A 115,343-nucleotide genomic window follows, 5' to 3' on the forward strand; every position below is an offset into this window, starting at 1 on the left:
AGCAACTGTCAAAAATATCTTTTCATATTTTGAGACAGTTACGAATTATTTCGAGGAGTTGCTTTGGGAACACCGTGTATAAGGTTGTGGCGCAAAGTGTTTAGCTTCAAGCAATAAGAAATTTTTTCTAAAAACAGTTTCTCATGTTTTTATGAAAAAAGACTTATTGTTGAAGAAGCTGCTTTGAGAACACCGTGTATAAGATTGTGGCGCAAAGTGTTTAGCTTCAAGCAATAAGAAATTTTTTCTAAAAACAGTTTCTCATGTTTTTATGAAAAAAGACTTATTGTTGAAGAAGCTGCTTTGAGAACACCGTGTATAAGGTTGTGGCGCAAAGTGTTTAGCTTCAAGCAATAAGAAATTTTTTCTAAAAACAGTTTCTCATGTTTTTATGAAAAAAGACTTATTGTCGAAGAAGCTGCTTTGAGAACACCGTGTATAAGGTTGTGGCGCAAAGTGTTTAGCTCAAACTATTCATCTCTGACTAGATAGTTAGCAGATACTTCAAAAATAGCTCCACGTCTTTTGAAGCAAGCGTAAGCTATAACAAAATTTTGGTTTGAGAACACCATTTATTCGAAAAACGAGACCGGAACAGAAGTAACCTAACTCGAAAAAAACGCCTAAAATCCGTTTTTGAAAACGTTGATTTTAGGCGTTTTTTAAATTGTAAAATGTGTTAAGAACGACTGGGGTTTTGTCCCAGTCTCTTTTTTTACCAGCGTCTTGGTCTTTTCTTTTATAAAAAATTTTATAAAGAAAGCTAAACGATCACCTGAACTTCTTTTTCCAGTTTTTGGTAAGTATCATAATCGTCCTTATTCATCACAACTGCTGTAATATCTTTTAATCGATAATAAGAATAAAAATCTTGTTTCCCCACCTTGGATGAATCAATCAATAAATAGCGCTCGATTGAATTATCTAGAGCAATTGCTTGTGTTTGTCCTTCTTCGATCGTCGCAGTCATCACTTCATCATCCTTCACTGCATTGCTGCTGAAGAATGCCTTATGAAAATGCATATCTTGTAATGCTTTGTTGGAAATTTCGCCAAAAAATGATTTTGTCAGCTCACGCATTTCGCCACCAACTAAGTACACTTTTAAATTTCCTTGTTTTTTACTCAATGTTTTGAATACTGGCAAACAATTAGTTACTACGCGCAAACGTTCAAATTCCATAATTTCTGCCAATAACTCAATGGTCGTCCCAGGTCCCAGAAAAATTGTTTCATCTTCTTTGATTAGTTGCACAGCCTTTTGCGCAATTTCCTTTTTCTCTTCGCTATTAATAATTTGTTTGTCACGATGAGAAAGCTCGGCATGTTGATAAACATTTAGACTTCGCGCGCCGCCATGAACCCGTTTCAGGCGTCCCGCTTCTTCCAACTCTGTTAAATCTCGGCGAACAGTCATGTCAGAAACCGATAGACGTTCAACAATTTCACTCACTTTAATCGTTCCTTTTTGATCTACTAAAGCTACAATCGCATTCCAACGTTCTTCTTTCAACATTTCAATCGCTCCGTTTACTATAATCTTTCTTCATTCTACGATAAAAAAAGTGTTATGTATAACAAAACTCCCTGATTTCCTTCTCTAGCTAACAAAAAAAGATGTACGACATCAACTGTCGCACATCTTAAAATTCATAAACTGATTTTTTAGATATGAATTGGTAGCCCTAAAGCTAATTCAGCTGTATCCATTGTAATTTCACCAAGAGATGGATGTGGATGAATTGTTAAAGCAATATCCTCAGCATTCATGCCTGATTCAATTGCCAAAGCAAGTTCAGAAACCATGTCACTTGCTCCAACACCACCAATTTGCGCACCAATAATCACGTGATCTTCAATTGTTGTTACTAGACGCAAGAATCCTTCTGTTTTTCCTAATGAAATAGCACGTCCATTACCTGCAAATGGGAATTTGAACGATTTTGCTTCAATCCCAGCCTCTTTCGCTTCTGCAATCGTCATCCCAACACTTGCTAGTTCAGGATCAGTAAATGCAACAGCTGGCATTGCTTTGTAATCAACAGCAACTTTTTTACCAGAAATAGCTTCAGCAGCAATTTTTGCTTCATAACTTGCTTTGTGAGCAAGCGCCGCACCAGGAACAATATCACCGATTGCAAAAATATTAGCCACATTTGTTCGGCCTTGTTTGTCAACGGGGATCAATCCACGCTCGCCGATTTCAACACCAGCTTGTTCCAAACCAAGATCATCCGTATTTGGACGACGACCAACTGTAACCATAACAAAGTCAGCTTCAACTGATTGTTCTTTGCCATCTACTTCATATTTCACTGTTACACTATCACCGTTATCAATCGCTTCTTTCGCCATTGCTGAAGTGACCACTGTAACATTTTTCTTTTTGAAATCATCGGTAACTAGTTTAACCATGTCTTTTTCATAAGTTGGTAAAATTGAAGGTGAGCCTTCTAAAATTGTAACTTCTGATCCAAGGTTTGCATAAGCACCACCTAATTCAGCACCGATAACACCGCCACCGATAATCACAAATTTCTTAGGAACTTCTTTCAAGTTTAAACCACCAGTTGAATCTAACACGCGTCCACCAAATTTAAATCCTGGAATTTCGATTGGACGAGAACCAGTTGCAACGATTGCGTTGTTAAATGAGTATGTTTGAGCAGAATCAGGATGAATAACACGTAATGTGTGGTCATCTACAAAGAAAGCTTCTCCTTCGATGATTTCTACTTTATGTTTTTTAAGCAACATTCCAACACCACTTGTCAAACTTTTAACAACTTGATTGTCTTTCCAATCTTGTGTTTTAGTAAAGTCTAACTCAACCTCTTTACTTGTTACACCAAATAAAGTTGAATCTAATGATTCTTGGTAATGATGACCGGCAGAAATCAAAGCTTTAGAAGGAATACATCCTACATTCAAACAAACTCCACCGATATACTCACGTTCAATAATGGCAACTTTTTGTCCCATTTCTGCGGCACGGATGGCAGCTACATAGCCGCCAGGTCCAGCACCGATTACAACTGTATCTAACTCAATGGCAAAATCTCCTACTACCATTTTCCACTCATCCTTCCATCAATAATAATTCTGGATCTGCTAATAAACGTTTGATGTTATTCATTGCTTTCTGTGCAGTTGCACCGTCAACGATTCGATGATCAAAGCTTAATGATAATTTCATCACGCGACCAACAACGATTTCACCCTCGCCATTCACGACTGGTTGTTGTGCAATTGTACCCACACCTAAAATAGCAACTTCAGGATAGTTGATAACTGGTGTAAACCAGCCACCACCAACAGAACCAATATTACTGATTGTAATTGAGCCGTCACGCATATCTTGGGCAGAAAGTTTACCATCGTGCGCTAATGCTGCTTTTTCATTGATTTCATCAGCAATTGCAAACATACTCTTCATGTTTGCATCTTTGATGTTTGGTACATACAACCCGTGATCCGTGTCAGTTGCAATACCGATATTGTAGTAATGTTTGTACACAATTTCTTGTGTTTTGTCATCAATTGACGCATTCAATACTGGGAATTTCTTCGCAGTTGCTGTCAATGCTTTAACAACATATGGTAAGAAAGTTAATTTTGTGCCGTTTTCAGCAGCAACATCTTTGAATTTCTTACGGTGATCCCAAAGTTTTGAAACCTCAACATCATCATGTAAAGTGACATGTGGCGCTGTGTGTTTGCTATTAACCATCGCTTTAGCAATTGCTTTACGCATTGGTGTTAATGCTTCACGAGTTTCACGTTCTGCTTGACCAGACTTGAATGCAGCTGGTTCTGCTTTTGGTGCAGCAGCCGGTGCTTCTGGCGTTGCTTTTGCAGCTGTTGGTGCTGCTTCTGGTGCAGTTGCTTGAACAGGTGTACCGCCTGAAGCAAATTGATCGATATCTTCTTTCGTGATACGGCCACCTTTTCCAGTAGCAGTTACTTGTGAGATATCTACATCTTTTTCGCGAGCATATTGACGAACAGAAGGCATTGCAAGAATGCGTTTTGATTCGTCAGCTGTAGCAACAACTGTTGATGTCGCAGCTTTTGTTTCTTGAGGAGCTACCGCAGCTGGTGCTTGCGTACTTGGTGCTGAAGATTGACTTGTGTTATGTCCTGGTGCATCGATTTCTACCAAAACATCTCCCACATTTGCCACAGTACCTTCTGGAACTAATACGTTTTTGACTGTTCCAGTAACAGGTGATGGAATTTCTTCAACTGATTTGTCATTTTGGACTTCTAATAATGTATCATCTTCGTTGATTGTGTCGCCTGCTTTAACAAACCATTTTACGATTTCGCCTTCTGCAATTCCTTCACCGATATCCGGTAATTTAAATTCAAAGACGCCTTCACCAGAACCTTCAGCTGTTGGTGTTGCAGCAGGAGATTCAGGTGTTTGCTCTTGAGCGGGAGCAGCTGGTTCGCTATCTTCATAACCAGGTGCATCGATTTCTACTAAAACATCACCCACATTTGCCACAGTGCCTTCTGGAACTAATACGTTTTTAACCGTTCCTGTAATAGGAGATGGAATTTCTTCAACTGATTTGTCGTTTTGAACTTCTAACAATGTATCGTCTTCATTGATCGTGTCGCCTGCTTTAACGAACCATTTTACGATTTCGCCTTCTGCAATCCCTTCACCGATATCCGGTAATTTAAATTGATAAGCCATGAATTTTCCCCTTCTTTTCTTAGAATTCTGCGATTTCTTTGACTTTTGCTTCAATATCAGAAGCGTTTGGTAACCAAGCATTTTCCGCTTGTCCAAATGGGAAGACAGTATCAGGTGCAGAAACACGTCCGATTGGTGCTTCTAAAGAAAGAATCGCGCGTTCTGAAATTTCAGAAACCACTTGTGCGGCAACGCCTGCTTGTCTTTGTGCTTCTTGAACAACAACTACACGGCCTGTTTTTTCAACAGATTGAATGATTGTTTCAATATCAAGAGGAGCAACTGTTCGTAAATCAATAATTTCAACCGAAATATTTTCTTGCGCTAATTTATCCGCAGCCTTGATTGCTTCACGAACCATTGCACCGTAAGTAATGATTGAAACATCTGATCCTTCACGAGTTACTGCTGCTTTATCCAAAGGTACTTCATACGCTTCATCTGGCACTTCCTCACGGAAAGAACGATACAGTTTCATGTGTTCTAGGAAAACAACTGGATCATTACTTCTGATTGAAGAAATTAATAAACCTTTTGCATCATAAGGATTTGATGGAATCACCACACGAATACCAGGTGACTGTGCAATCAATCCTTCTAAATTATCTGAGTGCAATTCTGGTGTATGCACACCACCACCAAATGGTGAACGAATCGTGATTGGTAAGTTTCTTGTTCCACCCATGCGATAACGCGTACGCGCCATTTGCGCAACAACTTCATCCATTGCTTCAAAAATAAAGCCAAAGAATTGAATTTCAGGAACTGGACGGAATCCTTCTAAAGCTAAACCAAACCCAAGACCTGCAATCCCTGATTCTGCTAAAGGTGTATCGAACACACGATCTTCACCAAATTTTTCTTGCAATCCTTCTGTTGCACGGAAAACCCCTCCGTTTTTACCAACATCTTCACCAAAAATGACGACATTTTCATCATGTTCTAGTTCAAGTGCTAAAGCATCAGTGATTGCTTGAATCATTGTTTTTTGTGCCATGATTATTTCGACTCCTTCGCTTCATAGATTGCAATTTGTTCTTTAATTGTTTGTGGTGATTCTTCAAACATATTCTTCAAGAAATCCGAAACTTTTTGTTTTGGTACTTTATCAGCTTCTGCAATTGCTTCTTTAATTTCTTCTTTTGTTTGTTCAATTACTTGTTCTTCTTTTTCTTCAGACCATAATCCTTTTTCAACTAGATAGTTACGGAAACGAATCAATGGATCTTTCTTTTGCCACTCGCCATCCATCTCTTTTGAACGGTAACGTGTTGGATCATCACCTGATAAAGTATGTGGACCATAACGATAAGTCAATGTTTCAATCAACACAGGACCTTTTCCGCTAATTGCCCAATCACGAGCCATTTTTGAAACAGTATAAACAGCTAGTGGATCCATTCCATCAACTTGGATACCAGGAATTCCAGCTGCAACAGCTTTTTGTGCTAATGTTTTAGCAGCTGTTTGTTTTTCACGAGGTGTTGAAATTGCAAAACCGTTATTTTGAATATAGAAAACAGCATTTGCATGGTAAGCACCCGCAAAGTTAATTGCTTCGTAGAAATCTCCTTGTGAAGAACCGCCATCACCAGTATAAGTGAAGACAACGTTTTTCTTGTTACGTTTTTTCAAGCCTAGTGCTACACCAGCAGCTTGAACGTACTGTGCACCAATAATAATTTGCGGTGGTAGAGCTTTCAATTCTTCCGGATATAAATTACCAGCAACATGTCCACGAGACCATAAAAACGCTTGCGTTAATGGTAAGCCGTGTTGAACAAGTTGGGGAACATCACGATAACCAGGTAATAAAACGTCTTCTTTGTCAAAAGCAAATGCACTCGCAAGTTGGCTTGCTTCTTGGCCTGCTGTAGGCGCAAAAAATCCAAGACGTCCTTGACGGTTCAATGCTGTTGAACGTTGATCCAAGACACGTGACCAAACCATTTTTGTCATTAACTCAACTAATTCATCATCTGATAAATCAGGGATCAAATCTTCATTTACAACTTTTCCATCTTGATCAAGTGCTTGATAAACTGGAAAATCTGAATTGACTTCATCAAGTAAAGCCTGGAAGTCGATTGGTGCTTTTTTGTTTGCCATTTGTCACACATTCCTCTCTCGTCTATAAGAAATTCTCTTCTAGCTACGATTGAAACAGTAATAGAATCTGTATCACTATTTAACCGGCTTCATACATAAATTATCATGTATCATGGAGAAATACAAGTTATAAGCCCATAAATTCACGATAATTTTTTATAAAAATAATCCTTGCTACATCAGCGATAGTGAATTGAATCACAAACAAGAAAGCGGTTTACATTTTACTTAAAAAAATCCTCCGTATTTTAATAGCAAAACATCGAACTGTTTCTATTTAGAAACCTTGTTGTTACAACTTTTATAAAAGTTTATTCTCGACGCATTCTAGGATCGTGCATAACTTTACAAACAACTAATGAAGCTGTTATACCGAACTTCTGTAAAAAAATTCATCAACAAAAAAACAGCATAGAAAAATCACTATGCTGTTACAGTTTTCTTTATTTTTTTAGCATTTCTGCTGCTTGGTTCATTAATTCACTAAATTTTGGTAACTCTTCTTCTGATAGCCGACTGAAGTTCAATCGCAACCCGTTCACTTCTTCTCCAAATAATTGCGCTGGAGCAATCCCTAACCCTTGCGCAATTAATTCATCCGCAATCTCCGTTGATAATTGCTTACCTTCCCACGTCAGCCAAGCATAGTAACCACCTTTTATTGGATGTAACTCAAAAAAAGTTTGCTCCTTCGACCAATCAATCAATCGTTGACTTCGCTTAACTAATTGTTGCCGCACTAATGACATTTTCGAGAGAAAAGCTTCATCAAAAACACTCGTTGCTAACATTTGTGAAACGATACTTAGTGAAAACTCCATCATTTCTTGTGCATTTGCTAAGCGAGCGATTAATGTTTCAGGACCTAATACCCAACCGATTTTTGTCGTTCGACCTAAAACGCGTGACAAAGAACCAATATATAAGACATTATCTGGATCAAGTAACCGTAGCGGTTGGACCTCATTCATCTCCGAAAAAGAAAAATCAGTAAAAACATCATCTTCAATAATAGGCAATTGGTATCGACGACATAATTGCACAAGCGCTTCGCGTCTTTTCTGACTCATGACTTTTCCCGTAGGATTTTGAAAATTAGGATTGACTAAGACAGCTTTTACCTGATTTTTTAAAATTGATGTTTCTAACTGCTTCAAATCAATTCCTTCTTCATCCATCGCTACACCAAAAAGGCGAATCCCCGCTGCTTTAAACAAAGGAAGACGATAGAAAAAGGACGGTGATTCTACCGCGATTGCATCTCCTGACGACAAAATGGTTTGCAAAATCAAAAAAATAGCTTGCTGACCGCCACCCGTGACCAAAAGTTGGTCCGCAGCAAATGTCAATTGAAGTTCTTCTTTTAAATATCCTGTGATTTTTTCTTTCAAAGGCAAGTAGCCATAGCGATTCATTCTCTTTTCTTCCATTAATATATCTGCTAATGAATAAGAGGGAAATTGAAAATCAGGTAATAACTCATTCGGCATTTCACTAGAATACAAATCAAGAAACGCACTGGTTTGTTTTTTTCCACGATTGATTTTTTCTTCATAATGATTAATTGACTGCTCATATCGATGAGCAATCAGTTGACGCCAGTCAATTCTCGGAATGGAAAACTTGCCCCATTCCGTTTGATTGACGTAACGTCCACTACCTTGTTTACTTGTCAAAATTCCAAGCGCACGTAACTCTTCCAATGCATGAACCACGGTGGAACGATTCACCCCGAAAGCCTCTGCTAACTTCCGTTCCGAAGCAAGTCGCTCTCCTGGATTTAATTCGCCTTGTTCGATTTTCCGCATGATTTGATCCATCATTTGTCGATATGCAGGTCCTTGTGCCTTATCAATTTTTTGCCACATGAGATCTCCTCACTTACTTTTTATCTCTAAAAAAAGAATAAAACTTACGAAAAAATAACCATTATTCAAAATCAGTTGGTCGGTTTTCTTCTATATTAAAGTAATACGCCATTGCATCTAAAATACGTTGACTTGCTTGGCCATCACCATATGGATTGGAGGCATGCGCCATTTCTTGATGTGCTTCTTTGCTTTCAAGCAAACGAGTTGTTTCGTCATAGACAGTTTCTTCATCTGTTCCAACCATTTTCAAAGTACCTGCCTCAACACCTTCTGGGCGCTCTGTGGTATCACGCAAGACAAGTACCGGTACGCCAAGTGACGGTGCTTCTTCTTGAACACCACCAGAATCCGTCAAAATCAAATAACTTCGTGCTGCAAAATTATGGAAATCGACAACGTCTAAAGGCTCAATCAATGATACATTAGCTAAATCCCCCAGAATGCCAATTGCTTCTTCACGTACTTTTGGATTGCGATGCATCGGAAAAATAAATTTCACTTCTGGATGTTCATTGGCAACACGCGCAATTGCTTGGAATACTTGACGCATTGGTTGACCGATATTTTCGCGGCGATGCATTGTCACCAAGACCATTTTATCCTCTTTTGATGCTGGTAGATGTTCACTTTGATATTCATCATCAACAGTGTAGCCCATTGCATCAATTGCAGTATTCCCAGTTACAAAAATAGCATCTGTTGGATGATTTTCTTTTTCTAAGTTTTCTTTGCTTTGACTTGTTGGTGCAAAATAAATATCACTTAAGACATCTGTCAATTGACGATTCATTTCTTCAGGGAATGGCGACCACTTATTCCAAGTTCGCAAACCCGCTTCCACGTGGCCAACTTTGATTTGTTGATAGAACGCTGCTGTCGCACTCGCATAAGTCGTTGTTGTATCTCCATGAACTAAAACGATGTCTGGTTGTTCTTCTAATAACACAGGTGTCAAATCATCAAGAATTCTTGAAGTAATTCCTGCTAAAGTTTGTCCACCTTTCATCAAATTCAAATCATAATCAGGAGTAATTTCAAATACTTCTAACACTTGATCAAGCATTTCCCGATGCTGCGCCGTAACGGCAACTTTTCCAATAAAGCGTTCATCTTTTGCAAGAGCTTTAACTAAAGGCGCCATCTTAATCGCTTCTGGTCTTGTACCAAAAACAGATAATACTTTTACTTTTTTCATAACTTCCATTCTCCTTTTCTTTCCATCTTCTATTGTAGCTGAATTTTCGAAAAAAAAGAAATAAAAATAACAAATTTTTGCGTAACCTATTTTCTCAATCCAAAAAAAAGAGCATCAGACAAAGATTCATCTGACACTCTACTTACTACTATTTAAGATTGAAAAATTTTTCTATTTTAAATTGTATCTCCATTAAAAATAGAATTCTTCACGATTACATAATCCACTTTGCGAATCGCTTCTAAGTCACGTCCACCTGCATAAGAAATTGAAGATTGTAAATCTTGTTGCATTTCAACTAACGTATCTTTTAGTGAACCTTTGTGTTGAATCCAAATTTTCTTACCTTCAACGTTTTTCTTTTCGCCTTTTTGAAATTCAGAAGCGGAGCCAAAATACTCTTTATAAACAACTCCATTTTCAACTTTTGTTTCGCCCGGAGATTCTTCGTGTCCAGCAAATAGTGAACCGATCATAACCATCGTTGCACCAAAACGAACTGATTTCGCCACATCTCCATGTGTCCGAATCCCGCCATCTGCAATAATTGGTTTACGAGCAGCTTTTGCACACCATCTTAACGCAGCTAACTGCCAGCCACCTGTTCCAAAACCTGTTTTGATTTTCGTGATGCAAACTTTTCCTGGTCCAATGCCAACCTTTGTTGCATCAGCGCCAGCATTTTCTAATTCACGAACTGCTTCAGGTGTCCCAACATTTCCCGCAATCACAAATGTTTCAGGAAGATGTTTTTTTATATGTTGAATCATGTTAATTACTGAATTGGAATGCCCGTGAGCAATGTCAATTGTGATGTAATCTGGTACTAGATTTTTTTGTGCTAATTCTTCAACGAAAGCATATTCGTTTTCTTTTACACCGACACTAATTGATGAGATATATCCTTCTTGTTTCATTTTTTTTATAAATGGGATACGCGCTTCTTCATCAAAACGGTGCATAATATAAAAATAGCCGTTTTTTGCTAAAAATTCTGCAATTGACTCATCAATAATTGTTTGCATGTTTGCAGGTACTACTGGCATTTTAAATGAGTGCTTACCTAAAGTCACTGTTGTGTCACACTCTGATCGGCTATTTACGATACATTTATTCGGAATTAGTTGGATATCTTCGTAATCAAATACTTTCATCAAATTGTCCTCCTAATGTTCAGTTCAGTAAAACACGAACATTCTTCGTTTTATTCAGGCATTTTTTAGCGCCCTATGTAATTTAACTCAACTAAATAAAAAAATCAAGCGAAAACCATGAACATTTTACGAATAATGCGTTTTCTTAGACTTTTTTCAATAATCTGTTCCTTTAAACAGGGTAATGTTCGGAAAAAAGGCAAAAAAACAAAAACAGGACTTGCTACAAAAAATAGCAAGTCCTGTTTTTTTAGTTATCGGATAACCAATACTACACACCAAGTTCTATGGCAAAATATTTCCTGCAGCCATGTATAGATCATACCAATCTTCTCTTGTTAACATAATTTCAGAAGCTTTTGCAATTTCTTCAATTCGGCTAAGATTCATCGTCCCAGCAATCACTTGCATGTTTGCTGGATGACGCAAGATCCAGGCTGAAGCTAAACCAGTTGGTGTTGTGTTGTATTTTTCAGCCATTTCGTTTAATTTTTGATTTAATTCTGGGAATTTTTCATTACCGATAAAGACACCTTCAAAAAAACCATATTGATAAGGAGACCATGCTTGAATTGTCATATCATGCAACCTTGAATAATCTAGTACACTGCCATCATGATCGATACTTGCAGCGTCCGTCATGTTCACATGAATTCCTTGATCAACCATTTCTGAATGCTTTAAACCAAACTGTAATTGGTTAGCTACTAAAGGTTGACGTACTGATTTTTTCAATAGCTCGATTTGCATTGGTTTTTGATTACTTACACCAAAATAGCGAACTTTACCCGCTTTTTCTAATTCATCAAAAGCTGCAGCGACTTCATCAGGTTCGACTAATGTATCTGGTCGATGCAACAACAAAGCGTCTACATAATCCATTTTTAAGCGTTGTAAACTGCCTTCGACAGAGGCAATAATATGTTCTTTTGAAAAATCAAACATAACTCCTGGAACGATTCCACATTTTGTTTGGATAAATAGATCTTCACGCTTCAACGAAGTTTTTGCCAATGCGTCTGCAAAAATTGATTCACATTCACCATTTCCATAGATATCTGCATGATCAAAGAAATTGATTCCATTATCATAAGCAGTCTCGATTGCCTTAACTGGATCTTTCGCACTATTGATACGCATACAACCAAGAATCACTGCTGAAACTGCGTGATTTACTGTTCCAAATTGAACCTGTTTCATAAAAAATTCCTCCTTTTTTACACAATAAAAGTGTAGCACAACTTCTATGAAAAGGCTTTATCAAATCAAAAATATTTTTATCTTTTAGCCGATGATTTCTCTTTGACTAATTTTAATGCCTTGTTTCCAATGTCATGCCGATAAAATGTTTTGGTCGTTTCTTTTCTTCGAAGTGCTTCATAAATAAATTTTTGTGCTTGCTCTAACGTTTCAGCTTTGGCTTCGACTAAATAGATTCTTCCACCCTTTCCAACTAAACGTCCTTCTTTTTCTGCCACACCTGCATAATATACCTGAACATGCGGTTCATCAGAAAAATCTGGCAACACCATCTCTGTTTCATACGTTGCCGGGTAACCTTCAGCAGCGACAACAACACCCACATGAAAATCACCTTGCGACCATTCTAATTCGATTGAACGATTTTCTAGTAGATCATCAATCACTTGAGCAAAATCATTCACTAGTCTTGGTAAAACAACTTGTGTTTCTGGATCACCAAATCGAGCATTGAATTCAATCACTTTCGGTCCATCAACGGTTGCAATCAAACCAGCGTACAAGATACCCGTGAAAGAACGACCTTGTTCAACCATGCCCTGCGCCGCTGGTTTCAAAATCGTTTCAATAGCTTCATTAATCATCTCTTCCGGAATTTGTGGGACTGGCGAATAAGCACCCATTCCCCCAGTATTTGGTCCTTTGTCTAAGTCATACGCTCGTTTATGGTCTTGTGAAATTACCATTGGATAAACTTCTGTGCCACGAACAAACGCTAAAAGCGAGAACTCTTCCCCTTCCAGAAACTCTTCAACCACAATTTGACTCCCGCTTTCACCAAATCGATGACTCTTCAACATGTCCTTTGCGGCTTGTACAGCTTCTTCCATCGTCATCGCGACAACGACACCTTTACCAGCAGCTAAACCATCTGCTTTTACAACAATCGGTGCGCCTTTTTCTTTGATATAAGCTATAGCCAGCTCATAATCATTAAACGTTCGGGATTCAGCTGTCGGAATCTGACACTCTTTCATTAGTTGTTTAGCAAAACTTTTAGATCCCTCAATCAACGCTGCACGTTTTGTTGGTCCAAAAATTTTCAAATCTGCCGCCATAAAGTCATCGACAATTCCATTTAACAAAGGAACTTCTGGCCCAACAAATGTCCAAGAAATGTGCTTTTCTTTTGCAAATGAGATGAGCGCATCATGATCTGTTTCTGCAATTGTGACTGGTTGTATCCCATCCTTTTTCATTCCAGGATTTCCCGGGGCGCAGTAGACTGTTTCAACTAACGGACTATCCGCCATTTTTTTCCCAATCGCATGCTCGCGACCGCCTGCACCTATAATCAAAATTTTCATGAGTTACTCCTTTTCCACTAAAGTTTAATGTCTAAAATGACGTACATTAGTAAAGACCATCGCAATGTCATAATGATTAGCCATATCAATTGAAGCCTGATCTTTGATACTTCCACCCGGCTGAATGATTGCCTTAATTCCATGTGTTGCAGCATATTCAACAGAATCATCCATTGGGAAAAACGCATCACTAGCCAATACTGCACCTTCTAGTTTTTCACCTGCTTGTTCAATCGCTATCTTGACAGAACCCACACGATTCATTTGTCCTGCACCTATCCCCACAGTTTGGTGTTCATTTGCAACAACGATAGCATTGGATTTAACATGCTTCACCGCTTTCCAAGCAAATGCTAATGCCTCCATTTGTTCTACTGTGGGTTTCTTTTCTGTCACTACAGTCCAGTCTTCTTCATGTTCCATTGCTAAATCTTGATTTTGAACTAATAAACCACCTAAAACAGAAACTGTTTCATCAACTATGCTGGCTGTTCTTTGTTCAAAGCTGATTGTTAAAATACGCAGATTTTTCTTTTTCTTCAAAACTTCTAGTGCAGCATCAGTGAATCCCGGGGCAATAATAATTTCTAAAAATAGTTCATGCATTTTTTCCGCAGTAGCTACATCCACCTCACGATTCAAAACAATAATTCCGCCAAAAATCGAGACTGGGTCTGCTTCAAACGCGTAATTCCAAGCTTCAAAAATCGTTGGTGCCGTTCCAATGCCACACGGATTCATATGTTTCAACGCAACAACTGTTGGTTCATCATACTCCTGGGCAATTCTTAGCGCTGCATCTGCATCACGAATATTGTTGAATGAGAGTTCCTTGCCATGTACTTGTTTTGCTGCAGCAATCGAATATTCTTCCGGTAAAGCAGATTGATAAAAAGCTGCTTCTTGATGACTATTTTCGCCGTAACGCAAATCTTGTTTTCGCTCATACGTCAACGTTAATTTTTCTGGTTCTTTTTCATCCACCATCTCTGTCAAATACTGAGCAATTAACGCATCGTATGCAGCCGTATGGCGAAAGACTTTCGCTGCTAGACGTTTTCGAGTGGCTAACTGAGTTTCCCCGTGGGCTTCTAATTCTTGAAGTACCAATGAATAATCTGCCGGATCAACGATTACTGTGACAAATTCATGATTTTTAGCACCACTTCGCAACATACTTGGGCCACCAATATCAATATTTTCAATCGCCTCTTGTTCAGTTACTTCTGGTTTTAAAATGGTTTCCTTAAATGGATAAAGATTCACACAAACAAAATCGATTGGCAGGATTTCACCGCGCGCCATGTCTTCCATATGTTCAACGACATCTCGGCGCCCTAAAAGTCCACCGTGAATCTTCGGATGCAAGGTTTTCACTCTGCCATCCATCATTTCTGGAAAACCAGTGACCTCATCAATAGAAATTGTTTTGACACCTGCTTGATCTAATGCTTTTTTCGTTCCACCTGTTGAGATAATTTCGATATTATTAGCAATCAAGCCTTTTGCAAAGTCAACAATTCCTGTTTTGTCTGATACACTAATCAACGCTCTTGTCATTTTAAATAGCCTCCATTTTTGATCATTTCTTCGACGATTTCTGGATAAATTCGATGCTCGACTGCATGGATTTTTTGTTCAAGAATTTCCAAGGTATCTGTTGGCTCAATCTCGACTTTTTCTTGGCGAATGATTGGGCCTGTATCGACACCTGCATCAATTAAATGAACAGTCACACCCGTGGTTGCCACTCCTGCTTCATATGCATCACGAATCCCGTGCAATCCGGGAAAATTCGGCAATAACGAGGGGTGAATATTCACAATTTTATTTTCAAATGCCGTCAGCAAAGTAGGCCCCACAATTCGCATGTAGCCAGCCAAAATAACCAAATCAATTTTTCGTTCACGCAACTGCCGTAGTATCTCCTGTTCATACGCTACTTTATTTGCAAAATCTTTTGGCGAAAACTGACTAGCAGGAACTCCCAATTCTTCTGCCCTTTGCAGCACATGCGCCTCTGGCTGGTCACAAAATAACCAGTCAACCGTGACAGCTAGCTTTTTTTCTCTTAGATTCGTTACCAAAGCTTGAAAGTTACTTCCATTACCCGAAGCAAAAATGGCTAATTTCATGCCGTTTCTCCAGTGAAAATAATTTTCTGTGTGTCTTCTGGGACAATTTCACCGATTTGGTAAAAAGTCTCTCCTTGCTCTGCAAAAGCAGCCGTGACCTCAGCTACTTTTTCTGGTGAAACAGCAACGACCATTCCAATCCCCATATTAAAAATTTCATACATTTCCGGAGAGGACAGCTTTCCATAGCTTTGTAAACAATCAAAAATTGGTAAAATCGGCCAGCTTCCTAGTTGAATATTTGCGCTGACTCCAGCTGGCAACATTCGGGGAATGTTCTCTACAAAACCACCACCGGTAATGTGCGCACAGCCTTTCAATAGATTTTTTTTGATCAATGGCAAAAGACTTGCAACATAAATTCTTGTTGGAACTAATAAACTATCAGCTAATGTTTCATTTAATTCCGGCAAAATACTATCAGTTGTGAGTTGATGTTCTTCAAAGAAAATTTTCCGTACTAACGAATACCCATTTGAATGAATCCCACTTGAAGGTAATCCTAATAAAATATCTCCAGGTTCAATCAACGCTCCTGTAATCAGTTGTGATTTTTCAGCAATCCCAACGGCAAAACCGGCTAAATCATAGTCGTCTCCTTGATACATTCCTGGCATCTCAGCCGTTTCTCCGCCAATCAGCGCCATATTTGCTTGAACGCAACCATTTGCTACACCTGCAACCACTTGCTCTAATTTTTCTGGTTGGTTCTTTCCAGTAGCTAAGTAATCTAAGAAATAAAGAGGCTCTGCCCCTTGGGCTAAAATATCATTCACACACATTGCGACACAATCAATGCCAATCGTATCATGTTGACCAGCTTCAATTGCTACTGCTAATTTTGTTCCAACGCCATCCGTTCCCGAAACTAAAACAGGTTCTTTGACATCAAACAACGAAAGATCAAAACAACCACCAAAACCGCCTAGCGCGCCCATTACACCAAGACGTTCCGTTTTTTTGACATGTTTTTTGATTCGTTCAACAACTTCATAACCAGCTTCGACATCCACGCCAGCTTTTGCATATGCATTTTTCATGCGATGATTCACTCCTTTATTATTAGAAAAACGAAACTTTTTCTTTTAGAGATGCTTGGTATTTCTCCTCATAATCATACAAAGGAGTTGGATAGTCACCATTAAAATAAGCCATACATAATCCTGAATAAGGCGCTTCTTCTTTTAACCCAATGGCAGTAATCAAACCTTCCTCACTAAGGAATTCTAAAGAATCTGCACCAATACATTGCCGAATTTCTTCGATACTATGATTAGCAGCAATCAATTCTTTCCTCGTTTGAATGTCGATTCCGTAAAAACAAGGATATTTTAGGGGTGGAGAAGCAATTCGAACATGGACCTCTTTCGCCCCAGCTTCTTTTAATAGCCGGACGATTCGTCGACTTGTCGTACCACGTACAATTGAGTCGTCTACCATCACGATTTTTTTACCTTCTACTACTCCTCGAACAGCTGATAGTTTCATACGCACACCTTGTTCGCGTAACTCTGGTGTAGGTTGAATGAAGGTTCGCGCAATATATTGGTTTTTTACTAAACCAATTTCATAAGGAATTCCACTAGCTTCAGCATACCCACTGGCAGCTGACAAAGAAGAATTGGGGACACCTACCACCATATCTGCCTCGATTGGTGCTTCTTCCGCTAGATTTTTACCCATATTTTTTCGAGCAGTATGGACATTGACCCCATTGATATTCGAATCTGGTCGTGCAAAATAGATATACTCCATTGAACAGATTGCTAGCTGTGTATCTTGTGTGTACGTTTCAATTCTTAGTCCTTCATCGTTGATTATCACTACTTCTCCGGGGTGCACATCACGGAGAAATTCTGCACCAACTACTTCTAAAGCACAGGTTTCAGAGGCAACGACATAAGCACCATTTTTCATCTGTCCAATTGCTAATGGACGGAACCCATTAGGATCAAGCGCCGCAATCATTGCGTCTTCTGTCATTAGTAAATACGCAAAACCGCCTTTTACTTTGTTCAAAGATGCTTTTAATTTTGCTAAAAATGTTTCTTCGTCACTTCGACGTATCAAATGCATTAAAATTTCTGTATCCGAATTTGAATGAAAAATGGCTCCATCTTGCTCTAATTCTTTTCGCAAAGAGCGAGCATTGGTCAAATTACCATTGTGGGCTAAGCCAACCGAAACATCATAAAACTTGAATAAAAATGGTTGGATATTATCGACACTTCCATTTCCCGCAGTCGCGTAGCGCACATGACCAATTGCTGCATTTCCTGTTAATTGAGTTAATTTTCGTTGATCTTTGAATACTTCTGATAATAAACCAAGATCGCGATGCCCATGGAGTCTGCCTTCATCATTCGAAACAATCCCCGCACCTTCTTGGCCACGATGTTGTAGGCTATGCAAGCCAAAATAAGTAACACTTGCTGCATCCTGATGTCCCCAGACACCAAAAATCCCACATTCCTCATTCAAACTTTTTACTTCATAAGACATGGAATAGCTTCCTCCCAGCTTGCTTTAGCCATTTGAGTTGTTAGATTGATTTCGCCATCAACTGCTTGCATTCGCAATTGAGAATCAGCTGTTACTTCACCAAGATGGTAAGCCTGTTCTCCTGCTAATTGTTCAAAAGCTGTCTGATTTTCCGAATTGATTGACACCACAAATCGTGATTGTGTTTCCGAGAAAAGTTCCGCAACAGTCAACTCGACTTGAACTTTAACACCTAATCCATTCGCAAAAGCAGCTTCTGCAATGGCAACCGCCAGGCCACCTTCAGAACAATCATGAGAACTAGCTACCAAGCCTTGTTGAATAGCAGCTAACATTAAGTCTTGATTTTTCTTTTCAACTGCTAAATCAAAATTAGTTAACTGACCTTGAATCGTTCCTGTCAAAAGCTTTTGAATCTCGCTCCCATTAAAATCATTGCCTGTTTGACCAATAACATAAATTTGATCTCCTGCTTGCTTAAATTCCTGCGTAGTAATCTGCTCATGCGATTCAATCAAACCTACCATACCAATCATCGGAGTTGGATAGATTGCCTTGCCATCTGTTTCATTGTAAAGTGACACGTTTCCAGAAATAACTGGTGTTTCAAAGGTACGACAAGCTTCTGCTATTCCATCTGCCGAGTGCCAAAGTTCCCAAAAAACTTCAGGCTTATCCGGTGAACCATAGTTCAAGCAATCTGTAATTGCTAAAGGTTTTCCACCGCTAGCAACAATATTTCGTGCTGCTTCAGCAACTGCAATCTGACCACCGATTTCTGGATTTAAATAAAGGTATCTTGCATTACAATCAGTTGTCATTGCTAAAGCTTTTTTCGTTCCGCGGATTCGTAAAACAGCTGCATCACTTCCCGGACGAACAACGGTATTTGTTTGAACTTGAGAGTCGTACGTTTCGTAAATTGACTTCTTTGAAGCAATTGTTGGTTGCGCTAATAACGATAAGAGTGTTTCGTTTGGGTCGCCAATGACAGGCACATATGCTGGCATTGTTCGAAACTCCGCCATTCTCGCTGGTTCTTTTCTTGGCTTGTCGTAAACTGGTGCATCTTCTGCCAAAGCATCAACTGGTAAGTTAGCCACTTCATTTCCATGATGATATAAACGATATTGGCCATCATCTGTTACCTTTCCAATTGTTACAGCATCTAAATCATATTTTTTGAATAACGCTTTTACTTCTTCCTCTGCACCAGCTTTGACGCAAATTAACATACGTTCTTGAGATTCAGATAACATCATTTCATAAGGAGACATGTCTGTTTCTCGTTGGGGCACATCATCTAGCGTTAAAATCAAACCTGATCCTGCTTTGGAAGCCATTTCTGAACTGGATGATACCAATCCCGCAGCACCCATGTCTTGGATACCTACTAAAATTTCTGCATGTTTCAGAATCAACTCAAGGCAGGCTTCCAACAACAATTTTTCCATGAAAGGATCACCAACTTGAACAGCAGAGCGTTGCTGTTCTTCTTCTTGACTAAACTCCTCTGAAGCAAATGTTGCACCATGGATACCGTCACGACCTGTTTTAGCTCCGACATACATAATAGAATTTCCGACACCTGATGCCTGACCTTTTTGAATATCTTTATGGTCAATCAACCCAACACACATCGCATTGACTAATGGATTCCCTTCATAACAAGCATCAAAAGCAATCTCGCCACCAACTGTTGGGATACCAATACAATTACCATAACCACCAATTCCCGCAACTACTTCATCAAGTAAATATTTTGTGCGTGAATTATTCAGCTCACCAAAACGTAAAGAGTCAAGCAACGCAATTGGTCGTGCACCCATGCTGAAAATATCACGAATAATCCCGCCAACTCCAGTTGCTGCACCTTCATAAGGTTCTACAGCAGAAGGATGATTATGACTTTCTGCCTTAAAAACGACTGCTTGCCCATCACCGATATCCACAATCCCAGCTCCTTCACCAGGTCCTTGCAAAACGTTCGGTCCAGTAACCGGGAATTTTCGTAGAACAGGTTTGGAATTCTTATAAGAACAATGTTCACTCCACATAACAGAAAACAGACCTGTTTCAGTATAATTAGGCATTCTACCCAATATATCTTCTTCAATCATGCGGTATTCTTCATCAGACAAACCCCACTCAGTGTAGATTTTCTGCTCTTTGATTTCTTGTGCTGTTGGCTCCATCATTGTTTTCATCTAAACAGTCACCTTCCCGAAGTTTTTGATCATTGATTGAAAGAAACGTTTTCCGTCTTCTGAACCTAATAACTGCTCCATCGCACGTTCAGGATGAGGCATCATTCCCAGAACATTTCCAGCTTGGTTCGTAATTCCTGCGATACGTTCCACACTGCCATTGATATTTTCTTCTTCATACGTAAAAACGATTTGATTATTTTCCTTTAGTTCACGTAACGTTTCTTCGTCACAAAAATAATTTCCTTCACCATGAGCGACTGGCAATTGAATCACTTCACCCTCACGATATTCTGAGGTAAACGCCGTTTGATTATTTGCAACTCTTAACGGAACTGTCTTGCAAATAAATTGTAACGACTCATTTCTGCGTAGAACACCAGGGAGTAATCCTGCTTCAGTTAAAATTTGGAATCCATTACACGTTCCAAATACTGGTTTGCCTTCTTCAGCAAAACGAATCACTTCTCGCATAATTGTCGAAAAGCGAGCAATTGCTCCACAACGAAGATAATCACCGTAAGAAAAACCACCAGGAAGTAATACACCGTCAAATCCAGAAAGTGAATCTTCATCGTAACGAACATAGGCTGCTTCCACACCCATAATTTCTTGCACAGCCCACAGCATATCTGCATCACAGTTTGAGCCAGGAAAAACAATCACTGCAAACTTCATGCTAAACTTCCTCCATTTCCTCAATTTCGTAACGATATGTTTCCATGTTGACATTCGCTAATAATTTGTCACAAATTTGTTCAATCGTTTCTTCAACCGATACTTGTGATGGTGCAACTTGAATTTCAAAGTATTTTCCCATACGAATTTCTGTAATCTCTTCATAACCCATTCGATGCACTGCATGTTTTACCGCTTCTCCTTGTGGATCTAATACAGAATCTTTATACGTCACATAAACTTTTACAAAATACATTTGTTTTTCTCCTTTAAAAGTAAGTTTTTTAAGTAGCAATGATTATTAGAATGAATAATTGTTCAACCGAGTCAACACTTCTTGATAAACTGGAACCAAATTACCGATTTTTCGACGATACACATCTTTATCCATATGCTCATGAGAGTCACTATCCCATAAACGGCAAGTATCAGGAGAAATCTCATCAGCAAGTAAGATTTTTCCATCTGCTAAACGACCAAACTCTAATTTAAAATCAATCAACTGTAAGTCGATACCCGCAAATAATTCCTGTAAAGCTTCGTTGACTTGTAAGGCGATCAACTTGATTTCTTGAATTTCAGCTGGTGTTGCAAGTTCTAAGAATGCAATGTGTGCTTCATTGATAAACGGATCATCTAACGAATCATCTTTATAATAAAATTCGATGATTGGTTCAGGTAACAAGGTTCCTTCTGGTACCGCTAATCGTTTGGAGAAGCTTCCCGCTGCAAAATTTCTGACAACTACCTCCAAAGGAATCACTTCGACTTTTTTTACTAATTGTTCGGTTTTTGACAAAATATCAATGAAATGATTGTCAATTCCTTTTTTTGTTAAGTATTGGAAAATTCGGCTAGTGATCTGATTATTTAATTCCCCTTTTCCTTGAATTTGGTCTTTCATGACCCCATTCAATGCAGTTGCTTGATCAAGATATTCAACCCAAATCACTTGTTTGTCCTCTGTTGCAAACATTTTTTTTGCTTTTCCTTCGTATAACAATTCCGCTTTCTCCACAAGTCTCTCTCCTTATAAACTTACATTTAATTGATAAACAGTTGTTTTTGTTCGTCTTTTCACTTTTGATTTTAACAACACTTTTTAGGTAAATCAACCAACTACTGTACATTATTAGCATTAGAATCATCTAATGTTCGCTTTTAGACAATCAATGTGTAAAAACACCCTTAACCGAAGCGTTTACATCAGAAAAACTTAATGGTATAGTAAACGTGTGATTACCATGTATGTTTATTCAAGGAGGCACTAGCATATGGAAGATTCAACTTATACTGCACAACAATTCCTTTCTGAACTAACACCAGAAGAACGTGCTCGCTTATACAACGATTTATTGGGTATCAAAGATGTTTATCTGTGCAATAAAGATACAAGCTTTTATACTTTCCGAAAAATTCGCCGTGCAACGAAACGTCATGCTGAATGCCGGAAAAAAACTGCACACTATCAAACGAATTCCAATCATGAGTTGTTAATCAATCAAATTCATGAACAAAAAGTATTCAAAAATCAATATCGTATCCAAATCGTGTTTAACACTCAAGAATACAATTATGATTTCATTGATTATTTACTCAATCTGCTTCACTCGCTTCATTTTACAAATACGCAAGCACTTGCGTAAGTAATCAGCGAATGTTCTACTAACTGAAAAAAACAAAAGAGGTCTGCCAGATCAGTGGCAAACCTCTTTATTTATTTACACAAAAAAACGCTACAGCATTTTTTGCTGTAGCGTTTCATCGACTTATGCCAAGCCAACACGTTCAAAAATTGCGTCGACATTTTTTAAATGGTAGTGATAGTCAAACGCATCTTCAATATCTTCTGCTGATAACACAGAAGTGATTTTAGTATCGTTTTCCAATAAAGGACGGAAAGCTGTTTGCTCATCCCACGCTTGCGCAGTTTTTGGTTGAACTAAATCATACGCTTCTTCACGTGTCATGCCTTTATCAATTAATTTTAACAATACTCTTTGACTATAAATCAAGCCAAATGTGGCATCCATATTACGTTTCATATTTTCTGGGAAGACCGTCAGATTCTTCACGATATTTCCAAAACGATTCAACATATAATCCAAAAGGATCGTTGTATCAGGTAAAATAATTCGTTCAGCAGATGAATGAGAAATATCTCTTTCATGCCATAAAGAAACATTTTCGTACGCAGTAACCATATGTCCACGAATCACTCTCGCCAAACCAGACATGTTCTCCGACCCAATTGGATTGCGTTTATGTGGCATTGCAGAAGATCCCTTTTGCCCTTTAGCAAAAAACTCTTCGACTTCACGCGTTTCTGATTTTTGCAACCCACGAATTTCTGTCGCAAATCGTTCAATACTCGTTGCAATCAATGCCATTGTTGCAAAGTATTCAGCGTGTAAATCGCGCGGTAAAACTTGGGTTGAGATTTCTTGTGGTCGAATGCCTAAATTTTCACAAACATATTCTTCAATGAATGGTGGAATATTCGCAAATGTTCCTACTGCACCAGAAATTTTTCCAGCTTCTACACCTTTAGCTGCATGTTCAAACCGTTCAATATTCCGTTTCATTTCAGAGTACCAAGTAGCTAATTTCAAGCCAAATGTCGTTGGTTCAGCATGAACCCCGTGTGTCCGCCCCATCATGACTGTATATTTATGTTCTTTTGCTTTTTCACCAATAATTTCTGTGAATCGTTTTAAGTCTTCACGCAAAATATCATTCGCTTGTTTGATTAAATAACCATAGGCAGTATCAACAACATCTGTACTTGTTAACCCATAATGTACCCACTTACGTTCTTCGCCAAGTGTTTCAGATACTGCACGCGTGAAAGCTACAACATCGTGGCGTGTTGATTTTTCAATCTCTAAAATTCGATTGATATCAAATGAAGCATTTTCCCGGATTTTTCTCACATCTTCTTTAGGAATATCGCCAAGTTCTGCCCAAGCTTCATCTGCTAAAATCTCAACCTCCAACCAAGCTTGATATTTATTTGTTTCTGTCCAGATATTTCCCATCTCAGGTCGTGTATAACGTTCTAACATTTAACTTTCTCCTTTAGTCCCAAATGTTGGTTTGATAGATTTCTTCTAGCGTTTCATGCGTATCTTCAGTCAAAATAGTGATATGTCCCATTTTACGCCCTTTTTGCGCTTGACTCTTACCGTAGAAATGGAATTGCCAATCTGGTTTTTTCTCAATTAAACGATAGCTTTCTAACAGCTGTTCACCTAACACATTGACCATGACAGCATCACTTAGCAACCGAATCTTACTTAAAGGCCAACCACAAATACCACGAATGTGTGCATCGAATTGACTCATTGAACAAGCTTCAATTGAATAGTGTCCAGAATTATGTGGTCTTGGTGCTAACTCATTGACATATAAACCACCTGTCTTAGTCAAAAACATTTCGACACCTAAAACACCAGAGAGGTTCACTGCTTTTGCTACTACTTTTGCGATTCGCTCAGCTTCCTCGACTACTTCAGCAGGTACACGAGCTGGTGCAATTGTTTCATGCAAAATATTATTTCGGTGAACATTTTCTACCACAGGAAATGTTGTGTACTCTCCTTGACCGTTGCCAGCCACCATGACAGAAATTTCTTTTTCAAAAGGAATCCAAGCTTCCAACACACAAGTTCCTTTACGTAATAAGTCCATTGCTGGTGCTAAGTCAGCTCGGCCATACAATACACATTGGCCTTTGCCATCATACCCACCGCGTGTCGTTTTTAAAACACAAGGGTAACCAATTCCGTCGATTGCATCTTGAATATCTGTTGGACTAACAATTGTTGCATAAGGTGCAATCACAATATTATTTGTTTCTAAAAATGATTTTTCTAGTAGGCGGTCTTGCGTAATTGCCAACAAGTCCGTACCTTGTGGAATAAATGATTTTGGTAAAATAGCATTAAGTGCTTCCACACTTACATTTTCAAATTCATAGGTAATGACATCTGTTCGTCTAGCAAGTTCTTCTAACGCAAAAGTATCATCATAGGAACTTTCGATATGCCAATCAGCCACTTGAGCTGCTGGGCAACCACTAACAGGATCTAATACACCTACTTTAAAGCCCATTTCTTTTGCACTAATTGTCATCATCCGACCTAATTGACCGCCGCCGACAATACCAATCGTTGATCCAGGCAGTAATGGTTTAACCAAGTTGATCACTACTTTCTATAACAGTTTCAGCCATCATTGAACGTCTTTCAGCCAATTTAGCTTCCAATTCTAAATCATACATTGAAAGCATCTGTACCGCAAGTAGTCCGGCGTTAATTGCGCCAGCTTTTCCAATTGCTGTTGTTGCTACTGGCACACCACCTGGCATTTGAACAATCGATAATAACGAGTCTAAACCATTTAATGTTCGTGATTGAACAGGAACACCAATCACTGGTAGTGTTGTCTGCGCAGCAACCATTCCGGGTAAATGGGCTGCACCACCTGCGCCTGCAATAATTACTTTAATTCCTCTTTCTCTTGCTTCTTTCGCAAATTGAAACATTAAATCTGGTGTGCGATGCGCTGACACAACTTTTTTTTCATAGGCAACACCAAATTCATCTAACATGTCACAAGCAAATTTCATAGTTTCCCAATCCGAAATACTTCCCATAATGACTGCAACTTCCACGATCTTTTTCCCCTCTCTGCTACAATACACTCATATTTTAACAAGTGAATTTTCCAACGTCAAACAAAAATCGAATATTAATTAACGATACAACAATAACGTTCGTGTTTGTTTTTTTGAACAAAAAAATAAAAGTAACAAAAAATATTTTCTGCTACTTTTATTTTCACTTTTATTTTTCGAATGCCTCTTCAATAATTGCTTCATCCTCTTTGATTCCATTAAAAACCAAATTCAAGACAATAGCTGTAATACTGCTCATAACAATTCCGTTACCAGTGAACATTTGAATTGTTTCAGGAAGCTGTCCAAATAAAGACGGCATGATGTTGAAACCTAATCCAAAACCAATTGAAACAGCAACAATCAATAAATTTTTATCATTATCAAAATCAACATCTAACAACATACGAATTCCTTGAACAGCCACCATTCCAAACATCACTAACATTCCGCCACCAAGTACGGGTTCAGGAATGATTTGGGCAATAGCACCAATTTTTGGAAACAGACCTAAGATAATCAAGAATGCAGCCGAAAAGTAAATTGGTTTTCTTGTTTTGATTCCGGATAACTGAACTAGCCCAACATTTTGAGAAAAACCAGTATAAGGGAATGTGTTGAAAATACCACCAAGAATAACTGCCAGCCCTTCCGCACGATAACCTTTTTTCAGCTCTTCTTCGCCAACTTTTTTACCAGTAATATCGCCAAGTGCAAAGTAAACACCTGTTGATTCAACCATACTAACAATCGAAATAATAATCATTAGCAAAATAGACCAGACATCAAATGTTGGTTTTCCAAAATAAAATGGTTGTGGTACATGGAACAATGGCGCTTGACCAATTGCCTCTAGGTTAATCATTCCCATCAAGCCAGCTAATACGCTGCCGCCAACTAAACCAATCAATACAGCAATTGAACGAATAAATCCTTTGCCAAGCATTTGGACACCAACAATCAATCCAATCGTTACAAAAGCCAACAATAGATTAGTTTTGTCACCAAAATTTGTTGCAGCAGCACTACCGCCACCCATTTTTTCAATTGCCACAGGGATTAAGGTCAAGCCAATGACTGTAATAACAGTTCCTGTTACAAGCGGTGGAAATAACTTTTTGATTTTAGAAAAGAAGCCTGCGGCTAATACCACAAAAATCCCAGATGCGATGATTGAACCATAGATTGCACCAACACCCTTATCTGTACCAATCAAAATCAACGGAGCTACTGCTTGGATTGCACAACCCAAAACAACAGGCAAACCAATTCCAAAGAAACGATTGACAGTCAGTTGTAGTAAAGTAGCTAACCCACACATAAAAATATCAATTGAAATCAAGTAAGTCATTTGTTCTTGATTAAAACCAAGACCTGTTCCTATTAGTAATGGCACTGCAACCGCACCCGCATACATTGCTAATAGATGTTGTAACCCTAAGACTGCTGCTTTTCCATTTTGCGTTTCTTTTTCCAATGTTATGCGTCCTCCTCAAGAAACTCAACTTGACCATTTGATAAGGAAGCGATACGCGCTAAAGAAACAACACGTAGTCCCATTTGTTCAAGTAATTCTCGTCCATCTTGGAAAGATTTTTCAATGACAATTCCGATTCCTTCAACTTCTGCCCCAGCTTGTTGACACAACTCAATCAATCCTTTAGCAGCTTGACCATTTGCCAAGAAATCATCAATAATTAAAACTTTATCATTTTCTGATAAAAATTTTCGTGAAATTGAAATCGTGCTTGTTACTTGTTTGGTGAAAGAATAGACAGAAGCTGTTAAAAGTTCTTCGTCCATCGTTAAACTTTTTGCTTTTCTAGCAAAAATCATTGGCACACCCAATTCTTTTGCAGCATATAAAGCGGGCGCAATCCCAGAAGCTTCAATCGTTACCACCTTGGTAATTCCTTGATCTTTAAATACTTCTGCAAAACGTTGACCCATTTGTTCCATCAAAACTGGATCTACTTGGTGAGTCACAAAGCTATCAACTTTTAGCACACCTTCACCCAATACACGCCCATCTTTTTTGATGCGTTCAACTAATTCTTTCACTTTTTTTGCCCCTTTTCCTTGATTTTTTGTTCAATTAATAGCTTTTTCATCCACACTCTATCGTAAAATTTCTGATAAAGAAAAACACCCTTCTACTTTAAAATAAGCAAAAAAGGGTGTGTTGTCCACTCTTTTACTTATAGTCCAATCTTTACGGCATTGGCTAGAAACTGTCATCCATATTATGACGATATATAAGTAGGTATGTAGAACTGACAAGTCAGTAATATACAATAACTCGATAAGATGTTTAAAGCCAGAGGAGTTGTTTTTTTAACAGAATCCTCAGGTAAATCAATCGTTTTTCATTAAAAATTTTTCCTTCTAAACAAAATTCGATTGATTAAAGATTGAAAATAGTCTAACACTACTTACTGAAACTGACAATGTACTTTCAATAAAAATTTCCTAAAATCTAATCTTTTTTCATTATTTTCATGTTTTGTTCGTTTTTTCAGCTATTTTTACTTGAAAAACAAGAAAAATGCGAAGCAATTTAAATTGCTTCGCGTTTAAAAAGGTCTCTTTTAATTTTGATGATTCTCTTTTTCAAGTTGACGATACTTATCCATCTTCGCACTGAACAATTCACCATTTGTTGGCGGTGTATAGGTGATAGCATTGGCTCCAGCTTCAATTGTTTCCAAGATGCTTTCCTCTGTTGGACCACCAGTTGCAATAATTGGTAGTTCTGGATACTTTTCTCGGAAATAACGAACAGTTTCTGCAGTTTCTTTACCAGCACTAATGTTGATGATTGAAATACCTGCTTCTAGCTTTTCATCAAGCTCTGTATATTTAGAGGTCACCGTGCTGACTACAGGGATGTCAACGATCCGACAAACTTCTCGAACCGTTTCTAACGGCGTTGGTCCATTTAAAACAACGCCTAAGGAACCTTGTGCTTCAGCAAACATACTCATATAAGCAGAACGAGCGCCCTGAGTTAAACCGCCTCCCACACCAGAAAATACCGGAATGTCCGCAGCTTCAATTATACTTTTGGTAATTGCTGGGTGCGGTGTAAAAGGATAAACTGCGATTACTGCATTCGCATTCGTGTTTCTAATAATCGCAATATCCGTTGTAAAAATAATTGATCGAATTTTTTTACCAAAAACTTTAATTCCACTTGCTTGCGAAATAACTTCTGGTACACGAACAATATCTTTTCTTAATTCTGTCATGATTTCAGGAACAAACTCTGCCATCCTGCCACTTCCTCTCCGCGTTATCTACGATCGTATTGATCAAGGTGATAGGTTTCAATTACTTGAATAATTTTTTGTGCATATGTGGGATCTGTTGCATACCCTGCATCTTGTAGTGCTTGCGAAGCTTCTTGGTAATTACTTGCTGTGATTACTCTTTCGTACAAAGCCGGATTCCAGTCAACGCCTTGAATAAATAGTTGAGTATGGTCATCCATGGATTCTTCCCATGAATGGTATACGCGAAACTCACCTTGAATCGTAATCCATGCTTCGTTGACATATTCTTTGGTTTCGAGACTTACTTTTTCTTGATCACCATAAGCTTTGATTCCAAATAAATTTTTATATTCACTCGCTAACGTGCTTTTCCCCCAGTTTGATTCAAGAATTGCTTGTCCCAGAATAATGCTCGGCAAGATACCATAAGCATTTTGTAATTCTTGTGCATGCGGAACAAGTTGTTGGATAAATTCTTGATGAGATTGTGCTTCTTGCTCTGCCGAATGATCAGTAAGTGGTGTCATCAATCCTCTTAAAGAAGCAAAAAAAGCAAATAGGATGAGTAAGCTTCCTGCGCATAAAACGATGAAACGCATTTTTTTCCGTCGACGACTTTTGAATTTTTTAATTGCCATCTATGTTCCTACTTTTCCTTTAATTCATTCAAATACTCTTCTAACGTCAACTGATTTTTTGTGATATATTCAGCACTTTCTTTTCCCACGTAGCGAAGGTGCCAAGGTTCATAAGTGATTTTGGTAATATCTTCACGATTTTTTGGATAGCGAACAATAAAACCATATTTAGCACAATTTTCTGCAATCCATTTTGCACCTGGTTGATCGCCATAGCTAGCTTCCAAAACAGTTGAAGGATAGTTGTTGTACCAATCTTCATCAACTACATCGACGGCTAAACCCGTATGATGCTCACTATAGCCTGGCTCGGTAATCGTTTGTTTCGTGATTTTCGTTGCTGCTTCTTCAGTAATTCCCTGTTGTGCCATTACTTCTTGGACATGTTGTGCGAATACTTGCTCTTGTGACGTGACTGAACGAAACGCTGAAACCATGACAAGTGGATAACCAGCCTCTTGTGCTGCTTGGGCAAATTCTTGATAATCAGGTTCAATTCTCTTATCAATCAAATAACCATTTGATAAAGCCGTCAATTGACTTGACTCATCTACTTCAGTTTCCAACTTATTTTCTGGTCCAACTAATACTAGCTTCCAGTCATCTGTACTAACATCAGGTAATTCTGACGTCGTTTTTGTTTTTTGTTTACTTTTCTTATTTGTTGATGAACTTTCAGTCGTATCGGTAATACTGGCAAGCCCCTTTTTAGGACTTTTTGCAGCTTTTTTTACTTCTGTTTGTCTTGTCGCTTCGACTTCGCCAGCATTATGGTCTGACATAAAAATGTAGCCCATCGCGCCAATCATAATAATGACTGAAGCAAAACCTAAAATTTTCTTCACTTAAAAAATCCTTTCATTCCCTTTAATGCTCGGCGTTTACTTCATGGACATAGGTTTCCTCAAGGTTTTCATTCACCCAGTCTAAAAGTTCCACTTTTTCGCCTTCGATTTGTTGCTGAATATCCGCTGGCAATCGGAAATTCAAAATATCGTCATAGCCCCATTCATCATAGTGAATACTCACTTTCAAGTCAAGGTATCTGCTAGGATGTTGTTCATTTTTTAACGGAATCAATTCAACCTCTGCGACGCCACTGTGCAACCATTTTTGGGCAATTCGTGTCTTGATTTGTTTGTATTCAGCAACAGCAATCGTTCTCTTTTCTGGAAAAATAATTGTCTGTCTTAGAATTTTTTGGGTCAACATCCATTCATAATCAGTAAAAAGATTTTTTACTTTCTGCATAGCTTCAGATGGTAAATTTTTTTCACCCTTTTTCCATGCGTCCCATTCTTCTTTATTGATTAGTAGGTACTCGTCTAAGAAAAATTGCTCTGATTCAAATTGTTCTAATAATACACTTATAATAAGATCAATATATACTTGATGCATCCGAATCCCCTCCTCTTTTCATTTTACTTAAATTCAGAAAAAAAATCATCTTTTTCATTGCGCCTTCAAGTTTTTTTATCGTTTAGGCACTTTTTCTTAAAATCAAGTCAAACTTTGCTATACTTAATAGGTAAACTGCATCTATTTTAAAGATTAAAAAGGAGCTATCTCTCATGAAAAAATATCAATGGGGAATTATCGGTTTAGGAACAATTGCGAAAGAATTCGCTGAAAATTTCAATCAAAATTCAAGTACACTATCCGCAGTTGCTTCTCGTTCGCTAGCCAAAGCACAGGCATTTGCAACAGATTATGGTATTGAAAAAGCTTATGGAAGTTATCAAGACCTTTTGGCAGATGACGAGATTGATATCATTTATATAGCTGTACCAAATCGCCAACATCTTTCACACATTTTGGCAGCATTAGAAGCAGGAAAACACGTCTTATGCGAAAAAGCAATCACAATGAATACTGCTGAGTTAGCTGAGGCAATGAAACTAGCGGAGGAAAAAGGGTTGATTCTTGCTGAAGCAATGACCATCTTTAACATGCCACTTTATCAACGACTTCATTCACTAGTTGACAGCAAGAAATTAGGTAAATTAAAAATGATTCAGGCTCCTTTTGGTAGTGCAAAGGAACCAGATCCTACTAATCGTTTTTTCAATCCGGATTTAGCTGGCGGCGCTCTACTTGATATTGGTACCTACGCAGTTTCGTTTGCGCGTTTCTTTCTAACTACTCAACCAGAAGTAGTTGCTTCGACGATGATTCCGTTTGAAACAGGCGTTGATGAACAATCGGTTACGATTTTACGAAATGATCAGGACGAATTAGCAACTGTTAGCCTAACCTTCCGAGCAAAAATGCCTAAAGTTGGTATCGTTGCTTATGAAAATGGCTACATTACAATTACTGATTATCCACGTGCAGATCGTGCTGAGATTACTTATGTCGATGGTACAAAAGAATTCATCGAAAGCGGCAGCACTTCACAAGCTTTAAATTATGAAATTGCGAACATGGTACAGATGATTGAAGGTGAATTACCTAATCGCTCACTTTATTTAACCAAAGATGTCATTGACATTCTGGACCAAATGCACACATATTGGCAAAAAGCGTAACAATTAGACAAACAGAAATCAAAAAATAATTAGCTTCAAAAGTAAGAAGGACAATTTAAAAATCGCTTCATCTATTTTTTAAAAATTATTCAGCTTCTTTTTTCGAGAGAGCTACTTTTGAGAAAACATTTAATCATGAAAAAGTGTCTGGGACATAATCATTTTGATTCCTGTCCCAGACACTTTTTTATGAATTACTCTGTTGTTTTTGCTGTGCAAATTCTGCTTTGATTTCAATAAAACTTTTAAATGATTGTAAAAACTGAAACAGTTCTGCACGATTCTCAAACTCAGACCGCTTTTGTGGCAACGGCATTTGCCGATATTCAGCATAAACTTCATGGATTCGTTCCATAATACGTGTACCGTCATTTTCTTCAGCAAACGTTTCTGCTGTATAGATCAGTAAGCCGTAAATCTGCTCACTATATGGATTGGGCGACTCAATTCGCTCTAAATTTTGAATCATATTATTTAACACATTTAGTTGTGCCCGTCTCATTGAAAAGTAAGTTTCATAGTAGCCTTCCTGTCTGACCCAATCATTTTCATGATGATTTCGAGCTTCTAACTGACTTGCTCGAATAAACGCTAATAGTTGTTGGCAATCTTCTTCGATAAGCCGCTCGTTTCCCTCTTTTAACAATGAATCAGCCATTTCTTGTAACAACTGACGAAATTCAACCTCAATCACTAATTGATTTTCTTGTAGCCGCTTTTCGGTATTAGGCATGTAAATATTTGCTACTAAAGCTAATCCTACGCCAATAACCATCAATCCTAATGCATTTAAAATTAGTGACACAGCCATGCTTTGCTCAACTAAATACTGTGTAACCAAAACAGAGTTCACAACGATTCCTTCTGTTAACTTAAATTGAACTGCTAACGGAATAAAAAGAAGTAAAAAGAATCCAAACCCAATCGGAGAAAAACCAAGGAGCTTAAAGCTAAGGAAAGCAACGACTGTCGCCAAAATGAAAGCAATAAAACGATCGACACCCGTCCTTATTGTCGACCTCCTCGTATTACCAACACTCAAAACGGCAATAATCCCAGCTGAAGGCCAATAAAGTAAAGGCAAGCTGTTCGCGATCAGCATCGCAAATGTTGCACTAATTACTGTTTTTATCGTTCGCATACCAATCCGCATACATTTCCCCCTTTTTTCATCCAATTATACTAAACCTCTACGCTAAAAACTAGCAAACATGCCGAAGATTCGTTATGATTAAAAAAAGGGATTAAAGGAGAAAAAGTTATGCAAATCGGTCGTTTCCGCCTCGGTATGCGGACTATAAAAAGTGCACTAGCTGTTTTTATCTGTATGTTAGTCTTTCACTTCTTTCAGCGAGGCAATCCATTGATTGCTGCGCTGTCAGCCGTTTTTTCTTTACGCCAAGATTTAACATCGACTGTTTCCTTTGGTCGCTCTCGAATCATCGGAAATTCAATTGGCGGTGTTCTAGCCATTATCTTTTTCTTCATCAAGCACTACTTCCACAATGATTTTTTAGTTGAACTATTTTTATTACCTGTTTTGGTTATCATAACCATCGTAGTTTCAGATGGCATCGACAACAATTCTGGAATCATTTCAGCCATTTCTACTTTGCTAATGATTTCTTTGAGTATTCCTCAAGGTGAGTCTACTCTTTACGCATTACAGCGGGTTTTCGATACCTTCATTGGAACATTCATTGCTCTAGGAATTAATTTTGTGTTACGACCACCAGAAGATGAGAAGAAAAAAGAATTGGCTGAAGATTTAGTCGAGTTACAAAAGAAAGAACGTACTTTGCGTAAAAATTTAGTAGAAATTGAAAAACAAATCGAAAAACAAAAAAAATAAACATTGTCCCACAAAAAGACCACTGTAAAATGATTAAACATTTTACAGTGGTCTTTTTGATTTTTAACTATACCTCGTCATTATTTGCTGGTTTTGAGTCGCCTTCGTACAAATTCACTTGACTTGAAGTCCCTTTGGTTGAAAGATTCTCAATAATTTCTTTTAAATCCAGACCCGTTGTTGCTTTTAAAGTTTCTTGTGTGGATGCTAATAAGTTGGTTGCATATCCGGTTACTCGATTCGCTCCACCATTTTCACCAGATCCATTTCCAGTATCAACAACAGAAATTTTTTCAATGTTTCCTAATGGTTGTGCTGCTTCACGCATCAATTGTGGTAACATTTCAATCACCATGCTTAACACAGCCGCCTCACCATATTCTTTAAAGGCATCAGCAATTTTTTGTTTTGCTTCGGCTTCGGCTTTCCCTTTTGCTAAAATGGCTTCGGCTTCCGCTTGACCAGCCAAACGAGTTTGGCTTGCCTGTGCCTCAGCTAAAGCTTCTACTCTAAAACGTTCTGCCTCGGCTTCAGTTACTTCTTTTACTTTTTGTGCTTGTGCTTCTTGTTCTTTCGCGTAACGGTCAGCATCTGCTTTTTTCTTCACTTCAGAATCATATTGCTTTTCTCGACGAATGATTTCTTTTTCTTCTAATTCAATTTGCTTTTGTCTTTCAACGACCTTCATTTGCATTTCTTGCTCAATAACTTGTTGTTGTGCACGGGCACTTTCTAAGTTATACGCTTGGTCTGCCTTCGCTTTAGCAACATCTTGTTCTTGTTTATAAATTGCTAACTTCAATTCTTTTTCTTTTACTGATTCAGCGATTTCTGTTTGTCGTTGTAACTCTGCAGCTTGTGATTCTTTTTCAGCTTGTGCTTTTTTGATTCGCGTTTCTTTCAATGCTTCGGCTTCCGCAATTTCTGCATCTCGCTTCACTTGAGCAATTCTTGGTTTCCCTAATGAATCAAGATAGCCGTTTTTATCACGAACTTCTTTGATCGTAAATGAAACAATAATCAGCCCCATCTTCGCTAAATCAACAGAAGCAACTTCTTGAACACTTTGGCTGAATTTATCACGATTTTGATAAATTTCTTCCACTGTCATCGAGCCCAAGATTGAACGTAAATGTCCTTCAAGAACTTCTCTCGCTTCGTTTTCTAATTCATCGGTTGTTTTTCCTAAAAATTGTTCTGCCGCTGTTGCAATTTCTTCCACAGATGAACCGATTTTAATGATCGATGTTCCATCACACATAACTGGTACACCTTGCTCTGTGTAAACTTCTGGCGTAGAAACATCTAACTTACTAGAAAGTAAACTGATTCGGTTAGAACGTTGGAAAACGGGTAAAACAAATGCCCCGCCACCGCGGACGATTTTGATTTTATTATTACTTTCGTCTGTGTGGACATTTTTCTTTCCTAAATAACTACCACTAATAATTAACGCTTCATCGGGTTTTGCTGTTTGATACTTTGATACGAAAACAATTAAAAGCATCAATAAAATAAAGATAACAATTGCAACTGATAAAAAAGCTCCTGATATAACCATTCAACACACTCCCTTAAGATTTTAGCATTCCGTCATATGGGATGACGTAACATACTCTGTCTTTTACTTCGATAATCAACACTTTTGTCCCTCTTTGAGCCATTGTTTCCTGTTCCGCATAAAAACAAGCAGGTCGATTGATCGATCCCGTTACACTTTGAAGTTGTATTTCTCCCATTCCTTTGATTGGAATTGGTGTAACGACTTGCGCTACTTGTCCCTCTAATGTTTTTTCAGACGAAGATAGTGTTGCTTCCGCATTCTTCATTGGCATCAAAATATAAAAATTGAGCAAGAATACCAATACACTTGAAATTGCAGCACTAATCACAAAAATCAAAACTGACGACCATTCAGTCAAACTTTCTCCTAAGTAGCCAAACAGACTTGTAAATGCTAACCAAGGTACTAACAACATTGGATCTAGCGGCCCGTCAAAATCAAACACATCGCCAAAAATAACCAAAAGAACTGCGATTCCCGCACAAATAAGTAGCGTATACCAATAAATCGTTTCTAATGCGATCCCCCCAAACATAAAGCGCCTCCTTTTATCTTCTATCATACCAATTATCAATAAGCGTGTACACCACATTTTATGAGTGAAAATCAGTATTTTATGACTTCAAGACAACACTTTATGAGTTTTTGTTGTCGTTATTAATAAATTTTACTATTATAAATAATCTATTTCACCTATACTGGATAACGAGGTGAAAAAATGAAAAACATGAACAAACTTTTAGGCACGCTACTTACCTTATTGATTGTGGGAGCTGCTAGCTGGTTGGGGTTGGATTTAAATTCTTCAAATGACAAATCAACACCTTCTTCTACTACTCATGAACAGGTGACCCAACAGCATACACAAAACGGATTACCAACTAAAGAAGATCTAGCCCCTACTGGAAATAATTCTGGGCCAAAGGAAGTAGGTCTCGCGACTTTTTCAGCAGATGAGTTAAAAGACAATCAGAATGGTTGGATTACCTACCACTCTCTTGATCAATTGAAACGTCCGACAGGTGCAGAAGCACTAATCAAGAAAAAAATGATCAACACTGGTACTAGTGCCAATCGAGAAATTCGTCCACCAGGTTTTGTTTCTGGACCAAAATATGATCATTCCAGAGGTCACTTGATTGCCAAACAATTTGGTGGCAGTGGTGATGAAAGAAAAAACTTGGTCACGCTTTATCAATTCCCAGTTAATGATCCGTACATGAATTATTACGAACTAGCAATTCGACAAGCACTCAACAAAGGCGAAACTGTTCGCTATCGTGTTACACCAAACTACACAAAAAATGAATTGATCCCAGAAAGTGTAACCCTCGAAGCACAAGGACTGAATGCAAGCACAACGATCAACTTCAAAGTTGAAATTCCAAATAAGAAATAGGTGGTTCTATGTTTGAAATCCTGTATAACCAAACATTAACTGAAACGATCACATGGCTTCAAGAAGAAAAAGTCGAAATAATTGGTGAATTAGTGCTTTTCCCATCGACAGACTATCTGCAAAAAAGTCTAGCCGCAACGCCATCTGAGCTAACAATAACAGTCACTGAGTATCTGCAAATGTTCGATCATTACGAATTAGTTGCTCGCACAATTGATGGGGATTATCTCTTAGCAAATGAACATGAAGTGGTTATGCTCCCTCATTCTCATATCAAGGAAGATTTCTTGTATTATTACGACACGTTTTCTTCCCTCATAATAAAGTATGCGAATTCTAAAAATTCAATCGAAACTTTTTTCAAAAAATGAATTTTTTAAATAAAAAACTAAAAATAAAAAAGGTGAAACAAAACATAAATACGTTTTGTTTCACCTTTTGATTTTTTCTTAAAAAGATTTCTATGCGTGGTAACGTTCCACACCATCTAAATAAGTTGCTTCAAGTGACATATCAGGATTCAATACGATAAAGTCTGCATCGCGTCCTTGAGCGATCTTACCACAAGAATCATCAATCTTACAGCTGATTGCTGGTACTAAACTTGCCATCATAACTGCTTGTTCTGGTGTTGCGATACCCCAGTCAACAACGTTTTTGATTGCTTCTTTTAGTCGTAAGATACTACCTGCTAAGTTACCTGATTCTAAACGAGCTGTTCCTTCTGCTACAACTACTGGGAATTCACCTAAATTATAATTTCCGTCTGGCATCCCACCTGCCATCATACAGTCGGTAATCAAAGCAACATGGTCATGGCCTGCTTTTTCCATCAAAATTTCAGCAGCATTTGGATGAACATGGTGTCCGTCACAAATCAATTCTGAGAAAACATGTTCTAATGATAATAATGCACCAACCATACCTGGTTCACGGTGATTCAATCCACGCATTCCGTTGTAGGCATGAACAAAGACACTAGCTCCTGCTTCAACAGCTTTTTGAGCTTCATCAATTGTTGCGTTACTGTGACCAAGAGCCACGACAACGCCTTCATCTGTTACTTGTTTAACGAAATCTTCTACACCATGACGTTCAGGTGCTAAAGCAATTTTTTTAATTAATCCACCTGAAGCTTCTTGCCATTCATGGAAAGTATCCAAGTCTGGATCACCAAAATAGCTAGGGTTTTGAGCGCCTTTATGTTCTTCTGTGAAGAAAGGTCCTTCAAAGTAAATTCCTTTGATTTTTGCCCCTGGAGCTTCTTGATACATTTTTCCGATTGTTTCTGCTACATCTTTCAAGCGTTCTTTACTTGAAGTCAATGTTGTTGGTAAGAAAGAAGTTACCCCACAAGATAATAACCCTTCAGACATAACTTTGATACCTTCAGCATCATTATCCATTACGTCGTGATTCATGTAACCATGAATGTGTGTATCAACTAAACCAGGTGCAATCCATTTACCACTTTGATCAATCACTTTTGCTTCTCCATCTGGTAATTCTTGTGAATACACACCAAATAGTCCATCGGTAATTTCTAGGTAACCGGCATTTTTTACACCTGACGATAAAAAGAATTTGTCAGCATAAATAAAAGTTCTCATTCTAACTCGCTCCTTTGATTTTCTACCCTTAAGGTACTCTTATTTCTATCAAAAGTCAATAATGGTCTACACCATTTATGAGTTTTTTGAAATCTTTCGAACAGCTTGCGCCAATTCTTCATAAAAAGCTGCTTTTTGCGGTTCATTTTTCTTTTTATAAATCAAACTTTTCAATGCAAACAAGTCATTTAAAAAGTAATAACTATTTTTTTCTTGCGTCCAACGAATCCCTCGATTGACATGCTCAAGTGCCGTATCGATTTCTCCTTGCTGAAATAAGAATGTTCCATAGTTATAAAAGATTTGTGACAATTCACTTTTGACACGTGTTTCAATCGATTGTTGAAAAAGTTGAATACTTTTACTCAAATAATAGCGTGCTTCCGTTGGTCTTCCTGCAACTCCATAAATCTTACCAATTGCACTAATCAACTGAACTTCCGTATCAGAAACATGCACATGCTCACTATGACTCGAATAAGTCAGCGCTTCTTTTAAATAACAAACAGCTTGAGAAATGTTTTTTGCTAGATAAAATTCACATACACCTAAATAGTAATAGTAACGTTGGTAATCTGCATCTGAGTACAGGCTACTTTTGACTTCATCATTTTTCAAAAGCTGTGCTAATTTGCGATAGTCGCGCCTTTGAAAATAAAAATCTAGCAAGTCTAACTGTTGCAGATTTTTACGAATATCCCCATTGGATAAGGTCATCACATGATCAATGGTCACACCTAGCCGTTGACAAATTTGTGCCATTACCAGAACATTTGGCAATTCTTCATTATTTTCAATTCTGCTTAAAACACTTTGAGAACAAATACCTTGAGAAAGCATTTTTTGTGTCATGTTTCGTTCTTTTCGTATTGTCTTGATAATTGTCCCAAAGGAATCGACAAACGTTTCCATTATGTATCCTCCCCAAAATATGCGTGCTCGCATGATAACAGTATTTTACTTTACGGATGAGTAAACTTCAAGAAAAGGGCTGTTTCACTTTTTCTTGGGAAAGAAAATTACTCACTTACTTTTTGCTAACTTTTTTAACAACAAAGAAAAAGCTGTGACATTTTTAATGCCACAGACATTTCTAAACTGTTTGGCTAGCAAAACAATTCCTTAAGAATCGTCGTTATTTTTGTTGATAAGTCGTCAAAAATTCTCGCATTTTTCCAGCCATGACCTTCAAATCATCTAATTTTGGTAAATAAACGATTCGGAAATGGTCTGGCTGATGCCAATTGAATCCGCCACCGTGAACAAGTAAAATATGGTGTTCATGCAAGAAATCAAGTACAAACTTTTCATCATCAAAAATATTAAAACGTTTTGTATCAATTTTTGGAAAAATATAAAATGCTGCTTTAGGTTTCACTGCTGATAAACCTGGAATATCATTAATCGCATTATAAACATATTCTCTTTGTTCGTAAATTCGGCCACCAGGTAGCAATAACTCATCTACGCTTTGATAACCACCTAAAGCGGTTTGTACGATTTGCTGGGATAAAACATTAGAGCACAAACGCATCGAAGATAACATATTTAAGCCCTCAATATATCCTTGCACTCGTGACTTATCTCCACTAAGTACCATCCATCCTACGCGGAAACCTGCTACTCGATGAGATTTTGAAAGACCATTTAGAGTCACGACAAACAAATCTGGTGCCAAAGTTGCGATTGGGATATGCTCTAAGCCATCCATTACTAGGCGATCATAAATTTCATCTGAATAAATGATTAAATCATTTTGACGAGCAACCTCAACAATTTCTTCTAATAACTCTTTAGGATAAAGAGCCCCTGTTGGATTATTTGGGTTAATAATCACGATTGCTTTCGTGCGACTAGTGATTTTAGCCTTGATGTCTGCAATATCCGGATACCACTCCGCTTCTTCATCACAAATATAGTGAACGGGGTTTCCTCCTGCAAGTGCAATGGAGGCTGTCCATAACGGATAATCTGGCATTGGGACTAAAACTTCATCACCATTGTCTAACAACCCTTGCATACACATTGAAATTAATTCACTGACACCATTACCTGTATAAATGTCGTTGATTGTAACATTAGGAAATTTTTTTAATTGACAGTATTGCTGAATCGCTTTTCTTGCAGAAAAAATCCCTTTTGAATCAGAATAACCTTCTGACTCACGCACATTCATAATCAAATCACGAATAACTTCATTAGGTGCTTCAAAGCCAAACGGGGCAGGATTCCCCGTATTCAATTTCATGATGCTAATTCCTTCTTCTTGCATGCGGTCTGCTTCTTCAAGAACCGGACCACGTACATCATAACTAACACCTTCTAATTTGTTGGACTTTTCAAATTCTCTCATATTCTCCGATCCCTCATTTCAAAAAGTTAGAAACTTCTGACTATATTATCGATAGTTATTTACTAAGTTATCCAATATCATACTCTATCCCGTATAAATATACCAGCATATTTCGTTAAATCCAGTCCTTCAACCTTATTTTTTAACTATCATCGTTTCTATTTTGCTGATAGTCATTCCATAAATTAGCGCCCCAATCCATTGCCACACCACAAACAACACCAAGCATCAAGCCAAACAAAATATTTCCTTTTGCTAAACCAATTAAAAGCCCGGCAATCATTCCTAATCCAGAAAATTCACCATCATATTTTTTCATCGTTCTTTTCACTACTTTCTATCTTGACATCTGAAGCAATCATCGCTATGATTATTTTGTTATTTATTTTGCAGACGTGATGGAACGGCAGACATGCAAGATTGAGGGTCTTGTGAGCGTTAGCTCGTGTGGGTTCAAATCCCATCGTCTGCATCACTGAGAGATAGCTCTTTACAGATCTGTCTCTTTTATTATAGAGTAAAACCAATAAAAAAGGTCGCGCCAACATCTTGGCGCGACCTTTTTTTTTTGAAGAGAACTGTCAAGTTTTGTTAATTATTTTCTTTAACTCCGTAGTCCTCGACCCTTTTCGATCAAATACCAGCAAACACTATAAAGGACAAGAATGAAGACAACTAAAATAAAAATCGAGAAGAAAATAGGAACATCAATCGTTCCAAGAAATCCATAGCGAAAGCCCGATATCATATACACAATTGGATTGATTTTTGAAACAGCTTGCCAAATAGGTGGTAACATTGAAATCGAATAAAAGACACCGCCAAGATAAGTCAAAGGTTGTAACACAAACGTCGGTACGATTGAAACATCATCATAAGACTTCGCAAAGATACCATTAAGTAACCCAGCCAATGAAAACAAAATGGCTGTCATCAATAACGTGAGGACGACCATTGACCATGAATAAACGTGTAATGGAACAAAAAAGAGCGAAATAATTGTTACCAGTGTCCCAACTAAAACACTTCGACCCAAACCACCAATGACAAATCCCCAGATAATCACATGTGTGGGTACAGGTGCTACTAATAATTCTTCAATATTTTTTTGGAATTTTTGTGAAAAGAATGAGGAAGAAACATTTGCATAAGAACTAGTGATCGCTGACATCATGATTAAACCTGGAACAATGAATTCCATGTAAGAAAATCCACCCATCTCACCAATTCGTCCACCAATCATTTTCCCAAAAATAATAAAATATAAAGAAGTCGTGATAACTGGTGGTACTAATGTCTGAACCCAGATTCGCAAATAGCGATTTGTTTCTTTGACTGCTAAACTTTTAAGCGCCGTTACATATAAATTAAACATTTCTTTCCTCCACATGACCATTTTCTTCTGTAATCTTCAAGAACAATTCTTCTAAACGATTGGATTTATTACGCATTGAGAGTACCTTGATTCCTTTTTCCGTCAATTGTTCAAAAATTCCATTCACACCTTGATTACGCTCGACCTCAACTGCAAGTGTTTGTTCATCTTCCCAAAGATGGTTGTAACCCAGTAAATCAAATGATTTAGTATGTGGTTCTAAATCGAAAATAAATGTTTCATATTGTAATTTTGACAGTAAACTCTTCATGCTAGTATTTTCAATCAATTCACCCGCTTGAATGATTCCAATATTTCGACAAAGCATTTCTGCTTCTTCCAGATAATGAGTCGTCAAGATGATTGTTGTTCCATGTTCATTTAATTCTCGCAAAAATGTCCACATTTCTCTTCTTAGTTCAATATCAACGCCAGCTGTTGGCTCATCAAGTATCAGTAAACGCGGTTCATGCATCAAAGCACGAGCAATCATCAATCGTCGTTTCATTCCTCCAGAAAGCATTCGTGCGCGAACATTTCGTTTTTCCCATAAGTTCGATTGCTTTAAATATTTTTCACTTCGTCTTAAGGCTTCCTGACGTGAAACGCCATAGTAGCCCGCTTGATTGACAACAATTTGTTGCACTGTTTCAAACGGGTTGAAATTAAATTCTTGAGGAACCAACCCGATTTGCTGTTTGGCACGCACCAAGTCAGTATCAAGGTCATAACCAAAAACGCTCACTTTTCCAGATGTTTTATTGACCAATGAAGTAATAATACCAATTGTTGTGGACTTCCCAGCACCATTTGGTCCGAGCAGTGCATAAAAGTCTCCTTCTTCTACAGCTAAATCGATACCTCTTAAGGCCTCAACACCAGTTGCATATACTTTTTTTAGTTCGTTTATTTCTAACGCGTAAGTCATGAATTTTTCTCCTTGTAAATTAAATTTTTCTTATCTCCAAAGCAGTTCATATGATTCGTTGGTTGTTTAGATCCATTGAATCACATAGGCACAATTAGGTAACAAAATAATTTTTATCCTGACATGATCGCGCCTGTATTTGTGCGTTAGTTAGGAAAAAGATCTAACATTGCTTTTAATAATTCTGAGGCCTCTTCTTTTTTCAAAAAATAATAATGCCACTTACGATCCTTCTCAACTGAAACGATTCCTACAGACTCTAGAACTTTCATATGGTGGGAAAGAGTTGGCTGTGTAAAATCAAAATGATCTAGGACTTCACAGGCACACATTGGTCTCATCGAAAGTAGTTCAATAATTTTAATACGATTGGGCTCAGCTAATGCTTTAAACATTTTTGCCATTTGCTCATGATCCATTCTTTCCTCTCCTTTGCTAACAAGCCTCACATTTAAATACTACTCAATTACATATTGATAACTATCTATGTATTATCAATGATTTTTCACCTTTCGTCAATACCAGTGTTTCCAAAAAAAGTGCATAAAAAAAGTTACAAAAAACATCGAAATGTTTCTTGCAACTTCTTTAATCAAACTTATTTTGTTTCGCGGTGCAAAGTAACTTTGCGTTCGCGTGGGCAATATTTTTGTTTTTCCAAACGATCTGGATTGTTACGTTTGTTTTTGCTTGTTAGGTAGTTACGTTCTTTACAAGAAGTACATTCTAATGTGATGTTTACGCGCATGATTTTCCCTCCCATACTACTAGAATCCTCTAAGATGACTCTCAGACTTGATAATTTTACCATGATTGTTGAGAGAAATCTACCCTTTTCCGACAATTCGTTAAGTAGTTTTACTTGACGTTTTTTTATTTCAACCATCATTCATTGATAAAATCCAGTTCATTTCGTTTATTTTTTTATTTTGACAAGTAATTTCACTTGAAAAAAGTTTTACGCTGTAAAAGGAAAAGCCAAATCAAACTAGTTTAAAACTGGTTTGATTTGGCTTAAAATCGCCTGAACAAATTAGTTTGCTAAATACATATCATAATAAGCATCTGTGATTTCTTTGGCAATTGTTAAATTCATATGGTCTTTTTCATCCGTTAAGTTCGGTAAAACGACACTGATTGCAATTTCCGGATTATCCGTTGGCCCATAAGCAACCACATTACTGTTCACTGTTGTGATGTCAGGATGACCCTCTGCAACCGTTTCAGCTGTACCAGTTTTTGCTGATAGATCCATTTTTGCACCAGCTAAGGGCTTACCGGTTGTATACCCTTCTGTTCCATGGACTACTTGATAGAATCCTTCTCGAAGAATAGCCATATTTTCAGGCGAAATATTTACTTCATTTTGAACAGTTGTTTCGATTTTTTTCTTTTGTTCACCTAAGTTACCATTTTCATCATTTCCATAAATTCCAGAAACAATATGTGGTTGAATTCTCTTTCCTCCATTGGCAACAGTTGAAGCATATTGAGCCAATTGGATTGGTGTATACGTATCAAACTGACCAAATGCTAAATCGGTAAAGTTACCAGATGTATACCATTCACCGTCATTGTCCGCGTTAAATTTCTTCATAAAGTCAACTGAACGAGAAATTCCAGCTGATTCATTAGGTAAATCAATTCCTGTAGTCGTTCCCAACCCAAATTCTTTAAAAGAGGTTCGTAGTTCATCGTAAGCTTTTGTTTCTTCATCAAGGCCAGGAAGTCCCATGTTAGGTGTATATTCTAATCCTAACATTTTTAATGCTACTTTGATCATATACGTATTCGAAGATAATTCGAGTGCTTTCACTGCATTTAGTGCTATTTGACCACTTCTGTTAAAGACAGAACTTTTTTCAGCAGAACCTTGTAATTGAATGGGTTCGTCAATCAAGACCTGGTTTCCACTAATAACACCAGTTTTCCAACCAGCTGCCAAAGTACCAGCTTTGACCACTGACCCTGGCGTGAATGCGTTGGTGATTGTTCCAAGAGCATTCTCCGTGATTTCTCCTGAACTTTCTTCATGGCTAAAGCCAGCTAATGCTAATACTTCCCCAGTTTGTGGATTCATCGCAACTGCGTATGCACCTGGTGAATATTTGGCTTTGCCGCTATCAACTAAAGCTTGGAAGTTCCGTTTTAAAATTTCATCCACTTTATTTTGAAATTCTGCATCAATCGATAATTTTAAATTTGAACCTTTTTCGCCAGCAAAAATTTCTTTTTGACTTGAAACATTTCCTTCGTTATCTAATTTCACTTCATATTGTGTTTTTGTTCCTTGTAGCACATCTTCATATTGTTTTTCCAAATAACTTTGACCAACACGATCATTTCGTGAGTATCCTTTTGCTAAATAAGCATCAATATCATCGGCAGGCAATCCTTGTTTTTCGGTTGTTACACTACCTAGAATACTTTTCATCGAATCGGCAGCTAAATACTCACGGGTCCAATCAACACCAGTTGAAACCCCTGGTAACTCTGAAGCATTTTCAGCAACAACTGCTAATTCACGATCTGTTACACCAGAATTTTTGATATAAACCGTATTTAATTCATACGCGCTGTTCATTCGTTTGAAAATGGTTGCCATCTTTAATTGTTCTTCATTGAAATTGATTTCTTCGTCCGTTACTTTCTCCACTGTTGCTGCATATTGTTGACTATTATCTAGTTGTTTTTCAGTAGAAGAAAGACGTTTTGTTGCTTCCGCTAAATGATCCGCATCTGCTAACCAAAAATCCTTTTTATCACGAGCTGTTAATGAGTCATCAGCTGGCACATCAATTAGTTCGTTCAATTTTTTTGTTAATTTCAATAGGTCCGTTGACGTCATCTGTGAGCCTCTTGTAAAAGTGATTGCCTGATTTGCTTGATTTTTTACTAAAGCTTTTCCAGTTGCATCGTAAATCATCCCACGAGGTGAACTTTCTTGAACGGTAATTGTTGAAGATGATTTAACTTTGGCTTCCATCGTCTCACCATCAACGATTTGTAAATAACCTAACCTAGCAATCAATGCTACGAATAACGTAAATATAATAAAGAAGAGAACATTTAAACGAAAAGGAACGTGGGAACGCCGATAGGGTTTATTCCTCGGTTCTTGTGTTCCCTTTTTTAACTTGTCAAACCAAGAATTATTCTTTATTTTTTTCATAAAATCTTTCATTATTTCCTATCCTTCCCGCATACTTACATTCACGAAAAATTATACCCAAAAAAGTATGAATAACAAAGAAAAAATCATCAGATGATGAAATTCTTTAACGAAATTCAAGATACCAGAGTTTTTTTGTTTCACACTAGGTGGAACACAATCAAGGAAGCTTGACTGAAAACTCATAATTTTAAGTGTTTTTTTGAAAACAACGTTTCCCATTCCTGTGAAACATCTACAAAAAACTTAACCTTGTGGAAAACTTTCTCCACACAAGTTTTCTTTTTCACGAATCAAATCCAGCTTTTTTACGCTCATTATTTAAAATATTGCTGAATTGCTTCACGTGTTTGAGCCACTTTCTCGCTTAAGTACTCATTTTTTGCCATATAGAAATAAAAAATGATATCAACTGTCGCAAATTGTGCCAATAGTGAGTTTGTGGCCGCACTTCGATTCGTGATTTCTTTAGGGCGAGAAGTTTGTACAGTTACATCTGCTAATTTACTTAATGGATTGTTTCCAAATTGAGTTAACACGATTACTTCGATATTCAATGATTTTGCTAACTCTCCTAAAGCAACGACATCTGCACTCTTTCCCGAATTCGAAACGAGCCAAAGGACTTTTTTTTGTTCGTTGCTGACTAATTGAGGCAGTAACACATGGATATCTTTTTCAAAAATAATCGGTTTGCCCACTCGCGACCACTTTTGCAAAATATCTTCAACAACTAAAGACGAGGCGCCCACACCATAAAGGAAAACCGTTTCTGCTTCTTCTAAACTTTGAACAACAGTCCGGATGGTTTCTTCCTCCAAAATATCAACGGTTTCTTTGATTGCCACTTGTGCATTATTTCCAAGTTTATTTTTGATTGAATAAAACGATTCATTTGGTTCAATATCACTAAACCCTTCAACTAATCCTGTTTGTAATTCCGTTGAAACGGTAATTTTGAAATCCGTTAGACTTTGAAAGCCAATTTTTTTGGAAAAACGAACAACTGTCGGTGCACTTGACCCAGCTGCTTCGGCTAAATCATTCGCAGTCATTGTCGGAATTTTTTCTACATGATTGATAATATAATTGGCAAGTTTTCTTTCCGCAGAAGAATATTCTTCCATCATACTTTCGATACGACTAATTACGCTCATAAGTCACCATCCATTTAATTAGAGTCACTTTAGTATAACATACGAAAAATTTTTTCATTTGATTCCACCAAGAAAAAATTGGTTAATTTGTTCGAAAAATCCAAAATAAAAAAAGGCTAGGACACTTACGCATCCTAACCTTAGCAAAAAAATCGTTTAGCCTTCACGACTGTAGTTTTTCACTTCAGCAACCATTGCATCAACAAAAATATTTAAGTCTTCAACAGAAGTTTCTTTACTTCCATAACGACGAACGTTGACAGTTGCATCATCCATTTCTTTGTCCCCAACAACTAATTGATAAGGAATTTTTTGTGTTTGTGAAGCACGAATCTTGTAACCCATTTTTTCATTACGATCATCAACTTCCACACGCAAGCCCTTCATTTGAAGACGTTCTTTGATTTCATAAGCGTAATCACCATGTGCTTCGACAGAAACAGGGATAATTGTTGCTTGGATTGGTGCTAACCAAGTTGGGAATGCACCTTTGTATACTTCTGTTAAATAAGCAACAAAACGTTCCATCGTTGAAACGATTCCACGGTGAATAACTACTGGACGATGTGTATTTTCGCCATCTTCGCCTACATATGTTAAGTCAAAACGTTCTGGTAACAAGAAGTCTAATTGAATAGTTGACAATGTTTCTTCTGTTCCTAAAGCTGTTTTTACTTGAACGTCTAATTTTGGTCCGTAGAATGCAGCTTCACCTTCTGCTTCAAAATAGTCAAGTTCTAATTCATCCATTGCAGCTTTTAACATTGTTTGGGCTTTTTCCCACATTGCATCGTCATCAAAATATTTCTCTGTATTGTTTGGATCGCGATAGCTTAGACGGAAACGATAGTCTGTGACGTTAAAGTCTGCATAGACAGCAACCATCAATTCAAGTGTGCGTTTGAATTCGTCTTTGATTTGATCTGGTCGTACAAAAGTGTGTCCATCATTCAAAGTCATTTCACGTACGCGTTGTAAACCTGAAAGTGCCCCAGATTTTTCATAGCGGTGCATCATTCCTAATTCAGCAATACGAATTGGTAATTCACGATAAGAATGGATATTGTTTTTATAAACCATCATGTGGTGAGGGCAATTCATTGGGCGCAATACTAACATTTCGCCATCGCCCATATCCATTGGTGGAAACATATCTTCTTGATAGTGGTCCCAGTGTCCAGATGTTTTGTACAGTTCAACATCACCCATAATTGGAGTGTATACATGTTGATAACCTAAGCTAACTTCTTTATCTACAATATAACGCTCAATTGTGCGTCGGATTGTTGCACCTTTTGGTAACCAGAATGGTAATCCTGAACCAACTTCAGGTGAAACCATGAATAAACCAAGTTCTTTTCCTAGTTTACGGTGATCTCTTTCTTTTGCTTCTTCACGTAAGCGAATAAATTCTTTCAACTCTTTTTTGTCGAAGAATGCTGTTCCATAGACACGTTGCATCATATGGTTATCTGAATTTCCGCGCCAGTAAGCACCTGCCACTGATAATAGTTTGAATACTTGGATGCGTCCAGTTGACGGAACGTGTGGGCCACGGCATAAATCAATGAATTCACCTTGTTGGTAAGCAGTAATTACTTCATTTTCTGGCAATTCAGTAATTAATTCTACTTTATAAGGATCGCTTGCAAAAACTTCTAGTGCTTCTTGTTTTGATAACACACGACGTTCAATTGGCAAGTTTTCTTTAACGATTTTCATCATTTCAGCTTCAATGGCTGGCAAATCTTCCGCTGTAACAGGATTTTCGCCATTGTCAGTATCATAGTAAAACCCAGATTCAATCGCTGGGCCTACACCAAAATGAATACTAGGATATAAACGACGCATTGCTTGAGCCATCAAATGGGCGGCAGAATGACGAACTAATCCAAGTGCGTCTTCGTGATCTGGTGTAACAATTTCAATTGTTGCATCTTCTTCAATTGGACGATCCAAATCAACTAATTGGCCATTCACTTTACCTGCTAGTGCTTTTTTAGCTAAACTTTTTGAGATGCTTTCAGCAATTGCTAAGGTTGTGATGCCAACCTCAAACTCTTTGACTGCGCCATCTGGAAAAGTAATTTTTAACATAGAAATTCCTCCTTTGAATTTTGATTGAGTCGATTCGACAAAAAAAGCCCTAGTATCTAAACAGATACTAGGACGAAAATTTCGTGGTTCCACCTAATTTTGAACACAAAAGATGTGTTCCTCGAGCGTGTTAACGGTCCGACCGCCTTTGTTTCAACAAAGGTTTCGAAAGTGGTCATCCTTTGGTTTTCTTCTGGAAAAGTTTCAGCCTAGCTTTTCCTCTCTAATAGAAGACTCTCAAATTCAGTTGTCTTTCTCATCAATCAATTATGTGTTTATTTAACCACTAATATTTAGAAAAAGCAAGTATGAAATCAGACTTATTTTTTCCATTCTCCATTTACACCATAAGTACCTTTTTTCATTTCATTGATAATGACATGGATATGCTCTTTTGGTGCGTCCGTATTTTTATGAACAGCCTCAGTGATATCTTTCATCATATTTTCTAATTGTTCTGGGCTACGTCCTTCGACTAATTCGACATGAACAAACGGCATTTCCTTCACCCCCTTTCGCGATAGTTTTCTTTCTTAAGACAAAAATAAAAATGGATGACATACATCATATAAATCATCTACGTTTTAATTTGAATTCAAGTACTAGTTTTTCAACTAATTAACCTTGTTCTTCCGTACTTTATATTAACACAAAAATAGGGATCGATTTTACTTGTTTTGAGACATTTTTATGGAACAGAAAAAAACTTTCTAAAATAAAAAAGCAGTCAAAGTAAATTTATTTTGCGTTTCACTTTTCGGAATAATCACATACAAAAAAATAAAAATTAAGGAGTATTTTTCCTTAACGCCTGTTTGTCTTTTGAAAAAAATAAAACAGACTGGATATCATACCAAAATTGCATGTAAGAAAATAGTGCTCTATCCATAAGCAAACTAGCATCAATAAAACAAAAATGAGTTGAACTACATAGAGCCTTTTCTTGGAATTTCTTTCAGATGTCGTCGAATAGATCGTTTTTCTCATTTATTTTTATTCCTTTTATTTTGTTCCGTTCTAGCTTAATATTACTCGTTCTGGATTGTTCTCCTGCAAAACCTTTTGTTTTTCATTTTCAGCAAAAAACTCCAAGCTTAGCTATCCCATTATGTCATACTCAGTTCTGCTTTGCTTGTGATAATCATCCTGTTATTTGCTGTCATTAGTTTCTTGTTAAATAAAGGAGGTATGACAAAAATCTTGTCATACCTCCTTTTGCCGAATAAGCGATGTTCCCAACGCAACTCCTCTCCACATCATTCACAACTGTCCAAAAATATGAAAAGTTATTTTTGTCAGTTTCTCGCTATCTGTTCAGAGCTAAGCAGTTTGCGCCACAACCTTATTCACGGTGTTCCCAAACTAACTCTTCGAGATAGCTTACATTCACTGCAAAATATAAAGAGCTATTTTGCGTGCTTGCTCGTTATCTGTTCGGAGCTAAGCAGGTTGCGCCACAACCTTATTCACGGTGTTCCCAAACTAACTCCTCGAGATAGCTTACATTCACTGCAAAATATAAAGAGCTATTTTGCGTGCTTGCTCGTTATCTGTTCGGAGCTAAGCAGGTTGCGCCACAACCTTATTCACGGTGTTCCCAAACTAACTCCTCGAGATAGCTTACATTCACTGCAAAATATAAAGAGCTATTTTGCGTGCTTGCTCGTTATCTGTTCGGAGCTAAGCAGGTTGCGCCACAACCTTATTCACGGTGTTCCCAAACTAACTCCTCGAGATAGCTTACATTCACTGCAAAATATAAAGAGCTATTTTGCGTGCTTGCTCGCTATCTGTTCGGAGCTAAGCAGTTTGCGCCACAACCTTATTCACGGTGTTCCCAAACTAACTCCTCGAGATAGCTTACATTCACTGCAAAATATAAAGAGCTATTTTGCGTGCTTGCTCGCTATCTGTTCGGAGCTAAGCAGTTTGCGCCACAACCTTATTTTACAACGTCTTGACTATCGTCCGGCTCATTTGCTTCTATTTTTGCATCACCAGCATGAGCAGGTTTTGTTCCATATTTTTCAGTTAACTCTAAACCCTGAACTTCTAACGCAGGATAGTACTCTTTATTTGCAGCATTCAGATCTACATTATTCGTTGTTCCATCACGTAAAAATGTTTTGACCAATTCATAAATACCATTATCTGCCATCTCACCGACATGTGAAATCACCTGATCAGGTTTATGATAAAATTCTTGAGGAACAATTGTTTCCCCAATTGTTCCATTAGGAAATGAGGCAAGATGCTTCACATCAGCTGGTGTTGTTAGTTCATCATTTTTTGAAATAATTGATAGATAATTTATGCCATCAGGAAAAGCGGAAGAATTAATTCGAGTTAAGAAATCTGATTCCCGTGTTGCTTGTCTAATTGCTGGAACAAAAGGAATAAAATCTGGAATTTCTGGCAACCCTTGGAATGGTGCTCCTAAAGCTACATACGTTTCGACATTTTGAGCCATGAATGTAGGACGATAATGTAATGCCCATGCTGTTGCTAAGTTTCCCATACTATGAGCAACAATCGAGAGTTTATGATCTGGGTATTTTTCTTTCAGCAACCAAACAGCAGCTGCAACGAATTTCCCAGAGTATTGTAAGTCTGTCGTATTCCTCTTTGGTAAAGTAATTGTCGCCGGAATAAATTCATCTTCTGGTAACTGGGCACCATACGACCACGACCACGCACCAAAACCAGTATTGTCTTTACCATTGACTAGCAAAACAATTTCTTTCTTTTGGCTAATCAAGTTTTCGTCTGGATACACCCATAAACTGTTTTCAACAATGTCCTGATTTAGCTCTTTAAATTCAAGTTCACTTTCATACGATTTAGAACTAGCATACACGGGATGTTTAACATGTTTAATGCCTGTGGCAATACCAGCTACGCCTACTAGAGTAATGACAAAACAAACAAGTCCATTTCTTTTATTCCATTTCATCCTAATTATCCCCTTTCAAAAAAGTAATTCCTTCCAAAATCCCCTCTTCTGCTTCATCATAAATACCGATTTTATCCATAAATGCATGAATGACTCCTGGATATACGGTCATTGAACCTTCTGTCTTTGCAGCTAGCAACTTTTCAGCAAATGATTCTACTTGCTGTCTTAACGGATCAAATTCACCGACGATGATTTTTACCGGTGGTAATTGGGACAAAATCTTATCCGAAGCGAATAGTGGTGAAATCAACTCATTTGAACGATTGATTGAAGCCCCACAATACCAATCTTCAACCTGTGCCTCCAAAGACGAGAACCCATTAATATACTCCGTAACCAGTTCTTTTTCTTCTTCGCTTTGCGTTTTGATCGCACGCGTATCCCAAAATTCACCTTTTCCTGTTGATGTCAGGTCAACAACAGGATAGTAAGAAACTATTTTTTTTACATAACCAGTGGTCATAATTGACGCATCTAAAATAGCTACGCTGATTGCTAAATTCCCGCCTGCTGAATCACCAGCAACAAAAATTTTGTCTGATGAAATATGGAATAAATGACCTTCCGTTGCCAAAACTTCAACCACTTTATAACAATCCATCAATCCAGCTGGAAAAGGATTCTCTGGACTTAAGCGATAGCCAACAGAGACTACTGCCAAATCTGCTCTATCAGCAAATGTTCTACAAATTTGCTCTACATTTTGGATTGAGCCCCCAAAGAAGCCTCCACCATGATAATAAACTAAAACGGGTAATACTTTCCCTTTAAGTTTTTCCTTGCGATACACTCTTACGGGGATATGCCCCTTAAGTACCGTGTCCTCAATTAGCAGGCTATGCGTTGTGATGTCTTTAGCTGGCCACCCCATACCATCTCTCATTTGAACAATCGTTTGTGGTGTGCTTTCTGTATTCGATTGTCCTGTCGATGGCATTAGCTCCTCTCTACTCCCAGAAGTTAATTTTCCAACTAAGTTTTTTCTTTCAATGTTCATTGTTCCATTACCTTCTTTACTTTTTTATTTTGTGCTTGAATAAATAGCTGATAGATTACTGCACTAATAAGCAACAAAGCACCTGACAACAAAAAGGTTGTTGATGTCGTAGTGATTCCAGCCAATTTACTGAAACCTGATATAATTGTAGGATTTAAAAACACGCCCAGATTAATTCCAACTAACAGACAGGTGGAAGCAATATTTTGAGAAGCAGCGTTGCTGACTTCTGCCACTTCACTAAAGACCGTTGGGTTAATTAATCCTTGGAAAAATCCAATAGCAATCACTAACAAAGTAACTAGCACCAAGTGATTCACTAAACTGAGACTTCCAAGTGCAACACCAAGACACGCAACAGCAACCGGACCAGTAAATGACTTCAATCCTTGTTTTACTTTTCCAAAAACAATTCCACTAAAAAATCCACATGCAGTTAAAATGGCTAAACTCAAGCTGGCTTGTGCTGGTGTCCCAATCCCTATTTCGATGAATAAAGAAGCCAGTTTGAAAATTGCAGTCATGAAGAAAGCATAAACAAAAAATAGATAAACTGAATAAAAAATAACTGCTCTTTCTATTGTTACTTTTTCATCTGATGCATTTTCTTCTAAGTCTTGTTGGCCATTCGGTACGACAAATCCAAATAAAATGATTGGAATAATCGCAATGAAATACACAAGATAGCTTAAATGCCAGTTGAATTGTAATAACCATCCTGCAATCAGGCTAAAAATGGTACTACCTAAAGCTGTTAACGCTCCTTGGTATCCCAATAAGCGATTCCTTTCCTCACCACTGTAGTATTTGGTAATTAAAGAATATGCTAATGCATTGAATAAACCTATTCCGCAACCAAGCAAGAATCGTGAAACCAATAAAAGAGTATAGTTTGTTGTAAAAGCTGGTGTGACTCCTGCTAAGAGGGCAATCGTTAGCCCCAGCAATACAGTCGGTTTGTCACCAATTTTTCGAGTAATCATTGGAGCAATAAAAACAAATAGAAAAATACCAAAATTGGGGACTGACATTAATAGTTCAATTGAACCAGCACTTCTGTTTGGAAACACTGATAAGATATCTGGCACAGTCGCCGATACAGCTGGCGCGACCATACAGATTAGGGATATCGACAAAATAGCAAATTTGAATAATGGGTTATTCTTACTCATACTAAAAAACCTCCAATTTATTTAGATAGCGCTTTCTATACTTGAATATTAGCTCACGCGATTAAATAAAATAAGAGGCTTTCCTGCTTACTATTAGGGCATATCCTGACCTTTGGATGCTTAGCGAAAGAATTTTGCCGTCTGATTATAATATTTTTTTAGTGTTTTATTTAAAGACTTTGTACTGGCAAACCCTGTTTCTAAAGCAATTTCTTCAATCGTTCGATCTGTTTCGCGAATCAACTGTATCGCCTGATAGCTCCTAATCAATTCTAAATAGCTAATGATTGAAACACCAACTTTACTGTTAAAGTAGCGAGAAAGGTACCCTTCTGATAAATAAAATTCATCAGCAATCATTGAAATTTTCAAGCGTTGATCAGAATTTTTGTGTATATAGTCTAATATTTTGTAAATTTTTTCATCCAACAGATGGCTTGAATTTTCTGCTTGTTCAATAGCAAATTCTTTGACGTACATTCCCAATAGTTTCAATAAACTGGCAGTAATCATGACATTGTTTATTCTATCAACTGGTTTCTTGACTAACTCAAACAGCGAATCAAGCTCTGAAATAAACATGGCATACTGTTTCTTGGTAACACTCTCTTGAGAAATTTTTGATTGATTTATCCTAAATTTTGCTATATCCGGAAAATATTTTTCAATCCACGGTGTTGGAAAAATAATTGTAAGTACACTATCCGGATAAGAAGTTTCCTTGATATTTCGTATACCATGTATTTCAAACGGATTGACAAATACTGCTTCACCTTCATTAACTGTATAATTTTTTCCTTCGATAAAGTAACTATCAACCTTTCCTTTAGCGACATAAGTTATCTCAATCTCTTTATGCCAATGACGCAAAATTTGTGTTTCCTCGGCCTTTTGGATAATAAAGATAGCTGGAAATTCACTGTTCTCAATAAACTGTTCCGACTTATACTGCATCAACTGTAGCCTCCTCACCATTCATTTCTACAAACAGAACCACTTTTTCGTTTGATATGTTGGTTTCTCTTTTTCACTAATTATAACACCCCTTATTCTCTACACTTGCTAAATAAAAGAAAAAAGGATTAGTTGGCTACCACCTAACTAATCCTCATTTATTTTCTTATCTTGTTCCTACCCATTTTCAAAGTTGACAATCCCTAACAAAAATGAAACCCTTACTCACTTAAAAAACAGCCTGAATCACCAATAATCACTTCTCACAACCAGGTTTACTGCCTTCATTTGAGTGCAACTATTTTTTTGCACGTAACGCACTTAAAATCGAGACTGTATCAACTACTTCTTGTAACATAGCTCCCAAGAGTGCAGGGATTATTCCAAAACTTGCGATCAACATGAGTGCAATACAAATAAAAATGCCAATTAAGACTGATTGGCGTGCAATACGCATCGTTTCTTTGGCAATCAAAACAGCTTCAGGAACCCGTGTCAAATCATCTTTTAAAATGACTACGTCTGCACTTTCGCTAGCGGCTGTTGCACCATGTGCCCCCATTGCAATACCAACATCTGCTGCACTTAGCGCAGGTGCGTCGTTCACGCCATCACCTACCATCGTTACTGGTCGTTGTTTCTCAGGGACATCCGCTAAAATCTGCCATTTATCTTGTGGTAAACATTGCGCATGAACCGTCGTGATTCCGACTTTTTTGGCGATTGTTTGCGCCACAGTTTGATTGTCCCCAGTTAGCATCATCACCTGTTTCAAGTGGAAATCTTTCAGTTGCTTGATGGCATTTGTTGCCTCAGGACGAATCACATCTGCAAAGTGGATTGTGCCAACAAATTCTCGATCAAAAGCAACATAAATAATGGTTTCTTCCGAAGCAATTTCGGGTACGCCCAGCCATTTGGCTCTGCCAACTTGAAGAAAGTGATTATCAATTCTTGCTTCTATTCCTTGACCAACAATTTCTTTTAATTCTGAAGTTGGCAACAGTTTTTGATTTTTTGCGTAGCTAACTAATGAACGAGCTAAAATATGGCTTGATTCTTGTTCTGCACTAGCTGCATACATTAGTAATTCTTCTTTTGACAATTTACCAGCTGGTTGAACTGCTGTCACTTCCAATTGCCCCTTGGTGATTGTCCCGGTTTTATCAAAAGCAATCGTTTTAGTCACTGCTAGCTTTTCAAGCGTGGTGCCATTTTTAACAACGATTCCATTTTTACTCGAACGACTCATTCCGGCAACAAGTGCGACGGGCGCTGCCAAAATTAAGGGGCAAGGTGAAGCAACAACTAAGACTTCGACAAAACGATGTGGATCACCTGAAAGCCACCAAGCGATTCCGCCAATGAAATAAGCTACCAATGTAAATGGGACTGCATAGCGATCTGCCATTCGGACAAACTTTGCAGGTTTTTCTTTCGATTCTTGAACCAGATTAAGAATCAATTGATATTGGCTATCTGCAGCACGTTTTTCGACCCGCATTTCTAATGAACGATCACCATTGATTGAACCAGACAATAACATATCACCAATATTCTTAGTAATGGGTTGTGATTCACCTGTTAGTGAAGACTCATCTATTTCCGAGCTTCCTTTGATTACTCGCCCATCAACAGGGACTGTTTCACCCGGTTTAACAACTAGTTTATCGTTGACTTCGATTTGCTCGACGGGTAATTCTTGCCAATTTCCATCAATCCACTTATGTGCTGTTTGAGGTGTATTATCAAGCAGTGCTTGTAACTCTTTACTAGCTTTTTGATTCGCATAATCTTCTAGACTATCGCCACCCGTTAACATAATCAAAATCATCAAGCTCGCCCAATATTCTTTCACTATTAACGTTGCTACAATCGCTGTAATTGCTAAAATATCGACGCCATATTTTCCTGAGCGTAATGTTTTGATCATTTCGAGGAACATCAAAAAGGCAAGAATACCACCAGTAACTGCAATCAAGAAAAATGCCAGTTGAGACTGATGAAAAATAAATTCACTGATTAACGCTATCCCACCAATCAATACTGTTAAAAGAAATTTTTTTAAATGTGTCATCTTTCTCAACCTTCTTTCACTTTCAAGCATAGGCGTTCTTTTCTCGTTTTTAAACTAATACGTGCTAAATGAAAATAACTATCATTCTTGTTTATTCTTTCCTTTTTCACACATTACTTTGACTAAGCTGTTACCAAACTTTTTTTCAGTAACTTTTAAAAAATACCTTTTTTCCCATAATTGTGCTATACTTTTAGTTCGTTATTTAAGGCGGAAGGAGCAAATAAGCCATGAATGAAAGACAAATGGAACAAGCACATGTGGACGAAACCGTTCAATTAATCCAGCTTGAACAAAAATTATTAAACAGTAAGCAACAAGAATTGACCCAAGAAATGAATACCTCAACAAAGGAAACAGCTAATCACCGTATCCGTGCTGGTTCTAATGAGTCATTTTACGAGTCTGCTGTTGAATACCGCCAACATGAACAAGAACTACTGTTAAAATATCATACTCTCGATGCACAACAGCATCGTTTACAGACTTTAGATGTCATGCAAGGGAATCCCTATTTTGCCCGCATTGATTTTAAAGAAGAAAATGAAGCAGAAACCCTTTATTTAGGGATTGCTTCTTTACGTGATTTGACCGAAGAAACAATTGTCATCGACTGGCGCGCACCAATTGCCAATCTTTATTATGAAGGTGAAATCGGACCTGCTTACTATGAAACAGATGTCGAACGTATGACCGTGGAGTTGTTACTTAAACGCCAATTCAAAATCCAAGACGGCGAGATTCTCTCAATGGTAGACACTTCTGAAGTAATCAACGATGATTTTTTACTAGAGATTTTAGATGAAGCTTCAAGTACCCATATGAAAAATATCGTTTCGACAATCCAAAAAGCACAAAATGCAATCATCCGCGATACAACTAGCAAAGTAATGCTGATTGAAGGAATCGCAGGAAGTGGAAAAACTTCTGCTTTGCTTCAACGAATTGCTTTTTTACTGTACCATAATCGGAAATGGTTAGATGCGGAACACGTATTGTTATTTTCACCCAACCATTTATTCTCAGACTATATTTCAACTGTCTTACCTTCTCTTGGTGAAAGTGGTGTCCCAACCAAGACATTTAGAAGCTATATAGAAGAACTGCTACAAGATTATTCGCTAGTTGAAGAAGATCAACAAGAACATGGTTTTTTATTTGGAAAGAATGATCCAATCCACGACTTAAAAAATGGCTTAACACTAGTTGACCATATCAATAATTATGTGAAGGCAATTACGAATTATGGACCTTTATTCCGTGACATGAAAATCAATGGACGAGCCATTCTCGCAAAAGATTCTATACGAAAATGGTACCAAGAAACAAATACTTTGCTACCATTGCATCAACGTCTTTCTCTGCTGCAAACAAAGCTACTTAAAAAATTAGGTGGCTTACAAAAAGATGAAACGCGTCAACAATGGGTGAAAGATTTGGCTGAAGAACAATTGCAAGAATTATACGCAACTGATCCAAACCTTGAGTACACAGAGCAAAAAGAAAAATCTTTACGCAAAAAACTGGCAAATCAAATCGTACGTAAAAAATTTCGTCGTGTTCATCGTGGTATTACCAGCTATCAATTTGTGAATATGCCTAAACAATATCTCCACTTTTTACAAAGTGTTCCAGAAAAAGCACTGGTTTCCCATGGGATTTCCAAAGAACAATGGACAAAACAAATTGCTGAGATTCGTCTAAATTTCCGTCAAAAACAAATGAAACAAGAAGATGCTGTTTTATTCTTCTTGCTAATGCGTCGCACATTTCCAGTAACAATCACTCAGAAAGCTCGTTATGTTTTTATTGATGAAATGCAAGATTTCGCACCTTCACAGGTTGCCCTGCTTCAAGCACTTTATCCAAAAGCAAACTTAACTTTCTGTGGCGATCTCAATCAAAATGTCTTTGGTAATGAAACCATCGTTGGTTCTCTTCCACAGCTTTTTGACAATCAAGAGGTCACACGTTTCCAATTAACAACCAGTTACCGTTCAACTAAAGAAATCACTGACTTCGCAAATCATTTCTTATCCAAAGAAGATCGTGTCGAAACAACTGCTCGAAAAGGTGATAAACCAGTCATCATCGAAGCTTCAACTGCTGAAAAACAACTTCATTGGTTTGAAGAAACACTTGAACAAACGCAAGCCAAAGCAAAACACTGGCGGACAGCAATCATTGCTAAAACACAAGAGGAATGTGAACAGTTATATGAACAATTCCCTGAAAGTTTGAAACAACAAGTTCAATTGATTCTTGATGAGGAAGACTTTATGAAACGTTCAATTATTCTGTTACCTGCCTTCTTGGCAAAAGGACTTGAATTCGATCGCGTCTTCTTATGGAATATTAACGAAGAGCAGTTCCACACAGAACAAGACAAGCTAATTTTGTATACTATGTGTACACGCGCAATGCACGAATTAACACTGTTTACGTCCTTCAATAAGAGTCCATTATTGAAGGCAATTGATTCTTTGACTTATAACAAAAAAGTGATTTAAAGCATTTTACCAAAAAAAGGGGTACGACAAAAAGCTTGTCGTACCTCCTTTTTGAATATACGAATAAAGGTTATTCCAAAACAACTCCTCGGCATAGTTTGCATCCACTTCAAATTATGGAAAGCTATTTTAAATAAAGCATCCTTATTGCTTGGAGCTGCAACCTCATTCACCGTATTCAATAAGTAACTTCTTTCAAATAAGTCTAAATTTGACAAAAATTTGAAAAATCATTTCTGAAAATTTCTCCTTATTTCTCGAAACTGACTATTTCTGTCACAACCTTACAATAATCTAAAGTAAAAAAAGAGAGAAGCATCAGCGTCAGCCGATGTTCCCCTCCCATCTTAATATGTTTATGCTGTACCGATTACCAAAAAATTAGTATCTGCACCGAAAATTTTTATATTATTCAGGTATCTGCAAATCTGTTTCCGGATATTTCAAACTAACTAAAGTCACGATCATTCGTAATTCTTCAATGTTTTCTGGAAATTCGGGATCAAATATTTTACTATGACGCCCCACTCCACCATTGTCGATCAAACGATAAATTCGATTCCAGTCAATAAATTGTTCAATTGTTTGAAAATGACTGATTGGATATCCTCCGCTGTCCAAAATTTCGGTCAAGCGAAACACGAGATAGGCACTGTCGATGATTTTCTCTTTGGATGAAGTAACAGTTGAATCTTGTTCAATCAAAATCTTCTCTGGTTGATGTTTCAGACTCCATTCTAACAACAAAAAGAAAGCTTCCATTCGATACCCCTCGTTAAACAGCTGGAAAGAGGTTTCAGCATTTTTAAACAAGAGTGGAATCAAATAATTCTTTTGATAAATGAGCATGGGTACTCGATCAATTGCACATTCCAAATAACGATTCAAATAACCTATCCCAGTATAATTTCCTAAACGATAGCCTTCTACACCAAATCTTGCATACTTATGTGCGATACTTGAGCAATCAGCAATATTTACCGCTAATTCTTCTACTTTTTCGTAACCGCTTAATATTCTATCGAAAGGTTCCAAAATTATTTTTGCTTCCATCATTATTCCTCGCCCAAATTCCAATATACTCTGTATCATTTCAAAATAATACCTGTAACCTTATGATACCACAGGTGAAATGGAATAAAAAACAAAAATCAACTAGTAAAATCTTTCCTTCATCAAAAAAGAAGCATGGCATCAACCTGCCATACTTCTTTGATTTGAAAAAAGTTTGAACAAACTAGGCAAACGCCTAATCGTCCAATTCAACGTTATGGAAAATATTTTGAACATCTTCAAGTTCATCTAACGCATCGATCATTTTTTCAAATTGTACTAAATCATCACCAGTTAAAGTGATTTCAGTTTGTGGTAACATTTGAATTTCTGCAATCGAAAATTCTGTAATGCCTTTTTCTTTCAATGCTTCTTGGATAGCGTGGAAATCAGGAACTTCACCATAAACGATGATTTGTCCTTCTTCTTCGATGACATCACGAACATCGATATCTTTTTCCATTAAATATTCAAGAATTTCATCCGCATCGTCGCCAGCAAAACCAAAAATAGCTGTGTTATCAAACATATAAGAAACGGCACCAGAGACACCCATGTTTCCGCCGTTCTTACCAAAAGCTGCACGAACATCTGCTGCAGTTCGGTTCACATTGTTTGTCAATGTATCAACAATCACCATCGAGCCATTTGGTCCAAATCCTTCATAGCGCAATTCAGAATATGTTTCGTCTCCTGAACCTTTTGCTTTTTCAATGGCGCGGTCAATAATATGTTTAGGCACATTATAGGTTTTCGCACGATCAATAACGAAATGTAACTTTTGGTTAGCGTGTGGGTCAGGTTCACCTGATTTCGCTGCCGCATAAATTTCAATCCCGAATTTTGCATAAATTCGACTGTTGTTTGCATCTTTAGCAGTTTTCTTTGCCACAATATTAGCCCATTTACGACCCATATTTTCACTTCGCTTTCTCTTTTTCTAGTTCCGTAACGCAAAAACGTCCTGTTTCATTATACTTGTGAATCCTAATTCTGTGAAGCTTTTTTTCATTATTCCCATTTTATCAAAAAATCAGCAATTTATTTTCTCTATCCCTTGATTAGAATTGGCATTCGGCCAAAATTTTGTTCAATCAACTGACTGTTCGCTAAACAATAAATTTGATCGCTACGAATTAATAACTGTGCTTCTGTGGCTTCTTTTTTCCCTATTCGTGAATAGACATGACTAATGTCTTGTTTTTTTTCTTTCAGAAACTGTCTCCCCGCTTCAGTAAATCCTAATATGTGAAGATAATTTTTTTCTTGCTGCGCGAAAATTTCAGATTCCGTTATATTTAATAACACGTAGCACGCCAATCGTTGGATTCTTGTCCAAGTATAACGTTTCGTCTTAACCAAAGATACGAAAGAATGAAAGTCTGTAGATTGCTTCGCAGCTTCTTGTAAGCGAACTTCTAAGCCTTCCGTCATTTGATAAATTTCCTTCAATTGTGTTACATGCGTCGATAATAATTTATAACGCAGATATGGCCATAATTCATCCCAAGTTTGAGTTGGTTTCGTTAGTAAATCGTGAGCTGTTACTTCTGGAACAACGTGTTGAATCTCCGCTTGCCTAGCAACAGCTCCTCGAATGGCAGTGGCACTTGCGATCGTCTCATCAGCAATTTCTTTTTCGTGATAACCAGCACTTTTTCTTTCAATCGGATGCAGTGCCATCGGTCGTTCATACCTTGCATTTTCTTTGGCATAACTCAAGCCCAAAATATGGTTAGGTGAAGCAAAATCAAGCTGTTCATCTTGCAGTAGTGTGCGAAAAACTTCTGTCATTTTTTGTGGATAGCTGATTTTTTGATTGGCTAAATTTTGAAATGCCTGATCAATTTCACGTTGGTTGTCCCAAACAAATTTTCCAAATGACTCGTAGTCAAAATGAGTCGTATTTTCTGTTCCAAAACATAATGAGTCACAGCCTAAATCTTGCAACAACCTCACTGCACCTTTTGCAAAATAATCGGCAGATTGAACTGCCCATTCAACCGGTAATTCGATAACTAGATCAACGCCATTTTGTAATGCTTCATTTGCACGCTGCCATTTATCAAGAATGGCCGGCTCACCTCGTTGCAAAAAATTACCACTCATCACAGCAATGACGACTTCCGCATTTGTCTGTTTCCTTGCCATTTCTGCGTGGTAGCGATGACCATTATGAAATGGATTATATTCTACAATTAAGCCACAACTTTTCATCAGATCCCTCCCCATTACTCTTTTTCTAAGGAAAACAAGAAAAAAGAGCAGCGACATTTGTCACGGCTCTTTTTAAATTCATTCTTTATAGGCTACAAAGAACCAGCGTTTCGTTTCTTCAGTTGGTGTTTCATCTGTAAAATCACCATAAGCTTCTACTTTTGAAAAACCACTATTTTCTAACATGCGCAAATAGCTTTCCATTGAATACGTGCGTTCTTGATGAAGCTCGTCTTCACGGATGAATTTTTCAGGCTGATCCAAATCCTCTACAAAAAAGGTTAAGAAATGTTCAATACTATGTGGTTCTTTTCCTGGATAACTGTCCCATAAAAAAGCAAACTTTTCACTTTGATAGTGATAGCTATATTCTGGAAAAACCGTATCTACTTGATAAACAGAATGTACATCAAATAAAAAACGTCCATTTTCTTCCAAAGCTTGATATACTTCATCAAAAACTTGTTGAACTTCTTGCCCATTTTCCATGTAACATAATGAATCTGAATAACAAGTAATTGCTTCGTATTGTCCTACTTCTGAAAGATCTAACATGTTTCCTTCAACAAATTGGATTGCTGTTTCTTGCTCAAAAGCGCGCTGACTTGCCATCATTAACATATCTTCCGACAAATCAAGTCCAGTCACATTATAACCTGCTTTTGCAAATTCAACAGCTAATGCACCCGTACCACAAGCAAGCTCTAAAATGTTCTTTGTTTGCTCAGGTAAGTGTCTCTTTGAAAATGCTAACCATTGCTGATATAGCGCTTCATCCATTACTTCATCATAAATAAAAGCGAATGTTTCGTAAGCCATATTAATCCAACCATTCAGAAATGTTTACAAGTGGTGCATCTGACCATAATTTTTCTAAATTATAAAATTCTCTTTCAGGTGCGTGGAAGACATGGACAATCAAGTCACCAAGGTCAATCAAGATCCATTTTCCGCCTTCTTTTCCTTCAATGCGTTTCACTTCGTAGTTATTTTCTTCTTCTTTGTCAATAATTTCTTCTGTAATTGCGTTCATTTGACGTTCACTGTTCGCTGAACAAATCATAAAATAATCTGCCAATAACGAAACTTCTCTCACGTCAAGTGCTAAAATATCTTCTGCACGTTTTGAATCTGCTGCTTTTACCGCAATTTGTAATTGTTCTTTGCTATCTATGATAATTTCCTCCTTAACATTTGGTGACAAATTTATTTTTTCGCCACCCAATGATTGTATGTTTCGATTGTTTTTGGATAAATTTGTTGTTCTTGTTCAATTAAGTGAGCTAATGTGTGCTTTGTTTCAAAAGCAACTGCTTCATCTAAGTCGACTAATGCAATTTCGCGCGCGTCTTCTACCCCAGGGAAATTTCTGCCTGGTTCAATGTAATCAGCAACATAAATGATTTTATCCAGTAAAGTCATTTTTGCTGCCCCAGTTGTATGCACTCGAATAGCATTTAAAATCTCGGGATCAGTAATGCCCAATTCACGTTCAACAAATGAAGCACCCACAAGTCCATGCCAAATCGCATTGCCATAATTCAACAAATCAGAATCAAATCCATCACGTTTGATGACTAGTATAAACTCATCATCCGGACGTTCTTTTGCATAATCATGGGTCAACGCTGCAATACTAGCTTTTTCTGGTGAACAACCATATTTCTCAGCTAATGCTACCGCCATTTTTTCCACGCCTAAGACATGTTGAAAACGACGTTCACTCATTCGCATTTGGACTTTTTGCATCAGTGTTTCGCGAGTATCTGCAGTATAATGACTACTATAATCCATGTTGATACAAGCCTTCTTTCTGAATATAATCAACTACTTTGTCAGGAACTAAGTAGCGGATAGAGCAACCTTGGCGAACTTTTTGACGAATCTTGGTCGAACTAATGTCAATTTCAGGTACATCGACCCAAATGACCGGATACGGTGTTTCGACTCCATAACCAGCACGCTTGATACCTACAAAATGAACAAGATGAACTAATTCATCAATTTTGTACCATTTTGGAAGATACTCAACCATGTCACCGCCGATGATGAAATAATAATCTGTATCTGGATTGTTCTGCGTCAAGGCTTTCATCGTGTCATAAGTATAACTTTTCCCACCACGGCTCAATTCAACTGTTTCAATTGCCAAAAATGGATTGTCTTCGATTGCAAGCTCGAGCATATTCAAACGATGCGCTGCCGGAATCGTTTTTTTCTCATCAATATGTGGTGGTTCATAGGATGGCATTAAAAATACGCGATCCAGTCCTAAATTTTGTCCAACTTGTTCAGCCATAACCAGATGTGCCAGATGGACAGGGTTAAATGTTCCTCCCAAGATTCCAACTTGTCGTTTTTTTTCAAAAACTTGTGGCATTTCTTTCGGAAAAACTTGTGAACGAACAAATAGATTAGCCTGCGTACTCATTAACGACCACTCCTTAGATTGCTTTTACTTCTCGTGAAATGCGTTGGTATTTTTCTTTACTTGATGGTTTATATAATACCAATACACGTCCAATGATTTGAACAATCTCACATTGAACTTCTTCTTCTAAAATTCGTGCAACATCTTCCGCGATTTCATCTGTATTTTGTAGCAAAGTAACTTTGATCAACTCACGTTTTTCTAATGCTTCATTGATTTGAACAAGCATTGCTGAGTTGATTCCACCTTTTCCAATTTGAAAAATAGGTTGTAGGTGATGTGCTTGACTACGTAAAAAACGTTTTTGTTTTCCTCTTAATTCCATTTTCGTCCTTCTTCCTTAAATTAAAGCTTTACGCTTGATTACATCAACACCCTTAGGCGCCCACCCAGCAACAACTGCTGGCTGTGATACAGTGATCCATCCAAGACCGGCAAAAACAATATCTGTTTTTTCTTTCACTGAAAATTCAAAGCGAACTAATTCAGGGAACTCTTCTACCTCGTCAGGACGTGGTGGCTGTAAAAGTCCACCCACATGTTTTGCGTAAAATTCATCTGCTTTTTCGAGTTTTGTTCGATGGATATTCACATCATTTGAAACATAAGCAATAAATGAGCCACGTTCACCACTTACAAAATCAAAGCGAGCCAATCCGCCTAAGAAAAGCGTTTGACCGTCATTCAATTGATAAACTTTTGGTTTGATTTCTTTTGTTGGTGCAATGATCCGCAAATCTTTTTTACCTAAGTAATGTGCCATTTGATGACGATGAATAATTCCCGGTGTGTCAATTAAAGCTTGACCATCATCTAAAGGAATTTCAATTTTATCTAAAGTCGTTCCGGGAAATTGTGAGGTAGTAATCACATCTTGAACACCCGCAGTATTCTTAATGATCTGGTTAATCAATGTTGATTTACCGACATTCGTTACACCAACGACATAGACATCTCTACCTTCGCGATATTCTTCGATTTTAGCTAGTAGATCTTCCATTTCATGTGCTTTTTTAGCACTTGTTAATAACACTTCGACAGGTCTTAGCCCTGCTTCATGCGCACGTTCAGTCATCCATTGGATCATTTTAGGTTTCTTCAGTGATTTCGGTAAGATATCGACTTTATTACCTACTAATAATACCGGATTATCACCGACAAAACGATGTAGTCTCGGAATCAATGAACCGTTGAAATCAAAGATATCGACAACATTAACAATCAACGCGTCTTTTTGACCTAATTCATTTAACAAACGTAAAAAATCATCATCTGTTAAAGAAACATCTTGGATCTCATTGTAATGACGTAGTCTGAAACAGCGTTGGCAATAGACCTCACCTGATTCTAAACCTTTTTCTAAGGCAGATTGCGGTGTATACCCTAGTTCTCCTGGTCTATCTGTTTGAATAATCGAGCCGCACCCGATACAGTGTAATTCTTCACTCATTCAATTCCACCTCGCCAGCCCATATCAGGATTATTTACTAATAAATGGGCCATGATTCTTTTTTCAAAAAAACGATTAATTTGTGTTTTCCAGCTATCCGTCTCAATAATTGGTTTCACCAAAATACTTCGGATCCCTGCGCGATTTGCACCACGAATATCCGTCATGATTTGATCGCCAATCATTACAAGTTCTTCATCAGCAAGGTTCAACTTTTTCTTTGCTTGATTGATTCCCACAGCAAATGGTTTCATCGCACGAGCAATATAAAGTAAATCAAATTTTTCGATTGCTCGCTCAATTCGCTTCGAGTTATTATTCGAAACAACTACAACAGGAATACCAGCATTTTTCATTTCTAAAATCCAATTTAACAATTCTTCTGTTCCATCTGGGTTATTCCAAGCAATCAAAGTGTTATCCAAATCAGTTAACACGGCTTTGATGCCTAAATTTTTCAACTGTGCAGGGGTAATTTGATAGATGGCTTCTACCATCCATGTTGGTTTATAATTTGAAAACATCTTGTCTCCTCATTTGCAAAAAATGAAGGAGCACACCAGGTACTCCTCAGCCCCTAATTATACTGCATAATCTAAAAAAAAACTACCTTTACCATTCAATCCATCCCACACATTTTTGTATCCGTTCACAATTGTTTATTTACTTTCTTTTGTCTTGCTCTTTTGCAAAAAGAAAAACGATCACCACTTTGGCAATCGTTTTTCTTTTATAAAACTTTTTCCAGAAACTGTCGTGTTCGTTCTTTCTTCGTTTCTTCAAAAAGTTCTTTTGGCGCTCCTTCTTCAATTATCTTTCCATCATCCATGAATAAAACACGATCACCAACTTCTCGCGCAAAACCCATTTCATGGGTCACAATTACCATTGTCATACCTTCTTTTGCTAACTCCTGCATAACAGATAGAACTTCTCCGACCATTTCTGGATCTAACGCAGACGTTGGTTCATCAAATAACATGACTTTGGGTTCCATTGCAAGAGCTCTAGCAATTGCGATTCTTTGTTGTTGTCCACCTGACAATGATTGAGGATATTCATCTGCTTTTGTTACCAAGCCAACTTTATCAAGTAATACTAACGCTTTTTCTTCTGCTTCTGCGCGACTGATCTTTTTTACTTTCGTCGGTGCCAACAAAATATTTTCTAAAACAGTTAGATTTGGAAATAAATTGAACTGTTGAAAAACCATGCCCATTTGTTCTCTCATTTGATAAATATCTGTTTTTTTGTTGGTGATTTCTTGACCATCAAATAGGATCGTCCCACTGGTCGGCTCTTCTAGCAAATTCAAGCAACGTAAAAATGTACTTTTCCCAGAGCCAGACGGGCCAATCACTACCATGACCTCTCCTTGAGTAATCTCTAATGTGATGCCTTTTAAAATTTCTTTTTGTCCAAACCTTTTGGTTAAGTGATTCACTTGAATAAGTGCTTCCATTGACAGCCTTCCTTTCATCGGTATCCTTTACCTAATTTTATTTCCCAAACATGTAGCAATCTCGACATCAAAAATGTTAGAACAAAATAAATAATTGCAGCTACATAGAGGGGCTCTAAAGGGAGATACGAATTCGAGATAACGATTTGTGCACTATTTAATAACTCATAGATCCCAATCGTTGAAAGTAGGGAAGAATCCTTGATCAACGTGATAAATTCATTACCCATTGGAGGTAAGATATTTCTTAATGCTTGCGGTAAAATCACATATCGCATCGTCTGCATTGGTCTGAGTCCCAACGAGCTAGCCGCCTCTTCTTGACCAAAATTGACAGCCATGATTCCACCACGGACGATTTCAGCGACATAGGCACCTGAATTCATTGATAAAACAATCATCCCCGGTATCAGCCGGCTAAAGTCAACATCTAATACACCCAGAGTTAATGTAGGCGCATGAACCACGCCTTGTAACAAGCCAAAACCGATCAAAATTTGGATTAGCATCGGTGTCCCACGTAAGACTTCAATATAAGCATTGGCAAACCACCGTAATGGTCGAATCTTTGAAAGTTTCAACAGTGCCATAATGACGCCAATTATTGTTCCAAAAACAATCGTGATAACGGAAATAATTAATGTAATTAATGCACCCGACAGGAAATAGGGATAGTATACCGATAGAAATGAAAAATTCACGTAATCAAACTCCTTTATTCTTCTGCTTTTTTAGCTAGCTCTGTATTTTTTTTGATGAATTCATCCATTTTTCCTGAGCTTTGTAATTCTTTGATGACTTGATTGACTTTCTTTTGTAAATCTTCTTCGCCTTTTGGTAACGCAATTGCGTAGGCTTCTTCATCGCTTGAGACTAAGTCAACATCTGCTAACATTAACTCTGGATTATTTTCAATATAAGAGTTTGCAACGGTTTCTTCTAAAACTAATCCATCAATTGATCCTTGCTTTAACTCAATAATCAAATTAGGTACTTTAGCTACAGAAACTAATTGTGCATCTGGAACTTGTTCTTTCACAACGTCTTCTTGAACTGATCCTTTTTGCGCTCCTACTTTTTTCTTTGCAAAACTTTTGAGACTGGTTAATTCATTTGCGTTTTCTTTGTTGATGACCATTTTTTGTGGTGGAGCAAAATAATTATCTGAGAAATCAAATGTTTGCTGACGCTCTTCTGTTGCCGAAATACCAGAAATTGCTAAATTGACTTTTCCTTGTTGTAAGGCTGCTAACACTGCGTTGAATTCCATATCCATAACTTCGACTTTGACACCTAGTTCTTTTGCAATTTCATTCGCCAAATCAATATCCACGCCAACAATCTGGTCTTTCCCATCAATCATCGTATGAAATTCAAACGGAGCAAAATCTGCAGAAGTTCCCACTACTAATTTTCCAGAATCCTGGATGCTTTGAATCCCCTCTTTTTTTGAATCGTTACTTGTTTCTTTTCCACCAGAGCTACATGCCCCTAAAAGAACCACCATTGAAACCATCGTAAGCAAAATTATTTTCTTCATCGTTACTCTCCTCTAATATTTATACACCCAACATAAACTTAATGAGTTATTATACATAATATCAGATTTTTTATTCATTTCAAGAGTGTTTTTTGAAAAAATATGTGCAAATTTCATTTATTGTGCGTTTTTCTTCTTTTCCAACTAAAAAATCATTCCCATTCACCCACATATCAAACGATTCCAAGCCGTTGTAAAATCCAATCGAACGAAAGAGACGCAAGCTGTTTTGTTTTTTCAATACAAAAAAAGGTCGGGATTTATCCCGACCTCTCATCATCAAATCGCTTAATACTTACGGAATCTTTCATAACGCTTTTCAAGTAAAGATGTTACATCCGTTTGCGATAATTCAGTTAATTTTTCAATCATTGATTTTTTCATCATGTATGCTATTTTAGCCCAGGGAATTGGTTCCCCATTAAAGGTTTCTGGAATCACCTTGTCCACAATCCCTAGCTCATGTAATTCAGGCGCGGTAATTTTCATCAGCTCCGCCGCTTCCGCCGCTCGGCTACCATCTTTCCATAAAATAGATGCAAAACCTTCTGGCGAAAGAATCGCATAAATTGTTTGTTCAAGCATCCAAACTTCATCTGCAACGCCAAGTGCAAGTGCACCACCGCTGCCGCCTTCGCCAATGATGATTGCTAAAATTGGCACGTTTAGATCAGACATTTCTAAAAGATTCTTAGCAATTGCTTCTCCTTCGCCGCGTTCTTCCGCTCCCACACCACAATAAGCCCCAGCAGTATTGATCAACGTGATGACTGGGCGTTTAAATTTTTCTGCCTGTTTCATCAATCGTAATGCTTTACGATACCCTTCCGGATGCGGTGAACCAAAGTTTCGTTGGATATTTTCCTGTAGATCTCGACCTTTTTGGATTCCAATCACCGTGACTGGTTTACCAGCTAAGCTAGCAACACCACCAACGATTGCTTCGTCGTCACCAAATAAACGATCCCCATGAAACTCCTGAAACCCATCAAAAATTTCTTCAAAAAAATCTAAACTCGTCCAACGTTCTTTTGCTCTAGCCAGTTGAACAACCTCATGAGCAGTTTTATTCATGATCCAACCAACCTTTCTGTGTATGCAATTCGAGCAAATGATGAATCGTTTTCTTCAATTCTGTTCGCGGAACAATCTGATCAACAAAACCATGAGCTAACAAAAATTCTGCCTTTTGAAAGTCTTCTGGTAATTCTTGCTTAATCGTTTGTTCGATTACCCGACGTCCAGCAAAACCAATCAAACTTTGCGGCTCAGCTAAAATCACGTCACCTTCCATCGCAAAACTGGCGGTCACACCACCAGTTGTAGGGTCAGTCAAAACGGTTAAGTAAAAAAGCCCTGCGTTACTGTGACGTTTCACCGCCGCGGAAATTTTCGCCATTTGCATTAAAGAAAAAATGCCTTCTTGCATTCTGGCACCACCAGAGGCAGTGAACAAGACCACAGGTAATTTAGCAGTTAATGCTCGTTCAAATAATCTAGTTATTTTTTCACCAACAATCGTCCCCATGCTTCCCATAATAAAATTTGAATCCATAACACCAATCGCTAAAGGAATATCATTGATCGTTGCTTTACCAGTCAAAACTGCTTCATGCAAACCAGTTTTTTCTTGCATCACTTCAATTTTTTCTTGGTACCCTGGGAAATTCAAAGGATCTTCTGTCGTTAATTCGGTATCCCACTCTTCAAAACTTTTTTCATCAATCGTTAACGCTAATCGTTGCCAAGCACTGATACGAAACGTGTAACCACAATTAGGACAAACGCGTTCTTCACCAATATCTTTCGTATAAATGATATGTTTACAATTCGGACATTTTGCCCACATATTGTCAGGAACAGTTGGTGGACTTGTAGGTTGAGCTCCTCGATTTGGGTTAATGCGAATATATTTTTTCTTTTTAAACAGAGCCATCTACTCGCCTCCAATCTCCGTTTCAGGTGTCCAATTTGGTAAAAATTCTTCTTGTAAAAATGCCGTTGTATAATCACCAGCAATCACTGCTGGGTGACTAATCAAGTCCATTTGAAATTCGGCATTTGTCACAACACCGTCTGTCACGATTTCGCTCAAGGCACGTTGCATTTTCATCAACGCTTCAAAACGCGTATCACCATGAACGATGACTTTGGCAATCATTGAATCATAATATGGCGGTATTTTATAGCCTGAATAAACTGCGCTATCAACACGTAAACCCATGCCCCCAGCGGGAAGTAATAAGTTTTCAATGGTTCCGGGTGATGGAGCAAAATGAAAAGCTGGGTTTTCTGCATTGATTCGACATTCAATCGCATGGCCTTGAAACTTGATGTCATTTTGTTCTAAGCCCAATGGTTCACCCGCTGCAATTTCAATTTGTTTTTTCACTAAGTCAACACCTGTTACCATTTCTGTTACAGGATGTTCCACTTGAATTCGCGTATTCATTTCCATAAAGTAAAAGGCACCAGATTCATCCATTAGAAATTCAATGGTTCCAGCATTCTCGTAATTTACAGCTTTCGCTGCACGAACAGCCGCAGCGCCTAAATCTGCACGTTTTGCAGCAGAAATCACAACCGATGGTGATTCTTCAAGAACTTTTTGATTATTTCTTTGCAACGAACAATCACGCTCACCTAAATGAATGACATTTCCATAATGATCGCCCAATATTTGAACTTCAATATGTCTTGCTGGATAAATAATTTTCTCCAAATACATTTCGTCATTTCCAAACGCTGCAGCAGCTTCTTGTTGCGCTGAAGCAAAGTGTTGTGGTAGTTCTTCTTTGGTCATTACTTTTCGAATTCCTTTACCACCACCACCCGCAGCAGCTTTTAACATAACTGGGTAGCCAATCTTATCCGCAACTGACAAAGCTTCTTCCACAGTCGAAAGTACACCTTCACTTCCCGGAATTACCGGAACTTTGGCTTCTTGCATCAAGCGGCGGGCATTGATTTTATTCCCCATCGCATCAATGGTTTCACTTTTAGGTCCAATAAAAACAATATTGCATTCTTCACACATTGATGCAAAACGACTATTTTCAGATAAAAAACCAAAACCTGGGTGAATCGCTTCTGCCTTGGTAACAATTGCCGCACTTAAAACTTGTTGCACATTCAAATAAGAATCAACAGCTTTAGCTGGTCCAATACAGATCGCTTCATCTGCTAATTGAGTATGCAATGCATCAGCATCTGCTTCTGAATATACAGCAACTGTTTGAATACCTAATTCACGACAGGCACGAATAATCCGCACGGCAATTTCACCGCGGTTAGCTATCAAAACTTTTGAAAACATATTTCACCTATCCAATCATAAAGGTTAATTCAGCTTCGGCAACTTTTTTGCCATCCACTTTTGCGACACCCTTCCCGATTCCAGCGGAAGATTTTACTTTGATAATTTCAACTTCCAAATACAAAGTATCTCCTGGTGTCACTTTGCGACGGAATTTTGCTTTATCCAATCCGCCAAAATAAGCTGTCTTTCCTTTAAATTGTTCTAAAGACAATAAGGCAACGGCTCCAGCTTGTGCCATTGCTTCAACAATCAGCACACCGGGCATAACCGGTTCTTCTGGAAAATGACCTTGAAAAAAGGGTTCATTGATTGTGACATTTTTCTTAGCGATAACACTTTCGCCTGCAACCATTTCTTCCACTCGATCAATCAGCAGCATTGGGTAACGATGTGGAATGATTTCTTTGATTTCTTGAATATTCATCTTCTACCTCTTTCTTATTTTGGCTGAATTTTAACGAGTGGTTGACCAAATTCAACAACTTCTTCATTTTCAACCAGAATTTCAACAATTTCTCCGTCAAAGTCACTGGTGATCTCATTCATTAGCTTCATTGCTTCAATAATGCAGATGATTTCACCTTTTGCTACTTGGTCACCAACTTTTTTGTAAGCTGGTTTATCCGGTGAAGGTTGCAAATACACAACACCAACAATTGGTGATTTTACTTCAATGCCTTCAATTTCTTGCTTTGTGTCTGCTACTACAGTCTGTTCTTTAACAGGTTCATCTGCTTTGATTTCTGGTTTCGCTGATACAGGTTGAACTGCAGGTGCTTCCATCGTTTGAGATGCTGTTACTGCTCCACGACTGGTATTGTTTTTATTCATATAAAGTTCAAATTGACCTTCACGTAAATCAAATTCAGTCAAAGAAGATTGATCGAATTGCGTTACTAGTTCTTTAATTTCACTGATGTTCAAGCTTATTCCTCCCAGCGTTTCATGCAAAGGACCGCATTGTGTCCGCCAAAGCCTAGTGAGTTACTCATGGCATAAGTAAGTTCAGCAGGTTTGCTCTCATTTTTTACGACTGTTAAATCAATTTCTGGATCTTGATTTACTACGTTGATAGTTGGTGGTACAAATTGGTGCTCTAACGCTAATAATGTTGCTAAAGCCTCGATTCCCCCAGCAGCACCTAGTAAATGTCCTGTCATTGATTTTGTACTGCTAACATAAGTGTCTCGGAAGTTTTCACCAAGTGCTAGCTGAATTGCTTTTGCTTCTGCTTGGTCATTTGCAGGTGTGCTTGTTCCATGCGCATTGATATAGCCCACTTCTTCTGGTTGGATGCCTGCTTCGTCCATCGCCAATTTCATTGCTTTTGAAGCTCCTGATCCGTCTGGCGTTGGTGCTGTCATATGATATGCATCACAATTTGATCCATAACCTACGATTTCACCATAGATTTTCGCACCGCGTGCTTTTGCATGTTCTAAGGACTCGATCACTAAGATTCCAGCGCCTTCTCCCATAACAAAACCATTACGTTCTTCATCGAATGGAATAGAACCACGGTCTGGATCTGTAGCAGTTGATAAAGCTGTCAACGCAGCAAAACCTGCGATTCCCATTTCACAAATCGTTGCTTCTGTTCCGCCAGCTAGGATAACATCTGAATAACCATGTTTAATGTTACGGTAAGCTTCACCAATGGAGTTCGTTCCACTAGCACAAGCTGTAACGATTGATGTACAAATGCCTTTAGCACCTACTCGTAAAGCAATATTCCCAGCAGCCATGTTGGCAATCGACATAGGAACAAACATTGGTGATACTCGTTTAGCGCCTTTTTCATGCAAGCGAATTACTTGATTTTCAATTGTTGGTAAACCACCAATTCCTGAACCAACGATAACACCGAAACGATCTTGATCAATTTTTTCTTTTTCTAATCCACTCATTTCAATTGCTTCAAGAGCAGCATAGATTCCATAAATTGAAAACATATCCATACGTTTGCTATCTTTTTTAATAAAATATTTATCATAAGGGAAATCTTTTACTTCACCAGCTAGCGTAATCCCTGTTTCAGTTGCATCAAATTTCGTAATTGGTGCAATTCCATTCGTTCCGTTTTTTAAACTATCTAAAAAGCTATCTCCATCGTTTCCGATTGGCGAAGTAACACCATAGCCTGTAATTACTACTCGATTCATCAATCATCTTCCTTTCTATTATCCGTGCATGACCAAACCGCCATCAACATTGATCACTTGACCTGTGATGTACGCATTTTCTGCTAAGAAAACTGCAGTCTTGGCAATATCTTCCACGTTACCAAAGCGCTGCAATGGAATTTGTTTTGTGACTTGTTCTTTTACTTTTTCTGATAGAACATCCGTCATGTCTGTTGCAATAAAGCCCGGCGCAATGGCGTTACATGTGATTCCACGCGTCGCTACTTCTCTAGCAACTGATTTGGTTAAGCCAACAACTCCGGCTTTACTGGCTGCATAGTTTGCTTGTCCGACATTCCCGATTAAACCAGAAACACTTGCCAAATTGATGATTGCACCTTCACGTTTTTTCATCATTTGTTTTAGAACATGTTGGGTCATGTTGAATGTACCAGTCAAATTGATATCCAAACATTTTTTGAAGTCTTCAGCGTCCATCCGAAGTAATAATTTGTCATTTGTGATTCCAGCGTTATTGACTAAAATATCAACAGAACCTAGCTGCTCCTGCGCTTCCCTGATCATTTCACCTGCTTTAGTAAAATCTGCGATATCACCAGATACCCCAATGCAGGTAACACCTAAAGCTGAAATTTCAGCCAATTTTTCTGAAGAAATCGCGCTGCGACCATTTAAGACAACATTGGCACCCGCTTTAGCAAACGCAATTGCAATTGCTTCCCCGATACCTCTCGTACTTCCTGTGACAAAAACGTTTTTTCCTCTAACGTCCATAATTACCTCCCCGATAATCGTTGATAAGTTTCTTCAAATGTTTGTTGATTCTCAACACGGTAAACAGGAATCGTTTTATCGATTTTTTTCATGAAACCACTCAAGACTTTCCCTGGTCCGACTTCAATCATTTGGTCAATTCCCAATGATTTTAATTTTTCAATACTTTCATAAAAACGAACAGGAGACATCACTTGACGCTCTAATAAGTTTGGAATTGCTTCTTTTGTCATAACCTCAGTGGTTGTATTGCTAATCACTGGGATCCTTGGTTCGTTAAATGAGATTGTTTTTAATTCCTTCGCTAGCTTTTGCGCTGCTGGCGCTAGGATGGCTGTATGAAATGGTCCACTAACATTTAATGGAATCATTCGTTTGGCGCCTTGTTCTTGTAACAAAGTCATCGCCGCATCAACAGCTGTCACTTCCCCACCAATAACGATTTGCTGTGGTGTATTGTAATTTGCAGGTGAAACAATGCCAAACTGACTTGCTTCCTGACAACAAGCTTCAATCAATTCAATCGGTGTATTCATCACAGCGACCATTTTGCCACTTCCGGTTGGCGCAGCCTCAGTCATATAAGCACCGCGTTTAGCCACTAATGCTACTGCTTCTTCAAACGATAGCGCTTCGCTCGCAACCAATGCTGAATATTCTCCTAAGCTAAGCCCTAATGCTGCGTCCGGAGTAATTCCTTGTTCTTGTAATAAGCGATGATAGGCAACACTTACCGTTAAAATCGCCGGTTGTGTGTAAGTGGTCTGATCTAGTTGCTGATTTTCAGTAAAACACAATTCTGCCATGTCATAACCAAGAATTTGGCTTGCTTCATCAAATGTTTGTTTTACTACGGGTTCATGGTATAAATCTTGACCCATGCCTTGGTATTGAGCGCCTTGCCCACTAAATAAAAATGCTGTTTTCATTATATTCTCCAATAGTTTAGGATAGACGACTAAGTATCCATTTATTCAAAAAGGCTAAGACATTTCACATCGGAAATGTCCCAGCCCCCAACCTTATTACATGATTATGCAGTTTGTTTTTCAACGTAAGTAACTAAATCTTGTACAGTTTTAATGCCATCTTCTGTTTCAATTTTCACATCGAATTCATCTTCGATTTCGTTGATGATTTGGAATAAGTCCAAGCTATCAGCTTCTAAATCTTCTTGAATATCTGTTGTTAATTTAATTTCTTCTGTTTCTTTACCTAATTCTTCTGCAATAATTTCTTGAATTTTTTCGAATACCATACGATATATTCCTCCGATATTGTTTACAATTTTATAGTTTTATTTTTATCATTTATCAGTTTATAGCTCCATGAGGATACTTCCCCATGTTAAACCTCCGCCATAACCTGTAAATACCACTTTTTGATTACTGCCTAATTGAAGCGTTCCAGCGGAAACCGCCTCGTCTAATAAAATAGGAATACTTGCAGCAGAAGTATTACCATACTTATCCATGTTTGCTAGAAACTGCTCTTGTGGAATTTTGACCTTCCGAGCAATTTTTTCAATAATTCGTTGATTTGCTTGATGCAAAAGTAGATAATCAACTGAATTTTCTTGCGTTATTTCTTTTAGATTTTTCGCGACATCTCGGACTGCAAAGTCAAAAATATCACGTCCAACCATTTGCAAATAGTAAGAACCTTCTGACTTTTCAGAATAAAATGGACTTTTATTTTCATGATATCCTGCTGTTAACGAAGAACCTCGTGTACCATCCGTTGCTAAATGCTCCACTAATAATTTTTGTGTTGCGCCAGCTTCTAATAACACACCACCTGCTCCATCACCGAATAAAACAGCTGTAGAGCGGTCTGTCCAGTCAAGTAACTTAGACAACGTTTCTCCACCAATGACAAGCCCTTTTTTCGAGCCACAGCGAATCAGTTTTTCAGCAATACTTAGTGCATACACAAAACCAGTACAAGCAGCACTCAAATCAAAAGCAATTGCTTTGGTTGCGCCCAATCGACCTTGGACTTGCGCAGCCACTGACGGCATTGCATAATCCGGAGAAATCGTAGCAACTACGATGAAATCCAGTTCTTCTGGTTGGATTTTTTGCTTTTCTAGTAATTTTTGCGCAACTAGGAAACAAAGATCTGATGTTGTTTGATTTGTTACACAACGTCTTTCTCTAATCCCAGTTCGTGAACGAATCCATTCATCTGATGTTTCCATCATTTGTGAAAGCTCATCGTTAGTCACGATTCTTTCAGGAAGTACACTTGCAGTTGCCGTAATTGTTCCAAATTGTTCCATTAACGTTCCTCACTTATACTCTCGCAAGAAATCATGCAAGTTTTTCAGTGCATTTAGCAAAGCATGTTGTTCTTGGTCGCCCATTCCATCCAGAATGTTTTTGACCATTTCTCGATGAAAATGTTGATGTACGCGATACAATAGCTTTCCTTTTTTCGTCAAGCCCAGTTTCACCACACGCCGATCATCTTCACTGCGAATACGCTCAACATACCCTTTTTTCACTAATTTGTTGATGGCAGTGGTCAAGGTCCCAACAGTGATCGATAACTCCTTTGCTACTTCTGAAGTTGTTTTTTTCTTATACATCCCGATTGCCTCGATCGTATGCATCTCAGTAATTGATAGATCGTTGAATTGTGATTTTTTCAACTCAGACTCTTCGATCGTCAAAATATCATTGAACACACTTACGAGATAATCATTAACTGTTTTCAAATCTGGTTCCATGTTCCACCATCCACTAATTAGTTTGATTATCAAATCTTTTGATGTTCAAACTATATCTTAACTTTTTTCAAAAATCAACCATAATCAACAACTTTTTTCGATTCTCAGTTTATTTTAAGAAAAAATTCATTTATAAATGCTGATAAAACAAATATTTAACAAAGATAGATTAAAAATTCATTCCAAAAAAATATTTTGATTATCAAAGCTTTTTTGTCCAGTAGTTTTCTAAAAAAACAAGTTTTCTTGTTTGTTTTTTTCAAATTTGATATAGTTCTTTTGATTGAAAGATAAAAGGAGTAATTATGCTTAAAGAAAAAGCGAAACATTTGCCTCTTCTTCCCGGGGTTTATTTAATGAAAGATAAACATGGCTCAGTGATTTATGTTGGTAAAGCCAAGCAATTAAAAAATCGTGTGAGTAGTTACTTTCAGCAAAACAAACAACATTCAACTAAAGTGCTACGAATGGTACATACAATTGTCGATTTTGATTTTGTGGTGGTAGATACCGAATTAGATGCATTGCTTTTAGAATGTGAATTGATTCAACACTATCATCCATTCTATAATCGACAGATGAACTATTTTACCAATTACAATTATCTTCAATTAACTGATACTGGTTTTATCCTGTCAGATGAGCCGACTGCTCAAAGCTTCGGTCCTTTTCGTTCCTACAAAAAAATACCTACTATCTTACGTATTTTAGAAGAGACTTACCAAATGCCTTGGCTGAAAGAAATTAGTTTATTAGCTTTGCGAACACAACTTCCAACAATCGCTCAGTTGTCCTTTCAACAAAAGAAAAAAGAAATTGAAGGTCTTTTAAAAGGTCGAAATAAAAAAGTTTTAACTTATCTTAAACAACGACAAGAACACTTTATTGAACTTCTCAATTTCGAACGTGCAAGTAGTATTCAAAGTGAAATTGAGTTAATGACTTACTTCATCCAGCAAATCCAAAACCAAAAGACCTTTTTGCAAACACCTCGTCTCATTTTGTCTTTACCCGTTGCAGCAGATCAAGAATTGACAAAATATTATTTGATTTGCTATGGTCAATTAGTAGCGACAACTAAAATAGCTGGTAACACCCCACCTAATTTTCATTTTGCTGTTGGAAATGATACTTTAGCAAAAAAACAACAGCTAACAAAGGCTGAAGTTGATCCTGTTCAAATTTTACTCAGCTATCAACGCAAGCTTAGCAAAGAACAGTCACAATAAATAACCTACGAGCGTCTCTTAATAGCCACTCAAACAGAACAACATAAAAAGACCAAGACGAATAATCATCTCGGTCTTTTTATGTTGTTTACAAGCTTACGCTAAATGAGCAAAACTTATTGGATTAAGTCGTAGATTTCCATCGCAACGATATCAATATTATCAAACTCGTATTGTTGGTGTGTATCTGTTTCAGTTAATTCAAATGTAGTAGTTGCTTTATCATAAGTTACTGTACATTTTTCAACGCCTTCTTTTTCAAAGCGACGAACTTGCAACTCGTTGTCTGCTGATTCGACCATAGCCTCCAGTCGTTTAATAATTGCGACTAATTGTGAATGTGTCATAGGAGGTCCTCCTTTTCTTATTTCTGTTATATTGTATCAAAGTCATGGCTGTCTTGCATTGATTTTCGCGAAAAAAACCAGTTTTTTATGATTTTTTTTCTGGAACATTTCCATTCGGCCACCAAAGTTTAATCAACGCTTGTGTCCCATCATTTTCAAACCCTTTACCAGCCAACTGTTCGTACAAGATAAGTGCTTGTTTTGTAGCTGGTAGTTCAAGTGATTGGTTTTCAGCTTCATCTAAAGCAATTTTTAAATCTTTGATAAAATGTTTAACAAAAAATCCGGGAGAGTAGTCTTCGCGTAAAATACGTGGCGCATAATTGCTCAAAGACCAGTTTGCTGCACTACCACCAGAAAGCGTTTCAATCACCTTTTTCAAATCAAGTTGATTTTTTTGTGCGTAAGCTAACATTTCGGTCATCCCTGTCATTGTACCAGCAATCATGATTTGGTTGGCCATTTTTGTATGCTGACCTTTTCCTGCATCACCATGTAATGTAAAAGTTGAGCCAAACTCTCTAAAAATTGGTAAAACTTTTTCGTAGACATCTGATTGTCCACCAACCATAATGGTTAATGTCGCGTTCTTTGCTCCTAAGTCGCCACCAGAAACTGGCGCATCCAACGCAGCTGCTCCCTTTTCAGAAGCTGTCTGAGCAATTTTTTCTGCCAAAGTTGGCGTACTGGTTGTTAAGTCAACTACAATTTTCCCCGAAACATCTGCTGAAAAAACCCCATTTTGCCCATAATAGATTTCTTCAACGTCTGTTGGGTATCCAACCATTGTAAAAATCACTTCGCTTTGTCTAGCAACTAGTTGTGGTGTCTCTGCCCAAACAGCTCCCTTAGCAACTAAAGGATCTGCTTTTGCTTTTGTTCGATTATAAACGACCACTTCGTATCCTGCTCGTAATAAGTGTTCAACAATTGAGCTACCCATTACTCCTGTTCCAATAAATCCGAGTTTCATCCTTCAACCTCCTAAAAAAAACCTTGACTCTAGTATACGCTAGAATCAAGGTTTTTTAAGAATAAATTGCTTTATTTATCGTTTAAATGAATTTAATTTAATTTTAATTCGCTCGATGGAAGCTTCTTCTTCTTTTCTGCGCGTTTCCTCTTCATGATAAACAATCATGTCTTGATAAAATTCAATCATTGCTTCACCAAAATGAGTAGACGAAATTTCATAAAGCTTCGCAGCTAAAACTGCTTCATCACGAGGAATCTCATCTGTTATATATTGAATAAGTGCTTGTGCAAAATCTTGATCTGTTTCAAATGTTTTTCCTAATGATGCGTGATCAAATAGGCGATTTAAATAAGCGTTACCTTCAACCACACACGGTGTACCAGCAGCCATAGCTTCTGTATATGTTAACCCTTGTGTTTCGGAAGTGGACGCGCTGACAAAATAATCTGCTGCTTTATAATACAGAGCAACTGCATTGTTATCAACTTCACCAGTAAACTGAACGACTTCTTGTAAATCTAATTCTTCTATTAACTCTTGTAATTCTTCCATATAAGGTCCTTTTCCAACAATCACTAAGCGCGCATTTGGATAAGATGCAATGACTTCTGGAAAACCTTGAATAATTGCTTGAATGTTTTTCTCATAAGAGAGCCGACTAAGCGAAAGCACCATCAATTGGTCATCAGTCATTCCTAATGACGTACGTAAGGCGCTGATTTCCTGAGTGGTAATATCTGATCGCTTAAACTTCTCGATATCAATCCCCGTTGGAATCACTCGCAACGGTGCAACTACACCATACCCACGTAACGTGTCAATCACTCGTTCACTTGGACAAACCACTCCTGTCGTATGGTTAGCAAAAATACGCGAAAAATATTTGACGTGTGACTGTCTGATCACCTTACCATTTGCAATATAATGAAGATAATCCTCATACATTGTATGGTAAGTATGAATAACTGGAATTTTCAATTTCTTGGCTACCATTTTCCCCAGAATCCCCGCTCCAAATTCGGTATGTGTATGAATCAAATCTAGCTCCAGCTCCTTGGCAACTAAATAAGCATACCACATGCCTCTTACAACGATTCGCCGATCTTTGAAAGAAACAAACGGAACACTTGGCATCCTAATAACATCTTTTTCTAATTTATCCGCATTCGGATCTGTTGTAGTGAAAATATAGACTTCATGACCATTTTTTTCAAGTTCATCTTTTAATGTCTTGATTGATGTAGAAACCCCGCTAACTTGCGGAAAATAGGTATCGGTAAAAAAGCCAACTTTCATGTTTTTTTGCCTCCAAACTACCTTTTCATTGATTTACTTTTTCTTACCTCTAAAGGTGCTTCTTGTTCCTCTAACACCATTTCATAAACTTCTTGAAGTTCTCGCCCAATTCGTTCGATGCTACGTTCTTCGGCTGTTTGATAACCAGCTTGCACCAAACTTGGAACCTCTTTTTCAGTTATTTGTCTGATTTTTTCAATAAATTCTTGATTCGTTCGTCCCATATAACAGTTTTCGCCATCTTTTAACCAGCCTTCATACACTGGAATATCTCTAACTAAGACATTTTGTCGACTTGCTAGCGCCTCTAAAACAACGATTCCTTCAGTTTCTTCGTATGAAGGAAAGAAAAACAAATCTGCACCTGAATAAGCACCCTCAATGACATCTCCACGAATGTAACCAGGGAATATGACATTTTCCGGATGGTCTTCTTTAACGATTTTTCGAATATTTTTAGGAATCGAGTACATCGGTACATGACCAAACCAAACAAATGTGTACTCAGGCATTTCTCTAGCAATTTCAACGAAGTCAATGATTCCCTTTCGTTCAAAAAACAAGCCAACACAAATCACTACTTTTTGATCTGAAGACAAATTGAAATATTCTCTAAATCTTTGTTCTTTCGTAAGATCAGGTTGGTATTTATCTAAATCAATTCCATTGGAAATTGCACGAATAGGTACTTCGATTCCGTAGCTTTCTAATAACTTTTTAGAATATGGTGTAGGCGTAATCAAATAATCTGCCTTTTGATACAAACTCACCAGATATTTTTTGACGACAGGAGATAATTGGTTAGAGCCAATAAACGAATTGCGAAAGTCTTCTTCTGTCGAATGTGCATGATAAACAACTTTCTTGCCATCTCTTCGCGCTTTGTTAACCATATTATGACTATTGATACCATAAGTATTAATGTGCAAAATATCATAGTCGTCGTTGGTATCTAATGTATAAGGAATCCCCACATCTGACAAAGCACGCTTTTGATGATCAAGCGCACGCCCAATCCCAGATTTTGCAAGTATTTTTTCACTTTCAAAATATAATAATACTTTCACCTTACGTCCCCCTTCTCCTATATAGTATAACATAGCCAAGAAACTGTCACTCAAACTTAAGCCCTATTTTTCAACAACTTAAAAAGTAAGCGATTCAATTGAAAAAACTAAACATGTTACGAGAAAATAAAAAAAGTGTTAGAAATCTCGCTAAAGCTAGCAAAATTTCTAACACTCAATAGTCAAGCTTATTTTACGTATTCATTTACAAGTTCAACGACTTCTTCCATTGTATCGCAATCTTTCAATGCGCGATCTGCAAGTTCAGCCATTTTCGTTGTATCTAAACGTTTCATCAAGCTACGTGTTTTAAGAATAGATGTTGCGCTCATTGAGAACTCATCTAAGCCCATACCAACTAATAGAGGCACAGCTGTTTGATCCCCAGCCATTTCTCCACACATTCCAGCCCATTTGCCTTCAGCATGTGCTGCGTCAATCACGTTTTTAATTAGACGTAAGATTGATGGATTGTAAGGTTGATATAGATATGAAACACGTTCATTCATACGGTCAGCAGCCATAGTATATTGGATCAAGTCGTTTGTACCTACTGAGAAGAAGTCAACTTCCTTAGCAAACTTGTCAGCAATGACAGCTGCGGCAGGAATTTCAATCATAATTCCGACTTGGATTGTATCAGATACTTCCACGCCTTCATTAATTAATTTTTGTTTTTCATCTTCAAAGATTCCTTTTGCTGCACGGAATTCTTTCAAAGTAGCTACCATTGGGAACATGATACGCAAGTTACCATGAACAGAGGCACGTAACAATGCACGCATTTGTGTGCGGAACATGTCATCACCTTGTTCAGACAAGCTGATACGTAGTGCACGGTAACCCAAGAATGGGTTCATTTCGTGTGGTAATTGTAAGTAAGGCAATTCTTTGTCCCCACCGATGTCCATTGTACGAACAACAACAGGTTTACCTTCCATACCTTCTAGGACAGCTTTGTAAGCTTTATATTGGTCATCTTCTGTAGGGAAGTCCGGAGAATCCATGTATAAAAATTCTGTACGATAAAGACCAACAGCTTCTCCGCCGTTGTTATGAACACCAACTAAATCTTTTGGTGTTCCAATATTTGCGGCTAATTCAAAATGCTTGCCATCAGCCGTAACTGTTTCAGCATTTTTTAATTTTTCCCATTCTGCTTTTTGTGCAGCGTAAGATTCTCCTGCTTTAATAAATTCAGCCTTTTGTTCTTCTGTTGGTTCGATGATTACATCACCTTCAATACCATTAACAGCTAACATTTGACCTTCTTTTACTTTAGCAGTGATTTCTTTTGTTCCAACGATTGCTGGAATTTCTAAAGAACGAGCCATAATTGCAGAGTGAGAAGTGCGTCCGCCAATATCTGTCACAAAAGCTTTAACAAATGTACGATCTAATTGAGCTGTGTCACTTGGTGTCAAATCATGAGCAACAACGACAACTTCTTCGTTAATCATTGAAGGATTTGGCAAGTTCACACCTAATAGATGCGCTAAAATACGTTTTGCAACGTCACGAATGTCAGCAGCACGTTCTTGCATATAAGCGTTGTCATCCATAGCTTCAAACATGCCAATATACATATCAGTTACTTCTTTAAGAGCTGATTCAGCATTCACACTGTTATCTTTAATATTTTGCTTGATTTGACCAATCATTTCTGGGTCTGATAGAACCATCAAATGAGCATCAAATACTTGCGCTTCTGCTTCACCTAAGCTTTGCGCTGCTTTTTCACGAATTTGTTGCAATTCTTCAGTAGATTTTAATAATGCAGCATCTAAACGAGTTTCTTCAGCAGCTGTATCTTCTACTGTTGTCTTACTGAATGATAAATCCGGTTGAACTAGCAGGTAAGCTTTTGCAACGGCTACACCGTCACTAGCGGCAATCCCTTTTAGCATTTCAACCATTATTCAGATAAGCCTTCTTTCTTCATTGTTTCTACGATAGCTGCCATAGCGTCTGCTTCGTCAGCACCTTCAGCTGTAATTGTAACGTCAGAACCTTGACCTACACCTAAAGACATAACGCCCATGATAGATTTCAAGTTTACTGATTTACCTTTATACTCTAAGTTTACATCAGAGTTAAATTTGCTTGCTGTTTGTACTAATAATGTAGCTGGACGTGCGTGGATCCCAGTTTCTGCTACTACGTGAAATTCTTTCTTTTCCATATTGATCGGTCTCCTTTAAGTGAGTGTTGTTTTTATGTGAGGGTTTTCTTTTTTAGCAATCCAGAAGATTTCTAATAAAGCTTTACCCTTTCATTTGTAAAGATTACCATTTTTTGTCGACAGATACAACAGTTTTCATTCAAATTCAATGAAAAGTATTTTATTTAAACTCCTTTTCTTTTCGTTATTGGATTTATCCTTTCGCATTCATTCGTTGATTCCGTTTTCAATAAACTTCTATTATTTTATCTTCTTTTTTGGACAAATCACACAAATTTTTTTCTTCTCTCTTCCTTAAGAAAAAGTACAAGGCTTTGTTATGTAGTCTAAGACATTCTTTCTATTAGATGCGCCTTTATTACGCTATTTTAAAATCAAAATTGATTCGAGTTAAAATAGTTGATTCTCTTCTTTTTTTTAGTATAATAAGTTCAAAGGTCAGAAATGGTCAATAGGCTTTTTTTACCTTCTCAACTAACGAATGATGGAAGAAAGATAAGGGTTTTCTTTTTACCTCTTGAAATATGCGTTGTAAAATAAAGATGCAACCCATTTTGTGAAAGGACGTGAACAACACATGCTTTGTCAAAATTGTGGCAAAAATGAAGCAACGATTCATTTATACGCAACAGTTAACGGACATCGAGCGCAATTAGATTATTGCCAGAGCTGTTATCAAAAAATGAAAAATCAAAAAAATGGAGGTCTGACAAATATGGCCCAAAATGATCCATTTGGATTTGGTAGTCTTGACGATCTATTCCGTTCAATGTCTAATCAAATGCAACAACAAGGAAATGGTTATGAACAAACACCACCTACTCAATTCGGTGGCGGTAATAACTTTAACGGTGGACAACCACCACAAGGAAATACTGAAGGTTTGCTTGGTGAGTATGGCATTAATATCACTGAACAAGCTCGTCAAGGTGATATCGACCCAGTTATCGGTCGTGATGAAGAAATCAAACGTGTGGTTGAAATCCTCAACCGCCGAACAAAAAACAATCCTGTTTTAATTGGTGAACCTGGTGTTGGTAAAACAGCAGTCGTTGAGGGTTTGGCACAAAAAATCGTTGATGGCGATGTTCCACAAAAATTGATGGATAAAGAAGTCATTCGTCTAGATGTTGTTTCTTTAGTTCAAGGAACTGGGATTCGTGGTCAGTTTGAAGAACGGATGCAAAAACTGATTGAAGAAATCACACAAGCAGAAAATGTCATCTTATTCATTGATGAAGTTCATGAAATCGTTGGTGCAGGTGCTGCGGGTGATGGAAACATGGACGCCGGAAATATCTTAAAACCAGCTTTAGCTCGTGGTGAACTTCAAATGGTTGGTGCTACTACTTTGAACGAATACCGAATTATTGAAAAAGATGCTGCTCTTGAACGTCGGATGCAGCCAGTCCGTGTCGATGAGCCAACTGTCGATGAAACAATTAGTATTTTAAAAGGTCTACAAAAACGTTATGAGGACTACCATCATGTGAAATATACAGATGAAGCAATCAAAGCTGCAGCTGTCCTGTCTAACCGTTACATCCAAGACCGCTTTTTACCTGATAAAGCAATTGATTTATTAGATGAAACTGGTTCAAAGAAAAATTTGACGATCCAAATCGTTGATCCAAAAACGATTGATAAAAAACTGCAAGAAGCTGAAACACAAAAAACGCAGGCTTCTAACGAAGAAGACTTTGAAAAAGCAGCCTATTATCGTGACCAAATCAATAAACTTCAAAAAATGAAGGAAAAACAAATCACCGATGAAGAAACACCAGTCATCACAGAAAAAGATATGGAACAAATTGTTGAACAACGCACAGGTATTCCTGTTGGTGAATTGAAAGAAAAAGAACAAACACAGCTTAAAAATCTTGCAACTGATTTGAAAGCGCACGTAATTGGTCAAGACAACGCCGTGGAACGCGTTGCCAAAGCCATCCGCCGTAACCGCGTTGGATTAAGCAAAAAAGATCGCCCAATTGGTTCATTCTTATTTGTTGGACCTACTGGCGTCGGGAAAACAGAACTTGCTAAACAATTAGCTTTCGAGTTATTTGGTTCCGAAGACTCAATGATTCGTTTCGACATGTCTGAATACATGGAAAAACACAGCGTGTCAAAATTGATTGGTTCCCCTCCTGGCTATGTTGGTTATGAAGAAGCTGGTCAATTAACTGAAAAAGTACGACGTAATCCGTATAGCCTAATCTTGCTTGATGAAGTTGAAAAGGCACATCCAGATGTCTTGCACATGTTCTTGCAAATTTTGGATGATGGTCGTTTAACAGATGCGCAAGGTCGGACAGTCAGCTTCAAAGATACGATCATCATTATGACAAGTAATGCTGGTACAGGTAAAGTTGAAGCAAATGTTGGTTTCGGTGCAGCGAGAGAAGGCGTTACTCGCTCTGTTTTGAATCAATTAAACAACTATTTCACACCAGAATTCTTGAACCGTTTTGATGGCATCATTGAATTCAGCGCTTTGTCAAAAGAAGATTTAATGTCCATCGTTACTTTAATGTTGAATGACGTGAATGAAATGTTGGCACCTCAACAACTTCATATTGAAGTACCTGAAAATGTCAAAGAAAAATTAGTTGATTTAGGATATGATCCATCAATGGGCGCACGTCCACTTCGTCGAACAATCCAAGAACAAATTGAAGACGGGATTGCGGAATTCTATCTAGATCATCCAACAATCCATGATTTGAAAGCAAAACTAGATAAAGAAAACCGAATCGTTATTACATCAAAACCTGAACGTTTGGCAAAAGAATCAAAATCTGAAGCTGTGGAATAATTGACAACTAACAACTATTCGCAGTGTGAATCAAAAAGATAAGTCGTGCTTTCTTCAATTTGTTTTACAAATTTTATAGAAAGTTCGGCTTTTCTTTCTCTCCTTAGTTTTTTTTAAAAGACAATGCAAATTACTGTTCATTTTATGAGAAAAAAATTATAATTAGGTAAATAATTCTGTTACTTATGTACTTATGCGTAAAGAAGAGAGGTGAGCGCCATGAAATTAGTAAACGTGACGAATAGCCATTCACGCCTTGTATTAAATCAATTAGAAAATACTGACGCACATATGGTCAAAGTTTATAGCATGGGAAATACCACAGTTGTCTATACTGAAGCACCTGAACACAATGAGATTTTGCTAGTGAATCATAAGCGAAATATCCGCCAAAATGAAATTCAAGAAGTGCAAAAATACTTCTTGAAGAAACTCCATGACGCAGACTATCGTAAAGAAGATATCACAGTTATTGAACTTGAAGGTATGGTTGAAATTTCTATTCCAAAACAACCACTAGGACAAGAATTAGCATATAATTAAAAATAAGCCTGACCAACAAGAATTGTTCATCAATTCTTGTTGGTCAGGCTTATTTTATTTTTGTCTTTCTTAATATTGAGATAATCATGTTTTTTCTATACTACACTGCATACAGCCATACGTACCTGTACATATATATACAGTAGCTAGTAAACTATTTTAGTTAGTTGTTCTCATTGCTTCTTGCGACACTTAGTTCGTTGCTTAATTTTTTTATTTCTCTGATTCTTTGTTCTTTTTGGGTCTTCATGACATTTTTATTGTTAACTTCTGGTTTTCGAGTCACTCCGCTAACTATTTTTTTGATTTCACTACTGATTGCTTGATTTTGATCCCAGTCTTCAATATCCAATAGTCGGCACAGTCTTAGCATCTCCGCTTTTTTTCTCAATTTTCGTTCTCGTTTTTGCCATTCTGTCTCCATCGTTTCCCACCTCGCTTTCCTTTTTTAAGTTTATATACGCAAAAAAGAATATTTTTTTTATTTAAAAATTTATTTTTCGCAAGTAACGTAAAAATACTCGTAGCGGGAAAACTTAAGAAACTTTTGTATGTACTTTTTCATCCGTTTAGCACCAATCACAAAAAAGCTGGGAGTTAAATTCCTCCCAGCCTCGTAGAACAAAACACAATTATCTCGTCCTTGTAATCTATCGACTTTCTAAAATCAGTTTAACTTTCATCAGTTATTCCTTCTTTTTTAGTAACAGCTAACCAGATTTCACTAGCCAAATTTTCTTGATCTTTTGTCCAACTAGTAAAAGAAATTTCCGGTGCCTCTACTAATTGGTATTCTGATGAAGGTAACCATTCAGAGAAAATCAGTGCCAGTGTTTCTTGTAACACTTCAGGAAACTTTCCACGGTTAGGAAAAATAGCCCATGTATGTTCTGGAACAGTTATCTGTTCCAAATCACTAAAAATATTTTCTTTACTAGTTAAAAAACCAATCATATGGGTTAAGCTTCCCGTTTCTGCTAATCTTCCCTCATCAAAATGATAAGAAGCATTTACTACTTGGTGAGGATATAAGTCACCTAATTGATGCATTTCTTCCCGTTGTTTTTCGGTAATGGATTGTGCCAGTTCAACAATTCTTTGATTTGCTCCCTCAAATTGGATTGGTACACGCTTCGACACACCTACTAGTCGAAATGGCGCTTTTTTTTCAATTTTGAATTCCATTGAAATTCCTCCTCTTACTTCAATATAAAATGAAAGTTTAGGAAAAGATTTTTGAATTCCTATTTTTCTAATCTCTGAAGGTAGGTATCCACTCCACTCTCGAAAAGCTCTTGAAAAACCTTCAACTGTCTGATATCCATAGCTAAATGCGACTTCGGTAACTTTTTTTCCTGAAATCAAGTCTTGATTTGCTAATGCCAGTCTTCGATTTTTAACATATTCCGTTAAAGTCATACCAGCAACAAATGAAAAAGTTCGCTTTAGATGATAGTCAGAAATGCCCATTTGTTGAGCAATTTCAGTCAATGAAAGTTCACCTGTTAAGTTTTCTTCGATATAATCGATTAGTTTGTTTAAGTTTTGAATCATCTTTTCCTCCTAACTTCATTAACAGGTTATCCTTTTGTCCGTGACTATACTTGATTTTAGCTAGACATCTTTAGTCAATTTTTCATAACATGAATGGAGTAAAACAGCTTAGTTTCTTTGTATAGCAAGTTTATTTTTTGCTTTTGATTTGTTGCTTGATTTTTTTTATTGCCCACTCATAGTGACTGGAAGTCGAAGATACACAATAACTGCCTAACGTCGAATGCCCCGTCCAGCTTAGTTGATTTTTTTCAAATAGTTCTTCATTTGTAAAAGAATTGATCACAGTCATTACTTCGTGATGGCTCTGCTCCAACAATTTTTTTGCTTGCTCCAGAGAAGTAGTTTGGTGCTTTTCAACAAATACTTCATTCATTTCTCCATATGTTCGCCAGTTATAAGGTGACGGCAGAAATGAAATTTCTTGACCAGCTTGATTTTCTTTCACCCAAGTTAAAAGTAATTGATGCCATTCATATAAATGAATGAAAACATCTCGGACATTTTTATCTCGACGCCAGTGTTTTTCTTTTTTCTTGGTCAAAAACGCCTCATCAAAGGTAAATGGTGCCTTCTGTTCCTCATCAGTCAACGTATTTACCAACTCCATCAACGCAACAAATTGTTCCTCTGCAAGGAACATCAGATCAGTCTTCGTCTTCGGTCTTGCCATTGTCACTCACTCCCTGAAATTTATTCTTGATAAAATCATAACAAAAAACGGTTCTATTTGTCGCCTGCTAACTTAAAATGTGGACTATACTCTCAGAATGAGATGAAAAAGAGGATGAGATTTTGTTTTATCTCACCCTCTAAAACTGTTTTTTATTTTTAAACTTTTTAGACAAAAATTCCTACTGATTCATGCCAATGAAAATCCCTAGAACGAAAGGAACTAGCCATGCAATCCAGACAAATAAACTAAATTGATGAAATGTCTGTTTGGCTTTGTCGTCTTTTTTAATCAAAATAATTGTTGCCCAAATTGCATGAAAAGCCATTAATAGTAACGCAACTAATCCCGTTACGCTGTGCAAATTAAATGTAAAACCACGACCAGAAATTTTACTCATGATCGTTGTTCCAGCAGTATCAAAGACAAAACCACACCAGAAAACCAATGCATGCCAGTTCAACAATAAACCTTTTTTTCTTTCGGCAAATACTCCAATTGTATAAAACGTTAAAGCTAAAACCATGCAACTAATTGCTGCAATCAATAAAGTTGACATCTACACTTCTCCTTCTTCCTACATTTCATTAAGCATTTCTTTTTTTATTGCTAATAACACCATCAACAATGCCACTGTGACTCCAATATGCGATAAACCCGCAATCCCAGAAATCATGGCATCCACACCAGTAGAAATCGTTTGTTGTTGGATTTGGATTAGCCCTCTAACAACCATCATTACAATCATCAAAGGAAAAGATAAGTTATACAGTATATAAAACTTTTTATATCGTTTATTTTCTTCTAAGCGTGTCACCTTAAAAAGAACTGCTATCAATAAAAAGAGTCCTGTTCCTAAAGCAAATAAATGAGTATGGACAACTGCCAAAACCGTCTGCCCCGTAAAATCATTTAACTTGGTGGCTTCTCGATAAAAAACGCCACTAATCATTGCCAGAACAAAATAAACAATAGCTGTATTCATCACTTTTTTCATATTTTCCGCTCACTTTCTATTTGAATTAAAGTAGTTATACCCAAAAACGATGCCTGCTAAAAACAATGCAGACCCTAGACCACTGTAAAAAATGGCGATAAATTGTTCAGGTAATAGTTGAAACTTTCGAATACTAAAACCTCCAAGAATCATGATTGCCATGATACTAAATGATTTGCCATCAAAAAACTTTAAAAAGAACTGTTTTTCTTCGTTAAGTTCACTGATTCTTTGTGTATGTTTTTTTGTCAAAGGTCCAAATACCATGAACCAAAAGAGTAAAAAAATGAAAATGGATAGAAATATGTTCAATATTCCAACATAATTTTGATATGCATCTATTCCAATCTTTATGACATTAAAACCTGCAAACAGCCAAACCAAACTTGCAATTAATAATAACTGGATTTTTTTTACCATAAGCACTCCTTGTGAACAATGTTCATTTTGCTTTAAAATTTTTACTAATAGATTGAGTTACGGACGAGTTGCAATAAATTTTCATGTTTTTTTTCGCTAATTATTGTGTACAAGAATAGCTCAAATATATAATCGACATATTCTTCCATTGATAATTGTTGATTAAACACACTTTCTCGAACTTGTGAATCTTTTTGTAACGCCTTGAGCATTCCTTGCTTGATGTGGTTCCAATAAGTTTCCATCAATTCTGAACCCATTGCTTGATCTTCCGCAGGCATAACTAACGCATGCGCCGTAAAAAAATTAGGATATAGTTCTTTTCCTTTTTCGATGCTTCTTAGCAAAGCTGCTAAGCAGTCAAGAAAGTTGTTAAAGTCGAAAGATGTTTCAGACAAATGAAAGATTTCTGCCCAAATACTTCCAATTGTTGCAGATAGCAAATGACTTTTTGAAGGAAAATAATTATAAACAGCCCCAACAGAGATACCGCTTTTTTTGGCTAAAGAACGGATATTAACCGCCTGAATCCCTTGCTCTTTCACAATTTCTTTACAATAGCTAATCAGTTCTTCTTTTGAGCTAACAGCATTATTCATTACTCTTCCTCCTCTAACATGAACAATGTTCATATTGATGATACTAAAATTTCATTTAGTCGTCAACAAAAAAAGTTGAAGCATGAGATATACTTGTTTTTTACCTGTTCAGTTTTCTTACTATTTTTAGAAAAATATTCCTTTTGACTTTTTCAATTACACAAAAAAAGCCCATCAAAAATAGGCTCTTCTGTGCTATTGTTTTATCTTTTAGCTAGTTATTTCTTTCTATTAATTCATCAAGTGTTTTCTCAAGCATTTGTATTAATGATACCCTCGCCTTTTGATTTCCACCCCACCGATTGTTACAATTGTTGCAACCAACAGAGTGACTCCACCAACAACAATAAAGGAAGTGTAGTCAACATAACTATGATCAAGAAACATTTCAACGCTAGCAATAGTAAAAAAAATCAAATAAACCAAGATGAATAGTAACCACTTAGGCAAAGACAGCTTTGAAAGAAGCAACATTGCCCCATAGAGAAATAGAAACGTATAGGTTGTTTGCATGTTACTAAATAGGAAGCGATGATTGAATAAATTTAAAAAAACTTTCGCCTATTGCAACTAAACTAACCACTGCAATCATCCTATAAAATGGTGATTTCTTAAGAATTTGATCTATTTTTCGAAACATGTCTGGGCCCTCCTCACATCATTTTTTCTTCTATGTAATCAATCAAAATCCATTTCTTTTATACTTAATCCTGTACTTTATTATAGCATAGGAATGTTTCGATCATTCCAAACAAAAAAAGCCCTTTTCCATCAAATTTTGACAAAAAAGAGCTTTTGTAAGTGTACGATTTTTATTTTTTACAGCTGATTCACGAGCAATCTTTTTAGAGCAAACTTTTCAATTCAACATCCGGATACTTGTCGCTAAACCAGCGCATGGCGAATTGATTTTCAAACAAGAAGAGTGGTTGATCGAAACGGTCACGAGCTAAGATATTTCGACTTGAACTCATCTTTTCGTCTAGGTCTTCTGGATTGATCCAACGCGCGATTTTATTCCCCATTGGCGTCATAATGACTTCTGAATTGTATTCATTCATCATTCGGTATTGGAAAACTTCAAATTGGAGTTGTCCTACAGCACCAATAATGTATTCTTCAGTCAAATAAGTTTTATACAACTGAATTGCACCTTCTTGAACCAATTGTTGGATTCCTTTATGGAAAGATTTTTGTTTCATCACATTTTTTGCTGTGACTTTCATAAACAATTCTGGTGTAAATGAAGGCAATTCTTCATAAGCAACTTTTAATTTTCCTTCATATAAAGTATCACCAATTTGGTAATTTCCGGTATCATAGACCCCAATAATATCACCTGCAACTGCATTTTCGACATTTTCACGAGCATCTGCCATAAATTGAGTCACATTACTTAATTTCAATTTTTTGCTTGTACGTTCCAAAGAAACGTCCATTCCGCGCTCAAATGTTCCTGAACAGATTCGCACAAAGGCAATTCTGTCACGATGTGCAGGATTCATATTTGCTTGAATTTTAAAGACAAAACCTGAAAATTCTTCTTCGTAAGGACTAATGACTTGCTCATCCCGGGTTTTATGTCCATGTGGTGATGGCGCTAAGTCTACAAAAGTTTCCAAGAAAGTTTGCACCCCAAAATTCGTTAGCGCTGAACCAAAGAAGACAGGTGTTTGCTCACCTCGTGCAATTTTTTCCGCATTAAAAGCATCGCCGGCTTCTTTGACTAACTCAACCTCTTCCAATACTTGTGAGTAAATTGAATTTTGAGTTAATGGATGATTGTCAGGCAACAAGCCATCTTCATCTAGTTCAACTAAACGTTCATCGTTATAGTTTTCAGGACGGTAAAATTCCACACGATTATGGTAAATATCATATAAGCCTTCCAACCCTTTTCCCATACCAATTGGCCAGTTCATTGGGTAAGACTCGATATCCAATAATTCTTCGAGTTCTTCAAGTAATTCAAGTGGTTCGCGACCATCACGATCTAGTTTATTGATGAAAGTAAAAATCGGGATACCGCGTTTTTTGACAACTTTAAATAATTTTTTCGTTTGTGCTTCGATCCCCTTCGCGCTATCAATCACCATCACTGCACTGTCGACAGCCATCAATGTTCGATAAGTATCTTCAGAGAAGTCTTCGTGTCCAGGTGTGTCCAAAATATTGACGCGTTTTCCTTTGTAATCCAATTGCATCACTGAACTGGTAACTGAGATCCCACGTTGTTTTTCGATTTCCATCCAGTCAGATTTAGCAAAATTCCCTGTTTTTTTTCCTTTAACCGTACCGGCTTGGCGAATTGCACCACCAAACAAAAGTAATTGTTCAGTAATCGTTGTTTTCCCCGCATCCGGATGGGAAATAATCGCAAATGTGCGGCGATTATCAACTTGTTGTTTTAATTCCTTGTTCATAGATTAACTCCATTTCTTCATCATTTATTTACTGTTTCCGCGAATACCTAATAGTCTCGTCTTACAACTAGATTAGTATATCATGTATTTCTTGAATGAAACAGTCAGTGAGTGGATAAATTCAAAAAAGAAGCTATGATTTTCATCACAGCTTCTCTTCGTTTTATCTTCTAAGTTCGTCGTCTTCGAACTCTTTTCTAAAATAACGACGTTCCTCTTCTGGCTCGACTTCGACTTCTTCTGGATCATGGAATTGGACACGAATTTTTAAAATTCTTGATCCTTCCATTTCTTCTGAAATCAATGTCACGTTATCAACATCAAACGAAAGCTTTTCGCCTTCATCAGGAATCAATCCTAATGCTGTAATCAAGTAACCAGCCATCGTGTCGACATCGCTCATATGAAGATCTGTGTCAAACGCTTCATTGAATTCGTCGATCAGCATCCGTCCTTGAATGATATATTCATGTTCTGCTACTTTTTCATAAAGGCTTTCAACTTCATCAGATTCATCGTCGATTTCACCAACGATTTCTTCTAGCAAATCTTCTAAAGTTGCTAAACCTACTACACCACCATACTCGTCAAGCAAAATGGCCATTTGATTTTGTGTTTTCTTCAATTCATACAACAAATCATCAATAAAAATTGTTTCAGGAACAAACAATGGTTCTTGCATGATTTTACGAATTTCTAAATTAGCAAAGCCAAATTTGTGAGCAGCTTTTAATAAGTTTTTCGTATGAAGAATCCCGATTACTTTATCCTTATCTTCGTTATAGACAGGTATTCGAGAATAGTTTTCGGATAAAACTTCATTGATATTATCTTCAACGGAATCATTGATGTCGATCATAAAAGCATCCGTTCGAGGTACCATCACTTCTCGCGCAACTTTCGTATCTAAAGAAAAAACACCTTGCAACATTTCTAGTTCTTCATTATCCAAGACACCTTCTGTTTCCAACATGTAACGCATTTCGTCTCGAGTCATCTTTGAGTCCTCATCGTCAAATGTCATCGGAGTGATTCGGGCTAACAAACTAGTTGAGGCAGACAACAACCACACGAAAGGTTTTGCTACCACACCAATTGCTCGGATAAAACCAGAAGTTAATTGTGCAACTTCTTCAGATTTATTCAAAGCGATTCGTTTTGGATAAAGCTCACCAAAAACAATCGATACATAAGTTAAAATCGCTAAAACAATCACACTAGCAAGATTTTTTGCTGCCGCACTACCACCTAGCACTGGAGCAAGTTTCTCAGACAACGTATTGGCCAAAGAAGCACCAGATAAAATGTTGACCAACGTAATCCCAACTTGAATCGTAGATAAAAAGTTGGTAGGGTCTTGCAATATTTTCAAAAGTTTTTGTGATTTTGTATCTCCTTCTTCAGCTTTTTGTTCAACCCGGTTTTTATTGATAGACACAACCGCAATCTCTGAAGCAGCTAAAAAAGCATTGATCAATGTCAAAACGATCAATAATAAAATCTGCGCTAACAGCGACTGACTCTCAGGGTCAGCATTCATAATCGCATTCTCTCCTTGTTAAGTTAAATTTTTTTAGTTTACGATAGAAAAAAACGTGGCTAGGTAGCCACGTTAAAATGGTATCACAAAGCGATTTTCTTTGCAATAAAAATAGCGGTGCACGTCTTATGGTGTCGTCGCGATTTTCTTCGTACTTTCGTTTCGCTGATCTTCCTTAACGATTTTGATAACATAAGAAACAATTGTTTTACAAATCGCATAAAAAGGTACACCTAAGAAGATTCCTAATAGTCCAGCAATATTTCCAGCAACTAATAAGACGATAATAATTGTTAATGGATGGATTTTCAATGATTTCCCAATAACATTTGGATAAATGATATTTCCATCTAGTTGTTGAACGACTAATACAACGACACAGCAAAGCAATGCTTTAAATGGCTCATTGAAAACCGTCACTAAAAAGGCTGGAGCTAACCCTAAATAAGGACCTAAGTAGGGAATCAAATTGGTCAATCCTGCAATCACGCCGAATAAAAAGGCATAATCAACCCCTAGAAGAAAATATCCTAGGAAGGTAAATGTACCGACAAATAAACATTCGATTGCTTGCCCACTAATATAGTTAGCTAATGTTTGATTCAGTTGGCCAAGTAATTCGACAATTTGACTTCTTCTTTTTTCTGGGAAAAAGCGCTCAATATTCGGTACTAACTTTTCACCATCTTTTAGCATATAGAACAAAATAAATGGTGCCGTCACAATCACGATTGTCGCAGAAGCAATCGTTCCAACAATCGAACCTAAGCTAGAAGAGATTCCGCTTAAAAATTGTTGAATGATTCGCCCATAAGAAATATCTAGCTGGTCTAAATATTTGCTGATATTCACTTCTTTAAAAATCGGCAATTCTGCCATTTCTCTTAACCAGCGTTCGACCTGTTTGATGAAGTCAGGCATGTTTGAAGCCAATGAAGAAATTTGTTGTACCAGATTTGGGATTACGCTTAGTAAAATCCAAATAATTGCCGTTAATAACATCAGCAATACAAGAACCACTGCCCAAGTTCGTTTGATTTTTGTTCGCATCAGCAACTTAACAATCGGATTCAAAATATAATACAAGAATCCAGCAATTAAAACTGGTGCAAATAAGGTTGAAAAAAATGTCCCAATGGGTTCAAATATAAAATTGATTTTTGAAGAAACCAAAATCAATGTGGCTAAGATCAATAATTCAAAAGACCAAAACATTAATTTGGAATTTCTCAGTTTTTCAAACAATCGATTTCCTCCTTTTCTCTTTTTTATAGTATAGCGCATCTAGTTTAAAAATTCTTCTCTAACTTCTCTTTTTTTATCTAACGACTAGGATTGCCACGGCTTTTCATTTCACAAACTTTCCAGTATACTAAAAAATAATGAGAGGTGATTGTAGAATGAAAATCGTACAAACAAGAGATACGTTAAGTGGGATTTATTTAGATGCTATTCGCATTCGACATCAAGTATTTGTCGTTGAGCAAGGCGTTCCATTAGAACGAGAAATTGATAAAGATGAAGCTAGATGTATTCATTTTGTCCTTTATTCAGAAAAAAAAGAACCCTGCGGAACTGTTCGTTTACTACCATTAGATAATGGCAAAATGAAATTGCAGCGAATGGCAATTCTTCAAAATTTCCGTCAACAAGGTTTAGGAAATCATTTAGTGAAAGAAGCGGAAGAATTCACCAAAAATCAAGGCTACAATACCATTCTTTTAGGTGCTCAAGAAACTGCTGTGAATTTTTATTCCAAACTAGGTTATGAAATTTATGGCGAACCATTTGAAGATGCGGGAATGCCTCATCTACATATGCGAAAAAAAATGTCACAACCATAAAAAAGAACAGCGAGTTTAAGAAAAATTTCTTAAGCTCGCTGTTCTTTTTTGTTTTACTTTCGCGACAATTGCTTATAACGATCATACCAAACATCAATATAGCCTTCAGAAAAAGGTCCTTGTTCATTATTGATCCAGTCAACTAAAATCTTCACATTCTCTTTTAAAATGAAGTCGATGTCATTAGGATAATGCATGATTTTACTATGCATTTCATATTCATCAACATCCAACAATCGTTTCTCTCCATCAGGAAACACCTTGATATCTAAATCATAGTCGATATACTTCAAGGCTTCATCGTCTAATAAAAAAGGTGAAGCTAGATTACAATAATAGGAAACCCCCTTTTCACGAATCATTGCTATTACATTAAACCAGTATTTTTTGTGGAAATACACAATCGCTGGTTCTCGCGTTACCCAGCGGCGACCGTCAGACTCGGTAACTAAAGTGTGATCGTTCACGCCAATCATTGAGTGTTCGCTTGTTTTTAATACCATGGTATCACGCCACGTTCGATGCAATTTGCCGTCGTGTTTGTAACTTTGGATCGTGACAAACTCTCCTTCTTTTGGAACTCCCATAGCAACCCTTCCTTAAGCAGCATCTTGTGCTTTGTGTTTGGGTGTTCATTACACCGACATCGTAATTATTATATCAATAAACTTTCTCTTTGCCTAGGAAGGATTACTATTGTTTCTATTTTTCTCAAGTTGTTCCACCAATTTCATTTGAACTTTCGGAAAAACAAATTGAGCAAACTTTGCTTCAGCAGTCCACAAAGCAGCTTCTGTTTCCGGTAACAGCTGATTAGTCCTGCTTGTTGCTCGCCCGTAAAACAAAAGAACATGCCATTTTAAATGACTGAACACATGGACTACCTCGCCCAAATGACGCTTTTGCCAAACGACTGTCTCTTGGTGTGCAAAGGGTAAATCTATCTGTTTTTCTGCGACCAGTAACTCATCAAACAAATTCGGTTGATTGTCAACAACTGATGCCCATTCTTGCTGAAGTTCCTGATACCGTTCAAGTGTGACTTCAACTAACGGAAACGTCCACATGTCTGCCAATAACTTTTGACTGGTTCGTTTTTCCAAATAAAAGCTTCCTGCTTGATCTTGAATTGCTGCTGCCACATAATAAACATCTTTTGGCTTTGCTTTTTTTGTTTTAACAGGAAAGTTGGTTTGTATTCCACGTTTATTTGCTAAACAAAAAGATTGAATGGGACAAATCTCACATTTAGGTGACGTCGGTGTACAAATAGCCGAACCTAAATCCATGAATGCCTGATTGAATTCTCCCGGATGTTCTTCGTCAATAATGCTTCGAACTGCTTCATCAAAAACTTTCCTACTAGACGCTTTCGCAATGTCTTCTTCAATGCAAAACAAACGACTCACAACTCGCATCACATTTCCATCAATTGCGGGTTCAGGCAAATCAAAGGCAATGCTAGCAATCGCTCCCGTCGTATAAGGACCGATTCCTTTCAACGAACTAATTTCAGCAACTGTTTGGGGCATTTCCCCACCAAATTCACTCATGATTTGTTTCGCTGCTGCTTGAATATTTCGAGCGCGGGAGTAATAACCTAACCCTTCCCAAGCCTTCAATAATTTTTCTTCTGGTGCATTGGCTAACTCCTCAATCGTTGGAAACCACTCCATAAACCGATAAAAATAGTCGATAACTGTATCGACGCGCGTTTGTTGTAGCATAATTTCTGAGATCCAGATGCGGTATGGGTCGTGATTATAGCGCCAAGGTAAATTCCTTTTTTCTCTTTCATACCACTCAACAAATTCTTCCTGAAATTCTTTTGTCTGCTCTGTTGACCAGTTTTTCCATTCTTTATTCACTGATTTCTGCTTCCTTTTCTGAAATAAATCGTTGAATCAAATCCAGATTGAATCCTTTTTGATACAGACTTTGTTTGACTTTCATTCTGCGTTTTGTTAAATCAAAACGTGCATTCTTTCGCCATAATTTTTCGCCTTGGCTTACCAACAACTCATACTCAGCTTCCTCATCAACTTCTTGTGGTAATTGGGCAATCGCCTGCTGGATGACCTCCGAGTTAAAGCCTTTAGTCATTAAATTTTGTTGGATTTTTCGTAAAAGTTCTTTCTGACTTTTTCCATGATTTTTTTTATATGCTTTTTGTGCCGCGATACTGGCAACCTCCACTTGGTCTTCAAAAAGATATTGGCTCAATGCTTGCTCGATGATTTCTGGTTTTAGCCCTTTTTGCTGTAATTGCTGGCTCAACTTTCTGGGACCTTTGTCACTCAATCGCATCTGAGTTCGGACGTAGCTTTCTCCGTAAACAAGATCATTAATCAAATCTAATTCTTTCAATCGTGCAACGATTTTATTTCGATCTTCTTGAACAATTTCTTTTTCTTTTAAATAGGTACGAATTTCTTTTTCTGAACGTAATTGATAACTCAAATAATTCAATGCTTGTTGAAAACCAAAGTCTTCTCCACTGCTTTTTTTGATTTCTTTGATTAATTCTTCATCTAACTCTCGTCCCTTTAATAAACGATAACGAATTAAAACATCTTCTGACACGCGCAGTGGCTCGCCAACAGATAAATCGACTTGGTAAAAAGGGCCTTTGCCTTTACTGATCCTCGTCACTGTTATCATGAAACTCCTCCTCGAACATATATTCTCTATCATATCATAGAAACTCCCCGCCGACAGCGATTTTGTGATAGAATAGACCCACATCAAACGAAAAAAAGGAGATACCTATGGCAGAAACAATTGTCAAAACCGGACAAACAGTTCCTTTAAAAATTAAACGACTTGGTATCAATGGTGAAGGCATTGGCTACTTCAAACGATTGATTATTTTTGTTCCCTATGCTTTACCAAAGGAAGAAGTACTGGTAAAAATCACCAAAGCAACACCTCGCTACGCTGAAGCAGAACTTGTGAAAGTGAAAAAGCCGAGTAGCCAACGTGTTGTCGCTCCCTGTCCTGTTTATTACGAGTGTGGTGGTTGTCAATTACAACATTTAGCCTACCATGCACAACTCGATTTCAAAAAAGATTTGCTTTTACAAGCACTTGAAAAATTCAAACCAGCTGGCTTTCGTCATTTTTCTTTATTACCAACGATTGGCATGGAAGACCCTTGGCGTTATCGTAACAAAGCCCAATTTCAGCTAAGAAAAAACAAAAAAACAAACCAAATCGAGGCTGGTTTGTATCAAGCGAATTCACATAACTTAGTTCCGCTGACTGATTGCTTAGTCCAAGAACCTCGAACACAAAAAGTGATGAATACGGTCGTTCGCTTGTTAAATAAATATGATCTACCCATTTATGACGAACGAACAAATAGCGGTATCTTTCGAACAATCATGGTTCGTGTGGGAATCCAAACGGGGGAACTACAAGTCGTCTTCATTACTCGTAGCCAAAAGTTCCCACAAAAAAATGCACTGATTCGTGAAATCAACGAGCGATTACCCGAAGTAGTTTCCATTATGCAAAATGTTCAACCGCAAAAAACTTCTTTAGTAATGGGTGACGAAACAATTCATCTTTGGGGAAAAGAAGCAATCGAAGAACGAATCAATGAAGTCACTTTTGATCTATCGCCACGCGCCTTTTTCCAACTGAATCCAGAACAAACAAAAGTTCTTTATCAAGAAGGAATCAAAGCACTGGCAATCGAAAAAGATGACACAGTTGTGGATGCGTATTGTGGTGTTGGAACAATCGGGTTAAGTGTTGCAAAATATGCCAAAGAAGTTCGCGGAATGGACATTGTTCCTCAAGCAATTGATGATGCAAAAAAAAATGCCACTCGTTTAGGCTACGACAACACTCGCTATGAAGTCGGAACGGCAGAAGAACTTTTACCTAAGTGGCTCGAAGAAGGGTTCCAACCAGATGGAATTATCGTTGATCCACCTCGAACTGGTTTGGATGCGAAATTAGTTCAAGCTTTGTTGAAACATCCAGCCAGAAAATTGGTTTATATCTCTTGTAATGTTTCAACCTTGGCGCGCGACTTAGTTGAATTAACAAGCTGTTATCAAGTCGACTACTTGCAATCTGTCGACATGTTTCCACAAACTGCTCGCTGTGAAGTCGTTGTAAAGCTAACAAAAAAATAAACGGATAAAAAGAAGTTTTCATTTCCGATCGATCAACCAAAATCGCCCTATTAAAAGTTACTCAACGACTTTTAATAGGGCGATTCATTTTTAGTTAATAATTTCCATTGTAATTATATTGATTCGTATCTTCTGGTGTATATTGCTCATATGTTTCTTGATTGTTGTTTTGATCGTAGTTATTTTCAGTACCATACCCATTGTCTTGATTGTTATAGTCTTGGTTATAATTACCGTTACCATCTGAGTAGGTTGATGAATAATCGTCTGAATAACTGTTGGAATAGTCATTTGAATAATTATTTGAGTAGCCATTTCCATCGGTGACAGTGCTACCCGAAGTTAGACCCGTTCCATCTTCTGAATCATCATAAAACATTTGATACGCATTGTCATTTTCTAAATTAGGCAAAGTACTACTTGTTTTCAAGTCTAATTGTTTTTTCAATTTGTTTTGAACTTTCAATAACTCATTTTGACCAAGAATTTGGTAATAAATTTCGTTAATTGTCGTGCTTTCTCCTTGCAGTTGTCCTTGATCGATTTTGCTGAATGCTGCAGTGTAATTCGTTGCAACATCTAACATGTCGTCCCACTCCAAGTCTGTCTTCACGTTGTTTTCAACTGCTTTTAAAATCTTTTGATAATTGCTCACACCATCTAGACTTAGTACTTTGTTGACGATTTTTGTTACAACTTCACGTTGACGACGTTGACGACCAATGTCCCCTTCTGGATCTTCATGGCGCATTCTGGCATAAGCTAATCCTGTTTCACCATCCAGCTTTTGTTTGCCAACTGGCACGTGAACACCATCTAGGGTAAAGTCGATTTTATTATTGACTTCAATCCCACCAACTGCATCAATCAAATCTTTCATTCCATCCAAATTGATCGTCACATAGTGATCAAGTGGTATGTCCAACAACTGTTCAATCGAATCCATTGCCATTTCAACTCCGCCAAATGCGTAGGCATGATTTAATTTGTCCACTGTTCCATAGCCAACGATGTTCGTATAAATATCACGATCCAAGCTGACAATTGTTGAAGTTTTCTTTTCTGGATTAACTGTCACAACCATCATGGTGTCTGAACGTCCTTGTTCTGTTCGTCCCAATCCACCAGTATCTAGTCCGAGTAATAAAACGGAAAATGGTTCTCGATCGTCAATACTAACTTTGTCCGATCGTTTAGTTGAAACTCGATTTAAATTCTTTGAAATTTTGTTGACTGTTTGATTTGCTTCACCCATAAATTTGATTCCATATGCCGAAAGTCCGACAATCAAAAGAACAAAAACTCCGAGAAAAGCTAAAACTACTTTTTGCCACCGCTTCATAGTACACCTCTGTTTCACATTTTCTAAAATATTTTCTCATACAACAATTTATTCAGCAATTCCCCACTTTAATCATAATAAAACTTTAAAAAACAGGAACAAAATGCGAGGAAATTATGTAAATTTTCAAAATTCTTCATTATCATACCATAGCACTTCTTTTGAGAAAAGTCAGAATTGTGCATAAATGAGCGATAAATTGACAGAAAATGAAAATTTATGCTGGAAGTTTTGGCACTAAGTAGTTATCTCCAAGCAATGAGAACACTTTTCTAAAAAATATGTTCTCTTTTTACCTATCCTATTCAAGAACACTTTTATGATAAAAAATTTCTATATACCACACAAAAAAGCTGGAACACCACACTGTCCCAGCTTTCCGGTTCAAACTTTATTCATTTTGGTTATTTTTTCGTAATTTGTTTAGTAACCAGACAATGACTAAAACCAGTCCCACGATTGTCCCAATCCCTAGCCATATCAACCATGGAAACGGCTTTTCAGGTTCTTCAATTGAAGCATCTTTTCTATTGTAAGAGTCAGATGTCTTCTTGCTCACCTTGAATAACGTTTCATCACTCCAATGAAAGTCTTCTTTACTAACTGTTATCTTTAAACGATACGTTCCCTCCTCAAACTTTTGTCCTTCTAAAAAAATCAAGTATGCCATCCCGCTATTCGGAGCAAATCCGATTGCTTGATTCCCACTTAATTGAGGAGTTTCTTCATTTCCGTTAAATAACTCATACTGAATATCAGCTGTCGATAAATACGTTGCCTTTGTATTTCGTAAACCTACCTTCACAGCATTTCTGCCATTAACTTGAGTTGGGGAAGCTTCCTTCATTTCAAGAACAGGTTCAATTTTTTCTCGTTCATTTTGTAGCAAGACAGCTATTTCTCGAGAAAAGACATTTTGAATGTTACCTTGTGCTTTTTCTCGTGGCTTTTCTTGAAGATAAATTCCGCCAGCAAGCACACCTTCAAATGGTTTATTTGGCATTGTGACAGTTAACTCAAGAATTTTTTGTTCATTTTCTTTTAAAGTAAATTCTTTTTGTGACAATTGAACTACTTCCTCAATATCGGCTGGTAATGCTTGTGTTGTATCCTGGTTTTTCCCTGAATACTCGACGACACCAAGTTGGTTCGTTCTTGCGCGATTAAAAGAAGGAATAATCGTGACTGGCGACTCTTTTAAATTAGTCACGGTTACTTTTAACTGAACCTCTTGTTCAGGTGCTAATTGCAAATCAAAATAGGCATCATTTTGGGAAGGTATTTCCTGATTCGGCTGAATTTGCGCATCAAAACTTTGAAGTGATTCTCCCTGAACCGGTACTATAAATCCCAAACTCAATCCTACTATTCCGAGTATTCCAATCAACCATTTCACAATTATCCCTCCTCTTTTCATCTACTCAAGTTTTTATGGTTCGGGTGTTGAAGAAAATGTCCAATTCAAGGTTGTCGTATACTCTGCTGCTACTTTATTCGTATTAGCTGGTACCGCTAAAGAAAACTGGTCAATTGCCAAAGAAGTATCCCCAGAATTCTCCCCAGCAGTTGCACTTAATACCGTAAATTCTTGGTTAAATACCTGAATAGCTAATTCATCATTTTCATAAGTGCTTATTGGGCTTAAAGATAAGTTATTTGTAACTGAACCAAACGATAAACTTAACACTGCATCTGTCAATTCCACTTCGTCACTCGTTTGAAATTGTTCGACTTGTGCTACTTTCACCAGCCAAGTTCCTGTAAGATCTCCTCGGTTATCTCGAACGTCAACTGCTCCAGTTGTTGCAGGCGCTGTCTGTTCACCAGTCGTAGTAGCAATCCAGTTTTCCGGTGTGACGGTTTGAATTGGATGTTCACCAAAATTTAAATCAGTCGGAATCTCACTAGTGTAATCGAATTCCAATGCTCCAGGGATATAATTCACTTCACCTTGTGTCTGTGAGTCTGCCAAAACAAATTGACCAGAGAATAAGCACAGCCCTAACATCGCTAAGCTTGTAAAAATTTTCTTTTTCATAACAATTCCTCCTCCTTTAGCAATCTAACTAGGTGTATCTGACAACACCCACTCCAAAACGGTTTGGTAAGTTCCCGTCGACTTCACAGCTTCTTTTGGAACAAACAGTTGAAATTCACTCAGATTTAATAGAACATTACCTGGTTGCGTCGTTCCATTTAACTGGACAAGAGTTTGTTGAACGCCAACATTTAAGCCAACTGTCTGATTGGCAGTGCTACTAACTGAACCTGCAGGAAAAGTTGAAATCAGATCAGCATTTTTAATTTGTAATTGTGCCAAAAGTTCATTCGTACCTTGGTTCCATGAAGTTAGCTGCTCCACTTTTAACTGCCAAAATTTTTCTACCAATCGCGTATCACTAATTTGAACAACCCCTGTCGTTACTTGTTGATTTTCTTTAGCAATCAGTAACTCATCTATTTGCGTTTGAATGGTATGTTCACCAAAATCCAAATCACTTGGAAGCAATGCCGTTTCCATATCTAATGATCCTGCAGAAAAATAAATGGCTGTCTGCGCAACAGATTCTTCTAGTTGGATCAACGTTTCATCTGTCTGGATAAACATTCCTGAAAAATTTGCAACATAATCACTTGTAATCGCAGGTGAAGAAATTAAAAAAGGTAATGATGCTTGCGTATTTCCTAAAATTGAACCTGCTACCAACGCACGACTATCCGCAGAAGTCGGTGAATTCAAGTTATTAATCAATTGATTCAACGCCGTTGTAAACGGTGTTAATAACACTCCCAAAACCGTTCCAATTAGAGGAATTGCCGTGACAACAGTCAATAGATTTTGAACACGATTTTTTAACGTGGTAGCCAAAATCGGTAATAACCCTTGACTAATAGCTACTTCAAATTGTGTGCTAGTTCTTGGGGTAATCGCAAGAGACAAATTTTGACTACCAAAATTTTCCGAGGTTAATTCCGTTAATGCTTGGTTCACAGCCGTTTTATTTGCTGCAGAGACCAGTGGCGAATTAACGATCAGAGAAATTACTGAACTGATTGTCGGCATCAATACTTGTAAAGGGGATTGGCTCAAAGGAACAGTCACCGTCGTCTGTACAGTTGCAGGCCCGTTAACTTGAACATAACCAACCATCTCCGTTGGAATTTCAAGTATTCCGTATTTTTCACCCGTTGTAATCGCTCCAATACCTACGCCATCTTCTCCCGTAAGCACAAAAGTAACTGGCGTATTTTCCACATGCAAAAATGGTTCTTCTACCGTGGTTTGACTGTTATTTGAAAGTGTCGTTGTCCCAAATAGTTCTAAAGAAAGTGCATGAACGACATAAGTCTGACTTAAAATAATCCAAACCAAGCAGAAAGTCATTCCAAGTATTTGCCAAACTTTTTTTCTTTGAAAAAAACACATCTAACCCCCTCCCTCGCATCAATTTGAACTCAATCAATGAACCTTTTGACTATTGAAATTTCTCCCTAAACTACGGATATACTGATCAATTTGCTGAAAATCGCTTCCTGTTACTGAGCCTTTAGCTAAAATCAAACTATCATCACTCAGTAGCGCTTCCAATTGATTGGATAATTCTTTTAACGTAGCAAACCAGTGAAACTTCGGATCGTTTTGTTGCTCCAAAGCAAAGATTTCTTTGAACTGTTCCCCATAGCCAAAGATATAATCAGCGTCGGCATCTTCCATATCTTTTTTGATTGCAAGATGAACAGATTTCGCTGCATCTCCTAAATCAGCAATTTGTCCTAAAATCAGAAAACTTTTTCCTAAATAATAAGGACGTACATCATTAAAATAACCAATTGCATTTCTCATAGCCGGTAATGAAGCGTTGTGGGTGTCATCAATAAACGTAACTTTTTTTTGTGGTGCAATCGTTATTGATGATTTTTCTAAAATTTTGTGTAGTGGTCTAAATGTCTCAAATTTTCTAAGATAAGGCTTGATCGTCCCTTCCACCTCATGAACCACTAGTAACGTTGCTAAGGCATTGGAAATCATTCCAGCAGAAGAAACTGTTAGATTGACAGCCATTTCTTCGCCTAAAAAAGAAATCACTAACTCACAGTATTCTCTTTTTTGTTGCCAGTGTTTGACATAGACATCAGCTAGTGAATCTTGTAATGAATAAGTGTAGATTTTCGCCTCTCTTTTTCTGGCGCCATCAACTAAAATAGTGAACTCTTCTCGTCCCATATCTTTATTGATAATTGCCGTTCCACCTTTTTTTAACCCTTCAAAAATCTTGGCTTTGTGAATTGCTACACCTTTTGTATCCTTCAACGAGCTAAGATGTGCTTCACCAATTGAGGTCACCAACGCAATATCTGGTTCAATCAACTTTGACATAGAACCAGTATCATAGGAATTCAATGCATTTACTGAAACTTCTAAATTAAAAACTTCTGGATCAGTTAATAACTTGCTCATATAAAGCGGGACCGCAAAACGTACATTGTGATTTCCTCGGTTTTCTAATACTTTCTTTTCTTTAAATAAATGAGAAATCATCATTCGCGTCGATGTTTTTCCCGCAGAGCCGGTAATGGCAATCACTGGTTTAGTAAAACCTGCTCGCAGCTTAGCTGACAAGTTCAATAGAAATTCCCAACTATTCGGAACGATAAACTGTGGAACCTGAACTGTCTCATCTGTGATTGGATGTTCCGTTACAATCAAGCCAAACTCATTTTCTCTTCCAGCAATTTGTTCATTGCCATCTAACCATTTAACTGGTTTTCGATTGATATAATTTCTTCTTCCAAGCGTGATACAAACAAAAATCGTTGAAGAATAATCATGGTGTTTCTTTAAGTGTCCTGAGAAATATTCTAAATCTGTTATTTCTTGATCCAAATTTTCATACTCTCTGAAATAATTTCCTTCGATTTCCGTTAGCAATGTTCGAATGGTCGTCATTTTTTCACCCCACCTTCTTCATTTATCGGCTACCAGCGACCACGTCTTGGACGTGCCTGGTTCACGTATCTGGTTGCTGTTTTTTTAATTCTTTCAGGTGAATCATTCTGGTCGTTTTCCCAAGGATACAAGCCATTTTCATCTTTCTCATACCCAGTTAGATCTGCTGGAGGCTGCTGACCTTTCCGCTCTTTTTTCCGGCGTACCTTAAAAATAAAATAAGATAAACCAATCAAAGATAACGCAATAAAACGAATCGTTCCAACCATTAGAATCCCTCCTCTTTATTGGTATGCATTCGATAATTGATCAAGCCTGACAGAAAGTGCTCCGCATCGTCAATTCGCATTCGAAAACGGTCATGTCGGGCAAAAAAACCATAACAAACAACAGCCGGCTGTTTAAAAAATTGCGCAAATTCTGGGAACATCACACCTGTTGTTATTTCATGTAAAGCTCTCTTTTCCATCACCTGATTAATTCTAGATTTTGCTTGAAAAAAATCTTCATCTAATGGAAAGATTTCTTTTCTAAATGGACTCACTTCTAATTTAGTCATCATTTTTGATGCTGCGACTAACAATTCCAACATGGTTGGATAAGCAGTATCACGTTTATCAATGAAATTGATATTTTCCAGAGCGTTTTTTAGCCCAAATTGATAATATTCCTTTTTCTGTTGATATTTCAGTAATTCATTTGTCGCATAGCTTAACCAATGGTCGTGATATTTTTGATAATTATTAGCAACGAACTGTGCCATTAGACCTTCGCAGATTGCCAAAATTTCTTGCTGTTTCAAAATCTCATAAGCACGTAACAACGCAAACAAAATTTCACCGTCATAGTAAACGATTCGGAATTGCTCTTTCACTTGCAATTGACCATCCAGCACATGAATTGTTTTCTTTTCTGCTGTTAAAAACTTATCTTCAACTACTCGAATCAGCTCTTGTAAAAAGGAATGAAACTGTTCGTCTTGAGTTAGCTCAACATACTTGGAAACAGCGAGTATCGCCGTTGCTTGTGCGCCTAGCTTATACTCCACATCTTTTGTTAGTTGCTCTTTAATAAAGAGATAATCATCGAGTTCAACTGTTAAGTGTTCCATCCCCCAGAGCAATCCATCTTTTACTGATGCCAGCATCTTTTGATCGGAAAAGTATTCGGCTGCTTCTGCCAACGCATATAAGGAAGAAAAATGTCGAACTGAATTATAACCTTTAATTGGTTGATCATAGCAGGGATAATAGCCATAAATAAATTTTCCAGTAGAAGTTAACTGATTTTCTAAATAACTACTCCCTTTAGCAATAACCAAGTCTGTCATTTGTGCTAAATTTTCTCGAGAAATTTCCCGTATTCGATTCCCATTTCCATAGTCCTTGATCGGTAAAAGTTTCCCCTCCTCAAAGTAATAGGACTTCGTTTCAAACAAATAAAAGTCCGAGCGCTGTAAGTAACTTAGATCTTGTTCATTTCTCCCGTATTTTCGTTTGACATAACCACGGTAGTTTTGTTCATCAATTTGTAAATCTGGAAGATTTTTTCCTACTTTATGTGCTTTACTTGGTTTCAAGATTGCATTAGCAACAAGTTCTTCCATTAAGAAGCTTCGTTTTCGTAAACCATCGATCCTGACATTAAAATCAACGTAGTTATTTCGGCGAACTTTTTTTAAACCTGCTAAAAACTGGGTAAAATCGATTTTTGTTTCTTTTGTCAAAATATCAATTCTTAAATAAGGAGCTTGATTGAATTGATTGATTTTATATGCGGATAAAAAGTTGTTCCAGATTGTCTTGAAATTGTTGCCATAAAATTCAATGACTCGTCCGCGTTCACTAAAATCACCGGTGCTAACAATCAGCAGTTTATTAGTCGCACTCGTTTCAACTTGATCAATGATTTCTTTGATTGAAGCCAAACTATTTTCGGTCGTCTGAACAAACATATCCTCACCTCATGAAAGATTGATGAAGAGAATGCTCCCTTCATCAATCTATTTTATTTTCCTACTTGGCTTTATTTATTCTTTTTTCCTTTGCGAAGTTTCCAAATCCCTAGTCCAGAAATAAACGCTGTTAATGCTCCTAGTAATGAGGTTGAAGCACTTGTTTGATCAGATGTTTTCGGATAAGTTTTTGGACTCGTCTTCGATGTCGCTCCAATTCCAGTCCCACCTTTACTACTTGGTGGATAACGGTCATTACCAAGTTGAAGCGGTAATTTTGGTGTCGGTCCTGTTTGCTTAACTGGAGTAGGATCATCATCGTCTGCATCGGCATCCGCATCGGCGTCAGCATCGGCGTCAGCATCAGCATCCGCGTCTGCATCGGCATCGGCATCGGCATCCGCATCAGCGTCGGCGTCGGCGTCAGCATCGGCATCTGCGTCAGCATCGGCATCGGCATCGGCATCGGCATCGGCGTCGGCATCGGCGTCAGCGTCTGCATCAGCATCCGCGTCGGCATCGGCGTCGGCATCCGCATCGGCGTCAGCGTCGGCATCCGCATCGGCATCGGCATCCGCATCCGCATCCGCGTCGGCATCGGCATCCGCATCGGCGTCGGCGTCAGCGTCAGCATCAGCATCTGCATCGGCATCTGCATCCGCATCCGCGTCGGCATCGGCATCGGCGTCAGCGTCAGCGTCAGCATCAGCATCTGCATCTGCATCGGCATCGGCATCCGCATCCGCGTCGGCATCGGCATCGGCGTCAGCGTCGGCGTCGGCATCCGCATCGGCATCTGCGTCGGCATCTGCGTCGGCATCAGCGTCGGCATCCGCATCTGCATCTGCATCAGCATCGGCATCCGCATCCGCGTCGGCATCGGCGTCTGCATCGGCATCCGCATCCGCATCTGCGTCGGCATCAGCATCGGCATCAGCGTCGGCGTCAGCATCGGCATCCGCGTCGGCGTCAGCATCCGCGTCGGCATCTGCGTCGGCATCTGCGTCGGCATCTGCGTCGGCGTCAGCATCAGCATCTGCATCCGCATCGGCGTCGGCATCGGCATCGGCATCGGCGTCAGCATCGGCGTCAGCATCAGCATCCGCGTCGGCATCGGCGTCAGCATCAGCATCGGCGTCGGCATCGGCATCGGCGTCAGCGTCCGCATCCGCATCGGCATCGGCGTCAGCATCGGCGTCGGCGTCAGCATCGGCATCCGCATCGGCATCAGCGTCAGCATCAGCGTCGGCATCTGCATCTGCATCAGCGTCGGCATCAGCATCAGCATCAGCATCCGCGTCGGCATCCGCATCAGCATCCGCGTCGGCATCCGCATCGGCATCCGCATCGGCATCTGCATCGGCGTCGGCGTCAGCATCCGCATCAGCATCAGCATCCGCGTCGGCGTCAGCATCAGCGTCGGCGTCGGCGTCGGCATCCGCATCGGCGTCAGCATCCGCATCCGCATCCGCGTCGGCGTCGGCATCGGCATCTGCATCAGCATCGGCGTCGGCATCCGCATCCGCGTCGGCATCAGCATCGGCGTCGGCATCGGCATCCGCATCCGCATCGGCGTCGGCATCTGCATCAGCGTCAGCATCCGCATCGGCATCAGCATCGGCGTCAGCATCGGCATCAGCGTCAGCGTCGGCATCCGCATCGGCGTCAGCATCGGCATCAGCGTCAGCATCCGCATCGGCATCCGCATCAGCATCTGCATCCGCGTCGGCGTCAGCATCAGCATCCGCATCGGCATCCGCATCAGCATCTGCATCCGCGTCGGCGTCAGCATCCGCATCCGCGTCGGCGTCAGCATCCGCATCGGCGTCGGCATCCGCATCGGCGTCGGCATCAGCGTCGGCGTCAGCATCCGCATCGGCGTCGGCATCCGCATCGGCGTCGGCATCAGCGTCGGCATCGGCATCCGCATCAGCATCGGCGTCTGCATCCGCATCAGCATCGGCATCGGCATCCGCGTCGGCATCGGCATCGGCATCAGCATCGGCATCTGCATCTGCATCCGCGTCGGCATCCGCGTCTGCATCGGCATCCGCATCAGCATCGGCGTCAGCATCGGCATCGGCGTCGGCATCAGCGTCGGCGTCGGCATCAGCATCGGCATCGGCATCGGCGTCAGCATCGGCATCAGCGTCGGCGTCTGCATCAGCATCAGCATCGGCGTCGGCGTCAGCATCAGCGTCGGCGTCAGCGTCGGCGTCAGCATCGGCATCCGCATCGGCATCGGCATCAGCGTCGGCATCTGCATCCGCATCGGCGTCGGCATCCGCATCCGCGTCGGCATCATCGTCGTCTTCATCCGGAATAAATGCTTGCGTTGGTAAACTTGGAATCTCATTCTCATCGTAAGCAATCAACTGAATTTCATCTAATGGATCAACGTCCTCTGAAGAAATTGGAATAGTAAAGCTTCCTGTTACTTCATCCGCTGGTCCTTCACCAATCAATACTCCATCTTTATAAATTCTTACTGTAGCACCAGGATCAGCCATACCCGTGACTTCATAGCCATCAGCTACATTTCCAGTCACCTCAACATTGTAAGGAGCAGTTACATCACTTGCCTCATAGAAAACCGGTGTGTACCCGTCATAATTTGAAGCAATGTCAATCGACAATAGACTTGATTTAATCATCGTTGCTAAAAAACCTGCTTCATAGGGATTCGAGATGTCTACTCCCGCTGTCAATAAGTCTTGATAAGTTGGATCTTGGATCATAGTTGGAATGGTCACGGTTGTTTCACCAAGCACACTGCCATCTACTAAATTACCAATCAATGCAGAACCTACGTTAACTAGAGCTAAAGCCGTATTGTAAGTGAGTGTAAATGCTGGTTTAAGTGTGGCATTTAACGTTCCATTAACTGCCGCTGCTGCTATCGGGCCACCAACACCC

At 37.9% G+C, this 115,343-nt stretch carries 109 protein-coding genes, 1 tRNA gene, 1 pseudogene, 1 riboswitch and 1 other annotated feature (1 of these 113 running past the window's edge); of the genes and pseudogenes, 12 read left to right on the forward strand and 99 right to left on the reverse strand.

Annotation, left to right across the window (positions count from 1 at the left end; all coding sequences use genetic code 11):
• Positions 1–763: 763 nt before the first annotated feature.
• From IGJ66_RS07775 to purC, 18 genes are all read right to left on the reverse strand, one after another.
• Entirely contained in the window at positions 764–1,516 is a 753-nt protein-coding gene (locus tag IGJ66_RS07775; protein ID WP_075491360.1) for a DeoR/GlpR family DNA-binding transcription regulator, read from the reverse strand.
• A gap of 149 nt (positions 1,517–1,665) precedes the next feature.
• The gene (gene lpdA / locus IGJ66_RS07780; RefSeq protein WP_270492439.1) at positions 1,666–3,072 is read right to left on the reverse strand and encodes a dihydrolipoyl dehydrogenase; all 1,407 of its coding nucleotides are present in this window, start codon (positions 3,070–3,072) and stop codon (positions 1,666–1,668) included.
• A gap of 7 nt (positions 3,073–3,079) precedes the next feature.
• Positions 3,080–4,705 carry a dihydrolipoyllysine-residue acetyltransferase gene (locus IGJ66_RS07785; RefSeq protein ID WP_430616464.1) on the reverse strand — a complete coding sequence of 542 codons (1,626 nt, stop codon included), beginning with the start codon at positions 4,703–4,705 and terminating at the stop codon, positions 3,080–3,082.
• Between the two features lie 19 nt (positions 4,706–4,724).
• Positions 4,725–5,702 (reverse strand): alpha-ketoacid dehydrogenase subunit beta, encoded by a 978-nt coding sequence (locus IGJ66_RS07790; RefSeq protein WP_071869279.1) that lies wholly within the window; start codon positions 5,700–5,702, stop codon positions 4,725–4,727.
• A gap of 2 nt (positions 5,703–5,704) precedes the next feature.
• The gene (pdhA, locus tag IGJ66_RS07795) at positions 5,705–6,814 is read right to left on the reverse strand and encodes a pyruvate dehydrogenase (acetyl-transferring) E1 component subunit alpha (protein WP_067481205.1); all 1,110 of its coding nucleotides are present in this window, start codon (positions 6,812–6,814) and stop codon (positions 5,705–5,707) included.
• Between the two features lie 443 nt (positions 6,815–7,257).
• A complete protein-coding gene (locus IGJ66_RS07800; RefSeq protein WP_067481203.1) occupies positions 7,258–8,682 on the reverse strand; it encodes a PLP-dependent aminotransferase family protein in 1,425 nt (474 codons plus the stop codon).
• 61 nt (positions 8,683–8,743) lie between these two features.
• A complete protein-coding gene (wecB, locus tag IGJ66_RS07805; protein WP_218657856.1) occupies positions 8,744–9,880 on the reverse strand; it encodes a non-hydrolyzing UDP-N-acetylglucosamine 2-epimerase in 1,137 nt (378 codons plus the stop codon).
• A gap of 176 nt (positions 9,881–10,056) precedes the next feature.
• A complete protein-coding gene (gene guaC / locus IGJ66_RS07810) occupies positions 10,057–11,034 on the reverse strand; it encodes a GMP reductase (RefSeq protein WP_067481199.1) in 978 nt (325 codons plus the stop codon).
• 285 nt (positions 11,035–11,319) lie between these two features.
• Positions 11,320–12,234 carry an aldo/keto reductase gene (locus IGJ66_RS07815; RefSeq protein WP_270346398.1) on the reverse strand — a complete coding sequence of 305 codons (915 nt, stop codon included), beginning with the start codon at positions 12,232–12,234 and terminating at the stop codon, positions 11,320–11,322.
• A 77-nt stretch (positions 12,235–12,311) separates the two neighbouring features.
• Positions 12,312–13,601 (reverse strand): phosphoribosylamine--glycine ligase, encoded by a 1,290-nt coding sequence (gene purD / locus IGJ66_RS07820; RefSeq protein ID WP_430616465.1) that lies wholly within the window; start codon positions 13,599–13,601, stop codon positions 12,312–12,314.
• A 24-nt stretch (positions 13,602–13,625) separates the two neighbouring features.
• Entirely contained in the window at positions 13,626–15,161 is a 1,536-nt protein-coding gene (gene purH / locus IGJ66_RS07825; protein WP_430616466.1) for a bifunctional phosphoribosylaminoimidazolecarboxamide formyltransferase/IMP cyclohydrolase, read from the reverse strand.
• Complete coding sequence (gene purN, locus IGJ66_RS07830; RefSeq protein ID WP_430616467.1) at positions 15,158–15,736, reverse strand: phosphoribosylglycinamide formyltransferase; 579 nt, start codon at positions 15,734–15,736, stop codon at positions 15,158–15,160. The genes purH and purN overlap by 4 nt, the downstream gene beginning before the upstream one ends.
• Positions 15,733–16,776, reverse strand: coding sequence for a phosphoribosylformylglycinamidine cyclo-ligase (purM, locus tag IGJ66_RS07835; RefSeq protein ID WP_430616468.1), 1,044 nt, complete (start codon positions 16,774–16,776; stop codon positions 15,733–15,735). Before purM ends, purN begins: the two co-directional genes overlap by 4 nt.
• A gap of 22 nt (positions 16,777–16,798) precedes the next feature.
• The gene (gene purF, locus IGJ66_RS07840; protein ID WP_067481185.1) at positions 16,799–18,238 is read right to left on the reverse strand and encodes an amidophosphoribosyltransferase; all 1,440 of its coding nucleotides are present in this window, start codon (positions 18,236–18,238) and stop codon (positions 16,799–16,801) included.
• Positions 18,223–20,445 carry a phosphoribosylformylglycinamidine synthase subunit PurL gene (gene purL, locus IGJ66_RS07845; RefSeq protein ID WP_430616469.1) on the reverse strand — a complete coding sequence of 741 codons (2,223 nt, stop codon included), beginning with the start codon at positions 20,443–20,445 and terminating at the stop codon, positions 18,223–18,225. The genes purF and purL overlap by 16 nt, the downstream gene beginning before the upstream one ends.
• Positions 20,446–21,123 (reverse strand): phosphoribosylformylglycinamidine synthase subunit PurQ, encoded by a 678-nt coding sequence (purQ, locus tag IGJ66_RS07850; protein ID WP_430616470.1) that lies wholly within the window; start codon positions 21,121–21,123, stop codon positions 20,446–20,448.
• Position 21,124: 1 nt separating this feature from the next.
• The gene (gene purS / locus IGJ66_RS07855; protein ID WP_430616471.1) at positions 21,125–21,379 is read right to left on the reverse strand and encodes a phosphoribosylformylglycinamidine synthase subunit PurS; all 255 of its coding nucleotides are present in this window, start codon (positions 21,377–21,379) and stop codon (positions 21,125–21,127) included.
• 45 nt (positions 21,380–21,424) lie between these two features.
• Positions 21,425–22,141 (reverse strand): phosphoribosylaminoimidazolesuccinocarboxamide synthase, encoded by a 717-nt coding sequence (gene purC / locus IGJ66_RS07860; protein ID WP_086270869.1) that lies wholly within the window; start codon positions 22,139–22,141, stop codon positions 21,425–21,427.
• A gap of 256 nt (positions 22,142–22,397) precedes the next feature.
• On the opposite strand from purC, the gene IGJ66_RS07865 reads away from it, so the two are divergent.
• Positions 22,398–22,769 carry a hypothetical protein gene (locus IGJ66_RS07865; RefSeq protein WP_067481170.1) on the forward strand — a complete coding sequence of 124 codons (372 nt, stop codon included), beginning with the start codon at positions 22,398–22,400 and terminating at the stop codon, positions 22,767–22,769.
• A 123-nt stretch (positions 22,770–22,892) separates the two neighbouring features.
• Here IGJ66_RS07865 and purB read toward each other — a convergent pair whose 3' ends face one another.
• From purB to IGJ66_RS07910, 9 genes are all read right to left on the reverse strand, one after another.
• Entirely contained in the window at positions 22,893–24,188 is a 1,296-nt protein-coding gene (gene purB, locus IGJ66_RS07870; protein WP_430616472.1) for an adenylosuccinate lyase, read from the reverse strand.
• A gap of 13 nt (positions 24,189–24,201) precedes the next feature.
• The gene (gene purK / locus IGJ66_RS07875) at positions 24,202–25,323 is read right to left on the reverse strand and encodes a 5-(carboxyamino)imidazole ribonucleotide synthase (RefSeq protein WP_172843728.1); all 1,122 of its coding nucleotides are present in this window, start codon (positions 25,321–25,323) and stop codon (positions 24,202–24,204) included.
• Complete coding sequence (gene purE / locus IGJ66_RS07880; RefSeq protein ID WP_256869131.1) at positions 25,316–25,798, reverse strand: 5-(carboxyamino)imidazole ribonucleotide mutase; 483 nt, start codon at positions 25,796–25,798, stop codon at positions 25,316–25,318. The genes purK and purE overlap by 8 nt, the downstream gene beginning before the upstream one ends.
• Positions 25,799–25,970: 172 nt before the next feature.
• The gene (locus tag IGJ66_RS07885; RefSeq protein WP_430616473.1) at positions 25,971–27,278 is read right to left on the reverse strand and encodes a nucleobase:cation symporter-2 family protein; all 1,308 of its coding nucleotides are present in this window, start codon (positions 27,276–27,278) and stop codon (positions 25,971–25,973) included.
• Between the two features lie 2 nt (positions 27,279–27,280).
• On the reverse strand, positions 27,281–27,862 hold the full coding sequence (locus tag IGJ66_RS07890) for a xanthine phosphoribosyltransferase (protein WP_095803717.1): 582 nt from the start codon (positions 27,860–27,862) through the stop codon (positions 27,281–27,283).
• Positions 27,863–27,982: 120 nt separating this feature from the next.
• Positions 27,983–28,080: riboswitch (purine riboswitch) on the reverse strand.
• 309 nt (positions 28,081–28,389) lie between these two features.
• Positions 28,390–29,073, reverse strand: a complete 684-nt coding sequence (locus IGJ66_RS07895) for a hydrolase (protein WP_067481155.1) — start codon at positions 29,071–29,073, stop codon at positions 28,390–28,392.
• 20 nt (positions 29,074–29,093) lie between these two features.
• The gene (locus IGJ66_RS07900; RefSeq protein WP_067481152.1) at positions 29,094–29,711 is read right to left on the reverse strand and encodes a glycoside hydrolase family 73 protein; all 618 of its coding nucleotides are present in this window, start codon (positions 29,709–29,711) and stop codon (positions 29,094–29,096) included.
• Positions 29,712–29,719: 8 nt separating this feature from the next.
• Complete coding sequence (locus tag IGJ66_RS07905; RefSeq protein ID WP_067481149.1) at positions 29,720–30,556, reverse strand: M15 family metallopeptidase; 837 nt, start codon at positions 30,554–30,556, stop codon at positions 29,720–29,722.
• A 22-nt stretch (positions 30,557–30,578) separates the two neighbouring features.
• Positions 30,579–31,109 carry a hypothetical protein gene (locus IGJ66_RS07910; protein WP_067481146.1) on the reverse strand — a complete coding sequence of 177 codons (531 nt, stop codon included), beginning with the start codon at positions 31,107–31,109 and terminating at the stop codon, positions 30,579–30,581.
• A gap of 173 nt (positions 31,110–31,282) precedes the next feature.
• Here IGJ66_RS07910 and IGJ66_RS07915 point away from each other — a divergent pair, with 173 nt between their 5' ends.
• Entirely contained in the window at positions 31,283–32,239 is a 957-nt protein-coding gene (locus IGJ66_RS07915) for a Gfo/Idh/MocA family protein (RefSeq protein ID WP_430616474.1), read from the forward strand.
• Between the two features lie 187 nt (positions 32,240–32,426).
• Here the strand turns inward: IGJ66_RS07915 and IGJ66_RS07920 are convergent, their stop codons facing one another.
• Positions 32,427–33,392 carry an aromatic acid exporter family protein gene (locus IGJ66_RS07920; RefSeq protein WP_071869290.1) on the reverse strand — a complete coding sequence of 322 codons (966 nt, stop codon included), beginning with the start codon at positions 33,390–33,392 and terminating at the stop codon, positions 32,427–32,429.
• A gap of 108 nt (positions 33,393–33,500) precedes the next feature.
• Between IGJ66_RS07920 and IGJ66_RS07925 the strand changes: the two genes are divergently transcribed.
• Positions 33,501–34,091: an FUSC family protein gene (locus IGJ66_RS07925; RefSeq protein ID WP_067481137.1), complete on the forward strand. Its 591-nt coding sequence runs from the start codon at positions 33,501–33,503 to the stop codon at positions 34,089–34,091.
• 67 nt (positions 34,092–34,158) lie between these two features.
• On the opposite strand, the gene IGJ66_RS07930 is transcribed toward IGJ66_RS07925, so the two are convergent.
• Together IGJ66_RS07930 and IGJ66_RS07935 are read right to left on the reverse strand one after the other, a co-directional pair.
• A complete protein-coding gene (locus tag IGJ66_RS07930) occupies positions 34,159–35,652 on the reverse strand; it encodes a flotillin family protein (protein ID WP_067481134.1) in 1,494 nt (497 codons plus the stop codon).
• A 13-nt stretch (positions 35,653–35,665) separates the two neighbouring features.
• Positions 35,666–36,190, reverse strand: a complete 525-nt coding sequence (locus IGJ66_RS07935; protein WP_067481131.1) for an NfeD family protein — start codon at positions 36,188–36,190, stop codon at positions 35,666–35,668.
• Positions 36,191–36,373: 183 nt separating this feature from the next.
• Here IGJ66_RS07935 and IGJ66_RS07940 point away from each other — a divergent pair, with 183 nt between their 5' ends.
• Positions 36,374–37,054, forward strand: a complete 681-nt coding sequence (locus IGJ66_RS07940) for a DNA/RNA non-specific endonuclease (protein WP_271026790.1) — start codon at positions 36,374–36,376, stop codon at positions 37,052–37,054.
• Positions 37,055–37,062: 8 nt separating this feature from the next.
• A complete protein-coding gene (locus tag IGJ66_RS07945) occupies positions 37,063–37,425 on the forward strand; it encodes a hypothetical protein (RefSeq protein WP_067481125.1) in 363 nt (120 codons plus the stop codon).
• A gap of 90 nt (positions 37,426–37,515) precedes the next feature.
• Here the strand turns inward: IGJ66_RS07945 and nagA are convergent, their stop codons facing one another.
• From nagA to IGJ66_RS07965, 4 genes are all read right to left on the reverse strand, one after another.
• Complete coding sequence (nagA, locus tag IGJ66_RS07950) at positions 37,516–38,664, reverse strand: N-acetylglucosamine-6-phosphate deacetylase (protein ID WP_067481122.1); 1,149 nt, start codon at positions 38,662–38,664, stop codon at positions 37,516–37,518.
• Between the two features lie 75 nt (positions 38,665–38,739).
• Positions 38,740–39,576: a helix-turn-helix domain-containing protein gene (locus IGJ66_RS07955; RefSeq protein ID WP_067481119.1), complete on the reverse strand. Its 837-nt coding sequence runs from the start codon at positions 39,574–39,576 to the stop codon at positions 38,740–38,742.
• Between the two features lie 223 nt (positions 39,577–39,799).
• Entirely contained in the window at positions 39,800–41,017 is a 1,218-nt protein-coding gene (locus IGJ66_RS07960; protein WP_067481116.1) for a pyridoxal phosphate-dependent aminotransferase, read from the reverse strand.
• A gap of 142 nt (positions 41,018–41,159) precedes the next feature.
• Entirely contained in the window at positions 41,160–41,336 is a 177-nt protein-coding gene (locus IGJ66_RS07965) for a hypothetical protein (protein ID WP_169819340.1), read from the reverse strand.
• Positions 41,337–41,406: 70 nt separating this feature from the next.
• On the opposite strand from IGJ66_RS07965, the gene IGJ66_RS07970 reads away from it, so the two are divergent.
• Positions 41,407–41,489, forward strand: a tRNA-Leu gene (locus IGJ66_RS07970).
• Between the two features lie 132 nt (positions 41,490–41,621).
• Here IGJ66_RS07970 and IGJ66_RS07975 read toward each other — a convergent pair.
• The 13 genes from IGJ66_RS07975 to IGJ66_RS08035 form a co-directional block, all read right to left on the reverse strand.
• Positions 41,622–42,392, reverse strand: a complete 771-nt coding sequence (locus IGJ66_RS07975) for an ABC transporter permease (RefSeq protein WP_067480960.1) — start codon at positions 42,390–42,392, stop codon at positions 41,622–41,624.
• Positions 42,385–43,320, reverse strand: a complete 936-nt coding sequence (locus IGJ66_RS07980; protein WP_071868255.1) for an ABC transporter ATP-binding protein — start codon at positions 43,318–43,320, stop codon at positions 42,385–42,387. Before IGJ66_RS07980 ends, IGJ66_RS07975 begins: the two co-directional genes overlap by 8 nt.
• Before the next feature lie 146 nt (positions 43,321–43,466).
• Positions 43,467–43,739, reverse strand: coding sequence for an ArsR/SmtB family transcription factor (locus IGJ66_RS07985; RefSeq protein WP_075491349.1), 273 nt, complete (start codon positions 43,737–43,739; stop codon positions 43,467–43,469).
• Positions 43,740–43,918: 179 nt separating this feature from the next.
• A complete protein-coding gene (rpmG, locus tag IGJ66_RS07990) occupies positions 43,919–44,083 on the reverse strand; it encodes a 50S ribosomal protein L33 (RefSeq protein ID WP_002293909.1) in 165 nt (54 codons plus the stop codon).
• A gap of 270 nt (positions 44,084–44,353) precedes the next feature.
• On the reverse strand, positions 44,354–46,507 hold the full coding sequence (locus IGJ66_RS07995; RefSeq protein WP_270346432.1) for a peptidoglycan D,D-transpeptidase FtsI family protein: 2,154 nt from the start codon (positions 46,505–46,507) through the stop codon (positions 44,354–44,356).
• A 302-nt stretch (positions 46,508–46,809) separates the two neighbouring features.
• Positions 46,810–47,649 (reverse strand): MurR/RpiR family transcriptional regulator, encoded by an 840-nt coding sequence (locus tag IGJ66_RS08000; protein ID WP_067480948.1) that lies wholly within the window; start codon positions 47,647–47,649, stop codon positions 46,810–46,812.
• 156 nt (positions 47,650–47,805) lie between these two features.
• A complete protein-coding gene (gene thrS / locus IGJ66_RS08005; protein WP_430616475.1) occupies positions 47,806–49,746 on the reverse strand; it encodes a threonine--tRNA ligase in 1,941 nt (646 codons plus the stop codon).
• 65 nt (positions 49,747–49,811) lie between these two features.
• Positions 49,812–50,015, reverse strand: a binding site (T-box leader).
• Positions 50,016–50,066: 51 nt separating this feature from the next.
• Positions 50,067–50,246: a 2-hydroxymuconate tautomerase gene (locus IGJ66_RS08010; protein ID WP_067480942.1), complete on the reverse strand. Its 180-nt coding sequence runs from the start codon at positions 50,244–50,246 to the stop codon at positions 50,067–50,069.
• 1,442 nt (positions 50,247–51,688) lie between these two features.
• Entirely contained in the window at positions 51,689–52,699 is a 1,011-nt protein-coding gene (locus tag IGJ66_RS08015; protein ID WP_430616476.1) for an esterase/lipase family protein, read from the reverse strand.
• Position 52,700: 1 nt separating this feature from the next.
• A complete protein-coding gene (locus tag IGJ66_RS08020; RefSeq protein ID WP_430616477.1) occupies positions 52,701–53,699 on the reverse strand; it encodes an alpha/beta hydrolase in 999 nt (332 codons plus the stop codon).
• Positions 53,696–54,871: an MFS transporter gene (locus IGJ66_RS08025; protein ID WP_430616479.1), complete on the reverse strand. Its 1,176-nt coding sequence runs from the start codon at positions 54,869–54,871 to the stop codon at positions 53,696–53,698. The genes IGJ66_RS08020 and IGJ66_RS08025 overlap by 4 nt, the downstream gene beginning before the upstream one ends.
• A 120-nt stretch (positions 54,872–54,991) precedes the next feature.
• A complete protein-coding gene (locus IGJ66_RS08030) occupies positions 54,992–55,825 on the reverse strand; it encodes an AraC family transcriptional regulator (protein ID WP_430616480.1) in 834 nt (277 codons plus the stop codon).
• A gap of 298 nt (positions 55,826–56,123) precedes the next feature.
• Complete coding sequence (locus IGJ66_RS08035) at positions 56,124–57,902, reverse strand: heavy metal translocating P-type ATPase (protein ID WP_271026795.1); 1,779 nt, start codon at positions 57,900–57,902, stop codon at positions 56,124–56,126.
• Positions 57,903–58,132: 230 nt separating this feature from the next.
• Between IGJ66_RS08035 and helD the strand changes: the two genes are divergently transcribed.
• Positions 58,133–60,412, forward strand: a complete 2,280-nt coding sequence (gene helD, locus IGJ66_RS08040; RefSeq protein WP_430616481.1) for an RNA polymerase recycling motor HelD — start codon at positions 58,133–58,135, stop codon at positions 60,410–60,412.
• A gap of 408 nt (positions 60,413–60,820) precedes the next feature.
• Here the strand turns inward: helD and IGJ66_RS08045 are convergent, their stop codons facing one another.
• The 24 genes from IGJ66_RS08045 to fabT all read right to left on the reverse strand — a co-directional run bounded on the left by IGJ66_RS08045 (position 60,821) and on the right by fabT (position 79,533).
• On the reverse strand, positions 60,821–61,465 hold the full coding sequence (locus tag IGJ66_RS08045; protein WP_430616482.1) for a hypothetical protein: 645 nt from the start codon (positions 61,463–61,465) through the stop codon (positions 60,821–60,823).
• Positions 61,466–61,661: 196 nt separating this feature from the next.
• Positions 61,662–62,381 (reverse strand): YebC/PmpR family DNA-binding transcriptional regulator, encoded by a 720-nt coding sequence (locus IGJ66_RS08050; protein WP_067480918.1) that lies wholly within the window; start codon positions 62,379–62,381, stop codon positions 61,662–61,664.
• Between the two features lie 134 nt (positions 62,382–62,515).
• The gene (locus tag IGJ66_RS08055) at positions 62,516–63,682 is read right to left on the reverse strand and encodes a nucleotidyltransferase (protein ID WP_430616483.1); all 1,167 of its coding nucleotides are present in this window, start codon (positions 63,680–63,682) and stop codon (positions 62,516–62,518) included.
• A gap of 78 nt (positions 63,683–63,760) precedes the next feature.
• On the reverse strand, positions 63,761–64,501 hold the full coding sequence (locus IGJ66_RS08060) for a class I SAM-dependent DNA methyltransferase (RefSeq protein WP_067480913.1): 741 nt from the start codon (positions 64,499–64,501) through the stop codon (positions 63,761–63,763).
• 1 nt (position 64,502) lies between these two features.
• Positions 64,503–64,886 carry a ribosome silencing factor gene (gene rsfS, locus IGJ66_RS08065; protein ID WP_231885363.1) on the reverse strand — a complete coding sequence of 128 codons (384 nt, stop codon included), beginning with the start codon at positions 64,884–64,886 and terminating at the stop codon, positions 64,503–64,505.
• 2 nt (positions 64,887–64,888) lie between these two features.
• Entirely contained in the window at positions 64,889–65,476 is a 588-nt protein-coding gene (gene yqeK, locus IGJ66_RS08070) for a bis(5'-nucleosyl)-tetraphosphatase (symmetrical) YqeK (protein WP_067480910.1), read from the reverse strand.
• Positions 65,466–66,113 carry a nicotinate-nucleotide adenylyltransferase gene (locus tag IGJ66_RS08075; RefSeq protein WP_067480907.1) on the reverse strand — a complete coding sequence of 216 codons (648 nt, stop codon included), beginning with the start codon at positions 66,111–66,113 and terminating at the stop codon, positions 65,466–65,468. Before IGJ66_RS08075 ends, yqeK begins: the two co-directional genes overlap by 11 nt.
• A 13-nt stretch (positions 66,114–66,126) precedes the next feature.
• Positions 66,127–66,438, reverse strand: coding sequence for a ribosome assembly RNA-binding protein YhbY (yhbY, locus tag IGJ66_RS08080; RefSeq protein WP_067480904.1), 312 nt, complete (start codon positions 66,436–66,438; stop codon positions 66,127–66,129).
• Positions 66,439–66,453: 15 nt separating this feature from the next.
• Entirely contained in the window at positions 66,454–67,563 is a 1,110-nt protein-coding gene (gene yqeH / locus IGJ66_RS08085; protein WP_430616484.1) for a ribosome biogenesis GTPase YqeH, read from the reverse strand.
• A complete protein-coding gene (locus IGJ66_RS08090; RefSeq protein ID WP_067480898.1) occupies positions 67,560–68,087 on the reverse strand; it encodes a YqeG family HAD IIIA-type phosphatase in 528 nt (175 codons plus the stop codon). The genes yqeH and IGJ66_RS08090 overlap by 4 nt, the downstream gene beginning before the upstream one ends.
• Positions 68,088–68,293: 206 nt before the next feature.
• A complete protein-coding gene (locus tag IGJ66_RS08095) occupies positions 68,294–69,025 on the reverse strand; it encodes an amino acid ABC transporter ATP-binding protein (RefSeq protein WP_271026798.1) in 732 nt (243 codons plus the stop codon).
• A 14-nt stretch (positions 69,026–69,039) separates the two neighbouring features.
• Positions 69,040–69,726: an amino acid ABC transporter permease gene (locus IGJ66_RS08100; RefSeq protein ID WP_067480892.1), complete on the reverse strand. Its 687-nt coding sequence runs from the start codon at positions 69,724–69,726 to the stop codon at positions 69,040–69,042.
• Positions 69,727–69,740: 14 nt separating this feature from the next.
• The gene (locus tag IGJ66_RS08105) at positions 69,741–70,565 is read right to left on the reverse strand and encodes a transporter substrate-binding domain-containing protein (protein WP_430616485.1); all 825 of its coding nucleotides are present in this window, start codon (positions 70,563–70,565) and stop codon (positions 69,741–69,743) included.
• Between the two features lie 288 nt (positions 70,566–70,853).
• Positions 70,854–71,639 (reverse strand): acetyl-CoA carboxylase carboxyl transferase subunit alpha, encoded by a 786-nt coding sequence (locus IGJ66_RS08110; protein WP_270346093.1) that lies wholly within the window; start codon positions 71,637–71,639, stop codon positions 70,854–70,856.
• Positions 71,632–72,501, reverse strand: a complete 870-nt coding sequence (gene accD, locus IGJ66_RS08115; protein ID WP_086270812.1) for an acetyl-CoA carboxylase, carboxyltransferase subunit beta — start codon at positions 72,499–72,501, stop codon at positions 71,632–71,634. The genes IGJ66_RS08110 and accD overlap by 8 nt, the downstream gene beginning before the upstream one ends.
• On the reverse strand, positions 72,502–73,881 hold the full coding sequence (locus IGJ66_RS08120) for an acetyl-CoA carboxylase biotin carboxylase subunit (protein WP_067480880.1): 1,380 nt from the start codon (positions 73,879–73,881) through the stop codon (positions 72,502–72,504). It lies immediately after the preceding gene.
• 7 nt (positions 73,882–73,888) lie between these two features.
• Complete coding sequence (gene fabZ, locus IGJ66_RS08125; RefSeq protein WP_067480877.1) at positions 73,889–74,308, reverse strand: 3-hydroxyacyl-ACP dehydratase FabZ; 420 nt, start codon at positions 74,306–74,308, stop codon at positions 73,889–73,891.
• A gap of 14 nt (positions 74,309–74,322) precedes the next feature.
• Positions 74,323–74,808, reverse strand: coding sequence for an acetyl-CoA carboxylase biotin carboxyl carrier protein (accB, locus tag IGJ66_RS08130; RefSeq protein WP_271026799.1), 486 nt, complete (start codon positions 74,806–74,808; stop codon positions 74,323–74,325).
• 2 nt (positions 74,809–74,810) lie between these two features.
• Positions 74,811–76,046 carry a beta-ketoacyl-ACP synthase II gene (gene fabF / locus IGJ66_RS08135; RefSeq protein WP_067480871.1) on the reverse strand — a complete coding sequence of 412 codons (1,236 nt, stop codon included), beginning with the start codon at positions 76,044–76,046 and terminating at the stop codon, positions 74,811–74,813.
• A gap of 18 nt (positions 76,047–76,064) precedes the next feature.
• Positions 76,065–76,802, reverse strand: coding sequence for a 3-oxoacyl-[acyl-carrier-protein] reductase (fabG, locus tag IGJ66_RS08140; RefSeq protein WP_271026800.1), 738 nt, complete (start codon positions 76,800–76,802; stop codon positions 76,065–76,067).
• 2 nt (positions 76,803–76,804) lie between these two features.
• The gene (gene fabD, locus IGJ66_RS08145) at positions 76,805–77,731 is read right to left on the reverse strand and encodes an ACP S-malonyltransferase (protein ID WP_095803723.1); all 927 of its coding nucleotides are present in this window, start codon (positions 77,729–77,731) and stop codon (positions 76,805–76,807) included.
• A 104-nt stretch (positions 77,732–77,835) separates the two neighbouring features.
• Positions 77,836–78,060: an acyl carrier protein gene (locus tag IGJ66_RS08150; protein ID WP_002287614.1), complete on the reverse strand. Its 225-nt coding sequence runs from the start codon at positions 78,058–78,060 to the stop codon at positions 77,836–77,838.
• A 60-nt stretch (positions 78,061–78,120) separates the two neighbouring features.
• Positions 78,121–79,083, reverse strand: a complete 963-nt coding sequence (locus IGJ66_RS08155; protein WP_067480860.1) for a beta-ketoacyl-ACP synthase III — start codon at positions 79,081–79,083, stop codon at positions 78,121–78,123.
• 9 nt (positions 79,084–79,092) lie between these two features.
• Positions 79,093–79,533 (reverse strand): fatty acid biosynthesis transcriptional regulator FabT, encoded by a 441-nt coding sequence (gene fabT / locus IGJ66_RS08160; RefSeq protein WP_067480856.1) that lies wholly within the window; start codon positions 79,531–79,533, stop codon positions 79,093–79,095.
• Positions 79,534–79,838: 305 nt separating this feature from the next.
• Here fabT and IGJ66_RS08165 point away from each other — a divergent pair, with 305 nt between their 5' ends.
• Positions 79,839–80,762, forward strand: a complete 924-nt coding sequence (locus IGJ66_RS08165) for a GIY-YIG nuclease family protein (protein ID WP_430616486.1) — start codon at positions 79,839–79,841, stop codon at positions 80,760–80,762.
• A 116-nt stretch (positions 80,763–80,878) separates the two neighbouring features.
• Here IGJ66_RS08165 and IGJ66_RS08170 read toward each other — a convergent pair whose 3' ends face one another.
• The 6 genes from IGJ66_RS08170 to IGJ66_RS08195 all read right to left on the reverse strand — a co-directional run bounded on the left by IGJ66_RS08170 (position 80,879) and on the right by IGJ66_RS08195 (position 86,630).
• On the reverse strand, positions 80,879–81,109 hold the full coding sequence (locus tag IGJ66_RS08170) for a YkuJ family protein (RefSeq protein ID WP_067480849.1): 231 nt from the start codon (positions 81,107–81,109) through the stop codon (positions 80,879–80,881).
• Positions 81,110–81,194: 85 nt separating this feature from the next.
• Positions 81,195–82,082, reverse strand: coding sequence for an NAD(P)-dependent oxidoreductase (locus tag IGJ66_RS08175; RefSeq protein WP_086270811.1), 888 nt, complete (start codon positions 82,080–82,082; stop codon positions 81,195–81,197).
• A gap of 75 nt (positions 82,083–82,157) precedes the next feature.
• Positions 82,158–83,381: a glycosyltransferase family 4 protein gene (locus IGJ66_RS08180; protein WP_067480843.1), complete on the reverse strand. Its 1,224-nt coding sequence runs from the start codon at positions 83,379–83,381 to the stop codon at positions 82,158–82,160.
• A 17-nt stretch (positions 83,382–83,398) separates the two neighbouring features.
• Positions 83,399–84,448, reverse strand: coding sequence for a glycosyltransferase (locus IGJ66_RS08185; RefSeq protein WP_218657871.1), 1,050 nt, complete (start codon positions 84,446–84,448; stop codon positions 83,399–83,401).
• Positions 84,449–84,636: 188 nt separating this feature from the next.
• Positions 84,637–86,364: a phosphoenolpyruvate--protein phosphotransferase gene (gene ptsP / locus IGJ66_RS08190; RefSeq protein ID WP_067480840.1), complete on the reverse strand. Its 1,728-nt coding sequence runs from the start codon at positions 86,362–86,364 to the stop codon at positions 84,637–84,639.
• Positions 86,364–86,630, reverse strand: coding sequence for a phosphocarrier protein HPr (locus tag IGJ66_RS08195; protein WP_002287602.1), 267 nt, complete (start codon positions 86,628–86,630; stop codon positions 86,364–86,366). Before IGJ66_RS08195 ends, ptsP begins: the two co-directional genes overlap by 1 nt.
• 577 nt (positions 86,631–87,207) lie before the next feature.
• Between IGJ66_RS08195 and IGJ66_RS08200 the strand changes: the two genes are divergently transcribed.
• Together IGJ66_RS08200 and IGJ66_RS08205 are read left to right on the forward strand one after the other, a co-directional pair.
• Positions 87,208–89,445 carry an ATP-dependent Clp protease ATP-binding subunit gene (locus IGJ66_RS08200; RefSeq protein ID WP_067480837.1) on the forward strand — a complete coding sequence of 746 codons (2,238 nt, stop codon included), beginning with the start codon at positions 87,208–87,210 and terminating at the stop codon, positions 89,443–89,445.
• Between the two features lie 219 nt (positions 89,446–89,664).
• Positions 89,665–89,988 carry a DUF1827 family protein gene (locus IGJ66_RS08205; RefSeq protein WP_067480834.1) on the forward strand — a complete coding sequence of 108 codons (324 nt, stop codon included), beginning with the start codon at positions 89,665–89,667 and terminating at the stop codon, positions 89,986–89,988.
• Between the two features lie 163 nt (positions 89,989–90,151).
• On the opposite strand, the gene IGJ66_RS08210 is transcribed toward IGJ66_RS08205, so the two are convergent.
• From IGJ66_RS08210 to IGJ66_RS08260, 11 genes are all read right to left on the reverse strand, one after another.
• Complete coding sequence (locus IGJ66_RS08210) at positions 90,152–90,412, reverse strand: hypothetical protein (RefSeq protein WP_067480831.1); 261 nt, start codon at positions 90,410–90,412, stop codon at positions 90,152–90,154.
• Positions 90,413–90,660: 248 nt separating this feature from the next.
• On the reverse strand, positions 90,661–91,542 hold the full coding sequence (locus IGJ66_RS08215) for an AraC family transcriptional regulator (protein ID WP_430616487.1): 882 nt from the start codon (positions 91,540–91,542) through the stop codon (positions 90,661–90,663).
• A gap of 130 nt (positions 91,543–91,672) precedes the next feature.
• A complete protein-coding gene (locus IGJ66_RS08220; RefSeq protein ID WP_067480825.1) occupies positions 91,673–92,215 on the reverse strand; it encodes a ClbS/DfsB family four-helix bundle protein in 543 nt (180 codons plus the stop codon).
• A 181-nt stretch (positions 92,216–92,396) separates the two neighbouring features.
• Entirely contained in the window at positions 92,397–92,774 is a 378-nt protein-coding gene (locus tag IGJ66_RS08225) for an HsmA family protein (protein ID WP_067480822.1), read from the reverse strand.
• 18 nt (positions 92,775–92,792) lie between these two features.
• Positions 92,793–93,212, reverse strand: coding sequence for a DUF2871 domain-containing protein (locus IGJ66_RS08230; protein WP_071868238.1), 420 nt, complete (start codon positions 93,210–93,212; stop codon positions 92,793–92,795).
• A gap of 9 nt (positions 93,213–93,221) precedes the next feature.
• Complete coding sequence (locus IGJ66_RS08235) at positions 93,222–93,632, reverse strand: hypothetical protein (RefSeq protein ID WP_067480816.1); 411 nt, start codon at positions 93,630–93,632, stop codon at positions 93,222–93,224.
• A gap of 44 nt (positions 93,633–93,676) precedes the next feature.
• On the reverse strand, positions 93,677–94,231 hold the full coding sequence (locus tag IGJ66_RS08240) for a TetR/AcrR family transcriptional regulator (protein WP_075491212.1): 555 nt from the start codon (positions 94,229–94,231) through the stop codon (positions 93,677–93,679).
• Positions 94,232–94,495: 264 nt separating this feature from the next.
• Complete coding sequence (locus IGJ66_RS08245) at positions 94,496–94,657, reverse strand: hypothetical protein (protein WP_430616488.1); 162 nt, start codon at positions 94,655–94,657, stop codon at positions 94,496–94,498.
• A 419-nt stretch (positions 94,658–95,076) separates the two neighbouring features.
• A complete protein-coding gene (locus IGJ66_RS08250; protein ID WP_067480807.1) occupies positions 95,077–96,654 on the reverse strand; it encodes a peptide chain release factor 3 in 1,578 nt (525 codons plus the stop codon).
• A 163-nt stretch (positions 96,655–96,817) separates the two neighbouring features.
• A complete protein-coding gene (locus IGJ66_RS08255) occupies positions 96,818–98,194 on the reverse strand; it encodes a hemolysin family protein (RefSeq protein WP_067480803.1) in 1,377 nt (458 codons plus the stop codon).
• A 126-nt stretch (positions 98,195–98,320) separates the two neighbouring features.
• A complete protein-coding gene (locus IGJ66_RS08260; protein WP_067480800.1) occupies positions 98,321–99,439 on the reverse strand; it encodes an AI-2E family transporter in 1,119 nt (372 codons plus the stop codon).
• Between the two features lie 155 nt (positions 99,440–99,594).
• Here IGJ66_RS08260 and IGJ66_RS08265 point away from each other — a divergent pair, with 155 nt between their 5' ends.
• The gene (locus IGJ66_RS08265; RefSeq protein WP_067480796.1) at positions 99,595–100,038 is read left to right on the forward strand and encodes a GNAT family N-acetyltransferase; all 444 of its coding nucleotides are present in this window, start codon (positions 99,595–99,597) and stop codon (positions 100,036–100,038) included.
• A 53-nt stretch (positions 100,039–100,091) separates the two neighbouring features.
• Here IGJ66_RS08265 and ntdP read toward each other — a convergent pair whose 3' ends face one another.
• The 3 genes from ntdP to recX form a co-directional block, all read right to left on the reverse strand.
• Positions 100,092–100,625, reverse strand: a complete 534-nt coding sequence (ntdP, locus tag IGJ66_RS08270) for a nucleoside tri-diphosphate phosphatase (RefSeq protein ID WP_067480792.1) — start codon at positions 100,623–100,625, stop codon at positions 100,092–100,094.
• 93 nt (positions 100,626–100,718) lie between these two features.
• Positions 100,719–101,906: an A/G-specific adenine glycosylase gene (mutY, locus tag IGJ66_RS08275; RefSeq protein WP_430616489.1), complete on the reverse strand. Its 1,188-nt coding sequence runs from the start codon at positions 101,904–101,906 to the stop codon at positions 100,719–100,721.
• A complete protein-coding gene (gene recX, locus IGJ66_RS08280; protein ID WP_067480787.1) occupies positions 101,899–102,699 on the reverse strand; it encodes a recombination regulator RecX in 801 nt (266 codons plus the stop codon). Before recX ends, mutY begins: the two co-directional genes overlap by 8 nt.
• Before the next feature lie 107 nt (positions 102,700–102,806).
• Between recX and rlmD the strand changes: the two genes are divergently transcribed.
• The gene (rlmD, locus tag IGJ66_RS08285; RefSeq protein WP_430616490.1) at positions 102,807–104,183 is read left to right on the forward strand and encodes a 23S rRNA (uracil(1939)-C(5))-methyltransferase RlmD; all 1,377 of its coding nucleotides are present in this window, start codon (positions 102,807–102,809) and stop codon (positions 104,181–104,183) included.
• A 94-nt stretch (positions 104,184–104,277) separates the two neighbouring features.
• Here the strand turns inward: rlmD and IGJ66_RS08290 are convergent, their stop codons facing one another.
• From IGJ66_RS08290 to IGJ66_RS08325, 8 genes and pseudogenes are all read right to left on the reverse strand, one after another.
• Positions 104,278–105,525 carry an LCP family protein gene (locus IGJ66_RS08290; RefSeq protein ID WP_067480781.1) on the reverse strand — a complete coding sequence of 416 codons (1,248 nt, stop codon included), beginning with the start codon at positions 105,523–105,525 and terminating at the stop codon, positions 104,278–104,280.
• Positions 105,526–105,916: 391 nt separating this feature from the next.
• Positions 105,917–106,921: a DUF916 and DUF3324 domain-containing protein gene (locus IGJ66_RS08295; protein WP_430616491.1), complete on the reverse strand. Its 1,005-nt coding sequence runs from the start codon at positions 106,919–106,921 to the stop codon at positions 105,917–105,919.
• 33 nt (positions 106,922–106,954) lie between these two features.
• Positions 106,955–107,563: a WxL domain-containing protein gene (locus IGJ66_RS08300; RefSeq protein ID WP_430616492.1), complete on the reverse strand. Its 609-nt coding sequence runs from the start codon at positions 107,561–107,563 to the stop codon at positions 106,955–106,957.
• Between the two features lie 24 nt (positions 107,564–107,587).
• Positions 107,588–108,952 (reverse strand): adhesive domain-containing protein, encoded by a 1,365-nt coding sequence (locus tag IGJ66_RS08305; protein WP_430616493.1) that lies wholly within the window; start codon positions 108,950–108,952, stop codon positions 107,588–107,590.
• 33 nt (positions 108,953–108,985) lie between these two features.
• The gene (locus IGJ66_RS08310; RefSeq protein WP_430616494.1) at positions 108,986–110,473 is read right to left on the reverse strand and encodes a Mur ligase family protein; all 1,488 of its coding nucleotides are present in this window, start codon (positions 110,471–110,473) and stop codon (positions 108,986–108,988) included.
• Positions 110,474–110,502: 29 nt separating this feature from the next.
• Positions 110,503–110,742 carry a hypothetical protein gene (locus IGJ66_RS08315; protein ID WP_067480764.1) on the reverse strand — a complete coding sequence of 80 codons (240 nt, stop codon included), beginning with the start codon at positions 110,740–110,742 and terminating at the stop codon, positions 110,503–110,505.
• Positions 110,742–112,427: a hypothetical protein gene (locus tag IGJ66_RS08320; protein WP_430616495.1), complete on the reverse strand. Its 1,686-nt coding sequence runs from the start codon at positions 112,425–112,427 to the stop codon at positions 110,742–110,744. Before IGJ66_RS08320 ends, IGJ66_RS08315 begins: the two co-directional genes overlap by 1 nt.
• Positions 112,428–114,262: 1,835 nt before the next feature.
• Positions 114,263–115,343, reverse strand: a pseudogene (locus IGJ66_RS08325) (adhesive domain-containing protein) (its annotated part continues 743 nt past the right edge of the window); the annotation flags it as partial.

Origin of the sequence: Enterococcus sp. DIV0176, from assembly GCF_050528535.1 — a bacterium.
GTDB lineage: Bacteria > Bacillota > Bacilli > Lactobacillales > Enterococcaceae > Enterococcus_B > Enterococcus_B thailandicus.

Coding starts and splice junctions, on each gene's coding strand:
- IGJ66_RS08210 (WP_067480831.1), bottom strand. CDS start 90,412: ATGGAGACAGAATGGCAAAAACGAGAACGAAAATTGAGAAAAAAAGCG.
- IGJ66_RS08015 (WP_430616476.1), bottom strand. CDS start 52,699: ATGAAATGGAATAAAAGAAATGGACTTGTTTGTTTTGTCATTACTCTA.
- IGJ66_RS08235 (WP_067480816.1), bottom strand. CDS start 93,632: ATGGTAAAAAAAATCCAGTTATTATTAATTGCAAGTTTGGTTTGGCTG.
- IGJ66_RS07935 (WP_067481131.1), bottom strand. CDS start 36,190: ATGTTTGGGGGGATCGCATTAGAAACGATTTATTGGTATACGCTACTT.
- IGJ66_RS07945 (WP_067481125.1), top strand. CDS start 37,063: ATGTTTGAAATCCTGTATAACCAAACATTAACTGAAACGATCACATGG.
- yqeH (WP_430616484.1), bottom strand. CDS start 67,563: ATGAGTGAAGAATTACACTGTATCGGGTGCGGCTCGATTATTCAAACA.
- accD (WP_086270812.1), bottom strand. CDS start 72,501: ATGGCTCTGTTTAAAAAGAAAAAATATATTCGCATTAACCCAAATCGA.
- IGJ66_RS07985 (WP_075491349.1), bottom strand. CDS start 43,739: ATGGATCATGAGCAAATGGCAAAAATGTTTAAAGCATTAGCTGAGCCC.
- IGJ66_RS07800 (WP_067481203.1), bottom strand. CDS start 8,682: ATGTGGCAAAAAATTGATAAGGCACAAGGACCTGCATATCGACAAATG.
- IGJ66_RS08075 (WP_067480907.1), bottom strand. CDS start 66,113: ATGAGTACGCAGGCTAATCTATTTGTTCGTTCACAAGTTTTTCCGAAA.
- IGJ66_RS08090 (WP_067480898.1), bottom strand. CDS start 68,087: ATGTTTTCAAATTATAAACCAACATGGATGGTAGAAGCCATCTATCAA.
- IGJ66_RS08255 (WP_067480803.1), bottom strand. CDS start 98,194: ATGAATGCTGACCCTGAGAGTCAGTCGCTGTTAGCGCAGATTTTATTA.
- rpmG (WP_002293909.1), bottom strand. CDS start 44,083: ATGGGAGGGAAAATCATGCGCGTAAACATCACATTAGAATGTACTTCT.
- IGJ66_RS08055 (WP_430616483.1), bottom strand. CDS start 63,682: ATGAAAAGTTGTGGCTTAATTGTAGAATATAATCCATTTCATAATGGT.
- IGJ66_RS08010 (WP_067480942.1), bottom strand. CDS start 50,246: ATGCCGTTTGTTCATGTCGAATTAGTCGAAGGACGTAGCCCAGAACAA.
- IGJ66_RS08030 (WP_430616480.1), bottom strand. CDS start 55,825: ATGCAGTATAAGTCGGAACAGTTTATTGAGAACAGTGAATTTCCAGCT.
- IGJ66_RS07775 (WP_075491360.1), bottom strand. CDS start 1,516: ATGTTGAAAGAAGAACGTTGGAATGCGATTGTAGCTTTAGTAGATCAA.
- IGJ66_RS07785 (WP_430616464.1), bottom strand. CDS start 4,705: ATGGCTTATCAATTTAAATTACCGGATATCGGTGAAGGGATTGCAGAA.
- IGJ66_RS08050 (WP_067480918.1), bottom strand. CDS start 62,381: ATGGGTCGTAAATGGGCTAATATTGTGGCAAAGAAAACTGCTAAAGAT.
- purL (WP_430616469.1), bottom strand. CDS start 20,445: ATGAAAACAATGATGGAGCCAACAGCACAAGAAATCAAAGAGCAGAAA.
- IGJ66_RS08120 (WP_067480880.1), bottom strand. CDS start 73,881: ATGTTTTCAAAAGTTTTGATAGCTAACCGCGGTGAAATTGCCGTGCGG.
- ntdP (WP_067480792.1), bottom strand. CDS start 100,625: ATGGGAGTTCCAAAAGAAGGAGAGTTTGTCACGATCCAAAGTTACAAA.
- IGJ66_RS07815 (WP_270346398.1), bottom strand. CDS start 12,234: ATGAAACAGGTTCAATTTGGAACAGTAAATCACGCAGTTTCAGCAGTG.
- IGJ66_RS08035 (WP_271026795.1), bottom strand. CDS start 57,902: ATGACACATTTAAAAAAATTTCTTTTAACAGTATTGATTGGTGGGATA.
- rlmD (WP_430616490.1), top strand. CDS start 102,807: ATGGCAGAAACAATTGTCAAAACCGGACAAACAGTTCCTTTAAAAATT.
- IGJ66_RS08165 (WP_430616486.1), top strand. CDS start 79,839: ATGCTTAAAGAAAAAGCGAAACATTTGCCTCTTCTTCCCGGGGTTTAT.
- fabF (WP_067480871.1), bottom strand. CDS start 76,046: ATGAATCGAGTAGTAATTACAGGCTATGGTGTTACTTCGCCAATCGGA.
- IGJ66_RS08110 (WP_270346093.1), bottom strand. CDS start 71,639: ATGAATAAAACTGCTCATGAGGTTGTTCAACTGGCTAGAGCAAAAGAA.
- IGJ66_RS07910 (WP_067481146.1), bottom strand. CDS start 31,109: ATGCATCAAGTATATATTGATCTTATTATAAGTGTATTATTAGAACAA.
- IGJ66_RS08265 (WP_067480796.1), top strand. CDS start 99,595: ATGAAAATCGTACAAACAAGAGATACGTTAAGTGGGATTTATTTAGAT.
- fabT (WP_067480856.1), bottom strand. CDS start 79,533: ATGGAACCAGATTTGAAAACAGTTAATGATTATCTCGTAAGTGTGTTC.
- IGJ66_RS08150 (WP_002287614.1), bottom strand. CDS start 78,060: ATGGTATTCGAAAAAATTCAAGAAATTATTGCAGAAGAATTAGGTAAA.
- fabZ (WP_067480877.1), bottom strand. CDS start 74,308: ATGAATATTCAAGAAATCAAAGAAATCATTCCACATCGTTACCCAATG.
- purN (WP_430616467.1), bottom strand. CDS start 15,736: ATGAAATTAGCCATTTTTGCTTCGGGTAATGGAAGTAACTTTCAAGCT.
- IGJ66_RS08020 (WP_430616477.1), bottom strand. CDS start 53,699: ATGAACATTGAAAGAAAAAACTTAGTTGGAAAATTAACTTCTGGGAGT.
- IGJ66_RS07865 (WP_067481170.1), top strand. CDS start 22,398: ATGGAAGATTCAACTTATACTGCACAACAATTCCTTTCTGAACTAACA.
- IGJ66_RS07915 (WP_430616474.1), top strand. CDS start 31,283: ATGAAAAAATATCAATGGGGAATTATCGGTTTAGGAACAATTGCGAAA.
- IGJ66_RS08180 (WP_067480843.1), bottom strand. CDS start 83,381: ATGAAAGTTGGCTTTTTTACCGATACCTATTTTCCGCAAGTTAGCGGG.
- IGJ66_RS08195 (WP_002287602.1), bottom strand. CDS start 86,630: ATGGAAAAGAAAGAATTTCACGTAGTAGCAGAAACTGGGATCCACGCA.
- IGJ66_RS07930 (WP_067481134.1), bottom strand. CDS start 35,652: ATGGTTATATCAGGAGCTTTTTTATCAGTTGCAATTGTTATCTTTATT.
- IGJ66_RS07965 (WP_169819340.1), bottom strand. CDS start 41,336: ATGAAAAAATATGATGGTGAATTTTCTGGATTAGGAATGATTGCCGGG.
- IGJ66_RS07975 (WP_067480960.1), bottom strand. CDS start 42,392: ATGTTTAATTTATATGTAACGGCGCTTAAAAGTTTAGCAGTCAAAGAA.
- IGJ66_RS07920 (WP_071869290.1), bottom strand. CDS start 33,392: ATGCGGATTGGTATGCGAACGATAAAAACAGTAATTAGTGCAACATTT.
- IGJ66_RS08025 (WP_430616479.1), bottom strand. CDS start 54,871: ATGAGTAAGAATAACCCATTATTCAAATTTGCTATTTTGTCGATATCC.
- yhbY (WP_067480904.1), bottom strand. CDS start 66,438: ATGGAATTAAGAGGAAAACAAAAACGTTTTTTACGTAGTCAAGCACAT.
- nagA (WP_067481122.1), bottom strand. CDS start 38,664: ATGAGAACTTTTATTTATGCTGACAAATTCTTTTTATCGTCAGGTGTA.
- IGJ66_RS07900 (WP_067481152.1), bottom strand. CDS start 29,711: ATGGCAATTAAAAAATTCAAAAGTCGTCGACGGAAAAAAATGCGTTTC.
- IGJ66_RS08220 (WP_067480825.1), bottom strand. CDS start 92,215: ATGGCAAGACCGAAGACGAAGACTGATCTGATGTTCCTTGCAGAGGAA.
- purD (WP_430616465.1), bottom strand. CDS start 13,601: ATGAAAATTTTGATTATAGGTGCAGGCGGTCGCGAGCATGCGATTGGG.
- purF (WP_067481185.1), bottom strand. CDS start 18,238: ATGTCTTATGAAGTAAAAAGTTTGAATGAGGAATGTGGGATTTTTGGT.
- yqeK (WP_067480910.1), bottom strand. CDS start 65,476: ATGGATTATAGTAGTCATTATACTGCAGATACTCGCGAAACACTGATG.
- IGJ66_RS08250 (WP_067480807.1), bottom strand. CDS start 96,654: ATGAACAAGGAATTAAAACAACAAGTTGATAATCGCCGCACATTTGCG.
- purM (WP_430616468.1), bottom strand. CDS start 16,776: ATGAAAAATGCATATGCAAAAGCTGGCGTGGATGTCGAAGCTGGTTAT.
- recX (WP_067480787.1), bottom strand. CDS start 102,699: ATGATAACAGTGACGAGGATCAGTAAAGGCAAAGGCCCTTTTTACCAA.
- wecB (WP_218657856.1), bottom strand. CDS start 9,880: ATGAAAAAAGTAAAAGTATTATCTGTTTTTGGTACAAGACCAGAAGCG.
- IGJ66_RS08300 (WP_430616492.1), bottom strand. CDS start 107,563: ATGAAAAAGAAAATTTTTACAAGCTTAGCGATGTTAGGGCTGTGCTTA.
- IGJ66_RS08225 (WP_067480822.1), bottom strand. CDS start 92,774: ATGTCAACTTTATTGATTGCAGCAATTAGTTGCATGGTTTTAGCTTTA.
- purS (WP_430616471.1), bottom strand. CDS start 21,379: ATGTATTTTGTAAAAGTTTATGTGACGTATAAAGATTCTGTATTAGAT.
- IGJ66_RS08230 (WP_071868238.1), bottom strand. CDS start 93,212: ATGAAAAAAGTGATGAATACAGCTATTGTTTATTTTGTTCTGGCAATG.
- IGJ66_RS08310 (WP_430616494.1), bottom strand. CDS start 110,473: ATGACGACCATTCGAACATTGCTAACGGAAATCGAAGGAAATTATTTC.
- purB (WP_430616472.1), bottom strand. CDS start 24,188: ATGTTAGAACGTTATACACGACCTGAGATGGGAAATATCTGGACAGAA.
- IGJ66_RS08060 (WP_067480913.1), bottom strand. CDS start 64,501: ATGGCTTACGAAACATTCGCTTTTATTTATGATGAAGTAATGGATGAA.
- IGJ66_RS08105 (WP_430616485.1), bottom strand. CDS start 70,565: ATGAAGAAAATAATTTTGCTTACGATGGTTTCAATGGTGGTTCTTTTA.
- IGJ66_RS08045 (WP_430616482.1), bottom strand. CDS start 61,465: ATGGAAGCAAAAATAATTTTGGAACCTTTCGATAGAATATTAAGCGGT.
- ptsP (WP_067480840.1), bottom strand. CDS start 86,364: ATGGTTGAAATGCTAAAAGGGATTGCCGCTAGTGACGGTGTAGCCGTT.
- IGJ66_RS08240 (WP_075491212.1), bottom strand. CDS start 94,231: ATGAATAATGCTGTTAGCTCAAAAGAAGAACTGATTAGCTATTGTAAA.
- IGJ66_RS07940 (WP_271026790.1), top strand. CDS start 36,374: ATGAAAAACATGAACAAACTTTTAGGCACGCTACTTACCTTATTGATT.
- helD (WP_430616481.1), top strand. CDS start 58,133: ATGAATGAAAGACAAATGGAACAAGCACATGTGGACGAAACCGTTCAA.
- IGJ66_RS07955 (WP_067481119.1), bottom strand. CDS start 39,576: ATGGAAACGTTTGTCGATTCCTTTGGGACAATTATCAAGACAATACGA.
- IGJ66_RS07925 (WP_067481137.1), top strand. CDS start 33,501: ATGCAAATCGGTCGTTTCCGCCTCGGTATGCGGACTATAAAAAGTGCA.
- purQ (WP_430616470.1), bottom strand. CDS start 21,123: ATGAAGTTTGCAGTGATTGTTTTTCCTGGCTCAAACTGTGATGCAGAT.
- IGJ66_RS08170 (WP_067480849.1), bottom strand. CDS start 81,109: ATGACACATTCACAATTAGTCGCAATTATTAAACGACTGGAGGCTATG.
- IGJ66_RS08320 (WP_430616495.1), bottom strand. CDS start 112,427: ATGTTTGTTCAGACGACCGAAAATAGTTTGGCTTCAATCAAAGAAATC.
- fabD (WP_095803723.1), bottom strand. CDS start 77,731: ATGAAAACAGCATTTTTATTTAGTGGGCAAGGCGCTCAATACCAAGGC.
- thrS (WP_430616475.1), bottom strand. CDS start 49,746: ATGTTAAAAATTACTTTTCCAGATGGCGCAGTCAAAGAGTTTGAGGTT.
- purH (WP_430616466.1), bottom strand. CDS start 15,161: ATGACAAGAGCGTTGATTAGTGTATCAGACAAAACAGGAATTGTTGAC.
- IGJ66_RS07960 (WP_067481116.1), bottom strand. CDS start 41,017: ATGAGAGAATTTGAAAAGTCCAACAAATTAGAAGGTGTTAGTTATGAT.
- fabG (WP_271026800.1), bottom strand. CDS start 76,802: ATGGACGTTAGAGGAAAAAACGTTTTTGTCACAGGAAGTACGAGAGGT.
- IGJ66_RS08205 (WP_067480834.1), top strand. CDS start 89,665: ATGAAATTAGTAAACGTGACGAATAGCCATTCACGCCTTGTATTAAAT.
- guaC (WP_067481199.1), bottom strand. CDS start 11,034: ATGAAAGTATTTGATTACGAAGATATCCAACTAATTCCGAATAAATGT.
- IGJ66_RS08175 (WP_086270811.1), bottom strand. CDS start 82,082: ATGAAACTCGGATTTATTGGAACAGGAGTAATGGGTAGCTCAATTGTT.
- IGJ66_RS08095 (WP_271026798.1), bottom strand. CDS start 69,025: ATGGAAGCACTTATTCAAGTGAATCACTTAACCAAAAGGTTTGGACAA.
- IGJ66_RS08305 (WP_430616493.1), bottom strand. CDS start 108,952: ATGTGTTTTTTTCAAAGAAAAAAAGTTTGGCAAATACTTGGAATGACT.
- pdhA (WP_067481205.1), bottom strand. CDS start 6,814: ATGGCAAACAAAAAAGCACCAATCGACTTCCAGGCTTTACTTGATGAA.
- IGJ66_RS08155 (WP_067480860.1), bottom strand. CDS start 79,083: ATGGAACAATTTGGAACAATTACGGCAACTGCAAGTGTACTTCCTGAA.
- IGJ66_RS08215 (WP_430616487.1), bottom strand. CDS start 91,542: ATGATTCAAAACTTAAACAAACTAATCGATTATATCGAAGAAAACTTA.
- IGJ66_RS08290 (WP_067480781.1), bottom strand. CDS start 105,525: ATGAAGCGGTGGCAAAAAGTAGTTTTAGCTTTTCTCGGAGTTTTTGTT.
- IGJ66_RS08315 (WP_067480764.1), bottom strand. CDS start 110,742: ATGGTTGGAACGATTCGTTTTATTGCGTTATCTTTGATTGGTTTATCT.
- IGJ66_RS07895 (WP_067481155.1), bottom strand. CDS start 29,073: ATGGCAGAGTTTGTTCCTGAAATCATGACAGAATTAAGAAAAGATATT.
- lpdA (WP_270492439.1), bottom strand. CDS start 3,072: ATGGTAGTAGGAGATTTTGCCATTGAGTTAGATACAGTTGTAATCGGT.
- IGJ66_RS08000 (WP_067480948.1), bottom strand. CDS start 47,649: ATGAGCGTAATTAGTCGTATCGAAAGTATGATGGAAGAATATTCTTCT.
- IGJ66_RS07790 (WP_071869279.1), bottom strand. CDS start 5,702: ATGGCACAAAAAACAATGATTCAAGCAATCACTGATGCTTTAGCACTT.
- IGJ66_RS07980 (WP_071868255.1), bottom strand. CDS start 43,320: ATGACTTACGCGTTAGAAATAAACGAACTAAAAAAAGTATATGCAACT.
- IGJ66_RS08200 (WP_067480837.1), top strand. CDS start 87,208: ATGCTTTGTCAAAATTGTGGCAAAAATGAAGCAACGATTCATTTATAC.